This is a genomic window from Paraburkholderia rhizosphaerae, assembly GCF_004366595.1.
Lineage (GTDB): Bacteria > Pseudomonadota > Gammaproteobacteria > Burkholderiales > Burkholderiaceae > Paraburkholderia > Paraburkholderia rhizosphaerae.
In genome coordinates, this window is the sequence record NZ_SORE01000009.1 from 1 (window position 1) to 115,021 (window position 115,021).

Consider the following 115,021-nt stretch of genomic DNA (forward strand, 5'->3'; position numbering starts at 1 on the left):
CGTGTGAAAGTAGGTAATCGTCAGGCTCCCCAGCAGCACACCGCAAACCCCGCCACCAGGCGGGGTTTCGGCGTTTACGGCCCGAAAACACTGACTGCAAAAGTCACCTCGACCGATCAACGCGATCAGTCGAACATCACCGTCAACGCATTACCCCGTCACTTCACTCACGAGCCAGAAACCTCTGCGCCAACCTTACCCAATACGTCGACCCCACCGGCAGCAACTCGTCGTTAAAGTCATAGCTGGCGTTATGCAGCATGCAAGGTCCTTCTCCGTGACCTAGCTCACGGTGATCACCGTCGCCATTGCCGAGAAACGCATAGCATCCAGGCTTCGCTTCCAACATAAAAGAGAAGTCCTCGGCGGTCATGGTCGGCTCGAACGAATCGTTTACATTTTCATCGCCGACAATTTCCCTCATGACCATCGTCGCGAACTTCGTTTCTTCTACGCTATTGACCGTCGGCGGGTAATTGCGTCGAAATGTCAGCTTGACCGAACAGTCATAAGCTTCGGCGATGTTTTCGACGATCTTGTGCATGCGCGACTCGATCATATCGAGGGTCTGCGTCGTGAACGTGCGTACCGTCCCTGCCAGCCACGCCTCATTCGGCACGACGTTGACAGCATCTCCCGCGTGAATCTGCGTGATCGACAGAACCGCGGTATCGACTGGCTTCTTGTTGCGAGTAATGATGCCTTGCAGACCATTCGCGATCTGCACCGCAGTGAACACGGGATCATGCCCGTAATGCGGCAGCGCTGCGTGTGCGCCAACGCCTTTTACTTCGATCCGGAATTCGTTGCTCGACGCCATAAACGGCCCCGCAGCGACGCCAAAATGGCCGGCCCCTAACCCCGGCCAGTTGTGAATACCGAACACCGCATCGACAGGAAACCGCGTGAAAAGCCCGTCGTCGATCATCGCTTTCGCGCCGGCACCGCCCTCCTCGGCCGGCTGAAAGATGAAAACGATCGTGCCGTCGAAATCGCCACGTGTGGAAAGATAACGCGCCGCACCGAGCAGCATCGCCGTGTGTCCGTCATGACCGCACGCATGCATCTTCCCGGCGTTGCGGGAACGATGATCGAACGTGTTCAGTTCAAGAATCGGCAATGCGTCCATATCTGCACGCAAACCAACCGAACGGGTACCGTTGCCGCGCTTCAGCACGCCGACGACGCCTGTTTTACCGATCCCCCGATGCACTTCGATACCCCAATTGGATAGGGTCTTCGCGACAAGATCAGAGGTTTGCGTTTCTTCGTAGCGCAGCTCGGGATTCGCATGAATCGTTCGTCGAAGCGTTTGAATCTCGCCGTGTGCAGACTGGATTTCAGGGATAAGTTTCATGATGAAAGGTGTGCTTATCTGCAGAGAGTGGATCGACACAAGGAAAGCGGCGCTCCGCTACCCGGTGATGATTGATCGATGATCATTTGATTCTACGCTCATCGATATTTCTGACAGTGCGACAACCGGCCATCGCCTGACGAACCCCCACTGCACATCCACGAACATAATAAAATCAAGCTTTCGCGTGTCTTTCGGCCTACGCGCCGCCGATGGACGACTGCGCGACGCAGCCAGCAGCGCCAAAAACTGCCGAGAAACCGCCGAGAAACAGCACGAGCCCAATCTCCATGAACGCCCCGACCGAATTTGCCCGCGCGGTTTGTCCGCACGATTGCCCGGATACTTGCGCAATGCGCGTGACCGTCGAAAACGGCCGTGCAATCAAGGTAACCGGCGACCCCGATCATCCGCCGACGCAAGGCGTGTTGTGTACGAAGGTCGCCCGCTACGCGGAGCGCGTCCATCATGCGCATCGACTGACTACACCGATGAAACGCGTCGGCAAAAAAGGCGAAGGCCGGTTCGAGCCGATTACATGGGACGAAGCGTTCACGCTCGCGGCCACGCGGCTATCGGAGATTGCCGCGCGCGCCCCCGAGGCGATTGTCCCGTACAGCTACGCCGGCACGATGGGGCTCGTGCAGGGAGACAGCATCGCGCAACGCTTCTTCCACAAGCTCGGCGCATCGCAGCTCGATCGCGCGATTTGCGCGGCCGCGGGTGCGGCGGGCCTGAAATACACCTACGGCGCGGGTCTCGGCATGCTCACGGAGTTCTTCTCCGAAAGCGAACTGATCCTGATCTGGGGCGCCAATCCGATCGCGTCGAACCTGCACTTCTGGACACGCGCACAGGAAGCGAAGCGCAACGGCGCACGGCTGATCGCGATCGACCCATACCGGTCGCTGACGGCGGAGAAATGTCATCAGCACATTGCGCTGAAGCCCGGCACGGACGGCGCGCTGGCATTGGGCATGATGAATGTGCTGATCAACGAAGATTGGCTCGATCACGCGTACATCGCTGACCACACATTGGGCTTCGAATCGCTGAAAGCCCGCGCGCTCACGTACACGCCCGCACGGGTCGCGCAGATTTGCGGCGTCGACGAAGACGTCATCATTGACCTCGCTCGCCTGTACGGCAAAACCCGTAAATCCGCGATCCGGATGAACTACGGAATGCAACGCGTGCGTGGTGGCGGCAACGCAGTACGCGCAATCGCTTGCCTGCCATCGCTAACCGGCGCGTGGCGGGATCGCGCGGGCGGTGCGCTGCTATCGTCGTCCGGATGGGCGCCGGTTGATTCGTTCGCGCTGGAGCGTCCCGATCTGATGCCCGGGTGGCCGTCGGCGCCATCGCGAGTCATCAATATGAACGCGATCGGCGACGCGCTGCTCCATCCCGGCGACACGAACACGAATCGCGAAAAAACCGGTTTTGGCCCGAAGATCGACGCGATTGTCGTCTACAACTCGAACCCCGTTGCGGTTGCACCCGATTCCGAGCGGGTTGCCGCGGGTTTTGCGCGCGAAGATCTCTTCACAATCGTCCTCGAGCATTTCCAGACCGACACCGCCGACTATGCGGACCTGCTGCTTCCGGCGACGACGCAACTGGAGCACCTCGATGTCCATAAGTCGTACGGCCACACGCATGTGATGGCGAACCTGCCGGCCATCGCCCCAGTGGGCGACGCGCGGCCGAACACCGAGATTTTCCGCGGCATTGCGCGTGCGATGGGTCTCACGGAGCCGGCGCTGTACGAGAGCGACGAAGAGGTTGCCGCGCAGGCCTTTCGCTGGGACGATGCGGCGCTCGAGGGCGTCGACTGGTCAACGCTCAAGCGTTCCGGCTGGGCTCGCCTCCAGGTGCCCGACGCCCCGTTCGCCAACGGCGGATTCCGCACACCGTCGGGCAGGTGCGAGTTTTATAGCGAACGGCTTGCGCAACTGGGCCTTGATCCACTGCCCGACTACCTGCCGCCGTACGAGTCCGCCGAGAACGCGCCGGAACTCGCCGCCCGCTATCCGCTCGCGATGATTTCGCCGCCGGCGCGCAATTTCCTGAACAGCACATTCGTCAATGTCGAAAGCCTGCGCTCGACGGAAGGCGAACCGCATCTGGATATCCATCCCGCCGATGCGCTAGATCGCGGTATTGTCGAAGGCGATCAGGTACGTATCTTCAACGATCGCGGATCGATGCAGGCGCGCGCCCGCGTCACCGACAAGGCACGCGAGGGTCTCGTGGTCGGTCTGTCGATCTGGTGGAAGAAGCTCGCGCCCGACGGACGCAACGCCAACCAGGTGACGAGTCAGGCGTTGACTGACCTTGGAAACTCGGCGACCTTCTACGATTGTCTGGTCGAAGTTGAGCGCGCGTGACGCAGTTCAAGCTAACCGCGAGCGACGGCTAAGGCTAAAAAAGCGCAAGAGCACGGCTTCGGTCCACGGGTCCGTGCCGCCCACGATTGAACGTGCCCGCCAGCCGCATCAGCGGGAGACGCGAACCGACACGCGTCTGGGCAATTCATCCCGATACCCAGCGATGCGCTGACGCCAAAGTGTGCCGAATGCCCGATCGAAGCCGCGTGTTCTTCCCTTTCGAGGCTGCCGTCTAACCGGGGGGTAACCCGAAATATCGCGTCGATAACCGCATGCTAGGATGCATGCGCCTTTTAGCACGACCATTCGGAATCGCATGAGACCGGAGTGAGCGCACAAGCGCCGATTCCGGCCGACACAAGGAGAAGCACCGCATGCAGAAGATCTGGCTCAAATCGTATCCACCCGGCGTGCCGGCGGAGATCGATCCCGCGCAATACGCGTCGGTGGCGGGTCTTCTCGACGAGAGTTTCGGTCTGCATCGCGACAAGCCGGCCTTCGCGTGCATGGGCAAGCAGATCACCTACGGCGAACTCGACGAACTGTCGCGCCGTCTCGCCGCATGGTTCCAGTCGAAAGGTCTCGAGCGCGGCGCGCGCATCGCAATCATGATGCCGAACGTGCTGCAGTACCCGATCGCGCTGGCAGCCGTGTTGCGCGCGGGCTACGTGGTCGTGAACGTAAACCCGCTCTACACGCCGCGCGAGCTCGAATACCAGATGAAGGACAGCGGCGCGCAAGCGGTGATCGTGCTGGAAAATTTCGCCGCGACCGTGCAGGCGGTGATCCGCAACACACCGATAAAGCATGTGATGGTCGCGACGATGGGCGATCTGCTGGGCCTGAAAGGGCACATCGTCAATTACGTCGTGCGGCGCGTGAAGAAGATGGTGCCGGCATGGAGTCTGCCGGGTCACGTGAGCTTCAACGCCGCACTCGCGGCCGGCGCACGCCAAACCTTCAAGGCAGTCCAGCAAGGCCCGGACGACATCGCGTTTCTGCAATACACCGGTGGCACAACAGGCGTATCGAAAGGCGCGACGCTTACCCATCGCAATCTGATCGCGAATGTATTGCAGTCCGCGGCGTGGCACGAGCCGGCTCGCGCGGCGCGGCCTGATATCAAACAGTCGGTTACGTTGGTCGCACTGCCGCTTTATCACGTGTTCGCGCTAACCGTATGCGGACTGCTGACGATTCGCCAGGGTGGCCTCGGCGTGCTGATTCCGAACCCACGCGACATCGGCGGCATGATCAAGGCGCTGCATGGCTATAAGATCACGACGTTGCCGGCGGTCAATACGCTCTTCAATGCGATGCTGAATCACCCGGACTTCGACCAGCTCGATCTGTCGAATCTGACAGTCGCGAACGCCGGCGGCATGGCCGTGCAAAAGGCAGTCGCGGAGCGCTGGTTCCAGCGCACAGGGACGCCGATTATCGAAGGCTACGGCTTGTCCGAGACGTCGCCGTCGGCAACCTGCAACCCGGTGACCGCCACCGAATACAACGGCACGATCGGCTTGCCGCTGTCGTCGACGGAAATCTCGATCCGCGATGACGCGGGTAACGAAATGCCGTTAGGCCAGCCCGGCGAAGTCTGCATTCGCGGCCCGCAGGTGATGGCAGGCTACTGGAACCGCCCCGACGAAACTGCGAAGGTGATGACCGCGGACGGTTACCTTCGCTCTGGCGATATCGGTCAGATGGACGAGCGCGGCTTCGTGAAAATCGTCGATCGCAAGAAGGACATGATTCTGGTGTCGGGCTTCAACGTCTATCCGAACGAAGTCGAAGACGTCGTCGCAAAACATCCGGGCGTATTCGAAGTGGCGGCCGTCGGCGTGCCCGACGCGCAATCCGGCGAGGCGGTGAAGCTGTTTATCGTGAAGAAGGACGAAACGCTCACCGATGCCGACATCATTGCGTTCTGCAAGGAGCAGCTGACGCCGTACAAACGGCCGCGCATCATCGAGTTCCGCAATGAATTGCCGAAGAGCAACGTCGGCAAGATATTACGTCGGGAACTGCGCGACGGCCGCGCATAGAAGCACAAACATATCGGCGGCAAACCGCGGATGAAAAAAGGCGCCCGAAGGCGCCTTTGAGGTCGACTACGCGTTTCGACTTATTAGAATTTGTGGCGAATACCAACCCGCGCGGTGAACTGATTGCTGTTCGACGATGCGGTGAGACCGTTGATCGCCGCCCGCGCCGGCGTGATGGTTGCGCCGTTCGCTGACACCTGTTCGCCGGAAGCGTGCTGGTACACGCCGATCAGATACACGTCGGTACGCTTGGACAGGAAGTAGTCGACGCCGACCATCCCCTGGTGATACGTGGCGCCGTCCACCGGCCCGACGTCGTTGTTCTTCGTGTAGTTATACGCGGCGCCTGCCAGCAGCGCCGGCGTGATCTGATACTTGAAGCTGACTTCCGCGTTGTTGAACGTGGCCGTTTCGCCGTTCAGCGCGGACGGGCTCGTGCTGCCGATACCGTAGAACTTCACGTTCGAGTACGTCGCGCCAAACGTTGCCGCGCCGAACGTATAAGCGCCGCCGGCACCGATGACCTGATACGTGCTCGCGGATGCAAAGCCTGCGTAGACCGGCGTCGTGACAGCGGACGGCGTGGTCGTCGCGGTATTGTTGCCGAACAGGCCGCCGTTCGTCGCCGGCGTGCGCGCGTTCAAATAGCCGACGCCCAACACGAGCGGACCGTTGGTGTAACCCGCGCCCAACGACCACGTCTGATTGCGCGAATAATCGCCCGCGATGCCGCCAACGCTATACATACCGCCGAACGTCAGGCCCGCGTAGTTGACGCTGGTGAACTTGATCGCATTATTCGTGCGATACGCGTTGTTGAAGTTATCGAGGTCACCCGGGTGAGCGGCGATGTAACCTCCCCATTGATCGCCCACTTCCAGCGGGCCGACATAGTCGACGATGGAGTCATACTGGCGGCCGAGCGTGACCGTGCCGAACTGGCTGCTGCCGAGGCCCACGTACGCCTGGCGGCCGAACATCAGGCCGCCCTGACCAAGCTTGCCGGTATTTACGTCGAAGCCATTTTCGAGCACGAAGATCGCCTTCAGGCCGCCGCCCAGATCTTCCGTGCCGCGCATGCCCCAACGGCTACCCTGCAGCACGCCGCTCGACAGGTTGTACAGGTGATGACCACCGGAATTGGTGTTGAAGTTAAAGCCTTCATCGATGATGCCGTACAGCGTCACACTGCTCTGTGCATGGGCGGCACACGCGAACGCGCCCAACGCCGCCAGCGCGACTAGCGACTTTTTCATTGAAAGATCTCCAAGGAATGCGAATTTTTTAAGCGGGACAAATATTTTTGTGCTGCGGCTGTCCCTGCCTTGTTAACTTCATACGGAAGTCGACGGGTAATGTAACAAAAGGCTTAACGTCAAAAAAGCGAAAGGGACGGGCCAATAGTCGCTGTTTCGTTTACGCAACATGGTCTAAAATCGACCTTTTATCGCAAAAAACCCCTTGTTTTAGGGGCTCGAATGCACCGGTTTTAAAGCGCGGACGCTTGTCGCGCGGACCGTCCGGCGCGTTCGGGTGACCGCCTGACTGGAGGAGCCGGATGCTGCTGGACGACTGGATTACCGAGTTTGATCGGGGTTTACGATCAATGACGGGGGTGTCGAGAATGACTCGGCCAATGCCGTTGCCGGCGGGTTCGGCAGATTCCGCATCGGTCGAACGCGTCGAGATGACCGCGCAGGAACGCGCGCACGCGGCCGGACTGATGCGCGTGAATCACGTCGGCGAAGTGTGCGCGCAGGCGCTGTATCAGGCGCAAAAGCTCGCCACCCGCTCGCCCGCGCTGAAGCAGGCATTCGAGCATGCGGCGCGCGAAGAGGAGGATCACCTCGCGTGGACCGCGAAGCGCCTGGAGGCGCTGGATTCGCGACCGAGCCTGCTCAATCCGCTATGGTATGCGGGCGCGCTGGCGATCGGCTTTGCGGCAGGCCGTTTCGGCGATCGTGTGAGTCTTGGCTTCATGGCCGAAACCGAGCGCCAGGTCGAGCACCATCTGGACGGCCACATGGAAACGCTGCCCGCGGGCGATTACGAATCGCGCGCGATCGTCGAACAGATGCGTGCCGACGAAGCGGCACACGGCAAGGCTGCAATGGATGCGGGCGGTGTCGAACTGCCTTTCCCGGCGCGTGCGCTGATGCGTGCGGCGTCGAAAATCATGACCACGACCGCCTACCGTATCTGACTTTTTTCGAATGAATCAACTGGGGCGGCGTCCATCCACGCCGTCCGATTACCTCGCTCGACCTCTGCCACCCGCGTTGGCGTTTTGATCGATTTGCACGCCCGACCCCATTACGCCCAACGCCCGTCATTCACACGGTTTTCCCCCGGACTTCTCAGGTATTACCTTCACAAGCTCCACTATCTGATTCATTTATAACGGTTTTCCCGTTTACATCTGACATGAAGGACTGTCGCTAAGTCCTTGTTCTAGCAAACAAAATTCGTTAAAAAACGGCCCGCGTCCCTTGACCCGCTTGGGGGGTTCCTCTAAAGTGGGAGACAGTGTGAGAAAGTGTATTTTTGTGTGATCTGCCCACGCATTTCGGGTAAGTTTTCAAGACCGGGCGACGTCTGAACAGCGCCCTCATAAAGGGGAGTGAAGTGTTCCAAGGGGCGTCGGCGCTGACACTCGATGCGAAAGGGAGGATGTCCATCCCGGCTCGCTATCGGGATGCGCTGCAAGGACAGGCAGAAGGCCGGGTGACGATCACCAAGCACCCGGACGGCTGCCTGTTGCTGTTTCCGCGCCCCGAGTGGGAGGTCTTTCGCACGAAAATCGCCGCGCTACCGATGGAAGCGAAATGGTGGCAGCGCATTTTTCTCGGCAATGCAGCCGACGTCGAACTGGATACCGCCGGGAGGGTGCTGGTGTCGCCCGAATTGCGGCTGGCCGGCTCGCTCGAAAAAGACGTGATGTTGTTAGGGATGGGTAGTCACTTCGAGTTGTGGGACGCACAGACCTACAACGCGAAGGAACAGCAGGCGATGGCGCAGGGCATGCCCGAGGCGCTGAAGAACTTCACATTCTGACCGCGGGTGAACGACATGGCGCCTGCGATGGAAAAGCAGTTGCAGCATCGCACGGTGCTGCTGGAGGAAGCGGTCGACGCGCTGGTTACGCGCACGGACGGCGTCTATGTGGACGGCACGTTTGGGCGCGGCGGTCACAGTCGGGCGGTATTGGCCAAGCTCGCCGACGCGGGCCGGTTGATCGCATTCGATAAAGACCCGCTTGCGATCGAAACGGCCCGGCAGATTGCCGATCCGCGCTTCGAAATCGTGCATCAAGGTTTTGCATCACTGCGTGACGCGCTGGCGTCCCGCGGGGTAGGGCGTGTGTCGGGCGTATTGCTGGATCTGGGTGTGTCGTCGCCGCAAGTGGACGACCCGCAGCGCGGTTTCAGTTTCCGTGCGGACGGCCCACTCGACATGCGTATGGACCCGACGCGCGGCGAATCTGCCGCGGATTGGCTCGCGCGGGCCACGTTGCAGGAACTGACGGAGGTGATCAGAGATTATGGGGAAGAACGGTTTGCTGTTCAGATTGCAAAGGCGCTTGTTGCTCGCCGGGCAGAGTCCGAACGTCTTGGGCCTCTCGCAAGCACGGGCGAGCTTGCCCAAATCGTGGCTAACGCCGTCAAGACCCGTGAGAAGGGTAAGGACCCGGCAACCCGCACCTTTCAGGCTATACGGATTCACGTCAATCAAGAGCTTGCGGAGCTGCAAGTCGTACTAGAAGCAGCGTTGTCGTTGCTGGAGCAAGGGGGGCGGCTGGTCGTGATCAGCTTTCATTCGCTCGAAGATCGAATCGTCAAGCGATTCATGCAGACGCATTCCACTGCGCCTGCGGTCGATCGCCGCCTGCCGATTCGTGCGGTCGATCTGCCGAGCCCCCCATTCAAACTGTTAGGCCGTGTATTCGCGAGCGACGCCGAAGTCGCCGCCAATCCGCGCGCCCGTTCCGCCGTGATGCGCGTCGCGGAGCGGATCGCGCCATGAACCGCCTCAATATCTTCCTGCTGATTCTCGTGATGGGTTGTGCGCTTTCGGTGGTTAACGCGACGAATCAGCAGCGCCAGTTCTTTATCCAGCTGCAACGCGCGCAATCGCAGGAGCGCCAGCTGCAGCAGGACTATTCGCAGCTTCAATATCAGCAGAGCGCGCTGTCGAAAACCTCGCGGATCGAGCAGATCGCGACCGACTCGCTGAAGATGCAGCAGGCCACGACTGGCCGCACCCAATACGTGGTGCTCGATCCCGGCGCCGCGAGCGCCGAGGACGCGCCGATTCCCACCTCCGCGCCGGCATCGACGCCTTCGGGCGCACAGCCTGCGAGGCCGTCACGGGCCGCGAGCGCACGCGGAGGCACGCGATGATCAAGAAATCGAAATCATCGAATCGCAAGAGTGTCGCGTTCTCCGCGAACCCGATTCTGTCGGTGCGCCTGCCGATGTGGCGCTCGAAGCTCGTCGTGTTTCTGCTCTTTATGGCTTTTGTCGCATTGGCGGGACGCGCGTTCTGGATTCAGGGACCGGGCAACGCGTTCTATCAGAAGCAAGGCGAAAGCCGCTATCAGCGCACGATCGAGCTGCCGGCCACGCGCGGCAAGATTCTCGACCGTAACGGCCTTGTGCTCGCGACGAGTCTGCCGGTGCGCGCGATCTGGGCGATTCCGGAGTCGGTGCCGGACGATCTCGGCGCGGACAAGCTGCAGCAACTCGGCAAGCTGCTCGACATGTCGAACAAGGAACTGCGCGCCAAGCTGTCCGAAGACAAAACCTTTGTATACGTGAAGCGCCAGGTGCCGGTCGACGTCGCCGCGCAGGTCGCGGCCCTCGATATCCCGGGCGTCTATCAGCGCAACGAATACAAGCGTTTCTATCCGGAAGGCGAGATCACCGCGCACCTGATCGGCTTTACCAACGTCGAAGACGAAGGCCAGGAAGGCGTCGAGCTCGGCGACCAGAAGATGCTGGCCGGCATGTCGGGCAGCCGCCGCGTGATCAAGGACCGGCTGGGCCACATCGTCGAGGACGTCGACGAGCAGGTCGTGCCGCACAACGGCAAGGATGTCGAACTGTCGATCGACAGCAAGATCCAGTACATCGCTTACACGAACCTTAAAGCGGCCGTGCAGAAGTTCAAGGCGAAGGCGGGTGCCGCGATGGTGGTCGACGTACGGACCGGCGAAGTGCTCGCGCTCGTCAACTATCCGACCTACAACCCGAACGATCGCTCTCATCTGACCGGCGAACAGCTGCGCAACCGCATCCTCACCGACGTATTCGAGCCGGGCTCGATCATGAAGCCGTTCACGGTGTCGCTCGCGCTCGATTTGCACCGCGTGTCGCCGACTACACTGGTGGATACGGGGCCGGGGCGTTTCACCCTCGACGGCGCGACGATTACCGACGACAGCGCGTTCGGCGTGCTGACCGTCGGCGGCGTGATCCAGAAGTCGAGCAACATCGGCGCGACGAAGATCGCGATGCAGCTCAAGCCCGAAGAGATGTGGAATATGTATACCAGCATCGGTCTCGGCCAGGCGCCGAAGGTCGGTTTTCCGGGCGCGGCGGCGGGCCGTCTGCGTCCGTGGAAGAGCTGGCGCCGCATCGAGCAGGCGACGATGTCGTACGGCTACGGCCTGTCGGCGTCGCTGTTCCAGCTCGCGCGCGCGTACACCGCGATCGCGCACGACGGCCAGATTCTGCCGATTTCGATTTTCCGTACGCCGGGCGACCAGCCGGTCACCGGCACGCAGGTGTTCGCGCCGACCACCGCGCGCGAAGTGCGCGCGATGCTCGAAACCGTCGTTTCACCGGGCGGCACGTCGCCGGATGCGGCCGTGCCAGGCTATCGCGTCGGCGGCAAGAGCGGCACCGCGTACAAGCATTCGGGCCGCGGCTACGACAAATCGAAGTACCGCGCGTCGTTCGTCGGCATGGCGCCGATGCCGAATCCGCGGATCGTCGTCGCGGTGTCGGTCGATGAGCCGACCGCAGGCAGCCACTTCGGCGGTCAGGTGTCCGGGCCGGTGTTTTCGGCGATCGCCGGCGATACGCTGCGCTCGCTGAACGTGCCGCCCGATATGCCGATCAAGCAGATGGTCGTGTCGGACGACACGAATACGAACACCGCAGTCGCGTCGGCTGGCAACGGCGCAGGCGCGACAAACGGTAACGCGAATGGCAGTGCGAATGGCGCGACGAATAGCGGCGCGAAGAACACAGCGAAAAGCGTGAGCGCATCCGAACACGCCGGCAATGCGAAGAAGTTCGCCGCGAAGATCTCGACTCGCGCGCCCGCGAAGAAGCTGACCATTTCGAGCGATGCGAGGAATCACCCAGGAGTCGTGCGATGAGCGCGCTACGCACCTCCCATCCGGCGCGCGCGGACATCGATGACGCGCTAGCGTGGCTACGCGCGCGCGTGAAACCCGCTGCGCAACTGCACGCGGACACCCGTTCGCTTGCGGCGGGCGACGCGTTTCTCGCGTATGCAGTAGATGGCGCGGACAACCGTCCGTTCATCGACAACGCGATCGAACGCGGCGCCGCGGCGGTGCTGTATCAGCCGGAAAACCTGGCAGCGAAACCGGCCTCCGCGCTCGCGCACGCGGTGCCTGCGCTCAACGAACTCGCCGGCACGATCGCGAGTGCGTGGTACGGCGACCCAAGCGACGCGATGCGCGTAATCGGTGTGACCGGCACGAACGGCAAGACGTCGTCCACGCAATGGATTGCGTCGGCGCTGTCCGCACTCGGCACGCCGTGCGCGGTGATCGGCACGCTGGGCAGCGGCATGCCGGGGCACCTCGTTCATACCGGCTTTACGACTCCGGACGCGCCGCAACTGCAGCGCAGCCTCGCGCAGTTGCGCGGCGCGGGTGCGCAAGCGATCGCGATGGAAGTGTCGTCGCATGCGCTGCATCAGGGGCGCGTGAACGGCACCGCGTTCGACATCGCGGTCTTCACGAACCTGACGCAGGACCATCTCGACTATCACCGCACGTTCGCCGCATACGAAGCGGCGAAAGCGCGCCTGTTCGCATGGCCGGCGCTGCGCGTCGCGGTCATCAACGTCGACGACGCAGCAGGCCGCCGCTTGCTCGCGAGCACGAAAGGGCACGCGCGCACAATCGCGTATTCGATCGAAGGCGACGCCAGCGCGCCGGACGTCAGCGCGTTGCTGGCCGACCAGGCGCTGATCGCAAGCAAAGTGCGGGCGACGACGACCGGCACCGCGTTCCATCTGGTATCCGACTGGGGTAGCGCCGATGTCGAAGTCGGCACGCTTGGCGCATTCAACGTCAGCAATCTGCTCGGCGTGCTCGGTGCGCTACTGGCCGCGGACGTGCCGTTCGATGCGGCGCTCGCCGAACTCGCGAAGCTCGAACCGGTGAACGGTCGCATGCAGCGTCTCGGTGGCCGCCTGCAAAACGACGAGCCGCTCGTCGTGATCGACTATGCGCACACGCCGGATGCGCTGGAAAAAACGCTCGACGCGTTGCGCCCGATCGCGCAAGCGCGCGGTGGGGAACTGATCTGCATGTTCGGCTGCGGCGGCGATCGCGACGCGACCAAGCGCCCGTTGATGGGCGCGATCGCCGAGCGTCGCGCGGATACCGTCGTTGTCACCAGCGACAACCCGCGCGGCGAAGACCCGCAAAAAATCATCGATCAGATCGTTGCGGGCATGACGCAGCCGTCGAACGCGCGCTGTATCGAAGACCGCGCGAGCGCGATCCTGCAGGCAATCCGCAGTGCCGCGCGCGAAGACGTGATCGTTCTCGCCGGCAAGGGTCACGAAGCGACCCAGGAAATCATGGGCAAGAAGCGCGCGTTCTCGGATCAGGACCATGCGCGGCTCGCGCTGGCCGCGCGTGCGACGCACACACGCGGAGGTGGCGAATGACCGAACGAGCTTCCGCGATGTTTTCGCTGCGCGAAGCCGCGGCGCTGATTCCGGGCGCGACCGTGCTCGGCGACGATTCGGTGACGTTCGAGCGCGTGTCGACCGACAGTCGCACGGCCGGTCCGGGCGACCTGTTTGTCGCGCTCAAAGGTGAGCGTTTCGATGCGCACGACTTCCTGCCGGAAGTCGCCGATCGTCACGTGAGCGCTGCGCTGGTCACGCGCAGCCCGGGCGACTGGCGCGTGCCCGCGTTGCGCGTCGCCGATACGCGCGCCGCGCTCGGCGCACTCGCGCGCGGCTGGCGCCGCCGTTTCACGATGCCGCTCGTCGCGGTCACCGGTAGCAACGGCAAGACGACAGTCAAGGAAATGATCGCGTCGATCTTCGCGGCGGCCGTGGGCGAAGCCTCGCGCCTCGCGACCTCAGGCAACTTCAACAATGACATCGGCGTGCCGCTCACGCTGTTCCGGCTGAATGACACGCATCGGCTCGCGGTCGTGGAACTCGGCATGAATCACCCCGGCGAAACGCAACTGCTCGCGACTATCGCGGAGCCGACCGTCGCGGTGGTGAACAACGCGCAGCGCGAGCATCAGGAATTCATGGCGACGGTCGAGGCGGTCGCGCTCGAACACGCGAGCGTGATTCACGCGCTGACACCCGACGGCGTCGCGGTGTTTCCGGCTGATGATGCGTACGCCGGCATCTGGCGCGTCGCGGCGACCGGTAACCGGGTGATCGACTTCGCGCTGAACACGGACGAGTGCATCACTGAAGCGGCGGTGACTGGCCGCTTCGACGGCAGCCGGCTCAGCATCGATACCGCGGAAGGTCACGTCGACGTGACGCTGCAAGTGCTCGGCGCGCACAACGCACGCAACGCGCTGGCCGCGACGGCCGCGGCGCTCGCCGCCGGCGTGCCGCTCGATGCGATCAAACGCGGCCTCGAAGCATTCGGCGCTGTGAAAGGCCGACTGCAGGTGAAGCGCGCGGCGCTCGGCTCACTGGCGGGCGCAACGGTGATCGACGACACGTACAACGCGAACCCCGACTCGATGCGTGCCGCGATCGACGTGCTGGCGACGCGGCCATCGCCGCGCGTGCTGGTGATGGGCGACATGGGTGAAGTCGGCGATGAAGGCCCGGCGTTTCATCGCGAGGTTGGCGCGTACGCGAAGGAGCAGGGCATCGACGCGCTGTACGCAATGGGCGGCGCATCGTGCGACGCGTGCACCGCGTACGGTCCGACCGCGCATCACGCGGCCGATCCGGCTGCGCTGGTCGCGCAATTGAAACAGGCGGGCCTGACGGCAAGCGCAACGATTCTGGTGAAAGGCTCACGCTTCATGCAGATGGAGCGTGTGGTGGACGCCTTGACGAGTCCACAAACCGATGCGGCGGGCGACAGGCCCGCCGCACATTGAACAGAGAAGGGAACCTCGCATGTTAGTGGCGCTGGCGCAATGGCTGCAGAATGACGCAAGCTTTTTGCGCGTGGTCAGTTACCTCACGTTTCGCGCAGTCGCCGCGACGATTACCGCATTGCTGATCGGTCTGGTCTGCGGCCCGTGGGTGATTCGCAAGCTGACCGCAATGAAAGTCGGCCAGGCAGTCCGCACAAACGGCCCGCAGACTCATCTCGTGAAGTCGGGCACGCCGACGATGGGCGGCGTGCTGATTCTGATCGGCATCGCGGTATCGACGCTGCTGTGGGCCGATCTGACCAACCGCTTTATCTGGATCGTGATGCTGGTTACGTTCGGCTTCGGCATCATCGGCTGGGTCGATGACTACCGGAAGGTCGTCTATAAGGACCCGCGCGGGATGTCGTCGCGTGAAAAGTATTTCTGGCAATCGGTGATCGGCCTGTTCGCCGCCGTGTATCTCGCGTTCAGCGTGTCCGAGGCGAGCAATGTGCGCGTGTTCGACCTGTTTATGGCGTGGGTGCGCAGCGGGCTGTCGATGGGCCTGCCCGCCCGCGCGGACCTGATGCTGCCGTTTCTGAAGTCGATCAGCTATCCGCTCGGCGTGTGGGGTTTTATCGCGCTCACGTATCTGGTGATTGTCGGCGCGAGCAACGCGGTGAACCTGACCGACGGCCTCGACGGCCTCGTGATCATGCCGGTCGTGCTGGTTGGCGCGTCGCTCGGCGTATTCGCGTATGTGATGGGCAGCTCGGTCTATTCGAAGTATCTGCTGTTTCCGCACATCCCAGGCGCGGGTGAATTGCTGATTTTCTGTTCCGCGATCGGCGGCGCGGGCCTCGCGTTTCTGTGGTTCAACACGCACCCCGCGCAGGTGTTTATGGGCGACGTCGGCGCACTCGCGCTCGGCGGCGCGCTTGGCACTGTCGCGGTGATTGTCCGCCAGGAAATCGTACTTTTCATCATGGGCGGCATCTTCGTCGCCGAAACGCTTTCCGTGATGCTGCAAGTCACGTGGTTCAAATACACGAAGCGCCGCTACGGCGAAGGCAGACGCATCTTCAAGATGGCGCCGCTGCATCACCACTTCGAGTTGTCCGGGTGGAAAGAAACGCAGGTGGTCGTGCGTTTCTGGATCATCACGTTGATGTTGTGCCTGTTCGGTTTGTCCACGCTCAAATTGCGCTAAGCAGCAGAAAGGAAAGCAAGCGATGTTCGGCGAGAAGTTTCAGGATCGGCAAAAGCCGATGGTGCTCGTGCTGGGGCTCGGTGAATCGGGCCTCGCGATGGCGCGCTGGTGCGCGCGGCACGGTTGCCGCCTGCGCATTGCCGACACGCGCGAAGTGCCGCCGAATCTGTCCGCGCTCGAAGCGCATCGCGTCGACGCCGATTTCATCGGCGGCGCGTTTTCGCCGGTGCTGCTCGAAGGAGTCGAACTGGTGGCGATCAGCCCCGGCTTGTCGCCGCTCGCCGCCGATTTACTGCCGCTCATCGATGCCGCGCGCGAGCGCGATATTCCGGTGTGGGGCGAGCTCGAGTTCTTCGCGCAGGCGTTGAAGACGCTCGGCGCAAGCGGTTACGCACCGAAGGTGATCGCGATCACCGGCACCAATGGCAAGACCACGACGACGAGTCTCACCGGCCTGCTATGCGCGCGCGCGGGCAAGAAGGTCGCGATTGCCGGCAATATCAGCCCGGCCGCGCTCGACAAACTGAGCGAAGCGATCGACAACACCGCGCTGCCGGACATCTGGGTGCTCGAGCTGTCGAGCTTCCAGCTGGAAACCGCGCATACGTTCGCGCCGGACGCGGCGGTCGTGCTCAATATCACGCAGGACCATCTGGACTGGCACGGCGGGCTCGACGCTTATGCCGCCGCGAAGGGCCGCATCTTCGGCGCGCATACGGTGCGGGTGCTCAACCGCGACGACGCGCGCGTGATGGCGCTCGCGCCCGCCGCGGACAGTGCGGCGCAGATGGTGACGTTCGGGCTGAACGAGCCGGCGCGCAATGGCGACTACGGCTTGCTGCGCGATAACGGAATGTTGTGGCTGGTCGAAGCCGAAGACCTCGATGCAGCCGACGAACCGACCAGCACGCGCCGTCGCAAGAGCGAAAGCACGACGCCGCCGAATATTGCGTTGAAGCGCCTGATGCCGGCCGACGCATTGCGCATTCGTGGCTTGCACAACGCGGCAAATGCGCTCGCCGCATTTGCGCTCGCACGCGCGGTGGGTCTACCGGGTGCGCCGTTGCTGCACGGACTGCGCGAATACCGCGGCGAGCCGCACCGCGTCGAACTGATCGCTTCGCTCGACGGCGTCGACTACGTCGACGACAGCAAGGGCACGAACGTCGGCGCAACCGTCGCCGCGCTCGACGGACTTGCGCAGCGCGCGGTGCTGATCGCCGGCGGCGACGGCAAGGGCCAGGACTTCGAGCCGCTCGCCGCGCCGGTCACGCGCTGGTGCCGCGCGGTGATGCTGATCGGCCGCGACGCGCCGAATATCCGCGCCGCACTCGCCGACACCGGCATCGCGCTTGCCGATCACGCGACGCTCGAAGAAGCGACGCGCGCAGCAGCCGCGCTCGCGCAGCCCGGCGATGCGGTGCTGCTGTCGCCCGCATGCGCGAGCTTCGACATGTTCAAGGGTTACGCGCACCGTGCAGAGGTGTTTCGCAGCACGGTCGAAGAGATTGCCGCCGAACGGGGGACGATGATATGAGCTGGTCGGAACGCTTCGGATCACGCCTGGCCGGGCAACGCGGCTCGGTGTCGGGCAGTTCAACTGCGTCATCGTCGACGTCGGGGCGCGGCATTGCCGGCGGCCTCGCGAGCGCCGTCAATGGCGTGCGGCCGCTGCGCTCGCGGATGCTCGATTACGATCATTCGCTGCTGTGGGTGGTCGTCGCGCTGCTCGGGCTCGGCGTCGTGATGGTGTATTCGGCGTCGATTGCGATGCCGGATTCGCCGAAGTACGCGTCGTATCGCGATTACGCGTTTCTCGTGCGGCAGACGCTGTATGTGGTGCTCGGCGGCGTGGTCGGTATTGTCACGTTCCGCATTCCGATTTCGACGTGGGACAAATACGCACCGAAGCTTTTTCTGATCGCGCTCGTCGCGCTGGTGATCGTGCTGATCCCGCACATCGGCAAAGGCGTGAACGGCGCGCGCCGCTGGATTCCGCTCGGCATCACGAATATGCAGCCGTCGGAAATCATGAAGCTCGCGGTGACGATCTACGCGGCGAACTACACGGTGCGCAAGCAGGAATACATGCACAGCTTCGCGAAGGGCTTCTTGCCGATGGGCTTCGCAGTCGGCGTGGTCGGCATGCTGCTGCTGCTCGAGCCGGATATGGGCGCGTTTATGGTGATCGCCGCGATCGCGATGGGCCTGCTGTTTCTCGGCGGCGTGAACGGCAAGATTTTCGGCGGGCTGGTGGCGACCGCAGTGGGCACGTTTACGCTGCTCGTGTGGGCGTCGCCGTGGCGCCGCGAGCGGATTTTTGCGTACCTCGATCCATGGGACGACCGTTACGCGCAAGGCAAGGCGTATCAATTGACGCACTCGCTGATCGCGTTCGGCCGCGGCGAATGGTTCGGCGTCGGTCTTGGCGGCAGCGTCGAAAAGCTCAATTACCTGCCGGAAGCGCACACCGACTTCATTCTCGCGGTGATCGGCGAGGAACTCGGTTTCGTCGGCGTGCTGGTCGTGATTCTGCTGTTCTACTGGATCGTGCGTCGCGCGTTCGAAATCGGCCGCCAGGCGCTCGCGCTCGACCGCACGTTTGCGGGTCTCGTCGCGAAAGGCATCGGGATCTGGTTTGGCGCGCAGACGTTTATCAATATGGGCGTGAACCTCGGTCTGCTGCCGACCAAAGGTTTGACGCTGCCGCTCGTCAGCTATGGCGGCTCCGGCATCCTGCTGAACTGCCTCGCGATCGCGGTGCTGATGCGGGTCGACTATGAAAACCGGGTGCTGATGCGCGGAGGGAAGGTATGACACGCATCGCGACCGATCCGCGCACGCTGATGGTGATGGCCGGTGGCACCGGGGGACACGTGTTCCCGGGACTCGCGGTCGCGCACCTGATGCAGGCGTGGGGATGGCGCGTCGTGTGGCTCGGCAATCCGACCGGGATGGAAGCGACTCTGGTGCCGAAGCACGGCATTCCGATGGAGTACGTGCGCTTCGGCGGCTTGCGCGGCAAGGGCCTCGCGACCAAGCTGATGCTGCCGGTGAACCTGTTGCGCGCGTGTTCGCAGAGCCTCTCGGTGCTGCGTCGCGTAAAGCCGGATGTCGTGCTCGGCATGGGCGGCTACATCACGTTCCCGGCCGGTGTGATGACCTGGCTGTCCGGCCGCTCGCTCGTGCTGCACGAACAGAATTCGATCGCGGGCCTGGCGAACAAGGTGCTTGCGAAGCTGGCGAAGCGCGTGCTCGTCGCGTTTCCGAACGCGCTGCCGCATGCGGAATGGACCGGTAATCCGATTCGTGAGGAACTTGCGCGCGTGCCGACACCCGAAGGACGGTATGCATCACGAAGCGGTCCTTTGAATGTGCTGGTGGTCGGTGGCAGCCTGGGCGCCGCGGGCCTCAACGAAGTCGTGCCGAACGCACTGGCGCGCCTCGCTCCGAACGAGCGGCCGCGCATCGTGCATCAGGCGGGCGCAAAGCATATCGACGCAGCGCGCGCGAACTACGAAGCCGCGGGCATTGCCACCGGAGACGACGTGCAGCTGGTGCCGTTTATCGACGACATGACGAGCGCCTACGCCAACGCCGATCTCGTGATCTGCCGCTCCGGTGCGATGACGGTCGCCGAGATCGCGGCGGTCGGTGTTGCGGCGTTCTTCGTGCCGTTCCCTTATGCAGTCGACGATCACCAGACCACGAACGCCGCGTTTCTCGCCGAACACGGCGCGGCGCGGGTTGTGCAGCAACGCGACCTGACGGCGGACATGCTCGCCGACTGGCTGCGCGGCCAGACGCGCGCAACGCTCGTGGAAATGGCGAAACGGTCACGGTCGCTCGCGAAGCCCGACGCGACCGAACAGGTTGCGCAAGTCTGCGCAACCGTTGCGGGCGTCGCGCGCAGCGCGACCCCGGAAGGAAGTCAGCAATGAAACACATCGTCAAACATATTCACTTCGTCGGGATCGGCGGCGCCGGGATGAGCGGCATCGCGGAAGTGCTCGTCAATCTCGGCTATCAGGTGAGCGGCTCGGACCTCGCACGTAATGCGGTGACCGATCGCCTTGCCGCGCTCGGCGCGCGTATCGCGATCGGGCACGACGCGCAGAACATCGAAGGCGCGAATGCGGTTGTCGTGTCGACGGCAGTGCGCGGCGACAACCCGGAGGTGCTCGCGGCGCGTCACCGCCGTATTCCGATCGTGCCGCGCGCGGTGATGCTCGCGGAACTGATGCGCCTGAAGCAGGGCATTGCGATTGCCGGCACGCACGGCAAGACCACGACCACGTCGCTGGTCGCGAGCGTGCTCGCCGCCGGCGGGCTCGATCCGACCTTCGTGATCGGCGGGCGGCTGATCAGCGCCGGCGCGAACGCGCGTCTCGGCACCGGCGACTTTATCGTCGCCGAAGCGGACGAATCGGATGCGTCGTTCCTGAACCTGTTCCCGGTGATCGAAGTGATCACGAACATCGACGCCGATCACATGGACACCTACGGCCACGACTTCGCGCGGCTCAAGCAGGCGTTTATCGAGTTCACGCACCGGCTGCCGTTCTATGGAATCGCGGTGCTGTGCGTCGACGACCCGAACGTGAAGGAGATTCTGCCGTTCGTATCGAAGCCGATCATCCGCTACGGCTTTGCGCCCGATGCGCAGGTGCGCGCGGTGAACGTGATCGCGCGCGAAGGCCAGATGCATTTCACCGCGATGCGCGAAGACGCGGCGCCGCTCGACATCGTGCTGAACCTGCCGGGCACGCACAACGTGCAGAACGCGCTCGCGGCAATCGCGATTGCGACTGAACTCGAAGTGAAAGATGCCGATATCCAGCGAGCGCTCGCGGAATTCAATGGTGTCGGCCGGCGTTTTCAACGGTATGGCGAGGTGGCGGTTGCCGATGGCGGCGCGTACACGCTGGTCGACGACTACGGTCATCACCCGGTCGAAATGGCCGCGACGATCGCGGCGGCGCGCGGTGCCTTTCCGGACAAGCGGCTGGTGCTCGCGTTTCAGCCGCATCGTTTCACGCGCACGCGCGATTGCTTCGAAGACTTCGTGAAAGTGCTGTCGACTGTCGATGCGCTGGTGCTGACCGAAGTGTATGCGGCCGGCGAGTCGCCGATCGTCGCCGCGGACGGACGTTCGCTGACGCGCGCGATTCGCGTTGCAGGAAAGATCGAACCGGTGTTCGTCGAAACGGTCGATGAAGTGCCGGAAGCGCTCGCCGCGGTGGTGCGCGCGGGCGATGTGGTGATCACGATGGGTGCGGGATCGATCGGCGGTGTGCCGGGTCGGTTGGCTGCAACAAATGAAGGTGTGAAATGAGTAGCGTGAATCCGAAGGACTTCGGAAAAGTAGCGGTGCTGCTCGGCGGCGAATCGGCCGAGCGCGAAGTGTCGCTGAACTCCGGCCGCCTCGTGCTGCAAGGGCTGCGCGAAGCCGGTATCGACGCGCATCCGTTCGATCCGTCCGAGCGTCCGCTCGCGGCATTGAAAGAAGAGGGCTTCGTGCGCGCGTTCAATGCGCTGCATGGCGGCTACGGTGAGAACGGCCAGATCCAGGGCGCGCTCGACTTTTACGGCATTCGCTATACGGGCAGCGGCGTGCTCGGCTCGGCGCTTGGGCTCGACAAATTCCGCACGAAACTCGTGTGGCAGCAGCTCGGTGTGCCGACGCCGCCGTTCGAAGCCGTGCTGCGCGGCGACGACTACGCGGCGCGCGCGAAAGACATTGTCGCGAAGCTTGGCTTGCCGCTGTTTGTAAAGCCGGCGAGTGAAGGCTCGAGCGTCGCCGTGATCAAGGTGAAGACCGCGGACACGCTAGTCGCGGCGCTCGAAGAAGCGGCGAAGTACGACAAGATCGTGGTCGTCGAAAAGAGCATCGAAGGCGGCGGCGAGTACACATCAGCCGTGTGCGGCGATCTCGATTTGCCGATCATTCGCATCGTGCCGGCCGGCGAGTTCTACGACTACCACGCGAAGTACATCGCCGACGATACGCAATACCTGATTCCGTGCGGTCTGACGCCGGCCGAAGAGACGCGCCTGAAAGCGTTGTCGCGTCGCGCGTTCGAAGTGCTCGGCTGCACCGACTGGGGCCGCGCCGATTTCATGATGGACGCCGACGGCAACCCGTATTTCCTCGAAGTGAACACGGCACCGGGCATGACCGATCACTCGCTGCCGCCGAAAGCGGCGCGCGCCGTCGGCATCAGCTATTCGGAGCTGGTCGTGAAGATTCTGTCGCTGACGCTCAAGGACTAACCGGGCCGCCATGTGGAACAACGTTCGCCAGCTCAACCTCGCCGCCAACGCATTGAACGCGTTGCTGGCGCTCGTGCTGCTGGCGGCTGGCGCGTACTGGCTGATCCAGCGCCCGAACTTTGCGCTGCGCGAGATTCGCATCGACGGCGACACCGAGCACATCAATTCGCCAACCGTGCGTGCAACGGTCGTCGGACGGCTGAAGGGCAACTTCTTCACCGTCGACCTGGACGCCGCGCGGCAGTCGTTCGAGCAGATGCCGTGGGTGCGCCATGCGAGCGTGCGGCGCGTGTGGCCGAATGCGCTGGCGGTCACGCTCGAAGAGTACAAGCCGCTCGGCACGTGGGGCAGCGATCAGCTGGTGAGCGTCGACGGCGAGCTGTTCACCGCGAACCAGGGCGAGCTCGAGGAAGCGTTGCCCGCGTTCGATGGTCCGGATGGGTCAGCGAAAGAAGTCGTCGCGCGTTATCACGATTTCGAGAAGTGGTTTGCGTCGATTGGCGCGACGCCGGACGAAGTGGTGTTGTCGCCGCGCTATGCGTGGACGGTGAAGCTGTCGAACGGCATGCAGATCGAACTAGGCCGCGAACGCAATCAGGACACGCTGTACGACCGCTCGCGGCGCCTGACGGCCGCGTGGTCCGCGATCACGCAACGCTGGGGGAAGGACATCGAGTACGCGGACTTGCGCTATCCAAACGGTTTCGCGATTCGTGCGGCTGGCATGCGCTTCATTACGGAACCCGATAAGGGCAAGAAGTAACAGGACATCACTCGCAATGAGCACGCTATGAGTAAAGACTATAAAGATCTGCTAGTGGCCCTCGATATCGGGACGGCGAAAGTCGTGGCAATCGTCGCCGAGCTCAAAGGTGAGGGTCACTATGAAGTGATCGGCCTCGGCCAGAGCGAATCGAAGGGGCTCAAGAAAGGCGTGGTGGTGAATATCGAAGCCACCGTGCAGTCGATCCAGCGCGCGCTCGAGGAAGCGGAGCTGATGGCCGACTGCAAGATCACGAACGTGTTTACCGGGATCGCCGGCAGCCATATCCGCAGCTTCAACTCGAGCGGGATGGTCGCCATCAAGGAGAAGGAAGTCACGCAGACGGACGTCGCGCGCGTGATCGAAACCGCGAAGGCGATCAACATTCCGACCGACCAGCAGGTGCTGCATATCCTCACGCAGGAATTCATCATCGACGGCCAGGAAGATGTGCGCGAGCCGATCGGGATGAGCGGTATCCGCCTCGAGGTGAAGGTGCATATCGTGACCGGTGCGGTGAGCGCGGCGCAGAACATCGTGAAGTGCGTGCGCCGCTGCGGGCTCGAAGTGAACGATCTGATCCTGCAGCCGCTTGCGTCGTCGCTTGCGGTGCTGACCGAAGACGAAAAGGAACTGGGCGTGGTGCTGGTCGATATCGGCGGCGGCACGACCGATATCGCGATCTTCAGCGAAGGCGCGATCCGCCATACCGCGGTGATTCCGATCGCCGGCGATCAGGTGACGAGCGACATCGCGATGGCGCTGCGCACGCCGACGCCGGACGCGGAGGACATCAAGGTCGGCTATGGCATCGCGAAGCAGGCGCTGGCCGATCCAGACGAAATGATCGAAGTGCCGGGCTTGGGCGAGCGCGGTCCGCGCACGCTGTCGCGCCAGGCGCTGGCCGCGGTGATCGAGCCGCGCGTCGAAGAACTGTTTTCGCTCGTGCAGCAGGTGGTGCGCGAGTCGGGTTACGAGGAACTGCTGAGCTCCGGCGTGGTGCTGACCGGTGGCGCATCGATGATGCCCGGCATGGTCGAGCTCGGTGAGGACATCTTCCTGAAGCCGGTGCGGATTGGCGTGCCTGAATACGCGGGCGGCCTCGCGGACGTGGTGCGCAACCCGCGCTACTCGACCGCGATGGGCCTGCTCGTCGAAGGGCGCTCGCAGCGGATGCGCGGCCGCAAGGTTGCGGTGCAGTCCGGCTCGATGGGACAGGTGTTCACGCGAATGAAGGACTGGTTCCTCGGCAATTTTTAACGAATCGAATTCGCGCTGGTGCCGGCGGCCGGCGCGCGACAGGAGGTTGCCCGATCTCCTGCCGGATAACGGCCGATTAAGACTTTTTTCTTGACGGAGGCAATATGGAATTCCAGATGCTGGAAACGGAAACCAACGGCACCATCATCAAGGTGATAGGTGTCGGTGGGGCGGGCGGCAACGCGGTGCAGCACATGATTAACCGCGGCGTGCAGGGCGTCGACTTCATCGTGATGAACACGGACGCGCAAGTGTTGTCGCGCTCGCGTGCGAGCACGGTGTTGCAACTTGGCAAGACCGGTCTGGGCGCAGGCGCCAAGCCGGAGATGGGCCGCGCGGCCGCTGAAGAAGCGCGTGAGCGGATCGCCGACGCGATGCGTGGCGCGCACATGGTGTTCATCACCGCGGGTATGGGTGGCGGCACCGGCACGGGTGCGGCGCCGGTTGTGGCGCAGATCGCGAAGGAAATGGGCATTCTGACGGTCGGTGTGGTCAGCAAGCCGTTCGAGTTTGAAGGTGGCAAGCGAATGCGCGTCGCCGAAGCAGGTTCGCAGCAACTGGAGGATCACGTCGACTCGCTGATCGTCGTTCTGAACGACAAGCTGTTCGAGGTGATGGGCGATGACGCCGAGATGGACAAGTGCTTCCAGTGCGCTGACGATGTGCTGAACAACGCCGTGGCCGGCATCGCGGAAATCATCAATGTCGACGGTCTGGTGAACGTCGACTTCGAAGACGTGAAGACGGTGATGGGCGAGCAGGGCAAGGCGATGATGGGCACGGCGACGGTCGCCGGCGTCGATCGCGCGCGTCTGGCGGCAGAGCAGGCGGTCGCGAGCCCGCTGCTCGAAGGCGTCGATCTGTCGGGCGCGCGTGGCGTGCTGGTCAACATCACGTCGAGCCGTTCGCTGCGTCTGTCGGAAACGCGCGAAGTGATGAACACCATCAAGAGCTACGCTGCCGACGACGCAACGGTCATTTTCGGGGCCGTGTACGATGACGCGATGGGCGACGCGCTGCGCGTGACCGTCGTTGCAACGGGTCTTGGACGCACCGCGAAGAAGCAGCAATCGGCACCGATGACGCTGCTGCGCACCGGTACCGACAACGCACCGGTCGCCGCTCATCACACGACGCAGCATGGCTACGCGACGCAGCCGGCTCATTCGGCGGACTACGGTTCGCTGGATACGCCGGCCGTGTGGCGCACGTCGCGCGATACCGCGGCTTCGCACGTGCAGGCGCTGCAGGAAAAGGGCGTCGATACGTACGACATCCCGGCTTTCCTGCGCAAGCAGGCTGACTGACGCGCGAGGAGCGGGCTTTCGTTGCGGCGCAAGCAGGTGTTGCGCCACTTCGGATGCACGAGCGTGACAGGTGGAACAGTCGACTGACCGCGTCTCGCAGGACGCGCGGCAAGCACGGTTGCCCTTTTCGATTTTCGAAGCGGACGGGCTGCCTTTGCCGGATGGAATGTCTGCTTCCACACGTATACGTGCGAGCAAGCTCCCGCATCATCGAGTGAAGGAACGAGCATGATCAGAACTGGTGAAAAACTGCCCGACGCGACCGTCTTCGAAATGCTCGACGAGGAACGCGCGGGCTGCACGATCGGACCGAACAGCTTTAGCGTGACCGAGCAAACGGCGGGCAAGCGCGTGGTGATCTTCGGATTGCCTGGCGCGTTCACGCCGACCTGTTCGGCCAAACATGTGCCGGGTTACGTCGAAGCGGCGGAGAAGTTGCGAGCCGCGGGCATCGACGAGATCTGGTGCGTGTCGGTTAACGACGCGTTCGTGATGGGCGCGTGGGGACGCGATCAGCACACCTCGGGCAAGGTGCGCATGATGGCGGACGGTAGTGCGGTTTTCACCCGGGCGCTCGGTCTGGATCAGGATTTGTCGGCGCGTGGCATGGGCATTCGCTCGCAACGCTACGCGATGGTGGTCGACGATGGCGTAGTCAAGACGCTCAACGTCGAGGCGCCCGGCAAGTTTGAAGTGAGCGATGCGCAGAGCATACTTGCGACGTTGAAGTAGTCGCAGCGAACGCGGCACGGTTGTGTTATAAAGCGCGCGGCGCACAATTCTTGTGCTTGTTGTGTCGCGGCAACGAAGACCGTGACGTCAATGTGACAGGCCGTAACGTGGCCAATCCGTGGGCCGATGACCGGGAACGCCTCCATTCCGGGCGTCGGCCCCTCATTCGTGGAGTACGCAGCGTAGCTTTCGCCGCTTGCGTAACGTAGCGAAACAGATTGATACGACCAGACGGCGGCGCCTAGGGGGCGGATGGAGTATACTTCGCTCTATGGGTTAAAAAGTCTCGATTGGTATATTCAATCGCAACGGTATCGGACAAGGTGCCGACGCGATTTCCAGTCGGGATGCTGAATGGAATAGAAGACCATGTTGAAGCAGCGCACTATCAAATCGATCGTGAAGACGGTCGGCATCGGCTTGCATTCGGGACGCAAGGTCGATCTGACGCTTCGTCCTGCCGCGCCGGGCACGGGCATCGTGTTCTCGCGCGTGGATCTGCCCACGCCGGTGGACATTCCCGCGTCGGCGATGGCGATTGGCGACACGCGGCTCGCGTCGGTGTTGCAGAAGGACGGCGCACGCGTGTCGACGGTCGAGCACCTGATGTCCGCGTGCGCGGGCCTTGGGATCGACAATCTGTATGTCGACGTCACCGCTGAGGAAATTCCGATCATGGACGGCAGCGCAGCTTCGTTCGTGTTTCTGATTCAGTCCGCCGGTATCGAAGAACAGAACGCTGCGAAGAAGTTCATCAAGGTGAAGAAGACGGTCGAGATTCGCGATGGCGACAAGTTCGCGCGTCTCGATCCATATTTCGGCTTCAAGCTGAAGTTCACGATCGACTTCCGTCACCCGGCCGTCGACAAGACCGGTCAGGCGCTGGAAGTGGATTTCGCCAACACGTCGTATGTGCGCGAGATCGCGCGCGCACGTACGTTCGGTTTCGCGCATGAAGTGGAAACGATGCGTGAGCTGGGTCTTGCGCGCGGCGGCAGCATGGACAACGCGATCGTGCTCGACGAGTACCGCATTCTGAATAACGACGGGCTGCGCTACGACGATGAGTTCGTCAAGCACAAGATGCTCGACGCGATTGGCGACCTGTACGTGGTCGGCCATCCTCTGCTCGCGTCGTATGATGCGTACAAGTCGGGCCACGGTCTGAACAACGCGTTGCTGCGCGAACTGCTCGCACACGAAGACGCGTACGAGATCGTCACGTTCGACGATCCGCAAAAAGCCCCGCGTGGGTTTGCGTACGATACCCAGACGGCATTTGCGTGATCACGGATGCGCGGCGCAGTGTGCGTCGCGCGTTCGGCGGGTTTTGAAGAAGAGCGACCCCAGGCGGGTCGCTTTTTTGTTTACGGCGAGCGTGGCGCGCCGTTTACTTACGATGCCGCGCGGCCATGCGGGCCAACGCGGTCTGCAACGGCGACGGTGCGAGTGACTCGCTTAGCTGCTGCAGCGCATCGGCGCCGACGCGCGTCATGCGGGCCTGTTTGAGCGGCGGTGGCGCTTCCAGCGGCTTTGGCCGCACGCGTATTTTCAGAGACTCGACCGGCCAGCCGCGCTGCTGCAAGTCGGCCAGCAGCCGCGGCTCGAGATGTCGCAGACGCGCGGCGAGCGCATTGTGCGCGGCGAATATGGCCAGTACGCCGTCCTTGATGAAGCCCGGCTCGACGCTCGTTGCCAGATAATCGGGCAGTAACGCGTTGAGGTCGCGCTCGAGCGCGGCGATCTGCTCGACGCCCGCGCGCAGTGCGGAAAATGCATCGGTACGGGCGAGGAGATCGGCAAGCCGTTGCGGGCGGCGCGGGTCGAATGACGCTGACGGCGACCGTGTGGTCGGTTTTGAGAACGGCGGCCTTGAATTCGACGGAGAGCGGCTCATGGGCTCATGTTTGGCGGTAATGGCGCGGCGAATGGGGCGCGGCGAATGGGGCGCGCGAATCGGGCGCGCGAATGGGGCGACATGCAATGCCGATTTTACCGCGCGCGCTTCACGTATGACCGTGTCTGCGGTGCGAGCGTCGAAGCTTTGTCGCCGCGGCGCCCGGCCGGCGAGGCTCAATCAGCGGACAAATTGATCCAGACACGGTGACGAGGGCTGCGGCAAGCGCCAGAATGGCTGTCAGGGATCAGGCTCAACCTTCTCACGCACGACACAGGCGCGCCGTAGGCTGCGTGCTAAAATCCCCGATTCGAATTCACTCCTTGACAAGCCGCGCCGAGGCATTCCGACACCGGGCAAGCGAGCGCACCACCCCGGCCGCGCTGTTCCGCGCTGTTCCGTTTTCGTGCCGAAGCCGCGACGCACAGATACCGATCCGATGACCACCGGTTTTCTACAAAAGATTTTTGGCAGTCGCAACCAGCGGCTCGTCAAGCAATATCAAAAGACCGTCGTGTCGATCAATGCGCTCGAGACGCAGATCGAGCAATTGACGGACGATCAATTGCGCGCGAAAACGGATGAATTCCGGCAGCGGGTCGCGGGCGGCGAGTCGCTCGACAAGCTGCTACCGGAGGCATTCGCGGTGTGCCGCGAGGCCAGCAAGCGCGTGCTGAAGATGCGCCACTTCGATGTACAGCTGATCGGCGGGATGGTGCTCCACTACGGCAAGATCGCGGAAATGCGCACCGGCGAGGGCAAGACGCTGGTTGCGACGCTCGCCGCGTATCTGAATGCGCTGTCCGGCCGCGGCGTGCACGTCGTGACGGTGAACGACTATCTCGCCCAGCGGGATGCCGAATGGATGGGGCGTCTGTACAACTTCCTCGGGCTGTCGGTCGGCGTGAATCTGTCACAGATGGATCACAGCCTGAAGCAGGAGGCGTACGCATCGGACATCACGTACGGCACCAACAACGAGTTCGGCTTCGACTATCTGCGCGACAACATGGTCTACGAGACTGAGTCGCGCGTGCAGCGCGCGCTCAACTTCGCGATCGTCGACGAAGTCGACTCGATCCTGATCGACGAGGCGCGTACGCCGCTCATTATTTCGGGCCAGGCGGAAGATCACACTGAGCTGTACGTGCGGATGAACGCGCTGCCGCCGCTGCTCGAGCGGCAGATCGGCGAAGAGAAGGCTGACGGCACCGGCGTCGAAAAGCCGGGCGACTATACGCTCGACGAGAAAGCGCGCCAGGTGTTTCTCACCGAGTCTGGCCATGAGAAGGCCGAGCGGCTGCTCGCCGAGTGGGGCCTGATCGGCGAGGGCGAGAGCCTGTACGCGCCGCAGAACATCACGCTGATGCACCACGTGTACGCGGCGCTGCGCGCGCATACGCTGTTCCACCGCGACCAGCACTATGTGGTGCAGAACGGCGAAGTGATCATCGTCGACGAATTCACCGGCCGTCTGATGGCCGGTCGCCGCTGGTCCGATGGTCTGCACCAGGCGGTCGAAGCGAAGGAACACGTGAAGATCCAGAGCGAGAACCAGACGCTCGCATCGATCACGTTCCAGAACTACTTCCGCATGTACGGGAAGCTGTCCGGCATGACCGGTACGGCCGATACCGAAGCGTACGAATTCAACGAGATCTACGGCCTCGAAACCGTTGTGATTCCAACCAACCGGCCGCCGAAGCGGCTCGACCGGCAGGATCAGATCTACAAGACCGCGCGCGAACGCTACGACGCGGTGATCCGCGATATTCGCGAATGCTTCGAGCGCGGCCAGCCGGTGCTGGTCGGCACGACGTCGATCGAAAACTCGGAATTGCTGTCGCAGTTGCTGAAGAAGGCGGGCTTGCCGCACGAGGTGCTGAACGCGAAGCAGCACGAGCGCGAGGCGGCCATCGTCGCGGAGGCCGGGCGGCCGCAGCGCATTACGATCGCGACCAACATGGCCGGCCGCGGTACCGACATCGTGCTTGGCGGCAATGCGGAGAAGCAGGCCGCGTTCCTCGAGGTGGACGAGACGATCCCCGCGGACGAAAAGCAGCGCCGCATCGCGCAGCTGCATGGCGAATGGCAGACGCTACACGATCAGGTGAAGGCGGCGGGCGGCTTGCACATCATCGGCACCGAACGCCACGAGTCGCGCCGGATCGACAACCAGCTGCGTGGCCGTGCGGGTCGGCAGGGCGACCCGGGTTCGTCGCGTTTCTTCCTGTCGCTGGAAGATCCGCTGCTGCGCATTTTTGCCGGCGACCGGGTGCGCGCGATCATGGACCGGCTGAAGATGCCCGAAGGCGAGGCGATCGAGGCCGGCATCGTCACGCGTTCGATCGAATCCGCGCAGCGCAAGGTCGAGGCGCGCAACTTCGATATCCGCAAGCAGCTGCTCGAATACGACGACGTCGCGAACGACCAGCGCAAGGTGATCTACCAGCAGCGCAACGAGCTGCTCGAAGCGCACGACATCACCGAAACGATCGGCGCGATGCGCCATGGCGTGATCAGCGACATCGTGCACCAGTTCGTGCCGGCGGGCAGCATCGAAGAGCAGTGGGATGTGCCCGAGCTCGAAGAAGCGCTGCGCAACGACTGGCAGCTCGACCTGGCGATTCAGGAGATGATCAACGAATCGCAATCGATCGATGCGGACGAGATTCTCGAAGCCGTGCTCGCGGCTGCCGATGAAGCGTACGAGGGGAAGGTCACGCTGGTTGGCCGCGAGTCGTTCAGCGCGTTCGAGCGCTCGATCATGCTGCAGACGCTCGATCGCAGCTGGCGCGAGCACCTCGCGGCCCTCGATCACCTGCGCCAGGGCATCCATCTGCGCGGCTATGCACAGAAGAACCCGAAGCAGGAATACAAGCGTGAGGCGTTCGAACTGTTTGCAGCGATGCTCGATGCGGTGAAGCTCGAAGTCACGCGCATCGTGATGAACGTGCAGATCCAGTCGCCGGAGCAGCTCGAGCAGGCGGCCGAGCAGTACGAAGAGCAGGGCGGCCATCTGGAGAACGTCGAATTCCGTCACGCGGACTATTCGGATTCGAACGCGGCCACGGCTGTCGCGGTGGCGCCTGTCGCAGCCGACGCAGCCGCGACGATGATCGGCGATGCGATGAGCCATGCGCCGAAAGGCGGCGCTGCCGCCGCACCGTTGCCAGGCGACGGCATCCCGAAGGTCGGTCGCAACGATCCATGCCCATGCGGCAGCGGCAAGAAGTACAAGCAGTGTCACGGCAAGATCGCGTGATCGTTACACAGGCGGCGCGCTCGATGCGCGCCGCGTTGTTTGCATCGCTGCAATGACACGCGCGCCCGTGCGCATGCGCGGGCATTTGTGCGATACATTGCAGCTGTTTTCGTGACCGCCCGGCGCGATGCCGCGCGGCCAGTTATGATCCGATGCCGGCGCCCGCCGGCATTTTTACCTTCGACAGGTCGCTACCATGGCTGTCAATTTCCCTTCGATTGAACCCGCTCAACTTCATCCGGTACCGGGTGTGACGCTCGGCTGGGCCGAGGCGCATATCCGCAAGCCGAACCGCAAGGACGTGCTCGTCATCTCCGTCGACGAAGGGGCGACGGTGGCGGGTGTGTTCACGTCGAACCGGTTTTGCGCGGCGCCGGTGACGGTGTGCCGCGAACATCTGGAGCGCGTGCGCAATGGCGGTGCGGATGGCAAGGGTATCCGCGCGCTGGTTATCAACACGGGCAACGCGAATGCAGGCACCGGCGAACCGGGCCTCGCGCACGCGCGCGAAACGTGCGACGAGCTTGCGCGGCTCGCTGGCATCGCGCCGCATCAGGTGCTGCCGTTTTCGACCGGCGTGATTCTCGAACCGCTGCCGATAGACCGCCTGAAGGCGGGTTTGCCGGCCGCGCTGGCGAACCGTGCGGCCGCGCACTGGTACGATGCCGCGCAAGCGATCATGACCACGGACACGCTGCCGAAAGCCGCGTCGCGCCAGGTGACGATCGATGGCCACACGGTCACGATGACCGGCATCAGCAAGGGCGCCGGCATGATCAAGCCGAACATGGCGACCATGCTGGGCTTTCTCGCGTTCGACGCCGCGCTCACGCAGCCGGTGCTCGACGCACTCGTCAAACATGTTGCGGACCGCTCGTTCAACTGCATCACGATCGACGGCGATACGTCGACCAACGATTCGTTCATCCTGATCGCGTCGGGCAAGTCGAGCCTGCCGGCGATTACGTCGACCGGGTCGGCGGCTTACGCGGCGCTGCGCGATGCGGTCACCGAAGTCGCGCAGACGCTCGCGCAGCTGATCGTGCGCGACGGCGAGGGCGCGACGAAGTTCATGACGGTGCAGGTCGAAGGCGGCACGAGCATCGCCGAATGCCGGCAGATCGCTTATGCGATCGGGCACTCGCCGCTCGTCAAAACGGCGTTCTACGCGTCCGATCCGAACCTCGGGCGCATTCTCGCGGCGATCGGCTATGCGGGCGTCGACGACCTCGACGTCGGCAAGATCGATCTGTATCTGGATGACGTGCTGGTCGCGAAGGCAGGCGGGCGCAATCCGGCGTATCGTGAAGAAGACGGCCAGCGCGTGATGAAAAAGAGCGAGATCGCGATTCGCGTGCTGCTAGGCCGCGGTAACGCGCAAGCGACGATCTGGACCTGCGACCTGTCTCACGACTACGTGAGTATCAACGCCGATTACCGTTCCTGATCGGGTGCAGTGCCGGCGGCGCAGACACCGCCTGTTCGGAATGTGCCGCCCGCCGGCTTTCATGTTTGCCTTGACCCCGATTCGCCTCTCACTTTAGCCATGGAAAAACTCGAACTGCTGTTGACCCGCGCCGAAGCGGTGCTGGGCCGTCTTGAAGCAATGCTGCCGCCGGCGGCGCCTGACGTCGATTGGGGCGCCGCGATTGCGTTTCGCTGGCGCAAACGCCAGGGCCGCGGTTTTCTGCAGCCGGTGCCGACGATCTCGTCGATTTCGTTTGCCGACTTGCAGAATATCGACCGTCAAAAGGATCTGATCGAGCAGAACACGCGGCAGTTCGTGCGCAAGCAGCCGGCCAACAATGTGCTGCTGACGGGTGCGCGCGGCACCGGCAAGTCGTCGCTGATCAAGGCGTGTCTGAACGCGTATGCGAAGGATGGGCTGCGGCTGATCGAGGTCGACAAGGACGATCTGCACGATCTCGGCGATATCGTCGATCTGATCTCGACGCGGCCGGAGCGCTTTATCGTGTTCTGCGACGATCTGTCATTCGAGGAGGGCGAATCCGGTTACAAGGCGCTGAAGGTCGCGCTGGACGGGTCGGTGGCCGCTCAGTCCGACAACGTGCTGATCTACGCGACGTCGAACCGCCGCCATCTGTTGCCCGAATACATGAGCGACAACGAGACGTACAAGCATACGGCGGACGGTGAGATTCATCCGGGCGAAGTGGTCGAGGAAAAGATCTCGCTGTCCGAGCGGTTCGGCCTGTGGGTCAGCTTCTATCCGTTCAAGCAGGATGATTACCTCGCGATCGTCGCGCACTGGTTGCGCCATTTCGGTTGCGACGACGCCGGCGTCGAAGCCGCGCGCGGCGATGCGCTCGTGTGGGCGCTCGAACGCGGCTCGCGTTCCGGACGGGTCGCGTGGCAGTTTGCACGCGACTGGTCGGGCCGCCGGGCGCAGGCATGAGCGGCCGCGTCGATAATCAGGCGCAGCCCGCGGCGCGGCCGGTAACGGAAGTTGCGGTCGGCGTGCTGGTGCAGCCGGACGGTCGTTATCTGCTTGCGCAGCGGCCGGCCGGCAAGCCTTACGAAGGTTACTGGGAATTCCCGGGCGGCAAGCTCGAGCCCGGCGAAACCGTCGAGTCGGCGCTCGCGCGCGAGCTGCACGAAGAACTGGGTATCGACGTGCAGGCGTGCCATCGGTGGCATACGCTGGAGCACGACTATCCGCACGCGTATGTGCGGCTTTACTTTTGCAAGGTCACCGCGTGGACCGGCGAGCCGCACGGGCGCGAGGGCCAGGCGTTCGTCTGGCAGACGCTGCCCGCCGATGTGACACCGCTACTTCCTGCGACGATACCGGTACTCGAGTGGCTCGCGGCTGAGTGACGCGGCGCAAAGAGTGTGGGAGCCTGCGTCCGCGACCTTCAATGATGCGCGTTATCGCCGGACGCATCGTCGGTTGGCGGTTCTTCATCGTTGCTGCCAATCTTGTACTTTTCGGCGGCCCAGGCGCCGAGGTCGATCTGCTTGCAGCGTTCCGAGCAGAACGGGCGAAAGCGGCTTTCCGGGGTCCAGCGGACATCCTTGCCGCAGGTCGGGCATTTGACGACGGTGGTCATTCTGTTTGAGGCGGTGTCGATCGAAACGTAACGAACGTCGAATCTGGGGGCGTTCGTTTCAGGTTAAAGCTCGGCGCGAGCCCTTAGCCATCGTTGCGTTGCCGGAACACGATCATGCTCAAAGACTACACAGCGTAAGCTGGAACGGCACGTCGACGTCGACTGCGCGCGGCCGCAGATCGCCATCCTGCACCGTATAACGGACCCACAGCATGTATTTGTTCGCGCTCGCTTCCGGAATGACGTGCAATTCCGGCGCGACGCGCACTTGCATCAACTGGTACGTGCGGCCTGACAGCATCTGCTGGTAGCTGCCCTGCATCGCCATGACCTTCGACGCCTGACCGGACTCGCGCGCAAGACGCAGCACGATGGCGGCCGCGTCGCGCAGCGGCAGCAACGGCATCACCCACTTCGCGATATCCTGGCGGCGCTGATCCGGATGCGTCTGCTGCCATGAGTAGTACGACGGAAGATCGAACTTGCAGGTGCCGCCCGGAATGATCGCGCGGCTGCGGATACTGGACAGCCATTCGTTGTCGGACAGATGCTGCCCGGTCTTGCCTTGCATCTGCGCGAGACCGGCGAGTGTCTGTTCGATTTCGCCGAGGACGGCCTCGAGCGCGTTCTGCTCGATGCCGGGATTGCCGCGGAACGGTGCGAGCGTTTGACGCTGCCGCTCGAGTTCCTTCATCAGATCAGACTTCAGATCCGCACGGCCCGCAACCTCCGCGATCTCGAACAGCGTGGTGAGCGCGACGTGATGTTCCCTCGGATCTTCCTGAGTCAAAAAGAACGTGAAGCGCTCGAACAGGTCTTCGAGGCGCAATAGCGTTCTGATTCGCTCGTTGAAGGGATACTCGTAAAGAATCAAGCGGGCTCGCCTCGCGCGTGGTCGGTAACGGAATTGCAGGACATTCTAATGCCGTGACTCTACGCTAGCAATGAAACACTGGTTCCGTCCAGTTCGCAATTTTTTCGCTTTTGTTACTGCAAGATCGCTACGCACTGCCCGATTTTTACGCAATCGCGTGCGTTTGGGGGGGGGCGCACGATCTGGACGGCTATGTGCGCAGCGTTATCCGGCCTTGCGGACGGCTGCTAATGACCGGCACATGACGCATACAGCCGATGCAATTCGTCGACGCGCGCGTCGAGCGATTCGAGCGGCAGATTGTCGTTGACGATCACGTCGTCAGCCGCGGCGAGACGCGCGTCCCGCGTCGCCTGCCGGGCGATGATCGCGAGCACCTGCTCGCGCGTGAACGCGTTGCGGCTCATCACACGAACGATTTGCGTGTCGATGCTGCAATCGATAACGAGCACGCGGTCCACGCGCCCCTTCCAGGTTCCCGATTCGACCAGCAGCGGCACAACGATGACGACGTAAGGGCCGCTTGCCTGCTGACGCTCGCGTTCAGTCTCCGCGCGGATCAGCGGGTGAGTGATCGCCTCGAGACGGCGCCGCGCAGTTTCGTCGCTAAAGACCAGCGTGCGCATACGTGCGCGATCGAGCGAGCCGTCTTGCGCGACAAACGATGCGCCAAACTCGCTTGCGATGGCCGGCATCGCGATGCCGTTCGGCGCGGTGATGCGATGCGCGATCGCATCGGTGTCGACGATCGGCACGCCGCGCGCCGCGAAGCGCTGCGCGACGAACGACTTGCCGCTGCCAATGCCACCCGTCAACCCGACTGCAAACATGCGTCAGCCTCCCAGCGCCATGTAGAACGGGGTACCGATAAACAGCGTGAGCGCGCCGCCCGCCGCAAGAAACGGACCGAACGGCAGTGGCTCTTCAAAGCGCATCCGTCCGCGCCAGGTGGCGACGAGGCCGACCACCGCACCGGCCACTGCGGCGATCAGGATGACCTGCGGCAGCGCGGCCCAGCCAAGCCATGCGCCGAGCGCGGCGAGTAGCTTGAAGTCGCCATAGCCCATGCCTTCGATGCCTCGTATCAGCTTGAACAGCCAGTGTACGCACCATAGCGCGAGATAGCCGCCGACCGCGCCGAGCACCGCGTCGTGCAAGCTCGCGAACAGGCCGCCGAAGTTGAGAATGAGGCCCGCCCACAGCAGCGGCAGTGTCAGCGAATCGGGCAGCAGGTGCGTGTCGATGTCGATCGCGCTCATGGCGAGCAGCGTCGCGCAGAGCCCGAACGCGGCGATTGCCGTGCCGCTCGCGCCGAACACCACGAGCGACGCGACGGCGCAGCCGGCGCTCGCGATTTCGAGGACCGGATAGCGCAGGCTGACGCGCGTTTTGCACTGCGAGCACCGGCCACGCAGCAGCAGATAGCTGAAGACGGGCACGTTTTCCCAGGCGTGCAGCAGGTGGCCGCAATGCGGGCATGCGCTGCGCGGCAGCCAGAGGTTGTAGCGCGGCGGCAGTCCATCGTCTTCGAAATGCTGGCCGGTGGCGTCGGCGACTTCGGCTCGCCACGCGCGTTCGAGCATGATCGGCAACCGGTGCACGACGACATTCAGAAAGCTACCGACCACGAGGCCGAACGCAACCGCGAAGACGATTTGTACAGTGAGCGGCAGCATGCCGAACGCGCTGCCGATGCCCGATGCAAGCTCGCCCAGATAGGCAAACCCCGACGCGAAAGGCGACGTGGAAGCCAACCCCGTAGATGATAAAAGCGACATGTTGTAGAGGTGGTCCGATACGGATGTGGACGCGGCCGGCATGGTAAATGTCCCGATTCGGCTGCGATGCTACACCACGTTGCCAAGTTGAATGATGGGAAGATACATCGCGATCACGAGGCCGCCGACGAGCAGCCCGAGCACGGCGATCACCATCGGTTCACACAAGCTCGCGAGCGCGCCGGTTTTTTCGGCTACCTGACGATCGCATAGCGATGCGACATCCATCAGCATCTTGTCGAGTGTGCCTGCTTCTTCGGCAACCGCGACCGGCTGGACCACTTCGGCGGGAAAGCAGCGGGTCGCCTGCATCGCGGCGGCGAGCCGCTCGCCGTTCTTGATCCGCGCGGCAATACCGGAGGTTGCGCGGTCGAAGTATGCGTTGCCGGTTGCATCGTCGAGCGAAACGAAAGCGTCGGCGAGCGGCGTACCCGCTGACAGCAACGTTCCGAGCGCGCGGCTCCAGCGCGCCGCGCAGAGCATCGTCAGCAGCGGCCCGGTGATGGGGGCGCGCAATGTCATGCGCGCGCACCACAGTCGCGCGGTGTCCGATATGAGCAGCAGCTTGGCGACGCTCACGCCGGCGGCAATGCCGAACACACCGATCGGCAAGCTCCATTTCGTGAGCGCGGCGGACAGCGCGAGCACGGCCTGCGTGGGCGCAGGCAGCGCCGCGCCGAAGCCGTCGAAAATCTGCCTGAAGGTCGGCACGACCCAGATCAGCAGTGCGGCGGTGATGACGATCGCAAGCGCGAGGATTGCTGCCGGATAGGTGAGTGCCGCGCGCACTTTCGCGCGCTGGGCGGCCGCGCGCTCACGATCGTCGGCGATGCGTTCGAGCACGTTGGCGAGTGCGCCGGACGCTTCGCCGACCGCGACCAGTTGCCAATACAACGGGCCGAACTGATCGGAGCGGGAGCGCAGCGCCTGCGAAAAACTCGAGCCCGTGACGATGTTGCGCGCAAGCGCGCCGACGATCCGCGACATGCCAACGCTTTTCTTTGTCGAAGCAGGCGCATTCGCGAGCAGTTCGAGCGACGGCGCAAGCGGCAGTCCAGCCCGCAGCAGACTGGCGAGCTGTCGGGTAAACCGCGTGATATCAGCGGGGCTTGCGTGCGCGCGCGGCGCCGGGCCGAGCGCGGTGAGTTCGACAATAAAGAGGCCGTCGCGCCTGAGCTTCGCGCGTGCGGCAGCGACATCCGTCGCGATGACATGGCCGCTCCGGTGTGTGCCGTCTGCTTCGACGCCGCGCCATCTGAAGCGCAGTTCTTCCGATAGCGATTCCAGTACGTCGTTCCTCATGCGACCTCGGTCGCGCTTAGCGCTTCGGCGAGACTCGTCGAGCCATCGCAAACGCGCGCGAGCGCCGCTTCGCGCAATGTGCGGACCGCTTCCGCGCGCGCCTGCCGAGCGATCGTATGGGTGCTCGCGTGCGTGACGATCGATTCGCGCATCGCATCGGAAACCGGCATCACCTGGTGCACGCCGATGCGCCCGCGATAGCCGACGCCGTGGCATGCGTCGCAGCCCACTGCGGCATACGGGCGCCAGCCGTCCAACCGGTCTTCGGGTACGCCTGTGGCACGCAATGCGGCGTGAAGCGCGGCAGTGGACTGCGTGTCAGGCATCCGGCACTGCGTGCACAGCTTGCGGACGAGACGCTGCGCGGTCACCATGCGCAGCGCGCCCGCCAGATTGTACGGTTCGACGCCGAGATCGATCAGGCGCGCGATTGCGGCGGGCGCGTCGTTCGTATGCAGCGTCGACAGCACGAGGTGGCCGGTTTGCGCGGCCTTGACCGCGATCCCGGCGGTTTCCTCGTCACGGATTTCGCCGACCATGATCACGTCCGGGTCCTGCCGCAAAAAAGCGCGGAGTGCGGTGGCGAATGTAAGTCCGGCCTTTTCGCGCACGTTGACCTGATTGACGCCGGCAAGCTGGATTTCCGCGGGGTCTTCGACGGAACACAAATTGCGCGATTGCGCGTTGAGCATCTGCAAAAAGCAATACAGCGAGAAAGTCTTGCCGCTGCCGGTCGGGCCGGTTACCAGCACGAGTCCATGCGGCGCGCGGATCGCCTGTTCGACGCTCGCGCACTGCCCGGTGCTCAGGCCGAGCGAATCAAGCGAGAGATCGGCGGGCAGCGATTCGAGCCGTCGCAGCACGAGCTTTTCGCCGAAGATTGTCGGCAGCGAGTTCACGCGGTAGTCTTCGACGCGGCCGGCGCCCGTCGCGAGCCGTAGCCGGCCGTCCTGCGGCACGCGGCGCTCGGCGATATCCATCCGCGCGAGCACCTTGACACGCGTGACAAACGCGTCGCGCAAATGGGCCGGCGGTGGTGCGGCTTCGTGCAGCACACCGTCGATGCGCAAGCGAATTCGCCAACCTTGTTCCGACGGTTCGATATGCAGGTCGGACGCGTTGCGGCGTGCTGCTTCCTGCAGCGTTTCCGTCAGCAGACGAACCGCCGGTGCGGCATCGGCTTCATCCAGTGCACTCAGTTGCGTGGAAGCCGTCAGCGACGCGTGCGGCGCGGGGTAAGACACTGGTTCGGCTTCGCGCGCAATGGATCGAAACATCGCGCCCGGCGCGGCGTTGGGCGCAGCGGTGTCGCGGAGTGGGTGTGGTGCAACGGAAGAGAGAAGTGTCATTGAATACCGGCCATGAGCCGCCTGTGCGATAGGACGCAGTCATGATCCGGTACGGCGCCCGCGTGCGCCATTCGGCCATTCGGCTAGCTGTGCGCGGCGTTCATTTGCAGTACGATGGCCGCGCCGACGCGGTGACCGGGTCAACGCGTGCCCCAGCGACGCGTGTGTCAGCGACGCGTCTGTCAGTGACGCTCGCCGCGGTGATACGTCTCTCAGCGACGCGCTTGCCGCCCGTAAGCGGCGTACGTTATTGCCGCAGCAGCCTCGTCGTCTTTGCGCCGGATTTCTGTCCCGGGCGGAACAGCTTCACCGTGCGAATTGCCTGATCGTCACTGCGCATCACTTCGAGTTTCACATCGCCGATCTGCACGCAAACGTCGCCCTCGGGAATCTCTTCGAGTATTTCGAGGATCAGGCCGTTGAGCGTTTTCGGGCCGTCAGTCGGCAAGCGCAATTGCAGCCAGCGGTTCAGTTCGCGCAGCGGCATGCTGCCGGCCACGATGCACTCGCCTTTATCGTCCCAGCCGCCGCGCGAACTCGCGCTGCGCGGCACCGAGGTGGTGAACTCGCCGATCAGTTCCTCGATGATGTCTTCCGGCGTGACGAGTCCCTGCAGTTCGCCGTATTCGTTGACGACGAGCGCGGTACGGTGGCGGCTTTCCTGGAAGTACTGCAGCTGCTGGAAAACGGGGGTGCCCGACGGCACGAAGTACGGCTCCGCGAGCAGCTCACGCAGCGTCTCGCGTTCGAGTTCCTGGTTGTGGAGGGCCGCCAGCGTCTTGCGTACATGCAGCACCCCGAGCACGCGATCGATATCGCCCTGATAGACGATCAGCTTGTTGTGATAGCAGGTTTCGAGCTGATGCAGGATCTGATCGAATGGCGCGGCGAAATCGAGCGCCTCGATCCGGCGGCGCGGAATCATCACATCGTCGACTGAGATGTTCTCGAGGTCGAACAGATTGAGCAGGATGCTGCGGTGCTTGGTCGGCATGAAGCTGCCCGACTCGAGCACGATGGTGCGTAGCTCTTCAGTCGACAGTCGCTGATCGCGCGCACCACCGGTGTTGATATGCAACAGGCGCAGGAAGCCGTTTGCGATCAGATTGACGAACCAGATGACGGGCTTGGCGATGCGCATTAACGGCGCGATCAACAGGCTGGCTGGCAACGCGATTTTTTCGGGGTATGTCGCGCCGACGATTTTCGGCGCGATCTCCGCGAACACGATGATCAGAAAAGCGACGATGCCGGTCGCGATCGACAGGACGACGCTGTTGCTGCCGAACGTATGCAGCGCGATCGACGTCGTGAGCACCGGGATGATCGTGTTGAACAGGTTGTTGCCGATCAGGATCACGCTCAGCAACTGGTCGGTGCGCGAAAGCAGGCCTTGTGTTGTCTTTGCGCCGAGCACGCCCTTGTTGGTCAGGTGCTTGAGCCGATGGCGGTTGAGCGCCATCATCGCCGTTTCGGAAATCGAAAAGAAGCTCGAACAGATCAGCAGTACCAACACGGCGCCTATCTGCGCCCATAAGGGAAGTTGTTCCACGCGTCGTGAAGTAAAGGGGAAGGGGATGGGGAGAATATAGCAGAGCGGTCATGCGCGCCCATTGGCGGGAGCGCAGAGGCCGCCGGCTGCTGGATGAAGCGGCGCGTGAAGCGTGAATGCGAGAAACCGGCGAACGGTCTGCCGACGAAAAGGCGGACGAAAAAAAACCGCGCTATATTGCGCGGTTTCTTAAAAATCTGGTCGGGGTGAGAGGATTCGAACCTCCGGCCTCTACGTCCCGAACGTAGCGCTCTACCAGGCTAAGCTACACCCCGATTTGTCCTGATCTGCTAACGGACTCCTACTGGACTAAACGGTCAGCTGAGTCTTGTTTAAGACTGCCTCGTCGTCGAGTAAGAACATAATTCTAGCAGGCTTTCCTTGTAAATGGAATCGGGAAACGAAGAAATAGCGGCGGCCGCTGCCTGCGCTTCCTGCTTCGCGCACCGCAGTGTGTGATCGAGTGCGCCGGAGCGCGTAATGGCTTCGAAAATAGTTTCGAACCGGTCGGTGCCGCCTTGCACGATCGCGTCGCGCGCAAGCGCCGCCTGCTCCGGCGTGCCGCGCTCGATCAGATAAATGAGCGGCAGCGTCGGCTTGCCTTCGCGCAGATCGTCGCCGGCGTTCTTGCCCATCGACTCCGCCGTGCCGGTGTAGTCGAGCCAGTCGTCCATGATCTGAAACGACGTGCCGATGCGGCGGCCGAATTCGGCGGCGGCTTCCTCGGTCGCGCCATCTGCATCGGACAGCACGGCGCCCAATTGCGCGGCCGCTTCAAACAGCTTCGCGGTCTTATAGCGGATCACCTGCATGTAACGCGCTTCGTCGACATCCGCGTCGTGCATGTTGAGCAACTGCAGCACTTCGCCTTCGGAAATGATGTTGGTCGCTTCCGACAGGATTTCCATTACGCGCATCTTGCCCGCGCCGACCATCATCTGAAACGAGCGCGAATAGAGAAAATCGCCGACCAGCACGCTCGCCGCGTTGCCGAAAAGTGCGTTCGCAGTTTGCCGGCCGCGCCGCAAGTCGGATTCGTCGACCACGTCGTCGTGCAGCAGCGTCGCCGTGTGAATGAACTCGATCACCGCGGCCAGTTCGTGACGCTGGCCGGTCGTGTCGCCCAACGCGCCCGCCACGAGCAGCAGCAGCGCCGGACGCAGGCGCTTGCCGCCCGCGCTGATGATGTACTCGGAAATCTGGTTGATCAGCATCACCTCGGACGCCAGGCGGTGCCGGATGACACGATTGACCTGCTGCATGTCTTCGGCAATGGGTGCGAGCAGGCTGGCGGCGTTGGGGGCGGGAGTGGCGGTCGACGACATGGTGGCGATCTGGGGTAATGCCGCGGATTATAAGGCGAATCGCGCAATTTCCGCGGCGCCGGGTCGGCATGGTCGGCTTTTCTGCCCATTCGGCCTATGCCGCGGACATCGAAGCGGCCTCAGACGTAGGAATCCGCGAACATCGACCGGTTTCGCCCAGCCGGATACCGATGGACTTTGACCGAACTGCTAACTCTATGTATAATCACGGGTTTCCGCGCGTGGTGCGTCGGGAAAATGAATCACGAATTCAGAGTGAGGTTTTCAATGTACGCGGTCATAAAAACCGGCGGCAAGCAGTACAAGGTTGCTGTCGGCGAAAAACTTAAAGTAGAACAGATACCGGCAGACATTGACGCAGAAATCACGCTCGACCAGGTTCTCGCAGTGGGCGAAGGCGAATCGATTAAGTTCGGTACGCCGCTGGTCAGTGGGGCTTCCGTCAAGGCTACCGTTGTCTCCCACGGTCGTCACGCCAAAGTGACCATCTTCAAGATGCGTCGCCGGAAGCACTACCAGAAGCACGGCGGCCACCGCCAGAACTACACCGAACTGCGCATCGACGCGATCAACGCGTAAGCGCATCGGCTAAGGAGCTATCAAATGGCACACAAAAAGGCAGGCGGATCGTCCCGGAACGGCCGCGACTCCGAGTCGAAACGCCTCGGCGTGAAGGTTTATGGCGGTCAGGCAATCCTCGCCGGCGGCATCATCGTCCGTCAGCGCGGCACGCGTCTGCACCCGGGCCTGAACGTCGGTATCGGCAAGGATCACACGCTGTTCGCGCTGGTCGACGGCCACGTCAAGTTCGCGACGAAAGGCGCCGACAAGAAGCATACGGTCAACGTAGTCCCGGCAGCAGCCTGACGCAATTCAGGTTCGGGCTTCAGCACCGGAAAAAGGCCCCGCGAAGTTAGCGGGGCCTTTTTTATTGATTTTTCCATCACGCGGTTCGCTGGCATCGTCTCGCGCGCCGCAAACGGCCATTCGGGCGATTGTTGAACCCACGCTACGCGCGGCAAAATAGCGACAGCGCGAGAGTTCGCTCAGGCGGTATCGAATGGCATCAAACGGGACGGAGTAACGCATGAAGTTCATTGACGAAGCGAGGATCGAAGTCATCGCCGGCGACGGAGGAGATGGCAGCGCGTCGATGCGCCGCGAGAAGTTCGTCCCGTTCGGCGGCCCCGACGGCGGCGATGGCGGGCGCGGCGGCAGCGTTTATGCCATCGCGGACCGCAACATCAATACGCTGATCGACTACCGCTATTCGAAGAAGCATCAGGCGCGCAACGGTGAGAACGGGCGCGGTTCGGACTGCTATGGCAAGGGCGGCGACGACATCACGCTGCGCATGCCGGTCGGCACCGTGATTACCGATCTCGAGACCGGCGAACTGATCGCCGATCTGACCGAGCACAATCAGGTTGTTCAGGTCGCAAAGGGCGGAGCGGGTGGTCTTGGTAACCTGCATTTCAAGTCGAGTACGAACCGTGCGCCGCGTCAGAAGACCGACGGTAAACCCGGTGAGCGCCGCATGGTGCGCCTCGAATTGAAGGTGCTCGCGGATGTCGGGTTGCTCGGCATGCCGAATGCGGGCAAGTCGACCTTTATTTCATCGGTATCGAACGCACGGCCGAAAATCGCCGATTATCCGTTCACGACGCTCGCGCCGAACCTTGGTGTGGTGCGCGTCGGGCCGAGCCGCAGTTTCGTGATCGCCGATATTCCCGGCTTGATCGAAGGCGCGGCGGAAGGCGCGGGCCTTGGCCACCAGTTCCTTCGACATTTGCAGCGCACGGGGCTGCTGTTGCATATCGTCGATCTCGCACCGTTCGATGAAGCGGTCGATCCGGTTGCCGAAGCGAAAGCGATCGTCAACGAATTGCGCAAGTACGACGAGTTGCTGCACGCGAAGCCTCGCTGGCTTGTGCTGAACAAGCTCGACATGATCCCCGAGGACGAGCGGGAAGCACGCGTGGCTGCGTTCCTGAACGGATTCGAATGGGACGGCCCGGTATTCCAGATCTCCGCGCTGACGGGCCAAGGGTGCGAGGGCCTGTGTTACGCGGTGTACGACTACCTCGCTGAACACTCGGATGCGCATCGCGCCGAAGAGGCGGAAGATCACGCAGCCGACGTGCGCTTCCGTCCGGATGCCGAAGCTGGCGCGTCAGCAGCATCTTCCCCGCCGCCGCAAGACTGACCGGCAACACGGCAAACACGCCAATGCGGCAACACGGCGACGCGATGGCCGGCGCAACCTGAGCGTCCGCGCGTCGCAGCCCGACTGACGAACTACCCTGATACCTTGCTGGAGATCGCGCACCATGCGTTCCGTCATTGCAGATTCCCGCCGACTGGTCGTCAAAGTCGGATCGAGCCTCGTCACGAATGACGGGCGTGGTCTCGATCATGCGGCAATCGGCCGCTGGGCTGCGCAGATTGCCGCTTTACGCGAGCAAGGCAAGGAAGTCGTGCTGGTGAGTTCCGGGGCAATCGCTGAGGGCATGCAGCGCTTGGGCTGGACGAAACGCCCGCGCGAAATCGACGAGTTGCAAGCCGCGGCCGCGGTCGGGCAAATGGGGCTTGCGCAGGTTTACGAAAGCCGGTTCGCCGAGCACTCGATTCGAACCGCGCAGATTCTGCTCACGCACGCGGACCTCGCGGACCGCGAGCGTTACCTGAACGCGCGCTCGACGCTGTTGACGCTGCTGCGCCTTGGCGTGGTGCCGATCATCAATGAGAACGACACGGTCGTCACCGACGAAATCAAGTTCGGCGATAACGATACGCTGGGTGCGCTGGTTGCGAATCTGATCGAAGGCGACGCGTTAATCATTCTCACCGATCAGCAGGGGCTCTATACCGCCGATCCGCGCAAGGATCCGACGGCAACGCTCGTGCAGCAGGCGGACGCCGGCGCGCCTGAACTGGAGGCGATGGCGGGTGGCGCCGGCTCGAGTATCGGCCGCGGCGGCATGCTGACCAAAATCCTCGCCGCGAAGCGAGCGGCGCACAGCGGGGCCGACACGGTGATCGCCAGCGGCCGCGAGGCGGATGTACTTGCAAGGCTCGCATCGGGCGAAGCGATCGGCACGCAATTGATTGCGCGTACGGCGCGCATGGCGGCGCGCAAGCAATGGATGGCGGATCACCTGCAAGTGCGAGGCCACGTCGTGATCGACAACGGCGCGGTGGAAAAGCTTACTGAGGGCGGCAAGAGCCTGCTGCCGATCGGTGTCGTCGATGTGCAGGGCGCGTTTGCGCGGGGCGAGGTGATTGCATGCGTGAACCTGTCCGGGCGGGAGGTCGCGCGCGGTCTGACGAACTACAGCAGTTCGGAGACCAGGCTGATTCAGCGGCGCCCGAGTGGCGAGATCGAATCGGTGCTCGGCTACATGCTCGAGCCTGAACTGATTCACCGCGACAATCTGGTGCTGGTCTAGTCGCGCACTCACCACCAGCAAGCACCGTCTGATTGTTACCGAGGCGACGCGCCGACGCGCCGCCTCTTCCAGCAGCGGATCAGCGGTTCAACTGACCCTGCACCCGCTCGTAGCGGATGTTCTGAACGATCGACTGCGCCGAACCCACCGGCAGTCGATTCGCGCAGAAGAAATCCTGATACAGCGATGCGCGATACGCGTTCAGATCACCGTTTTCAATGCGTGACCAGTCGTTTTCGACGGTGCGATCCCAGCCGTCGTGATCGTCATTGAGACCCGCATACAAACGCCACGTGTAGTTGTCGCAGCGAATGCCTTCGTAGTTGACGTTACGTGCGCCGCCCGGGCTTGTAATCACCACCGTATAGCGCACGACGCCGTCCGACCCGACCGTGATCGACTTCGCATCGACAAAGAAACTCAGCGGCGTGTTTTGCGACACTTCGAACTTCAGCAGGTCAGCGGGGTTGGGCAGCGGTGGCAGCTTGTCGACCTTGTTCTCAGTCCAGTTGGACGGCATGTCGAGCAGGTAATGGAAGTCTGAATCTTTCTGCGTGGCCGGTTGCTTGTTGGTACTGGAGCAGCCGGCCAGCAGGACGCCCGTGGCGACACAAGCCACGGCGAGAGCAAACGCTTTCAAATGATTTCCCCGAAACGCCGGCGCGGCGGCAGAGTTGCCGCACCGGCAGACGCGACGCGATGCGCCGCACGATATCAGACTTGCGTCGCTCAGTCGTGCAAACCCGGCATGCGAACGATGACGCTTTCGGCTTCCGCGCAGTCCGACTCAATCGACGCTTGCAGTGACGTTTCGACCACGACGGACGACGCATCGCCGACCGATGGCGCGGCAATGGCCGCGACCGACCCCGGCGGCACATTTACTGACGACGCCATCCGCGGATAACGCTGCCCATGATGCCCACCCGGTTTTTCCGGTCGCGGTGCAGCCCGCCGCAGGAAGCGGGAGAGCTCCGTCAACGCCATCTGGTATACATCCCGCTTGAACTCGATCACGCAATCGAGCGGCACCCAATACTCATTCCAGCGCCACGCATCGAACTCGGGATGATCGGTGGCGCGCAAGCAGATGTCGCAATCCCGCCCGATCATACGGAGGAGGAACCAGATCTGCTTCTGGCCACGGTAATGCCCGCGTACTTCACGCTTGATGAACTTGTCCGGCACCTCATAACGCAACCAGTCGCGCGTGCGACCGACAACCTTCACGTGCTCGGGAAGCAGCCCGGTTTCTTCGTGTAACTCCCGATACATCGCTTGCACGGGGGTTTCACCATACTTGATGCCCCCTTGCGGAAACTGCCAGGAATGTTCACGGAGCCGCTTACCCCAAAACACCTCGTTGTGCGCGTTCAAGAGGATGATGCCGACGTTCGGGCGAAAGCCTTCACGATCCAGCATACAACCACCTTCGAATCCCTTAAAATTGCTTTGATTATAAACAGATAATGGTCCAGACGCACCCCGGACGGCACCTGGATTGCATGTGGGTTGGCCCTGGATCACACCCTGATGACGCACCGATCGAGCGTCGGACAGTGCCGGAATGCACCGCTGAATCGCACCGTATCGGAACGCGGACGGCATGAGTTGACGCCGAATCCCGTGGTCGTGACGTCCACGCGCATTTCGCGCTAGTCTCACGTGCTTTTCGCACGAATCTGACAGAGATTTGGCGAACCGGGTCCGCAAATGCTACCGTTCCATCTCTTTGGGCGGGCCGACCTGGCTCCGCCGCTTTTGGAAAACTCTGAATGAAAGCCTCCCGTTTCTTTATCGGTACGCTCAAGGAAGCGCCTGCCGACGCCGAAATTGTCAGCCACCAGCTTATGGTGCGCGCCGGCATGATCCGTCGCGTGGCCGGCGGCATCTATAACTATCTGCCAATCGGCCTGCGTTCGATCCGTAAAGTGGAAGCGATCGTGCGCGAGGAAATGAATCGGGCGGGTGGGATCGAACTGCTAATGCCGTCGGTGCAACCGGCCGAACTGTGGCAGGAGTCGGGGCGCTGGGTGAAGTACGGTCCGGAACTGCTGCGCTTCAAGGACCGCAAGCAGAGCGACTTCGTGCTCGGGCCGACGCACGAGGAAGTCGTCACCGATATCGCACGCAACCAGATCAAAAGTTACCGGCAAATGCCGGTGAACTTCTACCAGATCCAGACCAAGTTCCGCGACGAGATTCGTCCGCGTTTCGGCGTGATGCGCGGACGCGAGTTCATCATGAAGGACGCGTACTCGTTCGATAAGGACGTCGACGGTCTGAAAGAGACGTATCGGAAGATGTACGACGCGTATGTGCGCATTTTCACACGCCTCGGTCTCGAATTCCGCGCGGTTGCGGCGGATAACGGTTCGATCGGCGGCAGCGGTTCGCACGAATTTCATGTGATTGCCGATACCGGTGAGGATGCAATCGCGTACTGCCCGACTTCGGAGTACGCAGCGAACGTCGAAGCGGCCGATGCGTTGCCGTTGATCGCACAGCGCGCGGCGCCCGCCGAACCGCTGACGAAAACCGCGACGCCCGGCAAGGCGAAGTGCGAGCAGGTTGCCGAGCTTCTGAACATTCCGCTCGAGCGCACGATCAAGTCGATCGTGCTCGCCACCGACAACGAAGGCGCCGAGCCGACCATCTGGCTATTGTTGCTGCGCGGCGACCACGAACTGAACGAGATCAAGGCTGGAAAGCTGCCGGGCCTCGCCGATTTCCGCTTCGCGACCGAAGCGGAAATTGTCGAATGGTTCGGCACGCCGCCGGGCTACCTTGGGCCGCTGAACACGAAGAAGCCGGTCAAGGTGATCGCCGACAGCACGGTCGCGAACATGAGCGACTTTGTCGTCGGCTCGAACGAAGTCGACTATCACACGACCGGCGTGAACTGGGGGCGTGACCTGCCGGAGCCGGTCGTCGCGGATATCCGCAATGTGGTCAAAGGCGATCCGTCACCGGACGGCAAGGGCGTGCTCGACATCTGCCGCGGCATCGAGGTCGGCCACGTGTTCCAGCTCGGAACCCGCTATTCGGTGGCGATGAACGCCACGTTCCTCGACGAAACCGGCAAGCCGCAGCCGATGGTGATGGGCTGCTATGGCATCGGCATCACGCGCATTCTCGGCGCGGCGATCGAACAGAATTTCGACGACAAGGGCATCATCTGGCCGGAATCCATCGCGCCGTTCGAGGTCGTGCTGTGCCCGATGGGTTATGACCGCAGCGAGGCGGTGCGCGAGCAGGCTGACAAGCTGCACGACGAACTGAGCGCAGCCGGCATCGACGTGATTCTCGACGATCGCGGCGAGCGCCCCGGCGTGATGTTTGCCGACTGGGAACTGATCGGTGTACCGCATCGGCTCGTGATCGGCGATCGCGGGCTGAAGGACGGCAAGATCGAGTACCAGGGCCGGCGCGACACCGAGGCGACGCTGCTGCCGGTCGAAGCGGCCGCACAGACCGTCATCGACAAAATCAAGGCAGCGCTAGCCCACTAAGCGGAGCGGACGGTGGAGTACAACTTCCTGTCCGCGACGGTCCTGCTGATTCTGATCACGGATCCGCTCGGCAATATCCCGCTCTTCGTCAGTTGCTTGAGGGGCGTGACGCCGCATCGCCGGGCGTGGGTGATTCTGCGCGAGGTCGCGATCGCGTTTGTGATTCTGCTGGCCTTCATGATGGCCGGCGATCGCTTTTTGCGGATGATGCATCTGACCGATCTGTCGTTGCGCATCGGTGGCGGCATTGTGCTGTTTCTGATCGCGCTGCGGATGATCTTCCCGCATCCGGACGGCTTGACCGGCGTGACGCGCGGCGGCGAGCCACTGATCGTGCCGTTGGCGATCCCGGCGCTGGCTGGTCCGTCGGCCCTCGCGACCGTGATGCTGCTGACGTCTCAGGCGCCCGGCAAGATGCTCGAGTGGGTCGCCGCGCTGACCGTCACGATGGTGGTCTGCGCGATCGTGCTGGTGCTATCGGAGCGGATTCAGCAGTGGCTCGGCGAGCGCACGGTCACCGCGTTCGAGCGGTTGATGGGGCTTGTGCTGGTCGCGATTTCTGTCGAAATGATTCTGGACGGCATCCGCGCGTTTGTGCATCAGCTCTGATAATGCGGCGGCCCGCGACAATTGCGCGCAGCGGGCCAGCAAACAGCTGATCACCTCATCGGAAAAGCTCTGCCGATACCGCTCACGTGTGCGCGGTCAGCGCGCGAATCGTCGGCAGGTTACGCCAGTATCCCTTTGCGTCCATGCCACAGCCGAACACATAGCGGTCCGGCACTTCGACGCCGCAGAAGTCGGGACGAAGCGGCTTCGACTTCGCAATAATTTTCTCGCACAGCACCGCACTCATAAAGCGCTTCGCGCCCATCGCGAGAATGCGGTCGCGGATAGCGGCCATCGTCTCGCCCTCGTCGAGGATGTCGTCGAGCACGAGCACGACGCGGTCCTTCACTGATTCGGCCGGCGCGACACGCCATTGCATGTCGTGGCTACCCTGGGTGGCGTTCCGGTAACGGGTGAGGTGGATGTAATCAAACTCGAGCGGGAAGTCGAGGTGCGGCAGCAGCATGCCGGTGAACACAGCGGCGCCGCCCATCACCGACAGCACCAGCGGAAATACGTCGCTCATCTCGGCGCGGATCGCGTCGGCCATTCGCGCGATCGACGCGGTGACGTCGGCGGCCGAGACGATCTCTTCGGACTGGCTGAAAATCTGCAGGGCTTCTTCGCGGTTCATGACGGTCGGCGGGCGGTAACTGTATACATATTAGTGTGAGAGACAACGGCGCCACGCGCTAGAGAATAAACCCGGAATAAACCCGACATAAAAACGCACCAATTCGACCGCACGCCAGCGACCGCACCCAAGCGCCGCTCAGCGCATGCCAGGCAGCATGCCTTTCATGCCGCGCATCATTTTCTGCAGATTGCCGCCCTTCAGCTTTTTCATCATCGTGCGCATCTGCTCGTATTGATTGAGCATCCGGTTGACTTCCTGCACCTGTACGCCGGCGCCCGCCGCGATGCGGCGTTTGCGGGTCGCCTTGATCAGCTCGGGTTTCGCGCGCTCCTGCGGGGTCATCGAGTTGATGATTCCTTCCATCCGGCGCATCTGCTTTTCCGCCTGGCCCATATCGGCGCCCGCCGCAGCCTGCTGGAATTGCGCGGGGAGTTTGTCCATCAGCGACGACAGGCCGCCCATGTTCTTCATCTGCGAAAGTTGCGCGCGGAAATCGTTCAGGTCGAAGTCGCCGCCTTTCTTGACCTTGTCCGCGAGCTTTTGCGCCGCTTGCACATCGACGCCGCGCTGCGCTTCCTCGACGAGCGCGAGAATATCGCCCATGCCGAGAATCCGGTTCGCCATGCGATCCGGGTAGAAGATCTCGAGGCCGTCGAGCTTCTCCGCGACACCGACGAACTTGATCGGCTTGCCGGTGATGTGCCGCACCGACAGCGCAGCGCCGCCGCGCGAGTCGCCGTCGAGCTTGGTGAGCACGACGCCGGTTAGCGGCAGCGCGTCGTTGAACGCCTTCGCGGTATTGACCGCGTCCTGGCCGAGCATCGCGTCGACGACGAAAAGCGTTTCGGACGGATTCAGCGTGCTATGCAGCGCTGAGATTTCCTGCATCATCGCTTCGTCGATACCGAGGCGGCCGGCCGTATCGACGAGCAGCACGTCGTGATAATGGCGCTTTGCCCAGTCGACCGCGGCGCGCGCGATGTCGACCGGTTTCTGATCCGGCTGCGACGGGAAGAAATCGGCGCCGACCTGCTCGGTCACCGTCTTCAACTGCGCGATTGCGGCCGGGCGGTATACGTCGCACGAAACGGTGAGCACCTTTTTCTTGTACTTCTCGCGCAAAAGTTTCGCGAGCTTGCCGACCGTCGTGGTTTTACCGGCGCCTTGCAGACCGGCCATCAGAATGATCGCAGGCGGCGTGACCGCGAGGTTCAGCTCGATTGCCTTGCCTTCATAGTCGCCGCCGATCACCGCGGTCAGCTCGCGCTGCACGACGCCGACGAGCGCCTGACCTGGCGACAGGCTGCCGACCACATCCTCGCCGAGCGCCTTTTCCTTCACCTTGGCGATGAAGTCGCGCACGACCGGCAATGCGACGTCGGCTTCGAGGAGCGCAAGCCGAACTTCGCGTAGCATCTCCTGCGTATTGGCTTCGGTGAGCCGGGCTTCGCCGCGCAGCGTCTTGACGACGCGCGCCATCCGTTGAGTGAGATTGTCGAGCATGGGGAGCGTTGGACAGTGCGGCCCGGCTGGCGTGCGACGGATGGTGCGTGCGGCAGCACGCGATGTGCGTGCGCGCTCGGCCTGAGCGTCGCGGGCCAGGGACCCTAGTGTAAACTTCGAACATGGATATTGTACTGTATGCCCTCACCGCACTCCTGTACGGCGGACTTGCCGTCGCGGGCTGGCGTTCGCATCGTCAAGCGGCGCTTGCGCCGGTGCTCGAGGGCGCACCTTCGCTGGCCGCTGGCGGCAAGCTGAATCCGTCCGCGATGGGCGTGCCACCTTTGTCAATTGATAGCGCGCCGCAGCGTGCGCCAGGTGCGGCGGTCGGTATGACGTTGCCGGTGCGCATCCTGCTGTTTGTCGCGCTGGTGTTCCACGGCGTGCTGCTGCACACGACCATCTTTCCGCAGAACGCGATGGTGTTCGGTTTCGCGTTCGCACTGTCCGCGATGTTCTGGCTTGGCGCGGGTATCTACTGGGTCGAGAGTTTTTTCTTTCCGCTCGACGGTCTGCGATTGCTTGTGCTGCCGCTCGCCTGCGTCGCGTCGCTGCTGCCGCTCGCGTTCGGTGGCGTGCTCGTGCTGTCGTACGCGGCCGCGCCGCTCTTCAAGCTGCACTTCCTGATCGCCAACGTCGCGTATGGGATGTTCGCGATCGCGGCGCTGCACGCGGTGCTGATGCTGCTCGCCGAGCGGCGCCTGCATACGATGCGCGGCCGCCGCGGCGCGCCACAGCGCAACCCTGGCGCGACCGGCAACAGCTGGTTGTCGAGCTGGCTCGACACGCTGCCGCCATTGCTCACGCTCGAGAAACTGCTGTTCCGGTTGATCAGCGCGGGCTTTGTGCTGCTCACGCTGACGCTCGTGTCTGGCATGCTGTTCAACGAGCAACTGGTGGATCGCCCACTGAAGTTCGATCACAAGACGGTGTTCGCGATCCTGTCATGGGTGATGTTCGGCGCGCTGCTGACCGCGCGTAAAGTATCCGGCTGGCGCGGCCGTGCCGCATTGCGCTGGGTGCTTGCGGCGTTCGTCGCGTTGCTTCTCGCGTATATTGGCAGCCGTTTTGTCTTCCAGGTGCTGTTGCACCGCCCTGTCGTCTGAGTGTTCCCATGCGGCAAATCATTCTGCTGATCCTGCTGTTCGTCGTCGGCCAATGGCTCGTGAAGGCGCTGCGGCGTTCCAATGCGCACACGTCGTCGCGTGCCGACGGTAACGCGCGCGATCAACGGGGTGCGAACGGTGCGCACGGCGCCGATCAGTCATCGAGTAACCGCGCGACGGGCGGCACGCGTGGACCCAATGGCGCGGCGCGCGCGAGCGCGAACCGGCAACTTCCGGAGCCGATGATCCGCTGCGTCGAGTGCGGCGTGCACGCACCCAAAAGCGATTCGGTGACGCTCGGCGGCCAGGTTTTCTGCGGTCACGAACACGCGCAGCGCTATGCAGCGCGTGTCGCGCAGGCAAAGGGCCGCGAAGGACGATGAAGTCCGGCTTCACTGTCCGCGCCGACGGCTGGGTCACCGCCGCGCGTCAACTTCCATCGCCGAATTTCGAAGCGCGTCCCGCGGACGCGGTGCCGACGCTGATCGTCGTGCACAACATCAGTCTGCCGCCGGGGGAATTCGGCGGCGGCGCGATCGCCGATCTGTTCCTGAACCGCCTCGACTGCGACGCGCATCCGTACTACGCGTCGCATCTGCGCGGCGTGCGTGTGTCCGCGCACTTCGTCATTCTTCGCGACGGCGCGCTCGAGCAATTCGTCTCCTGCAACGAGCGCGCTTGGCACGCGGGTGCATCGAACTTCTTCGGCCGCGAGCGCTGCAACGACTTTTCCATCGGCATCGAGCTCGAGGGCAGCGACGCGACGGCATTCGAGCCCGCGCAATACCTCACGTTGGCCGCACTCGCGCAAGCGTTGGCCGCGCACTATCCGATCGATGCGCTCGCCGGTCACTCGGACATCGCGCCGGGTCGCAAGACGGACCCGGGTCCGCATTTCGACTGGGCGCGACTGCAACGCGAAACTTCATTTCCCTCTCAGTATTTCCCCTATCGGCATCGCTCATCGGCACGTTGAGCGGCGGCGACGTAAGCCAGCAAAGCAAGACTGGGCTTGCTTGCGTGTGGGCCTTATGCAGGCGCGGCGAAGCGAATTGTCAACCCGCGCGGGCTAAATTTTTCGATTGATCGAATGCTAAAGTCCACTATACTTGGTGCCGTTAAAGCAGTTTTCCACAAGATGTTGTGTTGATCGGGGCAAGGTACCCGCTTCACGAGAAGGGTGCCTAAAGCATTACCGGCATTGAAAAAACGCTGAAATGACGTCCGCGGCTGCCGGCTGCAAAGCTGGTTTACAGGCGAACGCGTCATCGACTTCAACTTCGATTGAAGCTCAGCAACTTCGAAAAAGGGACCAGCCAGTGATCGCGACACGCATGATGAAGACGCTCGTCCGCGCGCCGGATTTTTTTCCGGTTTGCCGTGGGTCCGAACCGGCCATCGCGTTGCGCTGTTCCCGCCGCCGCAAACAGGGCGAACCCGTCCGCCTGAGCGGCCATCCCCATTGCAGTTTTGATCGAACCCGTACCTCGCTCGCGTCCGCGCCGGCGCAGCGATTGTTTTAATCCGCGGTTACGTCCGCACCATCCCCAGACCAGGAGCTTTTGCACATGCAAACGACCGACAACGTGACGACCCGGTACGAGGGCGCACCCACTGGCCTTCCGCTCGCCGGACAGGCTCAGGGCGCGCAAGCGCTCGCGCCGACGACCTTCGCCGACTATAAGGTGATCCGTCGCAACGGCAGCGTGGTGTCGTTCGAGCCTTCGAAAATCGCGATCGCGGCGACGAAGGCTTTTCTGGCCGTCAACGGCGGTCAAGGCGCAGCGTCGGCGCGCGTGCGCGAACTGGTGGAGCAACTGACGCAAGGCGTCGTGCGCGCATTGCTGCGCAGCCGCCCGAACGGCGGCACGTTCCACATCGAAGACATTCAGGATCAGGTCGAACTCGCGCTGATGCGCGGCGGCGAGCACAACGTTGCACGCGCGTACGTGCTGTATCGCGAGAAGCGCAGCCAGGAGCGCGGCCAGGCGCAGGAAGGGCAGGTTGCCGAGTCGGGCCTGAACGTGACCGACAACGGCGTCACGCGCCCGCTCGATCTGAATGCGTTGCGCGCGCTGATCGAATCGGCGTGCGCGAACCTCGGCGACGCGGTGAGCGCGGAGCCGATCGTCGCCGAGACGGTGAAGAACCTGTACGACGGCGTGCCGATGAGCCAGGTGTACGACTCGGCCATTCTGGCCGCGCGCACGATGATCGAGAAAGACCCGGCGTACAGCCAGGCCACCGCGCGTATCCTGCTGCATACCATCCGCCGCGAGATCCTCGAAGAAGAAGTTACGCACGCGCAAATGGGCGAGCGCTACGCCGAGTACTTCCCGCTCTTCATCAAGCGCGGCGTACAGGCGGAACTGCTCGACGACAAGCTGCTGCAGTTCGATCTGAAGCGCCTGGGCGCCGCGCTCGACGCGAACCGCGACCTGCAGTTCGGCTACCTCGGCCTGCAAACGCTGTATGACCGCTACTTCCTGCACGTCGACGGCACCCGCATCGAGATGCCCCAGGCATTCTTTATGCGTGTCGCGATGGGCCTGTCGCTGAACGAAATCGACCGGGAAGCGCGTGCGATCGAGTTCTACAACGTGCTGTCGAGCTTCGACTTCATGAGTTCGACGCCCACGCTGTTCAACTCGGGCACGCGCCGCTCGCAGCTGTCGTCGTGCTACCTCACGACGGTCGACGACGACCTCGACGGCATCTACGAGGCGCTGAAGGAAAACGCGCTGCTGTCGAAGTTCGCCGGCGGCCTCGGCAACGACTGGACGCGTGTGCGCGCGCTCGGCTCGCACATCAAGGGCACCAACGGCAAGTCGCAGGGCGTGGTGCCGTTCCTGAAGGTGGTCAACGACACGGCTGTCGCGGTGAACCAGGGTGGCAAGCGCAAAGGCGCGGTGTGCGCGTACCTCGAGTCGTGGCACCTCGACATCGAAGAATTCCTCGAGCTGCGCAAGAACACGGGTGACGACCGCCGCCGCACGCACGACATGAACACCGCGAACTGGATTCCGGACCTGTTCATGAAGCGCGTTCACGAGGGCGGCGACTGGACGCTGTTCTCGCCGTCCACCTGCCCGGACCTGCACGACAAGTTCGGCGCGGACTTCGAAGCCGCTTACACCGCTTACGAAGACAAGGTCGCGCGCGGCGAACTCAAGCTGTTCAAGAAGATTCCGGCGGCGAACCTGTGGCGCAAGATGCTCGGCATGCTGTTCGAGACCGGCCATCCGTGGATCACCTTCAAGGATCCGTGCAACATCCGCAGTCCGCAGCAGCATGTCGGCGTCGTCCACTCGTCGAATCTGTGCACGGAAATCACGCTGAATACCAGCGATACCGAGATCGCCGTCTGCAACCTGGGCTCGGTGAACCTCGTTGCGCATATGAAGCCGCAGGCCGACGGCACGCTTGCGCTCGACCACGACAAGCTCAAGCGCACGGTCAGCGTTGCGATGCGGATGCTCGACAACGTGATCGACATCAACTACTACGCGGTCGCGAAGGCCCGTAACTCGAACCTGAAGCACCGCCCGGTCGGCATGGGCATCATGGGCTTCCAGGACTGCCTGCACCTGCTGCGCACGCCGTACGCGTCGCGGGAAGCGGTCGAGTTCGCCGACCAGTCGATGGAAGCGGTCTGCTACTACGCGTACTGGGCGTCGACCGAGCTCGCCGAGGAGCGCGGCCGCTACTCGAGCTACCGCGGCTCGCTGTGGGATCGCGGCATCCTGCCGCAGGACACGCTGAAGCTGCTCGCCGAGCAGCGCGGCGGCTACGTCGAAGTCGATTCCAGCGAGTCGATGGACTGGACGTCGCTGCGTGCGCGCATCGCGGCACACGGTATGCGCAACTCGAACTGCATCGCGATCGCGCCGACCGCGACGATCTCGAACATCATCGGCGTGTCCGCGTGTATCGAGCCGACCTTCCAGAACCTGTATGTGAAGTCGAACCTGTCGGGTGAGTTCACGGTGGTGAACGACTACCTCGTGCGCGACCTGAAGGCGCGCGGCCTGTGGGACGAGGTGATGGTTGCCGACCTGAAGTACTTCGACGGCTCGCTGTCGCGTATCGACCGGATCCCGTCCGACCTGCGCGCGATCTACGCGACCGCGTTCGAAGTCGACCCGGGTTGGCTCGTCGAGGCGGCTTCGCGCCGGCAGAAGTGGATCGACCAGGCGCAGTCGCTCAATATCTATATGGCGGGCGCGTCGGGCAAGAAGCTCGACGAGGTCTACAAGCTCGCGTGGCTGCGCGGCCTGAAGACCACCTACTACCTGCGCACGATGGCGGCAACGCACGTCGAGAAGTCGACGGTCGCGCACGGCGCGCTGAACGCGGTGCCGAGCAATGACGGCGGTGCAGGTGGCGCAGGCGGTGCGGCGGGCGGCTTCGGTGTGGGCGGTGGCGCGGGTGGCGGTGTGTCGTCGGGCGGTATGCAGGCGTCGGCTGCGGTTGCTCCCGCTGCGGCTGTGGCTGTAACTGTCGATGCAGCGCCGCAAGCCGATGGTCCGGTCTGCATGATGCGTCCGGGCGACCCTGGCTTCGACGAGTGCGAGGCGTGTCAGTAACACGGAGTAACACGCCGGCGGCGGCGCAGTCCCGACGCCGCCGGCGCGCGTAGTCACCATGCAGTTGATCAGCGCGTTCGCTCGAAGCGCTCAGTCGAACCGGTCGATGCCGTACTGGGTTCGCAGTGAGAGCGGAGTGACGCGATCGTCAAAGGTACTCAGGTTGGTCAGGTAGCCTGGTTGCAAGCCGCGAGGCGGAAGCGAACGCGTTGCACACCGCAATCCCGACGCACTTCTTCCATCGCCGTGCGCGCACTCGCTGCCCGATCTGCTCTGAACAGCGTTGAACTGCTTCGTGCCGCTTCGAACCGCGCCACCGCGCGGGACACACGACACAGCTCATCGCCGCGACCATGACCGCGAATTTAGCCCCGACCTTGACCTCAACGCAGTAGATAAAGCACTACGCGACAACCGCATCACACGTGCAACGCGGACCACTCGAAGCGCAGCGACGCACATTGATGGCTTCTTTACATCGGCTTCGAAGCGACTGCAAAAGCATCTTCAACAGCGCTTCGAAACGACGCTTCACGATGAAGTGCAGCACGTCGACATGACTTCAACGATGTGCATTTCAATCGGCTTCACTGCATCGACCTTCACAGTCTGTTGAACAAAGTGTTGTATGAAGGTCGCAACGTGAATCGAAAACACGAATTTTCATGAGCGAGCCCTTTTATCACTCGTGAAAAGATGGTACAAACCGATCTAAATTGATGGTGACATTTATGCTCAACTGGGATGACGAGATCAGTGCCGTAACTCCGTCGAGCGCTTCGCAACAAAATGTGTTGCGCAACGCTGCGGGAACGGTTGTCGGTTCGCAAGTCGAAACGCGTGCCGCTCATCAAGCTCCCTCCGCTCAAGACATCTTCGCGGGCGACATCGCTGTGGCTCCCGCTGTCACCCGTCTTGCTGACCAGGCTGCGGCGCCTACCGCTACTTCAGGTGCTGCCACGACCGCTGCCGCTTCGTCCGAAGCGCGCGTGAATGTCGCCGACAAGCGCATCATCAACGGCCAGACCGACGTCAATCAGCTGGTGCCGTTCAAGTACAAGTGGGCGTGGGAGAAGTATCTGTCCGGTTGCGCGAACCACTGGATGCCGCAGGAAATCAACATGTCCCGCGACATCGCACTGTGGAAAGACCCGAATGGGCTGACCGAGGACGAGCGTCGCGTCGTCAAGCGCAACCTCGGCTTCTTCGTGACGGCCGACTCGCTCGCGGCGAACAACATCGTGCTGGGCACCTACCGCCACATCACGGCGCCCGAATGCCGCCAGTTCCTGCTGCGCCAGGCGTTCGAAGAGGCGATCCACACGCACGCCTACCAGTACATCGTCGAGTCGCTCGGGCTCGACGAGGGCGAGATCTTCAACGCGTACCACGAAGTCGCGTCGATCCGCGCCAAAGACGAATTCCTGATCCCGTTCATCCATACGCTGACCGACCCGGCCTTCAAGACCGGCACGCTCGAAGCAGACCAGAAGCTGCTCAAGTCGCTGATCGTGTTCGCCTGTGTGATGGAGGGCCTGTTCTTCTACGTCGGCTTCACGCAAATCCTGGCGCTCGGCCGCCAGAACAAGATGACCGGCGCGGCGGAGCAGTACCAGTACATCCTGCGCGACGAGTCGATGCACTGCAATTTCGGCATCGACCTGATCAACCAGATCAAGCTTGAAAACCCGCATCTGTGGACGGCTGAGTTTCGCGCGGACATCCGCGAGCTGTTCAAGCAGGCGGTCGACCTTGAATATCGCTACGCCGAAGATACGATGCCACGGGGGGTACTCGGTCTGAACGCGTCGATGTTCAAGAGCTATCTGCGCTTCATCTGCAACCGGCGTTGCCAGCAGATCGGTCTCGATCCGCTGTTCCCGAACGAGGAAAACCCGTTCCCGTGGATGAGCGAGATGATCGACCTGAAGAAGGAACGCAACTTCTTCGAGACGCGGGTGATCGAATATCAGACTGGCGGCGCGCTCTCCTGGGAATAGACGTCCCTCGCGCTGCATATGAGATTGATGGGGATGCCGCTGGCACGGGCCGCGGCATATTGGTTAGGAGTATGACTGCCTGATGCAGAGCGTGCCGGGTGCCATAGGCGCCCCATGGGTCCCGAAACGGGCTCACAAAGATCAGAGGCACTTTGCGAACCCTTCAGTGGGATGGGCAAACTTCCCCTTACGAAAAGCTGCTTGCCGGGTCGCTGATGCGATCGCAGGCGGCTTGATCAAACGCTTGCCGGCGTCGGTATCCGACGTCGACTGGACTTGGCGCGCGGTGTCACAGGACACCGCGCGCCTTACCGTATTCATTAGCGTAAGCGCGTTGGATAGGCGTACGCCGATGAATAGCCCGCTTCGTAGCGCATGCCCTGAAAAGCGTCCGCGGGAAACGGGTTTTGATGACGAAGGGTGTTGTTTGATTTAACTCTCATCTGAAACCTGAAGGAGAAAATTATGGCAATGGCCAAAAAGAAGCCTGCTGCGAAGAAAGCGGCAGTGAAGAAGGTTGCCGCGAAGAAGGCCGCTCCGGCCAAGAAGGCAGCTGCCAAGAAAGTCGCAGTGAAGAAGGTTGCTGCGAAGAAAGTGGCAGTGAAGAAGGTTGCCGCTAAGAAGGCGCCGGCGAAGAAGGCAGCAGCAAAGAAAGTCGCTGCGAAGAAAGTTGCAGTGAAGAAGGTCGCTGCGAAGAAGGCAGCACCGGCGAAGAAGACCGCAGCGAAGAAGGTTGCTGCGAAAAAGGCGCCGGCGAAAAAGGCTGCTGCGAAGAAAGTAGCGAAGAAGGCTGCTGCGAAAAAGGTCGCTGCGAAGAAGGCGGCCAAGAAGGCCGGGCCTGCGAAAAAGGCTGCCGCGAAGAAGGCTGCGGCGCCTGCGAAGAAGGCTGCCCCTGCGAAGAAGGCTGTTGCGAAGAAGGCTGCCCCTGCTCCGGCTGCGACCGCCGCATCGGCTGCGCCTGCTTCGACGGTCAAGACCGCGTTGAATCCGGCCGCTGCATGGCCGTTTCCGACCGGCCCGCGCCCGTAATAGCGGCACGCAGAGCGTGGCTTTGCAAAGCTATACGCAGTAAGAGCCGGTGCTGCGCGCATTCAAGGCGCGTGCCGGCTCGGTTGAGTAGCGCTACTCAATCGTCGATCCCGTCGCGAGTTCTGCGACGGGATTTTTTTCGCCTGCGCTTTTCAATTCTTCCGTTGTCTGCCCGTTGGTCGGTGAGAAATCTGAAAACGACCGAAAACGACGGGCAAAAAAAACGCATGCACAGGGGAGGCATGCGTGTGAGGTCGGCTAGCGACAGCAACATGCGCTGCCGCGGCCTGGGAAAAAGATAAGTCGGGGTCTGTGCGCTTGAATGCGCCCGCCGTGGTCGTCAGTGCTTCAGCGTCAGTGCGTTAGTGGGTCACGCGGGTAATACCGCCACTCGACAGCAACCGTACGCGGTCGCCGGCGCGGAACACCTCGCCGGTGTTGGTCTGCGTGATCGCACGCATGTCGCCGTTGTCGAGGCGCACCGTGATCTCGACCCCGTCGCGCATCGCCGCCGCATTCTCGACTGCGTTGCCGGCCACCGCGCCAGCGAGGCCACCGATGATGCCGGTGACAATCGAGCCGGTGCCGCCGCCGATCTGGCTGCCCGCGATGCCGCCGAGCGCGCCGCCGCCGACCAGGCCCAGCCCCGTCGGCTGCCCGTCATTCGAACTGATCCGCACCGCGCGCACGCTATCGACCGTGGCCATCCGCACGGTTGCCTCGCGCTGCGCCTGCGACGCGGTGAAGACGTCCGGCGAGCTACTATGCGATGCACACCCGGATATCGCGAGCGCGCCGCCGATCGCCAAAGCCACCGATGCAGTGACCATTAGCCGATTCATCGAACGATTCGTTGTTTTCATGTTTTCACTCCCAGCGAGCCTCGACGGGCTCAGAACTTCCCGACCCTACGACTACCGCTGCGCCGCCTTAAGCGTCGAGCGCGTAGCCGAACGCCTGCTTGAACCGCTGATTGATTTCCTCGCGCGGCGGTGCATAGTTCTGCGGCCCCTGGTGCTCGATCTTCAGCGCACCCATCAGGCTCGCGAGGCGCCCCGCGGTTGCCCAGCCCAGTTGTTTTTCGATGCCGTACAGGAGACCGCCGCGGAATGCATCGCCGCAACCCGTTGGGTCGAGCACGCGTTGCGCTTTCACTGCCGGAATGTCTTCGATGCCGCCTGAGTGATAGATCTGCGAACCGTGCTCGCCGCGCGTGACAATCAGCGCATCGACGCGGCTTGCGATTTCCTCGATCGACCAGCCGGTTTTGTTGCTTACCAGTTTAGCTTCGTAATCGTTGACCGCAACGTAAGTGGCAAGTTCAATCATGCGCCGCAGCGACTCGCCGTCGAAAAGCGGCAATCCTTGGCCGGGATCGAACAGGAACGGCACGCGCGCCGCCGCGAATTGTTCGGAATGCTGGATCATTCCGTCGAAGCCGTCCGGTGCGACGATTCCTAGCGTTATGTCTCTTGCTTCGTCCGCACGATTCAGGTGCGACTGCATCATCGCGCCCGGATGGAACGCGGTGATCTGGTTGTTCTCGAGGTCGGTGGTGATCATCGCCTGCGCGGAGTACGTGTCGGGCAGCACGCGCACGTGCGTCTTCGCGAGACCGAGGTGATCGAGGCGGTCGATATACAGCTGTGCATCGACTTCGCCGAGCGTCGCCATGATGCGCGCGTCGCCGCCGAGCAGATGCAGCGAATACGCGATGTTGCCCGCGCAGCCGCCGAATTCACGCCGCATCGTCGGCACGAGGAAGCTGACGTTCAGGATGTGGACCTGTTCCGGCAGGATGTGCTCCCGAAACCGGCCTTCAAAGGTCATGATGTTGTCGTAGGCGAGCGAACCGCAAATCAGCGTGGCCAAGGCGAGCTTCCTGTAAAAGTCGAAAAAGCAAAAAAGTGAAAAAACCGGTGCGCGGATACGACAACGCCGCGCATTCGCGGCCTGGCGGGCCCGAAGCGCGGCGCATGCGCGTGCACGAGAAAAGCGCGGGTGGGCGCCGTCGTCGCGGTTTACGTCAGCGCGCGTCAACCGCGCATCAACGCGCGCCCGTGCGTTACTTCAGTGCGGCGAGCGCGGCATCGTAGTTCGGCTCGGTCTTGATTTCGCCGACCAGTTCGGCGTGCACAACCTTGTCGTTTTCGTCGATCACGACCACCGCGCGCGCGGTGAGGCCGGTCAGCGGGCCGCTCGTGATATCGACGCCGTACGCGCGCGCAAACTCGTGGCCGCGGAACGTCGACGCGGTGACGACGTTCGCGATGCCTTCAGTCGTGCAAAAGCGCGACGCGGCAAACGGCAGATCGCCTGACACGACGATCACCGCGGTGTTCGCCAGCTTGCCGGCCGCTTCGTTGAACTTGCGGGTCGACATTGCGCAGGTCGGCGTGTCGAGGCTCGGCACGATATTCAGCACTTTGCGCTTGCCGGCGAAATCGGCGAGCGTCAACGACTTCAGATCCTTGCCGACCAGCGTGAACGCCGGCGCTTTCTGGCCGACCGACGGGAACGTGCCAGTGACTTCAATCGGGTTTCCACCCAGCGTAACTTGACTCATGTTGTGCTCCGAAAAATCGTTATTGACTAGCGGACGGTGAAGCGTGCGGCGAACGTCGCCGCCCGCTTCACGGATAGAAAATCTGTACGCGGAAATTCGTGGCGGTCGCGCCGCCGGTATCGAGCCGCACGAACATGGTTTCGGTCGCGTGCGGCGGCAGGCCGGCGGCAATCGGCGTGCCCGGCTTCACGTAATCTTGCGGCCACAGCACGCGACGCACTGCGATGTTGTTGTGCTCGTCAAGCAGCGTGAGTTCGACGGCCGGGTACGCGAGCGGCACGTTAAAGCGGTTGTGCAGCGGCATGCGCAACTCGAGCTTATGCGGTCCGTCGATCTGACGCAGATCCGACGGCTCGACCTGCAAGCCTTCGATGTCGCGCGGCGGCGCGACCGTGCAGCCGAGCTGCGCGCACGCCTTGGCGAACATGGGCCGCGTGCTGGGTGCGTAGACCATCACCGTCTCACGCTGCCACCATGCGAGCTGCGCGAGCAGCACGACGAACAGCACCAGCGCGACCAGAATGCCGACGATGCGCCAGCCGGTGCGCCGCGGTTCGGTCGTGCGCTTTTCGCGGACCACAGCGAACGCATTGTCGTCGTCCTGCAACGATGTGGCGAACGGTGCCGCGCCGGCGGGCGCCGCAGCGGCTGCCGGACCGGGGCCGGGACCGTAACCGGTGTCGAGACCGGAACCGAAGTGCGGCTCGCCGTCGGCAATGTCAGGCGGCACACGCGTGCGGTTGTTGGCTTCGAGCTCGGGTTCGGGGCGCGCCTGCGGATGGCGCCACGTGTGCGGCGGCGGCATCGGCCTGTCTTGCGGTACGGTTGGCTCGGGGGGCGCGACCTCAGGCTCCGGCGACGTCCGGAATGCCGGCTCCGCGGGGTGCGCGGTGGCATTCTCGAGATGCAGATTTTGCCCCTCGGTGAATTCGAGCTTGAGCTTGGGCTGAGCGGACTGCGGAATCGTGACCGGGTTATACGGAATCGTCGCCGCGTTATGGCGGATGCGGCGATCGACGGACGCGTCCGGCGCCGGCGCCCACGGATTCCAGCTTTCGGCGCGGAAATCGGGTGAGCCAGGGCCGGCTGCGTCGGGTGCGGAAGTATCCGGCGACGCCGATGGCTCTGACGGCGACCCGATGGGCGCCGCAGCCGGTGCATCCGCCACGGGTGGCGCGGACGGCGCAGCGGTCGCAGTTTCAGTACCCGCTGCGGCAACTGATGCAGCGGCAGCCGACGCGGTTGTCGCAGCACCCGATCCCGCAACCTGATCGCGAGGCTCCTGCGAGATCAGACGCGAGACTTCGTCGGCGGTAACGGGTTTGGCGGCGGAGAAATCGCCGCCTTCAGCCATATCGAACAGACTGCTCGACGCATCGAACACTTCACGGCAGTGTCCGCAGCGCACGAGGCCACGACGCAGCGCAAGCTGCGTGGGTTGCAGGCGGAAGACGGTTTCGCAGAAGGGACAGCGCGTCGCAAGGACCATATGAACCGGGAGCCGCGCGGGGCCGTTGAGTGGAAAATATGCCCTATTCTAATGGCTTTCGCGGCGAGTCCCCGCGAGGCATACCCAACCGTCATGTTCGCGCCATACCGAGATGTCGATCCACGGCGTATACGCGCCGGCGACATCGAGTGCCTGCCGCGCGAGAATGCCTGACAGCGCAAGGCGTCCGCCGGGTTTCACCTTCGATGCGAGCATCGACGCCATCAGCTTCAGCGGGTTCGACAGAATGTTCGCGACGACAATGTCGAACTCCCCAGCAGGGCAATCGGCCGGCAATCCGTAGGTGACCTCTGCGTGGTTGCGCTCGCTGTTGTGGCGCGCGGATTCAACCGCTTGAGGATCGATATCGATGCCGACCACCGGGTTCGCGCCGCATTTTTTCGCGAGAATCGCGAGAATGCCGGACCCGCAGCCGTAGTCGAGCAGCGACTGTCCGGGCGCGACCGCGTCCTCGAGCCATTCCATGCACAGGCGCGTGGTCGGATGGCTGCCGGTGCCGAACGCGAGCCCCGGATCGAGTTCGAGCACGAGCGCGTCAGGGTCCGGAGCGGCATGCCATGACGGCACCACCCAGATGCGTTTGCCGATCGGAATCGGGTCGAATTGCGATTGCGTAACGCGCACCCAATCCTGCTCTTCGACATCGCGAACCGTGAACGCCGGAGTGGGCGCGAGGCCGAGCTCGTTGGCCGCGGCGGCGAGCAGCACCGCTGGTTCGTGCTCGGGCGCCAGCAGCGCGATCACCCGCGAGTGCTGCCATGCGGTGCGCTCCGGCGTGAGCCCTGGTTCGCCGAACAGCGGCTGCTCGTCAGGCGTATCGGCATCCGCGTCTTCCACGGAGACCGACAACGCGCCCAATTCGAGCAGCGCGTCGGACAGATCCTCCGCGTGCTCGCGCGCCAGTTCGACGACCAGTTCCCGGTAGCTCATTGCTTACGCTTCTTCCGGTGCGACCTGCTGCTTCGCGGCGAGCCGGTTTTCGAGGTAGTGAATGCTGGTGCCGCCTTCGACAAACTTTGCATCCAGCATCAGTTCGCGATGCAGCGGGATGTTGGTCTGAATCCCTTCGACGACCATTTCGGACAGCGCAATGCGCATCCGCTTGATTGCCTGCTCCCGGGTCGCGCCGTATGCGATCAGCTTGCCGATCATCGAATCATAGTTGGGCGGCACGAAATAACCGTTGTACGCGTGCGAGTCGACGCGGATGCCGGGGCCTCCCGGCATGTGCCACGACGTGAGCCGGCCCGGCGACGGGATGAACTTGAACGGGTCTTCCGCGTTGATCCGGCATTCGATCGCATGGCCGCGGAACTGGATGTCGCGCTGGCGGAACGCCAGCTTCTCGCCGGCCGCGATGCGAATCTGCTCCTGCACGATATCGACGCCGGTGATCAGCTCGGTCACCGGGTGCTCGACCTGCACGCGCGTGTTCATTTCGATGAAGTAGAACTCGCCGTTCTCGTACAGGAACTCGAACGTGCCCGCGCCGAGGTAACCCATTTTCTTGCACGCGTCCGCGCAGCGGTCGCCGATGCGGTCGATCAGCCGCCGGGCGATGCCCGGCGCCGGCGCTTCTTCGATCACTTTCTGGTGGCGGCGCTGCATCGAGCAATCGCGCTCGCCTAGCCAGATCGCGTTCCTGTATGAATCCGCGAGCACCTGGATTTCGATGTGGCGCGGGTTCTCAAGGAACTTCTCCATATAGACCTGCGGATTGCCGAACGCGCGGCCCGCTTCTTCGCGCGTCATATTGACCGCGTTGACGAGCGCCGCTTCGGTGTGCACGACGCGCATTCCGCGCCCGCCACCACCGCCCGCCGCCTTGATGATCACCGGATAGCCGACCGAGCGCGCCATCTTGACGATCTCTTTCGGATCGTCCGGCAGCGCGCCTTCCGAACCCGGCACGCACGGCACGCCGGTCTTGATCATTGTCTGCTTGGCCGACACCTTGTCGCCCATCATGCGGATCGTCTCCGGGCGGGGCCCGATAAACACGAAGCCCGACTGCTCGACGCGCTCCGCGAAGTCGGCGTTCTCCGACAGGAAGCCGTAGCCCGGGTGAATCGCTTCCGCGTCGGTCACTTCGGCCGCGCTGATCAGCGCCGGCATATTCAGATAGCTCAGGTTCGACGGCGCCGGGCCAATACAGACCGCCTCGTCGGCGAGCTTCACGTACTTGGCTTCCTTGTCGGCTTCCGAATAGACGACGACCGTCTTGACGCCGAGCTCGCGGCACGCGCGCTGAATCCGGAGCGCGATTTCGCCGCGGTTGGCAATGAGGATTTTTTCAAACATAGCGGGTATTCGACTCATCAATGGGCGCCGCAGCGTGAGTCACGGCCAGCGGCTGCCTCTGAGCATCGGTCGCGCGTCGCGTTCACGCTAATTTCGGCGGAACAGCAGGACGCGCGAGCAGGGTGCGGATAGCGCCGCGTCAGCCGATCACGAAGAGCGGCTGGCCATATTCGACGGCCTGACCGTTCTCGACGAGGATTTCCTTGATCACGCCGGTCGCGTCGGATTCGATTTCGTTCAACAGCTTCATCGCTTCGATGATGCAGATCGTCTGGCCTTCCTTGACCGAGTCGCCGACTTGCACGAACGGATCGGCGCCCGGCGACGGCGCGCGGTAGAACGTGCCGACCATCGGCGACGTGACCACATGTCCTTGCGGCTGAGCCGCCGCCGGCGTGGCCGGCGCGGCAGCTGCGCCTTCCGCGGCCGGGCCGGACGGATGCACGGACGCGGCGATCGGCGGTGCATATTGAGCAGCAGGCGGCTGCACGTAAACCGGCGGCGCGTTCTTCACGATGCGCACCTTGCCTTCGCCCTCCGTGACTTCCAGCTCCGAAATGCCGGATTCGGAGACGAGGTCGATCAGAGTCTTCAGTTTACGTAGATCCATGGGCATACCCCTTTCAATGCGTGGGTGCGCCGGCGGCTCCCGCGAGCCGGCGCTCAATTCGTGTTCTGGGTTCAGCCGCGCGGCGATCCGCTGGCCGCCTGCGCGGACAGCTTGTCGAGCGCGAACTCGAGTGCGTACAGATATCCCTTCCAGCCAAGACCGCAGATCACGCCTTCGGCGAGGTCGGAGAAATACGAGTGGTGCCGGAACGATTCACGGCGATGCACGTTCGACAGATGAATCTCGACGAACGGGATGCCGACACCTGCTAGAGCGTCCCGAATCGCGACGCTGGTATGCGTGTACGCAGCGGGGTTGATCAGGATGAAATCGGTTTGTTCGTTCCGCGCGGAATGGATGCGATCGATGAGCGCGCCTTCATGATTGCTCTGGAACGAGACCAGTTCGACACCGGCGTCCGCTGCGCGATCGACCATCGCCTGATCGATCTGCGGTAGCGTCACGCGGCCGTAAACCTCAGGTTCCCGGGTGCCGAGAAGGTTGAGGTTGGGGCCGTGCAGAACCAGCAGTCGCGTCATGGTCGCTTCTATTTCCGTGGAATTCGCGGCACTTTAGCGCTGTTTAGAGAAATTTGTCTAGTTTTCTCGAACGCCCGGACGGGTTCCGCGCAGCGGCTGTTAACCCCGGAAAGCGCAACTTCTCTCAAATTCAGTCGATTGGTGCATAAATCGCACGGTTCCGACCTCAATTAAACGTCAATATTTTGTCGAGGTCAGAGCGCGTCGAGCGTGGCTTTCAACTCTTTTGGCTGAATCTGGCCCAATTTTGTCGACCGAACGACGCCTTTAGCGTCAATCACGACGGTAAACGGCAAAGCGCCCGCATTGTTGCCGAATGCGCGCGCGAGGTCGGCGCCGCCGAAGCCGATCACGTAAATCGGGTAGTCGACGCGCACTTTTTGCAGAAAGGCCTTGATGTTTTTATCGGAGTCCACGCCGAGGCCGACGAATTCGACGCCTTTGCTCGCGTACTCGCGGTGAAGCTGACTGAGCGACGGCATTTCCTCGACGCATGGGCCGCACCACGATGCCCAGAAATTGATCACGACCGGGTGGCCCTTCAGCAGGCTCAGCGATTGCGGTTTGCCGTCGACGTTGGTGACCGACGCCGCCCACAGCTGATCGATCGGGCTCGCCGGCGTCGATGCAGGGGTTGCCGCATCAGCGACCTGGGTCAGCGAGTTGCCGAACATCCATTGACTGGCCGCCACACCGCCCGCGACCGCGACCACCGCGACCGCTACCCCCGCCAGAATCCGCTTCATGTTCATTTAAGGTCTGCTCAATTAGTGGAAGGCGCGGCGTTGCTTTCGTCGAGCAACGCCTGCACCGCCTGGACGCCCGCGCGCGCGAGCCTGCCGCGCGCATCGGCGCGTACCGCGCCGCGCAGGTCGTCGGTGCCATATAGCGCGACGTGAACGCCGACCGGTTCCGGGTCGCGCCCCTCCGACTGCGGGCGCCACAGGAAGCTCAGCGTCTCCACGTAGCCGCGCCCGGCAAAGTGTCGAGTTTCTGAAACGTCGTACTGCAGGTTCTGATTCAACAGGTAAATGGCGACTTCTTTCGGGTTGTCGCAAAACGCCTGCAAATGGATATCCGAGTGCTCGCCCGCCGTGCCGCCTAGCACTGCGCCGGTCAGGTACGGATTGAACGGCGCGAGCCGCTGCATCCAGTCGAGCGCGATTTCGCGCAGCCGGCGCAGCACAGCCGGTTGCGTGTCGCCCTGGAACAGCGACTGGTATTCGCGGATTTCTTCTTCGATCTGGTCGTTATCCGGCAGCCAATCGCCGGAAACGCGCGTCTCCCCGACGACTTGCCGCGCAGCCTTGCGCTTGGCCGTTGAATAGTCGAGACCGTCTTCCGCGATCATTCGTGCAGCGGCGATCGCGATCTCTTCGCGCACGCGCGTCGGGTCGAAATGTAGTTTGCGGACCATCAGGTAATCATACTAGAGAACGTGAGGCCGGCCGCCCCATGCCGTCATCCCGTTGAGCCATGTCTTTTCCGGGCTGGCGGCCTCGGCCGGCGCGGGTCGTCGGGTACAATAGCCGCCTTTGCAAGGACCGCTCTATGCACATCCATATCCTCGGTATCTGCGGCACGTTCATGGGCGGTTTGGCAGTGCTCGCGCGCAGCGCGGGCCATAAGGTGACCGGCTGCGACGCCGGCGTCTATCCGCCGATGAGCACGCAGCTCGAGGCGCAAGGCATCGGGCTTATCGAGGGTTACGGCGCGGAGCAGGTCGATCTGAAGCCCGATCTGTTCGTGATCGGCAATGTGGTGTCGCGCGGCAACCCGCTGATGGAAGCGATCCTCGACCGTGGCTTGCCATATGTGTCGGGCCCGCAATGGCTTGGCGAGCATGTGCTGAACGGCAAATGGGTGCTGGCGGTCGCCGGCACACACGGCAAGACCACGACGAGCTCGATGCTGACGTGGCTGCTCGAAGACGCCGGCATGAATCCGGGCTTTCTGATCGGCGGCGTGCCGCTGAACTTCGGTGTGTCGGCACGACTGACCGATTCGAGCTTCTTTGTGATCGAAGCCGACGAGTACGACACCGCGTTCTTCGACAAGCGTTCGAAGTTCGTTCACTACCGGCCGCGCACCGCGATCCTGAACAACCTCGAGTTCGATCACGCCGACATCTTCCCCGATCTGGCCGCGATCGAAACGCAATTTCATCATCTTGTGCGTACCGTTCCGCGTATCGGGCGGATCGTCGCGAACGGTCGCGAAGCGGCGCTCGAGCGCGTGCTCACGCGCGGCTGCTGGAGCGAAGTCGAACGGTTTGGTGTCGAAGGCGGCTGGCAGGCGCTTATCGCTGAAGACGGCGTGCCGGCCGACGAGCGCTTTGCGGTCTATCAGCAGGGCGAGCGCGTCGGCGTAGTCGACTGGCAGGTGCAGGGCGAGCACAACCGGATGAATGCACTCGCGGCGATCGCCGCCGCGCGTCATGTCGGCGTGCCGCCGGCGCAGGCCGCACAGTCGCTCGCGACCTTCCGCAATGTGAAGCGGCGCATGGAAGTGCGCGGTAGCGTCGACGGCGTCACGGTCTACGACGACTTCGCGCATCATCCGACGGCGATCGACACGACCATTGCCGGGCTGCGCACACGTGTCGGTCGAACGCGCACCCGCATTCTGGCGGTGCTCGAGCCGCGCTCGAACACGATGAAGCTCGGTGTGATGAAGGCGCAATTGCCGGCGAGTCTCGCCGATGCCGACCTTGTCTTCGGCTACGGCGCGCCATCTGGCCGCGACGCGCTCGGCTGGAACCTTGCCGAAGCGCTCGCGCCGCTCGGCGACAAGGCGCGCGCTTTCAACGATATCGAGGCGCTCGTGATGGCGGTGGTCGATGTCGCGCAGCCGGGCGACCACGTGCTGGTGATGAGCAACGGCGGGTTCGGCGGCGTGCACCAGAAGCTGCTCGACGCGCTGTCGATGCGGCCGGCGGCGCTCGCACGGGGCGTCGCGTGATTCTTTATCTGCACGGATTCCGCTCGTCGCCGCAGTCGTTCAAGGCGCGTGTGCTCGCTGAACGGCTTGACGCGCTGGGCCGTAGCGACGAATGGTGCTGTCCGCAGCTGCCGGTGTCGCCGCTCGAAACGGTGGCGCTCGCCGAGTCGCTGGTCGCTGCCGCGCAGCCCGCTCGCGTCGCAATAATAGGCAGTTCGCTTGGCGGCTTCTTCGCGACGCATCTGGCGGAAAAGCACGGCTGGCCGGCCGTGCTGCTGAACCCGGCGGTCGTGCCGCAGCGCGACCTGTCCGCCTATCTGGGCGAACAGCCGTGCTTTCACGGCGGCGGCAGTATCGTCGTTAAAGCGCATCATCTCGACGAGATGCGGGCACTCGCCGTCACATCGATCACGAGCCCCGAACGCTATTATCTGTTTGCGGCGACCGGCGACGAAGTGCTTGATTACCGCGAGATGCTCGCGCACTATCCGGCCGCCCGGACGAAGCTGATCGAAGGCAGTGACCATTCGATCAGCGAGTTCGCGGACTATGCCGACGACGTGCTCGCCTTTTGCGACCGCGCCGCGGCCGTCCCCGTCGCGCCGAACCGGACCGCCGTGCCGCGCGAAGGCGCCGCGGCGGAACAGACGGAATAAACGGAATAGACGCCGCGGTTGTCCCCACGAATCTGAAACCGCCGCACGCAAAGCCGTGTCGTAGTCGACACGGCGCACATGCATCCGGGCTGCGATGCATACCGGAGCGACCTGCGGCGGTCGACGCAAGCCAGAACGAGAGTATTGAGTGAACGTTTTCTTTGAGGAATCGGGCAGTTTCAAGGCAGGCAGCGTGCTGTCGAAGCAAGGCGACGCATTCCAGGTCGAATTGCCGGGCGGACGGCGCGCCAAGGTGCGCGCGAAGGACGTGCTGATCGAATTCGACAAGCCGGCCGCCGGCGAGTTGATGGAGCAGGCGGACGCGGCCGCGCAGCAGATCGATCTCGACTTTCTGTGGGAATGCGCGCCGGAGGACGAGTTTGCGTTCGCGACGCTCGGCGCCGAATATTTCGGCGACGGATTCGGACCGATCGAGCGCGCGGCGCTCGTGCTGCGCATGCATAGCTCGCCGATCTACTTCCGGCGCAAGGGGCGCGGCCAGTATCAGCGCGCGCCGCAGGAGCAGTTACAGATGGCGCTCGCGTCGCTCGAACGCAAGCGTCAGCAGGCGCTCGTGCAGTCGGGCTACGAAGAGGAACTGAAGGCGGGACGGCTGCCGGATGCGTTCGCGGGCAAGGTGCTCGGGCTGTTGACGAAGCCGGACAAGAATTCAATCGAATACAAGGCGCTCGAAGCGGCCGCCGCGGAGCGTGGCGTGTCGCCGGCGCGAATGATGCTCGACTGCGGCGCGATTCCTTCGGCGCGCACGCTGCATGAGGCTCGTTTTCTGTCCGAGTTTTTTCCGCACGGCACCGCTTTCCCGCCGGTGAGCATCGGCGCGCTGCCGGAAGATCTGCCGCAAGCCGAGGTCGAAGCGTTCTCGATCGACGATGTGACGACCACTGAAATCGACGATGCGTTTTCGGTCGAGCATCTTGCCGATGGCCGGGTGCGGATCGGCGTGCATATTGCGGCGCCGGCGCTGGGCATCGAGCGCGGCGATGCGGTCGACGCGATTGCGCGCGCGCGGCTGTCGACGGTATATATGCCGGGCGACAAGATCACGATGCTGCCCGACGAAGTCGTCGACGTGTTTACGCTGGCCGAGGGCGGCATGCGTCCGGCGCTGTCGCTGTATAGCATCGTGAACCGCGAGACGCAGGAAATCGTCGCGAGCGAAACGCGTGCCGAGTTCGTGTTCGTGAAGAGCAATCTGCGGCACAACACACTCGACGAGCTGGTGACCGAAGAGGCGCTCGCCGCCGGCACCGGCGATTATCCGCACAAGGACGACATCGCCGTGCTGTGGCCGTTCGCGCAGGCGCTGTTCGAAAAGCGCCAGGCGATGCGGGCGAGCTATGGCCTCAGACGCGAAGTGCAGCGCAATACCGATTTCAACTTCTACGTCGAAGGCGAACATGTGACGATCACGCCGCGCCGGCGCGGCTCGCCGCTCGACCTGATCGTCGCGGAACTCGCGATTCTCGCGAACTCGACGTGGGGCGCATTTCTGCACGACCACGGCGTGCCGGGCATCTACCGGTCGCAACGCGCGTTCGGCGCGCCGACCGGCCCGAAGCGCACGCGGATGCAAACCACGGCGGCGCCGCACGAGGGGCTCGGCGTCGCGCAGTACGCGTGGAGCACGTCGCCGCTGCGCCGTTATGTCGACCTGGTCAACCAGTGGCAATTGCTCGCGTGCGTGAACCACGGCGTGACCGCGAAGCTGGCCGCGCCGTTCAAGCCGAAGGACGCGGATCTATTCGCCGTCGTGCAGGGCTTTGACGATACCTATACCGCTTATGCGGATCATCAGCGCCGGATGGAGTACTTCTGGTGCCTGCGATGGATCAAGCAGGAAGACCGGAAACAGGTCGTCGCGACGGTGGTGAAGGGAGATCTGGTGCGGCTCGAAGAAGTGCCGTTGCTGTTGCACGTGCCGGGCCTCGGCGTGCATGCGCGCAACACGCGCGTGCTGCTCGATGTGATGTCGATCGATGAACTGACGATCGAGGCGTCGGTGCGCCTCGTGCATGTGCTGGACGCGCCGACTGTGACAAGCGGCGCCGACGCCGAGGAAGCCGACGACAGCGAAGGCGACGAGGAAATCGTCGACGCAGCGGACGAATCCGCCGAAAGCGAAGCCGAGGCGCAGGCCGAAGCCGACTCCGATGGTGCGAGCGCGGGTGACGCAGCCTCCGTCGAAGGCACGACGCAGCGCGGCGGCGAGCACGATAGCGATGGTGCAGGCGACGCAGCGGGCGACGGCGCCGACGCCGGGTCCGATCCACACCATGCCACCGAGCCGGGCCGATGAGCACGCCGCCGCTGTCGCGCGACCGTTATGCGGTGATCGGCAATCCGATCGCGCACAGCAAGTCGCCGTTTATTCATGCACGTTTTGCGGAGCAGACCGGCGAGCCGGTCGAATACGGCCGGCTCCTCGCGCCGGTCGATGCGTTCGTGCCGCACGTGCGCGAGTTTATTGAAGCGGGCGGTCGCGGGCTGAACGTGACGGTGCCGTTCAAGCTCGACGCGCATGCGCTGGCCGACACGTTGTCGCCGCGCGCCGCGGCCGCGGGCGCGGTGAACACGTTGCGCTTCGACGCAGCCGGTATCTATGGCGACAACACTGACGGCTTCGGCCTCGTGCGCGACATCGAAGTGAACCTGCGCGTATCGCTCGCGGGCGCACGCGTGCTGCTGCTCGGCGCGGGTGGCGCCGCGCGCGGCGTCGTACTACCGATGCTCGAGCGCGCGCCGCGCGAACTGACGATCGTCAATCGCACCGCGGCGAAGGCCGACGCACTGGTTGCACAGTTCGCGCAGGCGGCACGCGATGCGGGTTGCCGTCTGACGGGCGGTGGCGCACAGGCGGCGGAAACGGTGCAAGCGGGCGCTTATGACGTGATCGTCAACGCAACCGCTGGGAGTCTGGACGGCGCGCTTCCCGAATGCGATAACAGTGCATTCGGCGCGCAAACGCTCGCGTACGACATGATGTACGGCGCGCGGCCGACCGTCTTTATGCAGCATGCGCAGACGCTTGGCGCGCGTGCGGCGGATGGTCTCGGCATGCTGGTCGAGCAGGCCGCCGAGTCTTTTTATGTGTGGCGCGGCGTGCGGCCTGATGGCGCGCCGGTACTCGCGGAACTGCGCGCGCAGTTGCGCAAGCAGATCGCCGCGCCGGACGGCGCGTAGCGTTCGCGGCCGTTGTCCGGCCGGCGTGAGCGGGCTGCCTTTACTGTCCACAGGGTCAACAGGCGAGCGGCGTTGAGCATAGCGAACAACATGACACGAACGAAGCGCCAAAGACGCGTGACGACGATCGGTCTCGGCCGGTGGCTCGCGTACGGCGTGGCTGTATTCGCGTTTTCATGGATCGTGACGCAGGCGTTTTACTTCGGGCAAATCGCGCTGTGGAACTACGTGAATCCGCAATCGACTGCGTTCATGCGCTCCGACGCGTGGCGTCTCGCGCAGGACCGGCCCGATCTGTCGATCCAGCATATCTGGGTGCCGTACGACCAGATTTCGCGCAATCTGAAGCGCGCGATCATCGCATCCGAGGACGCGAACTTCGTCAACAACAACGGCTACGAAACGGACGCGATCCTGCAGGCGTGGGAACGGAACAAGGCGCGCGGCAGGATCGTCGCGGGCGGCTCGACGATCACGCAGCAACTCGCGCGCAATCTGTTCCTGTCGCGTGAAAAGAGCTACATCCGCAAAGGACAGGAGCTCGTCATCACGTGGATGCTCGAGACGCTGATGGACAAGCAGCGCATCTTCGAGATCTATCTGAATTCGGTCGAATGGGGCAATGGTGTTTATGGCGCGGAGGCGGCGGCGCGTTATTACTTCAAGACGTCTGCTGCGAAGCTGTCGGCCGGCCAGGCGGCGCGGCTCGCGGTGATGCTGCCGCGGCCCCGATACTTCGACGAGCACCGCAATTCCGGCTACCTCGCGCAGCGCGCCCGCGTGATCGCAAGGCGCATGGGGGCGGCCGAACTGCCCGACTAGGCGGATTCCACACGCGAATCCCACGCGCGGACGCTACCGCGAACCCGCTGGAAGACAACAGCAAAACGGCGATTGCCCACCCGAGGGCAATCGCCGTTTTGCTTTCAGAATGCATTCAGTTTGCTTGTCCCAATATGTGATTGGTGCATTCACATATTGGTGTATTGCAAAAAAGCACCCTACAATCCGATCCAACAAGCTGACCCGTCGGCAAAAAACTCTCGTCGGCGCCACCGCAGCATAGGCGCGACGAAGCGCAAAACGAATCGGAGACAACCCTCTATGGCCTTGATTCTGTTCCGGCAGTCGCCGCGCGTATGCCGCGCGTCGTGCTGCCCCGCGACACTCGCTGCAACCGTAAATGCTGTCCGCCGCCGCGCCGGCCGCGCGTAGCAATCACTCAATCTGTTTGCCCTGATCGCCATGAATAAAGCGATGACCAATTACGCCGGGTCCGAAAGCGACGCGGTGAGAAAACCTGTCGCGCCGCGCCCGTCGAACGGCGCGGTGCTTCCTCCCGCCGATCGCGACACGATCGCGCTGCCCAGCACACTGCTCGATATCACGCCGCAGCAGGCCGGCACGCAGACCTTGCTGCGCGGCCTCGCGATTCTCGAAGCCGCCGCGGCCGGCGTGCGCGACCTGCGCACGTTCGGCGCCGCGCTCGGCACCACGCGCAGCACGACGCACCGGCTGGTCAGCAGCCTCGTGCAGGCGCGTTACCTGCGCCAGGTGCAGGGCGGCTATCTGCTCGGTCCGAAGCTGATTGAGCTCGGCACGATCGCGCTCGAGCAGATGCCGCTGACGACGGTTGCGCGCCCGCACCTCGCGGCGCTCGCGGAAGAGACGCACGACACGATCCATCTCGGTGTGCGTGACGGCGACGACGTGCTGTATATCGACAAGATTCCCGGCACGCGCGGCCTCGAAATGCGCTCACGCGTCGGCCACCGGATGCCGCTCGCGTCGACCGGTATCGGCAAGGCGATGATGCTCGACCTCGCGCCCGAGGCATGGCAGAAACTGTTCGACGCGTCGCGCCGCGCGCTCGCTGGCGTCAGCTTCAAGCCCGATAACCGGCCGGATCTGCAGACCTTCATGCAGCGGATGACCAATTATGCGGGCGGCGGCTTCACGTTCGATCTCGAAGAGAACGAAGCGTCAATCCGTTGTGTCGCGGCGCCGGTGCGCGACGCGTCGGGTGCGATCGTCGCGGCGCTGTCGGTGGCGAGCACGATTCCGTATATGTCGCTTGAGCGGATGGATGAACTGATTCCGGTGTTGCAGCGCGAAGCGCGTGCGATCTCGGAGGAACTCGGCTGGCGTGCGCCGCAACCGGCTACCCGCAGGATCAAGCGATGACAGATCGGGCTTCATCGCCGTCCATCGCTGCCGCGTCACGTGACGCGCAGCAAGGCAGCGCCGGCACAGCGGCGTCGCGCGCCGTGCGTTACGACGCGGCGCTTATCGCGCTCGATTGGGGCACCACCGCGCTGCGCGCTTATCTGTTCGACGCGGCGGGTCAGTTGCTCGAAACGCGCGCATCGACGGCGGGCATCATGAATCTGCCACGTGCCGCGAGCGAAGGCGGTTTTGACGCCGCGTTCGACGCGGTGTGCGGCAGTTGGCTTGACGACGCTCCGCACTTGCCGGTGATCGCGGCCGGCATGGTCGGCAGCGCGCAGGGCTGGAAGGAAGCACCGTATGTCGAAACGCCCGCGAGCGCCGACGCGATCGTGCGCGGCATCGTGCAGGTGCAGACCACACGCGGTATTGCGTTGAACATCGTGCCTGGCGTGCTCGAGCGCGGCGAGTTGCCGAACGTGATGCGCGGCGAAGAGACGCAGATTTTCGGCGCGCTCGCGGCTGGTGGAACCGGTGACGCGGGAAGCGCAGTGAACCCGTCCGCCGCCACGGGCGTACAGCAAAGCGCGCTGATCGGCTTGCCCGGCACGCATGCGAAGTGGGTGGTTGTGCGCGGTGCGCGGATCGAGCGCTTCTATACGTTTATGACGGGCGAGGTTTTCGCGGCGCTGTCCGAGCACACGATTCTCGGCCGCACGATGACGACGCCCGATCGTCCCGACACCGCGGCATTTCTGCGCGGCATCAGTGTTGCGCGCAATCACGGTCACGCGGGCGTGCTCGCGACGATCTTCAGCACCCGCACGCTTGGCTTGACCGCGCAGCTGACGCGCGAAGAGCAGCCTGACTACCTGTCGGGGCTGTTGATCGGACATGAACTGAATGGTCTCGAAGCGGTGCTCGAGCGCCAGCAGGCGACGCTTGCCGGGCGCACGCTGCGGCTGATCGGCAACGAGGCGTTGTGCGAGCGATACCGGCTCGCGCTGACGCAATTCGGCTGTCAGTCGGCGGAACTCGTCAAGCACGCCACCGAGCGCGGTCTGTGGCGCATCGCGGTGCAGGCGGGGCTTGTCACGCCTGCCGCCAGCGCCGCGCCGGCGGCGCGCATCGGCTAGCCGAAACATCACAACGCGAGCCGCAACGGACACGCGAAAGGAAAAGGAACCGACATGCAAGTTGAACTGAATCTGCCCGGACCCTACCAGCCACACGCCGGCTTGATGGCCGCCTTCGAAGCGTGTCCGCTGATTGCGATCCTGCGCGGCGTGACGCCCGTGGATGCCGCCGATCATGGCCGTGCGCTCTATGAAGCGGGTTTCCGGATTGTCGAAGTGCCGCTCAATTCGCCGCAGCCGTTCGACAGCATCTCGGCGATTCGCCACGCACTGCCGGCCGACGCGATTGTCGGTGCGGGCACGGTGTTGCAAGCCGCATTCGTACCGCAGGTGAAGCAGGCGGGAGGCGAACTGATCGTGATGCCGCATGCGGACCCGGAAGTCGTCAGTGCGGCGAAGTCGCATGCGATGGCGTGTTCACCGGGCGTCGCCACACCGACCGAGGCGTTTATCGCGCTCAAGCACGGCGCGGACGTACTGAAGATGTTCCCCGCCGAGCAACTCGGCTGCCAGGTGGTCAAGGCATGGCGCGCGGTGATCGCGGCGCAGGTGCCGCTGCTGCCGGTCGGTGGCGTCACGCCGGACAACATGGGGCCGTTTCTGACCGCCGGCGCGAACGGTTTCGGTCTGGGTTCCGCGCTGTACAAGCCGGGCCAGAGCGCCGCGACGACCGCATCGCATGCGAAAGCCTTTATCAACGGGCTGCGCATTGCGCGGGCAGGTGCGAAGAAATGAATCGCCTCGCCGGCAAAGTCGCCCTGATCACCGGCGCCGGGCGCGGCATCGGCGCGGCGATTGCGCATGCGTTCGCGCGCGAAGGCGCGGCGGTTGTGCTCGCCGAACTCGATCTCGAAACGGCGCAGCGCACCGCGCGCGAAATCGAAGCGGCGGTGGTTGACGCTAACCGGGGCACAAGCGATACAAGCGGCGGTAGCGGCGGTAGCGGCGGTAGCGCCGCACGCGTGCTCGCGGTGCGCACCGACGTCACACAGTCCGCTTCCGTGCAGCATGCAGTCGACGAAGCGCAACGCGCGTTCGGCCCGCTCGACGTGCTCGTGAACAATGCCGGCATCAACGTGTTCTGCGATCCGCTGACGATGACCGACGATGATTGGCGCCGCTGTTTCGCAGTCGATCTCGACGGCGTCTGGAACGGCTGTCGCGCGGCGCTGCCGGGCATGGTCGAGCGCGGCCGCGGCAGCATCGTGAATATCGCGTCGACGCACTCATTCAAGATCATTCCGGGCTGCTTTCCGTATCCGGTTGCCAAACACGGCGTGATTGGCCTGACGCGCGCGCTCGGCATCGAATATGCGCCGCGTCATGTGCGCGTGAATGCGATTGCACCCGGCTATATCGAAACGCAGTTGACGCGCGACTGGTGGGATAACCAGCCGGACCCGGCCGCCGCGCAGCAGGCGACGCTCGACTTGCAGCCGATGAAGCGCATCGGCCGTCCCGATGAAGTGGCGATGACCGCCGTGTTTCTCGCGTCCGATGAAGCGCCGTTTATCAACGCGAGCTGCATTACCGTCGATGGCGGGCGCTCCGCGCTGTATCACGATTGATAGACCGCAAAAGTAAAAGCCGCAAAAAGTAAAAGCAGCAAAACGCGCAGTCAGAAGCACAGCAAAAAGCGCCAACGCAAACGTGGCGAGCAAAGTGAACCGGTTGACGCGCTGGCCGCGTGTGTCAGTTCCGGTACAAGAAGACGCGGCCGATAACCTTCTCGTTACCTAGTCAGGAGACACGCAATATGAAACGCAGAATATTCCTCACGCTCGCAGCGGCCGCGACGGCGGTGCTGTTCAATGCGCCGGTCGCGCAGGCAGCCGATCAGGTGAAGATCGGCTTCCTCGTGAAGCAGCCGGAAGAGCCGTGGTTCCAGGACGAATGGAAATTTGCCGAAATCGCGGCCAAGGAGAAGGGCTTCACGCTGGTGAAGATCGGTGCGCCGTCGGGCGAGAAGGTGATGAGCGCGATCGACAACCTCGCTGCGCAGAAGGCGCAAGGCTTTGTGATCTGCACGCCGGACGTGAAGCTCGGGCCGGGGATCGTCGCGAAGGCCAAGGCCGATGGCCTGAAGATGATGACGGTGGATGACCGCCTCGTCGACGGTGCGGGCAAGCCGATCGAGTCGGTGCCGCATATGGGCATCTCCGCGTACAACATCGGCAAGCAGGTCGGTGACGGCATCGCCGCCGAGATCAAGAAGCGCGGCTGGGACATGAAGGACGTCGGCGCAATCGACGTGACCTACGAGCAGCTGCCGACCGCGCATGACCGCACCGCCGGTGCGACCGATGCGCTGGTCGCCGCGGGCTTCCCGAAGGCGAACATCGTCGCCGCGCCGCAAGCGAAGACCGACACGGAGAACGCGTTCAACGCGGCAAACATCGCGCTGACGAAGAACCCGCAGTTCAAGCACTGGGTCGCATACGGCCTGAACGACGAAGCGGTGCTCGGCGCAGTGCGCGCTGCTGAAGGCCGCGGCTTCAAAGCCGACAACATGATCGGCATCGGTATCGGCGGTTCGGATTCGGCACTGAACGAGTTCAAGAAGCCGCAACCGACGGGCTTCTACGGCACCGTGATCATCAGCCCGAAGCGCCACGGCGAGGAAACCTCCGACCTGATGTACGCATGGATCACGCAAGGCAAGGAGCCGCCGCTGCTGACGCTGACGACCGGCATGCTGGCCACGCGCGACAACGTGGCGGAAGTGCGTAAGGAGATGGGTCTCGCGTCGAAGTAATGGCTGTGCGTAGCAGCCGACGTGAGAAGTAGCAACGTAGCAACGGCAAAGCGCGTGGACGGCGAGCACGTCCGCGCGTTTTGCGGAAACGGTTTGCATCAGTGGATTGCATAAACGGTTTGCATACGGCAAACCCAGTGGCAACAGGAGGCGAAGTGTCAGCGACGCTGCGTTTTGACAATATCGGCAAGGTGTTTCCAGGCGTACGTGCGCTCGACGGCATTTCGTTCGACGTGCATGCGGGCCAGGTGCACGGCCTGATGGGCGAGAACGGCGCAGGGAAATCGACCCTGCTGAAAATCCTCGGCGGCGAATATCAGCCGGACTCGGGGTGTGTATTGATCGACGGCAACGAAGTGCATTTCGGCAGTGCCGGTGCGTCGATTGCGGCCGGCATCGCGGTGATTCACCAGGAATTGCAGTACGTGCCGGATCTGACGGTGGCCGAAAACCTGATGCTCGGCCGCTTGCCGAATTCGCTCGGCTGGGTGAACAAGCGCTACGCGAAGCGCTACGTTCGCGAGCAGCTGGCGGCGATGGGCGTCGAACTCAATCCGGACGCGAAGCTGCGCAAGCTGTCGATCGCGCAGCGGCAGATGGTCGAAATCTGCAAGGCGCTGATGCGCAATGCGCGTGTGATTGCGCTCGACGAGCCGACCAGCTCGCTGTCGCATCGCGAAACCGAAGTGCTGTTCAAGCTGGTGCGCGACCTGCGCGCGGACAACCGCGCGTTGATCTATATCTCGCACCGGATGGACGAGATCTATCAGCTGTGCGACGCCTGCACGATTTTCCGCGACGGCCGCAAGGTCGCGTCGCATGAGACGCTCGAAGGCGTGAGCCGCGATACGATCGTCAGCGAAATGGTGGGCCGGGAAATCTCGGACATCTATAGCTACACACCGCGCGCGCTCGGCGAAGTGCGATTCTCGGCGAAGGGCATCGAAGGCAAGCCGCTCACCGAGCCGGCCAGCTTCGAAGTGCGGCGCGGAGAGATTGTCGGGTTCTTCGGTCTGGTCGGCGCGGGGCGCAGCGAGCTGATGCATCTGATCTACGGCGACGATCCGAAAAAGGGCGGTCAGCTCACGCTCGACGGCAAGCCGATCAAGGTGAAAAGCGCCGGCGATGCGATTCGCCAGGGCATCGTGTTGTGCCCCGAAGACCGCAAGGAAGAGGGCATTGTCGCGATCGCGTCGGTGGCGGAGAACATCAACATCAGTTGCCGGCGCCACTTTTTGCGCGCGGGCATTTTTCTCGATCGCAAGAAGGAGGCGGAAACCGCGGACCGCTTTATCAAGCTGCTGAAGATCAAGACGCCCAGCCGCCGTCAGAAGATTCGCTTCCTGTCCGGCGGTAACCAGCAAAAGGCGATTCTGTCGCGCTGGCTCGCGGAACCGGACCTGAAGGTCGTGATCCTCGACGAACCGACGCGCGGCATCGACGTCGGTGCGAAGCATGAGATTTACAACGTGATCTATCAGCTTGCGGAACGCGGCTGCGCGATCGTGATGATTTCGTCGGAGTTGCCGGAAGTGCTGGGCGTTTCCGATCGCATTGTCGTGATGCGGCAAGGCCGCATTTCCGGGGAACTGGCGCGCGGCGCGGCCACCGAGCAATCGGTGCTGAGCCTTGCATTGCCGAAGAGTTCGACAGTATCTGAAACCGCGCAGGCGGCATGAGTGCCAAAGAAGGCCGAGGAGCAATGAAATGCAACACGCTGGAGAAAACCTCGCGCAACAGGCGGCGAAAAGCGCCGCTGAAGCGCTGATTCCACAGGCGAGCGATCGCCAGAAATGGTGGCAGCAGATTACCGAGTACAGCCTGATCGTGATCTTCGTCGTGATGTTCATCACGATGTCGCTGACGGTCGAGCACTTCTTCTCGATCGAGAACATGCTCGGTCTCGCGTTGTCGATCTCGCAGATCGGCATGGTCGCGTGCACGATGATGTTCTGTCTCGCGTCGCGCGATTTCGACCTGTCCGTGGGGTCGACGGTCGCGTTTGCCGGTGTGTTGTGCGCGATGGTGCTGAATGCGACCGGCAACACGTTTATTGCGATCGTGGCCGCGGTGTTCGCGGGCGCGGTGATCGGCTTCGTGAACGGCGCGGTGATCGCGTATCTGCGCATCAACGCGCTGATCACGACGCTCGCAACGATGGAAATCGTGCGCGGCCTCGGCTTTATCGCGTCGCACGGGCAGGCGGTCGGCGTGTCGTCGGATACGTTTATCGCGCTGGGCGGCCTGACCTTCTTTGGCGTGTCGCTGCCGATCTGGGTCACGCTGGTCTGCTTCATCGTGTTCGGCGTGATGCTCAATCAGACCGTGTATGGCCGTAATACGCTTGCGATCGGCGGAAATCCGGAAGCGTCGCGCCTCGCCGGTATCAATGTCGAGCGTACGCGCGTCTATATCTTCCTGATTCAGGGCGCGGTGACCGCGTTGGCCGGTGTGATCCTTGCGTCGCGTATTACGTCGGGCCAGCCGAACGCGGCGGAAGGCTTCGAGCTCAACGTGATCTCCGCGTGTGTGCTCGGCGGCGTGTCGCTGCTGGGTGGTCGCGCGACGATCTCGGGGGTCGTGATCGGCGTGCTGATCATGGGTACCGTCGAGAACGTGATGAACCTGCTGAACATCGACGCGTTCTATCAGTACCTCGTGCGCGGCGCGATCCTGCTCGCGGCGGTGCTGCTCGATCAGTTGAAGAACCGCGGCTCGCGCGATTGATTGACGCGCGGCGCGTGATAGACACGGTAAGCGAGCTTTAAAAAAGCGACTTTTGACCAACCGAACCCAACGGAATCGAACGATGTCGTCTCCCGCTAACGCAAGCGCACGGCATGCAAGCGACGCCTATGCGCACTATCCGAGCCTGACGGACCGCACGGTGCTGATCACGGGCGGCGCGACCGGCATCGGCGCGTCGTTCGTCGAGCATTTCGCCGCGCAGGGCGCGCGCGTCGCGTTCTTCGATATCGACGAAACGGCGGGCGATGCGCTTGCCGATGAACTCGGCGATTCGCGTCATAAGCCGCTGTTCGCGCGCTGCGATGTGACCGATATCGACGCGCTGCGCAAGGCGATCGCCGACGTGCGCGCGGCGATCGGGCCGCTTGCGGTGCTGGTCAACAATGCGGCGAACGACAAACGCCACACGATCACGGAAGTCACGCCGCAGTCGTTCGATGCGGGCATCGCGGTGAACGTGCGGCATCAGTTTTTTGCCGCGCAGGCGGTGGTTGACGATATGAAAGCGGCCCGCGGCGGCTCGATTATCAACCTCGGCTCGATCAGCTGGATGTTGAAAAATGGCAACTATCCAGTTTACGTGATGGCGAAATCAGCGGTACAAGGTCTGACGCGCGGACTCGCGCGCGACCTTGGCGCGTTCGGTATCCGGGTTAACTCGCTGGTGCCCGGCTGGGTGATGACGGAAAAACAGAAGCGCCTTTGGCTTGACGACGCGGGGCGCCGCGCGATCAAGGAAGGGCAGTGCATCGATGCGGAACTGATGCCGGACGATCTTGCACGGATGGCGCTGTTTCTCGCCGCCGACGACAGCCGGATGATTACCGCACAGGACATGATTGTCGACGGAGGGTGGGCATGAGCGGTACGTCAGTGATGCAATCGGACAAACAACAGAATGGACAAGCGCAGCGCGCGGTGCTCGCGATCGACGCGAAATGCGCGCTCGGCGAAGGCGCGACGTGGTGCGCGCGTAGCGGCCAGTTCTACTGGACCGACATCGAAGGCGCGCGGCTGTGGCGCTACGATCCGACCGCGAAACGCAGCACGTCGTGGACGATGCCGGAGCGGCTCGCGACCTTTGCGCTGTGCGCCGATCCGCATTACCTGCTGCTCGGGCTGGCGTCGCGTCTCGCATTCTTCGATCTGGCGACCGGCGAGATCGAGACGATCGTCGACGTCGAACCAGGTCTGAACACGCGCGTGAACGATGGCCGGTGCGACCGCCAGGGCCGTTTCGTGTTCGGCACCAAAGACGAAGGCTCGCGCGCGCGGCCGATCGGCGGCTTCTACCGGCTCAATCGCGATCTGACGCTCGAACGGCTGCCGTTGCCGGCGCCGGCAATTTCGAACAGCATTGCGTTCAGCCCGGACGGCGCGACGATGTACTTCTGCGATTCGCCGACCCGCGAGATTCGCGTATGCGATTACCGCGCGGATGGCCGTGTTGAGAACGAGCGCCTGTTTGTGCGGCTGACCGATAAAACCGGCGAACCCGACGGCTCGACGGTCGATGCCGAAGGCGGCTTGTGGAACGCCCATTGGGGCGGCAGCCGGGTCGTTCGCTACGACGCGAACGGCGTCGAAACGGAGCGCGTGATCGTACCGACCGCGCAGCCTAGCTGTGTCGCATTGGGGGGGGCGCGGCTTTCGACGCTGTATGTGACGAGTGCGCGTGTCGGTCTCGATGCCGACGCGCTGCGCGCGGATTCTCTCGCGGGCGGTGTGTTCGTCGCGACGCCGGCGCGGCGTGGTTTGCCGGAGGCGCTGTTCGAGGGAGCGCCGGTGAAAAACGGCACTGCTCGGTGAACCGATTAGCCGCTGCGTGCCGGTCTGGTTTTTCGGTGGCGGGCGTTGCACGCCACCGCGCTTTTAACGCGTGGTTCATTTGTTTCGACTAGCGTTACTTCGCTTGATCCGCTTGAAGCAGGGCAGTTCGCAGCACGCAGCACAGATCCAAAGAGGCGGCCGGTTCGCCGCGTTGCCCGCATAAGCCGCCGTCCGCCGACGGCGACATTCGATGCCTCTCGAGGGAGCTTTGATATGACTGTCGCGAATTCTGCTGTCCCGTCTTCGTCCGCGTCTTCTTCCCCCACTCAAACGCGCCGCGCGCGTCTCCAGGCGGCGACTAATCCGGTGCTGGCCGGCCCGAGCACCTCGGCGGTTGCGATCGGCGCGTCGGGCGTGGGCGAGGTTGACTGTCTGACGCTGGCCAATGCGCATTTGCGCGTCGATGTCGCGCCCCGTCTGGGCGGCGGCCTGACCCGTTTCGACTGGCGCAGCGAAGGCAATCTGGTGCCGGTGTTCCGGCGCTGCCGGCACGTCAACGGACAGACCGATGCGAACGAACTCGCGTGCTATTCGCTGCTGCCGTACTCGAACCGGATCGGCGGCGGGCGGTTCAGCGTCGGCGGCCGCACGGTCGAGGTGCCGTGCAATCGCGCCGGCGAAGCACTGCCGATTCACGGCGACGGTTGGCTCGCGTCGTGGCAGGTTGCCGAAGCGGACCAGGACAGTGTGCGTCTGACGCTCGATCGCAGCGATGGCAAGCCGTACGCGTATCGCGCGACGCAGAGCTATGCGCTCGATGGTCCGACACTCGTGATCACGCTCGACATCGAAAACGTCGGACGCGACACGCTGCCGTTCGGGCTGGGCGTGCATCCGTTTCTGGTGCGCGACGGCGACACGCAACTGTCGGCCGCCGCCGCGGGCTTGTGGCTGTCCGGCGACGATTGGCTGCCGGTGCGGCATGTGCCGGCCCCGCCCGCGTGGCAGTTCGGCGTTGCGTATCCGCTGCCGGGTTCGATGGTCAATCACGCGTTTACCGACTGGAGCGGGCGCGCGGCGGTCGTGTGGCAGAAACGGCGGCTGTCGCTGACGGTGTCGTCGAGCACCGATTGCTATGTGCTGTACACGCCGCCCGGTGAGGACTTTTTCTGCTTCGAGCCGGTCGACCATCCGATCAACGCGATGAATCTGCCCGGCGGGGCCGCTGAGCATGGGATGACGCTGCTCGCGCGCGGCGAACAGTTGTCGCGCACGTTCCGGTTTACCGTCGAGCACACGGGGTTGCGCGCGGTGGCGGGCGGGCGCAGCGCGCGGCGGCAGTAACGCGCGAGCACGGCAACGGGGCAACGGCGGTACGACAGCACGGCACCAGCACGGCAACCGCGGCGTGCGTCGCATGCGGGTACCGCGCGTCGCTCGTAGAGGCTGCGGCAGAGGCGGGTAAAATACGCCCCTCATCTGCACACCATGCCCGCGCGGGTTCCACCATGTCCACCTTCATTCAGACGCTTCATCTCGCCTGGCAAAACACGAACTCGCTGCTGTGCGTAGGGCTCGATCCGGAACCGACAAAGTTTCCTGGCGCGCTTGCGAACCGGTCGGACGCGATCTTCGATTTTTGCCGCAAGATCGTCGATGCGACCGCGCCGTTTGCTTGCGCATTCAAGCCACAGATCGCCTATTTCGCCGCGCACCGCGCGGAGGATCAGCTCGAGCAGCTGATCGCGCATATTCATCTGAAACACCCGGCATTGCCGGTGATCCTCGACGCCAAGCGCGGCGACATCGGCAGCACCGCCGAGCAGTACGCACGTGAAGCGTTCGAGCGGTATCGCGCGGATGCGGTGACGGTCAACCCGTATATGGGCTTCGATTCGCTTGAACCGTACCTTGAACACAAGGACAAAGGCGTGATCGTGCTGTGCCGGACGTCGAATCCGGGCGGCTCCGATCTGCAGTTTCTCGATGTCGGCGGACGGCCGCTATATCAGACCGTCGCGCAGCGCGCGGCAGAGAAGTGGAACACCAACGGCCAGTTGGGACTCGTGGTGGGTGCAACGTTCCCGAAAGAAATCGAATTGGTGCGTAGCCTGGTCGGCGATATGCCGTTGCTGATTCCGGGCATCGGTGCGCAGGGCGGCGATGTCGAAGCGACGGTGCGCGCGGGGCGTACGGCGGCGGGCACGGGGATGCTGATCAACTCGTCGCGCGCGATTATCTATGCGGGCAATGGGGATGATTACGCGGACGCGGCCGCGCTGGCCGCGCAGAAGACGCGGGATGGGATTAACGCGTATCGGTGATCCCGCAGCACGCATCGCACTCGAAGCAGCCTGAATTTCCGCGGTGTTTCCTGTCGCGTGTCGCGACAACGCCGCACGCTTCTTCGCGCCGCTTTTACTCGCCGCCTGTCGCCGGCCCGAGCCGCGCAATCAGTTCCCGATGCGCGGGGTACTGCACCTGCAACTGTCCGACGTCGGCCACTTCGAACTCACTGAATTCGAAGCCCGGCGCGACCGTGCAGCCGACCACCGCGAAGCTCTCCGGGTCCTCGCATTCGGCCGCAAACCAGTCGCCCGCCAGCACGACCGCCTGAAACACGGTGTCCGGATGCGTGAGCGTGTTGCCCAGACGATGCGTGGTCAGCTTCCCTTGACCGTCAAGTACATGCACATTCAGCGGTTCCCCCGCATAGAAATGCCAGATTTCATCGGACTTTAGCCGGTGCCACGCGGAATGCGCGCCGTCGCACAGCATGTAGTAAATCGCCGTCGATGCCGAGCGCCGCTCGTTTGCATTTTCCTGACGATGGATGGTCTGCGTCGCGCGATAAGTCTCGCGGTAATAGCCGCCTTCCGGATGAGGCAACAAACCGAAGCGGCGAATCAGATCGTTCTGAGAATGGGCATTCGTGGACATGGCTGAAATGCGCTAGTGGTGCGCGCAACGGACGTTGAAGGATCGGACATCAACCATAGAACGTCTCAGCGCTCCCTTTCATCCAGCAATTTGAGCAGGCCGCGCAACGCATGTTCGGCCGCCTGCACGCGAATCCGTTCGCGATCGCCCTTGAATACGAGCGTCTCCACCACCGTGTGCAGACGGTTGCTCCAGCCAAACGACACCATGCCGACTGGCTTCGTCTCCGTGCCGCCACCCGGTCCGGCGACGCCGGTAATCGCGAGCGACACCTGCGCGCGGCTATTGCGCAGCGCGCCTTCAGCCATCGCGCGCGCGACCGGCTCGCTGACCGCGCCATGCTTTTCGATCATGTCGGCCGGCACGCCGATCATTTCGCTCTTCGCCTGATTCGAATACGTGACGAAGCCACGCTCGAACCAGCCGCTACTACCTGAAATGTCGGTAATTGCAGTCGCGACCATGCCGCCCGTGCACGACTCGGCAGTCGCGAGCATCAGGCGCTCATCGCGCAATCGGTTGCCGGCGCGAATCGCGAGTTGGTGGACGACGGTATCGGTAGGCATGCTTATATCCAGCGCTTGTATCCAGCTTGAGGCACGACGTTTCGCGCCGCGGTTCCGTTACGGCTGCGTTACGGTTCCGTTACGACGACCGGGCAACCGTCAGACGATGTGCGCCGTTCAGACCGCCATTCGCCACAACGCAATCACCAGCAGCGTGAAAAACGCGGCGACGAGATCATCGAACATGATGCCGAAGCCGCCTTTCAGTCTGCGGTCGAAATATCGGATGGGCGGCGGTTTCACCATATCGAAGAAACGGAACAGTACAAACGCCCACAGCTGGCCCGTGAACGATACCGGTGTGACCATTAGCAGCACGAGCCAGAATGCAACGATTTCGTCCCAAACGACCGGTGATGGATCGTCGATGCCAAGCCGGTTCGCTGTAAACCCGCAGACCGCGATTCCGCCGAAGAAACCGGCGACGATCAGAACGCCCCATTCGATCACCGTCAGCCTGTCCGCGAACAGCGCGAACGATGCCCATGCGAACAGCGTACCGATCGTACCCGGCATGATCGGCGATAGCCCGCTGCCGAAGCCGAGCGAGAACAGGTGCAACGGATGCGACAACATGAAGCGGGCCGTCGCGCGGCGCGGGCGCGGCTCGCGTGGTCTGCGGTTGTCGACGGCATGTGCATCGCGCGGCACCGAAGCGCCCGATGACGCGCCGTCTACCGCGGGACCGCGTGTCGAACCGACGGAAGGTTCAGTCTGCATGGAAATGATCGAAGCCTTGCAACGTCAATGTAAGCCGCGCGCCCGCTGCGTCGTGCCATGCGATCGTGGGCGGCGAGTCGGACGAATCGGAAGCGTTTATTGTACCGACGCGAGTCGTACATAGGCCCACGTTGTCACTCACTTTTTCAATTGATGCGCGCGCGGCGGGCGGCGCGGTGAAGCAAAGCTCGTAATCGTCGCCGCCCGCTATCGTGCAGCGGCGCTGCACATCGGGCGGCAGACGGCTCAGCGCCGCGGAGCGCGGCAGCGCGTCGACGTTGACGCTCGCATTCATCTGCGAGCGCTCGAGAATATGCATCAGATCGCCTGCGAGGCCGTCGGAGAGGTCGAGTGCCGCGTGCGCGATGCCGCGTAGCGCGAGACCGAGCGCGATGCGCGGCTCAGGGCGCTCGAGTGCGTGACGGAATGTCGCGGCGTCGCCGGCATCGGCCGCTCGCCACTCGCCACGTGCGACACCGAGCCCCGCGCGTGCGTCGCCGAGCGTGCCGGAGACCCAGATGTCGTCGCCGGGGAGAGCCGCGTCGCGCCGCAGTGCAACATGCGGCGGCACCGAACCGAAAACGGTGATGCACAAATTGAGCGGACCGGCTGTCGTGTCGCCGCCGATCAGTTCGCAATCGAACCGCTCGGCGAGTTCGAACAGCCCATCGCTGAACGCGGCGAGCCACGCTTCGTCCGCGCGCGGCAGCGAGAACGCGAGCGTGAACGACTGCGGCTTCGCGCCCATCGCGGCGAGATCCGACAGGTTCACTGCGAGCGCTTTATGGCCGAGCGCGCGCGGATCGATATCGGCGAAGAAGTGACGGCCTTCGACCAGCATGTCAGTCGATATTGCGAGCGTTTCGCCCGCGGGTGGAGAGAGCAGCGCGCAATCGTCGCCAATGCCGAGCGTCGCGGCGTGCGCGGTGCGTCCGGCGCCGGCGGATGCACGCGCACGGGCCGCACGGCGCGCAAAGAAGCGGTCGATCAACGAGAACTCTGAAAGCTTGGGCATGGGTGCCGGGGTACGGTTAGCGACCGAAGCCGTGCATTGCATTCAAGATAACTACACACCTGTGAACGTTGCAATGCGATCGGCGCAGAGCGCCTTTTAGCTCCATTTCGGCCGCAGCGGTTGTACTCGGAATGAAAGGCTCGTACTGTGGGATTGGCGCTACAATGCCGTCGAACTTCTATTCTAATCCGCCAATTCAGGCTCGCTTATGTCGAATTCCGCCAATAGCAAACTCCGTGAAGCTGCGCTCGATTATCACGAATTTCCGACTCCGGGGAAGATCGCAGTCACTCCCACGAAGCAGATGATCAATCAGCGCGATCTCGCGCTGGCGTATTCGCCGGGTGTCGCATTCGCGTGTGAAGAAATCGTCGAGAACCCGCTGAATGCGGCGCGCTTCACCGCGCGCAGCAACCTGGTCGGCGTGGTCACGAACGGTACGGCGGTGCTCGGCCTCGGCAATATCGGCCCGCTCGCGTCGAAGCCGGTGATGGAAGGCAAGGCTGCGCTCTTCAAGAAGTTCGCCGGCATCGACGTGTTCGACATCGAGCTGAACGAGATGGACCCGCACAAGCTGGTCGACGTGATTGCCGCGCTCGAGCCGACGTTCGGCGGTATCAATCTCGAAGACATCAAGGCGCCGGATTGCTTCATCGTCGAGCGTGAATGCCGCAAGCGGATGAAAATCCCGGTCTTCCACGACGACCAGCACGGTACTGCGATCGTCGTTGCCGCCGCGATCCTGAATGGCCTGAAAGTGGTCAACAAGAATATTCGCGAAGTGAAGCTGGTTGCGTCGGGCGCGGGTGCCGCGGCGCTCGCGTGTCTGGATCTGCTTGTCGATCTCGGCCTGCCGCTCGATAACATCACCGTGACGGACCTGGCCGGCGTGGTCTACAAAGGCCGCACTGAGCTGATGGATCCGGACAAGGAACGCTTCGCACGCGAAACGAACGCGCGCACGCTGTCTGAAGTGATCGGCGGCGCCGATGTGTTTCTCGGTTTGTCGGCCGCAGGCGTGCTGAAGAAGGAGATGGTCAAGGGCATGGCCGACAAGCCGCTTATTCTGGCGCTGGCGAACCCGACGCCGGAAATCCTGCCTGAGGACGCACGCGAAGCGCGTCCGGATGCAGTGATCGCGACCGGCCGCACCGACTATCCGAACCAGGTCAACAACGTTCTGTGCTTCCCTTTCATCTTCCGCGGCGCATTGGATGCGGGCGCAACGACTATCACGCGTGAGATGGAAATCGCCGCGGTGAACGCGATTGCCGAACTGGCACGCCAGGAACAAAGCGATATCGTCGCGACCGCGTACGGTATTCAGGATCTGTCGTTCGGGCCGGACTACCTGATTCCGAAGCCGTTCGATCCGCGGCTGATCGTCAAGGTCGCGCCGGCTGTCGCGAAGGCCGCGATGGACTCCGGCGTCGCGACCCGTCCGATCGAAGACATGGACGCGTACGAACAGCATCTGCAGCAGTTCGTCTATCACAGCGGCAATACGATGAAACCGATTTTCCAGCTTGCGCGCAGCGTCGAGCCGGAGAAGAAGCGCATCGTGTTCGCGGAAGGCGAGGAAGAGCGCGTGCTGCGCGCGGTGCAGATCATCGTCGACGAGAAGATCGCAAAGCCGGTGCTGATCGGCCGGCCGGCCGTGATCGAGCAGCGCATTGCGCGCTATGGACTGCGTCTCGTGTCGGGGCAGGACTACACGATCGTCAACACGGATCACGACGAGCGCTATCGCGACTTCTGGCAGACCTACGCGAAGATGATGTCGCGCAAGGGCATCAGTGAGCAGATGGCGAAGCTCGAAATGCGCCGCCGCACCACACTGATCGGTTCGATGCTCGTGAAGAAGGGCGAAGCGGACGGGATGATTTGCGGCACGATCAGCACCACGCATCGCCATCTGCATTTCATCGACCAGGTGATAGGCAAGAAGGAAGGCGCGAGCGTCTATGCGGCGATGAACGCGCTGGTGTTGCCGAACCGGCAGATTTTCCTCGTCGACACGCACGTGAACGTCGATCCGACGCCGGCGCAACTGTGCGAAATCACGATCATGGCGGCCGAAGAAGTGCGCCGCTTCGGTATCGTGCCGAAGATCGCGTTGCTGTCGCATTCGAATTTCGGCACAAGTCACGCACCGTCCGCGCAGAAGATGCGCGAGCTGCTTGCACTGCTGAAGGAGCACGCACCGGACCTGCAAGTGGATGGTGAAATGCATGGCGACGTCGCACTCGATGCGAATCTGCGCCGCGAAATTCTCCCGGAGTCGACGCTCGAAGGCGATGCCAATCTGCTCGTGCTGCCGAACATCGATGCGGCGAACATCTCGTACAACCTGCTGAAGACGGCGGCGGGCAACAACATCGCGATCGGTCCGATGCTGCTCGGCGCAGCACAGCCGGTGGCCGTGTTGACCGCATCGGCGACCGTGCGACGAATCGTCAACATGACGGCGCTGCTCGTCGCGGACGCGAACGCCACGCGTTAGACCGACGACCGATCCGACGTCAGACCGCCGCGGTTGAGCATTAGCGAACCGCGGCGTTTTTTTACGCGCGGTCACGGCACAGTTCACGTCGCTTACGCCGGCAAACCGGCAAACCCTTCGCCCTCAAAAAAGGGCGTGCCCGCAACGGGCACGCCTGAGGGTGAGCAGGGGATTGAATCACCCAAAAAAGGCCGGATGCTGGCATTCCGTTTTGCGGAACGCCCGGGGCAAGGAGGCATGAGGTATTTGCCCCGCATCTCCGCCTTGGTTTAATTTTATCTTGTTTGAGTTAAGAAATCTGTCAAGAGTTGTCAGTGCAGCAGCGCGTGCGACGCGTCACTTTCCACGCACTTTCCGGGGTCGATACGAGCAAAACCTTTCATTTTCCGAACGAACGTTGCTTCCAGGGTGCTTTAGCGATACCCTTACGACTTTCATGGTCGTCGAACTCGTGATCTAACAGCGGGAACCCTGAATTCATGGCACGCAGGTGGCTTCGCAACGGCGTGCTGGTCGCCGTCCTGTCGGTCGGCGGTCTGTGCAGCGGTTTTGCGCCTGTCGTCGGTTCTGTGGCTTTTGGCCGCGACATCACGGCACTGGGCAGCACTGGCACCGTCTCGGTGGCGCAGTTGCCGCCGGAAGCAGTCAAAACATTGAACTTGATTGCGGCAGGTGGGCCTTACCCGTATGAGAAGGATGGCGTCGTATTCGGCAACCGCGAGCGGTTGCTGCCGTCGCGCCAGCGGGGCTATTACCACGAATACACCGTTCCCACGCCGCATGCCCATAATCGCGGAGCGCGCCGCATTGTCTGTGGCGGTCCGCCAAGGCGAACCGACAACTGTTATTACAGCGACGATCACTACGCCAGTTTTAATCGCATCATTGAATGACTTCGGGACACACGGCATGAGCGACAACATCTACGCACACGACCGCAAAGTCGCGAGAGATCTTTTTACGTCCGGCGACGGTAATCTGTTCCAACGCGTGATGCAGATGCGCGAGGCCGGCGAGGGTCAGGGCGGCACGGTCGAGCAGCAAGCCGGTACGGCGCATTCATCGAATGAGGAATCCATGAGTCTTTTCGCGACCGTACGACCGAACCTCGTACAGTCGATTCGCGCTTTTCGTGTGCAGGACCTGGCCGATGAAGCGCAGAAACTCGGCCAGCATTTCCTGTTTGCGTGCTGTGGAAACGCACAAAGCAAACAGGAAGTGATGGAAACCATTGCGACGTCGTTCCTGTTTCCGAAGCATTTCGGCAAGAATTACGACGCGCTGTACGACTGTCTGACTGACCTCGTCGCGAAGGCGGGCACTCAGCCGGGCTTTGTGATCGTGCTCGAGGCGCTGCCGGTCGCGCAGAAATTCGACAAGGAAGCGCGCGAAACGCTGCTCGACGTGTTCCGTGAGGCTGCGGAGTTCTGGGCCGAGCGGAAGGTCGCTTTCCGGGTGTTCTACTCGTTCGCGTGAAAGATCCGGCCGCGTGCGGTTCGGTTTTTCGATAAAGCGAAACCGATCAGCAACGGGTCACGCGCGCAACTGCTTTCAGCAAAAGGGCTCGCTGATTTGATTGGCGGGCCCTTTCGTCTTTCTTCGTCAATGGCGTTGTGTGCGGTGGGTTGCTAACCAGTCTGCTGTTCACCAGCCGCCCCAGCGCGCCGCCAACGCGGATAACACCGCGATGCCAGCCGTTTCGGTCCGCAGCACGCGCGGGCCCAAGCCGACCGCCGTGAAACCGTGGCTCGTCGCGGCGGCTTCCTCCGCGGCTGAAAAGCCGCCTTCCGGTCCGATCAGCACCAATGCCCGAAGCTTCGGCGGCTCGTGTGTCAGTGCGGAAAACGGCACGCTTGCGCGCGGCGACAACAGCAGGCGCAGTTCGCCGTTTTCCGGTTCTTTTGGCATCGAGCCGAGCCATGTCGCGAGTTCGCGCGTCGGCAGCACCTCCGGCAGACGATTGCGTCCGCATTGCTCGCAAGACGCCTGTACGATGCGCTGCCAATGCACCTGACGCCGCTGCGCGCGTTCGCCGGACAAGCGCACCACGCTGCGCGTCGTGGTCAGCGGCGCGAACGCGGAGGCGCCGAGTTCGACCGCCTTCTCGATCAACCAGTCCATCTTGTCGCTGCCCGCGATGCCCTGCGCGAGCGTCAGGTGATAGGGCGGCTCAGCTTCGACATCGCGGAATTCGCCGAGGCGCACGGTCGACCCGCGCCGTTCCATCTCGACGACTTCCGCGCCGTACTCGCCGCCCATGCCGTTAAAGAGCGTGATCGTGTCGCCTGGCTGGAGGCGCAACACCTGAACATGTCGATTGACGTCGTCGGGCAGCGCGACGACGTCGCCGGCCGTGAGCGCGGTCCCGACGAAAAAGCGGGGCATAAGCGAAGTTCTCATTGATTCACGACAGATGGCGAGCGAGCGCCCAGCGGTACCCATCGGGGTCTTCGATTTGCGCGAAGCGATCGCCCCAGAATTGATCTTGCGGCTCGCTCAACGATTTCGCACCGGCCGCGACTGCCCGGGCAAACACCGCATCGACGTCGTCGACGTAAAGGTAGAAAGACTGCGGTGCGATTGCGTTCGCGCTTTTCGGTGTCATCGCCTTCGAGCCGAATGCGCCCTCCGGCGCGAACATCACGATCAACTGGTCGCGATAGGTCATCTCGACGTGCATCAGTGCGCCGTCGTCGTGCACGCTATCGCGCACGCGAAAGCCGAGCGCGGTCTCGTAAAACGCGATCGCGATGCGCGCGTCGCGGACCGTCAGATACGGCGTCAACCACGGCACTCCGGCTGGGCGTGGGGAAGTCATCGAGCTCTCCTGAATCTTTGCGTCGTCTCGTCGTCGCCGTCTGCTGCTGGAGGCTTCGTTGCCGGGCCGGATTGCGGCGACTCACGGAGCGGGGCATTGTGCATGACTGTCATCGCGACGGCTTTAAGAATCGGCCTAGTTTATCGCGCACTGAATGCGGCGCGGCGAACAGCGCCGCGTGCGTTGCCGCATCGTAGAAGCGCAGTGCGTGCAGACCGCGTTGCGCGAGCCGTGCGGAAAGCTCGTGCGCGGTGAGCGCAGCAGCGTCGAGCGTATCGCTCGCGATAGCCATCATCCATAGCGAACCGTAGAGGGGTACATAGGCCGCGAGCGGGCGAACCACCGCGAATATCTGCCGCAAATTCTCCAGTAATGCGGCGACGCGCGCCGCATGAAAATACGGTGAGCCGAGATGCAGTGAGACGGCTGCGGTTGGCGCGAGGATGCGTTTCAGACCGGTGAGGAACGCTGGCGTATACAGGCCTGCGGCCGGTGAATCGGGCGGCGTCAGATCGAACACGACGAGATCGAATAACGCCCTGTTCGCGTGCGAAGCGCCTGCAATCTGTCGCGCTACATATTCCGCTGCATCGCCGATCACGAGCTCGACACGCGGATCGTCGAGCGCGCCGCCGTGCACGTCGGGCAAATGCTCGCGCGTGAGCCGCACCACTTCGGCATCGAGTTCGGCGACGACGATCCGCTCGATGCTCCGATGCGCGAGCAACTGTTTCGCCGCACCGCCGTCGCCGCCGCCGAGCACCAGCGCCGCGCGCGGTGCCGGATGGGTCAGCGCGGCCGGCTGCGTCATGCATTCGTGGTAGATAAACTCGTCGCCGCTCGATGTCATCGGCCGGCCGTCGAGCGTGAAAAGCCGCCCGAGCTGCGGCGTGTCCCACACCTCGATGTGCTGATGCGGCGAATCGACGCGCACGAGTCGGCGCGCGTTCGGAAAACCGTAGACGGCGTCGGGCGCGGGCTGAAACAGTAGCGAGGCGCTCACAAAGCAGCGTTGCGCAGGCGATGCGCGGCGAGTTGGAATCCGACGATTATAAGGGCCGTACGGCCGCGCCACGCCGCATCTGCAAAGGGGACAAAGCCGATCATCTGTTAGAATATTCCGCTTTCTAGCCTCGTCCGATTGCCTGGCCGTTTTGTATCACCAGCGCCACCGCCTTTACGTCACCGAGCGCCACTGAGCGCCACTGAGCGCGCCAACCGCCGCCATTGCGTACCACACCGCGCGCCATCCTGCGGGCGCCGTCGAGGTCCGCCGATGTGCGTCGAGGCTGACTGACTGGCTGCCAAGCTTCCGGACAACCCGCCCGCGCCTTGCTTTTTGGACTCGTTCTCCGGATCTGACATGACGACCTCCTCTCCCGCCCCGACCTCCCTGATGGCCAACGCGATCCGCGCGCTGGCGATGGATTCCGTGCAGAAGGCGAACTCCGGCCACCCCGGCATGCCGATGGGCATGGCGGAAATTGCCGTCGCTCTGTGGTCGCGCCATCTGCGTCACAACCCGAAGAATCCGCACTGGGCGGACCGCGACCGCTTCGTGCTGTCGAATGGGCACGGCTCGATGCTGCTCTACTCGCTGCTGCATCTGACCGGCTATGACCTGCCGATCGACGAACTGAAGAACTTCCGTCAATTGCATTCGAAGACGCCGGGTCACCCCGAGTACGGTATGACCACAGGTGTCGAAACGACCACCGGCCCGCTCGGCCAGGGTCTGGCGAATTCCGTGGGTATGGCGCTTGCGGAAGCACTGCTTGCCGAAGAGTTCAACAAGCCGGACGCGAAGATCGTCGATCACCACACGTATGTGTTCCTTGGCGACGGCTGCCTGATGGAAGGCATTTCGCACGAAGCCTGTTCGTTCGCCGGCACGCTGAAGCTGAACAAGCTGATCTGCTTCTACGACGACAACGGCATCTCGATCGATGGCGAAGTCGTGAACTGGTTCCACGACAACACGCCGAAGCGCTTCGAAGCGTACGGCTGGAACGTGATTCCGAACGTGAAGGGCGACGATGTCGAAGCGGTCGACGCGGCAATCAGGAACGCGAAGCAGTCGGACAAGCCGACGCTGATCTGCTGCAAGACGGTGATCGGCGAAGGTTCGCCGCACAAGGCGGGCTCGCACGACGCGCACGGCGCGGCGCTCGGCGCGGACGAAGTCGCGGCGACGCGCAAGAACATCGGCTGGAGCTGGGAGCCGTTCGTAATTCCGCAGGAAGTGTATGCGGCGTGGGATGCGAAGGAATCGGGCACAAATGTCGAAGGCGAATGGAACAAGCGTTTCGCCGACTACCGGGCGAAGTACCCGAACGAGGCTGCTGAGTTCGAGCGCCGCATGGCCGGCAAGCTGCCCGCTGATTGGGCACAAAAGGCACAGGCCATCATTGCCGGCGCGAACGAGCGCAAGGAAACCGTGGCCACGCGCAAGGCATCGCAGCAGGCCATCGAAGGCCTCGCCGCGGTGCTGCCGGAACTGCTCGGCGGTTCGGCCGACCTGACCGGCTCGAACCTCACGAACTGGAAAGCGAGCAAAGCAGTGCGCGCGCGCAAGGAAGGCTCGAGCGGCATCCAGTGGGGCAATCACATCAACTACGGCGTGCGCGAGTTCGGCATGAGCGCCGCGCTGAACGGCATCACCGTGCATGGCGGTTACAAGGCGTTCGGCGGCACGTTCCTGACGTTCTCCGACTACAGCCGTAACGCGTTGCGCGTGGCCGCGCTGATGAAGGCGCCGAGCATTTTCGTGTTTACGCACGATTCGATCGGCCTTGGTGAAGACGGCCCGACGCACCAGTCCGTCGAACATGTTGCGAGCTTGCGTCTGATTCCGCATATGACGGTATGGCGTCCGGCTGATACCGTCGAAACGGCCGTCGCGTGGACGCAGTCGATCGAGCACAAGGGGCCGTCGAGCCTGATTTTCAGCCGGCAGAATCTGCAGTTCTCAGAGCGTACCGACGCGCAGATCGCTAACATTGCAAAGGGCGGCTACGTGCTGCGCGACTGGAGCGACGACGTGCCCGCGCGTAAGGTGATCCTGATCGCGACGGGCTCCGAAGTGGAGCTGGCGATGAAAGCCGTCGAGCCGCTCGCGCGTGAGGGCATTGCCGCGCGCGTCGTGTCGATGCCGTCGACGAACGTGTACGACCGGCAGGATGCCGCGTATCGCGAACGCGTGTTGCCCGCCGGCGTACGGCGCGTCGCGATCGAAGCGGGTGTGACCGAATACTGGCGCAAGTACGTGGGCCTTGAAGGCGGCGTGGTCGGTATCGACACGTTCGGCGAATCGGCGCCCGCGGGTGCGCTGTTCAAGCATTTCGGCTTTACCGTCGAGAACGTAGTGGAGACGGTCAAGGCCACGCTCGGCTGATGCATGAAGCGCTACCGCTGCGTGCCGCACGATGCACGCGACTGGCGGTGGCGCGGTCCGCAGCCGGAACGTATGGGTTTTCTTTAGTCACCAGGAGATAGCAATGACGATTCGCGTCGCAATCAACGGCTATGGCCGGATTGGCCGAAACACGCTGCGTGCGTTCTATGAGAACGGCAAGAAACACGACCTCCAGATCGTGGCGATCAACGACCTCGGCGATGCCAACACCAACGCGCATCTGACCCAGTACGACACCGCGCACGGCCGTTTTCCTGGCGAAGTGAAGGTGGACGGTGAAAACCTCGTCGTGAACGGCGACAAGATCCGCGTGCTCGCGAATCGCAACCCGGCTGAACTGCCGTGGGGCGATCTCGGTGTCGACGTGGTGATGGAGTGCACCGGTTTCTTCACGACGAAGGAAAAGGCGAGCGCGCACCTGAAGGGCGGCGCGAAGAAAGTGATTATCTCGGCGCCGGGCGGTAAGGACGTCGACGCGACGATCGTCTACGGCGTCAACCATCAAACGCTGAAGCCCGAGCACACGGTGATCTCGAACGCGTCGTGCACGACGAACTGCCTCGCACCGCTCGTTAAGCCGCTGAACGACAAGATCGGGCTCGAAAGCGGGCTGATGACGACGATTCACGCGTACACGAACGATCAGGTGCTGACCGACGTGTATCACGAAGACCTGCGCCGCGCCCGTTCGGCCACGCACAGCCAGATTCCGACGAAGACGGGCGCCGCATCGGCTGTCGGTCTCGTGCTGCCGGAGCTGAACGGCAAGCTCGATGGCTACGCGATTCGTGTTCCGACCATCAACGTGTCGATTGTCGATCTGTCGTTTATCGCGAAGCGCGATACGACGGTCGATGAAGTGAACGCGATCATGAAGGAAGCATCGGAAAACGGCGCGTTGAAGGGCATTCTCGGCTACAACGCCGCGCCGCTCGTGTCGATCGACTTCAACCACAACCCGGCTTCGTCGACGTTCGATGCAACGCTGACGAAGGTGTCGGGCCGTCTGGTGAAGGTGTCGAGCTGGTACGACAACGAGTGGGGCTTCTCGAACCGGATGCTGGACACCGCTGTCGCGTTCGCGAACGCGAAGTAAGCGTCGCACGCGTGCGTCGAAGAAGGCTGCCTTACGAGGCAGCCTTTTTTATTTTTGCGGCGTCGGGAAATACACACCCGCGCGCTGCGCGGCATTCGCGATATGCGTTTCGATCGCATTGCCCGCCGCGGCGGAATCACGCGCCTCGAGCGCGTCGAGAATCGCGCGGTGTTCGTGATACGTCGATAACACCAGTTCGCGCCGATAAAACGGCATCCGCTGGCTTTCCTTCATGATGTCCGCGCTGCTGCGCAGGACCGCCTCGATCGCTGCATTGCCGGCGATGTTCACGATTCGCATGTGGAACTCGAAATCGAGCTGCGCGGCGTGGTCGAGCTCGGTCGCGACGAGCGCCGAATGCAGCGCCGCGATGTTCTCCTCGAACCATGCGACGTCATCCTCGCTGATCGCGAGCGCCGCCATGCGCGCTGCAAAGCCTTCGAGCGCATAACGCATCTGGTAGGTGTCCGGCAACGACGACTGATCGGCGAAACGCCACGGATGCACGTTCGACGCCTTCGTGCTTTGCACGTACACGCCTTTGCCCGCCCGGATCGCCAGCAGGCCGAGCGCTTCAAGCGTGGTCAGCGCTTCGCGTAGAGACGCACGGCTGATCGACAACTCGTCGGAAAGCTGGCGCTGTGCGGGCAGCAGGCTGCCGACCGGATAAACGCCGCCTTCGATCCGTTCGCGGATCGTCGCGATGGCGGCGTCGGTGACGGTATGCGGAACGTTCTTCATGATTGCGAGAGGCTCTGGCGTGGTCTGACCGGTATTGTAGTGCGCGGTTTCGCGATGCACATCATCCGTTGCGCGAAACGAACGTCCGTGCAGCAAAAGGTCACGGAATCATTGGCAAAATGCGCGGGTAAACACGGCCTCCACATTCCTTGACGAGCCTATATCGGCTTCCTACTATCCGGCATAACAGTGCTGGTCGGACCAGTCTGAACTGAGCAATCCGTAACCGGGAGAAAGCCGTGTTGAAGTTCTTCAATTCGCTGTTTGGCCGGGTGGTGATCGCGCTGGTCGCGGGCATCGTGATCGGCGCGCTATTTCCGCATTTCGCGCAGTCGCTGCGGCCGCTCGGCGACGGTTTCCTGAAGCTGATCAAGATGGTGATCGGTCCGATCGTGTTCTGCGTCGTCGTGAGCGGAATGGCGAACGCCGGTGACCTGAAGAAAGTCGGCCGGGTCGGTGTGAAGGCGGTGGTCTACTTCGAAATCATGACCACGATCGCGCTCGTGATCGGTGCGGTGCTCGCGTATATGACGCGACCCGGTGTCGGCATGAACATCGACCTGCATTCGCTCGATGCGGCGTCGCTTGCCACGTACACCGATCACGCGAAAAGCCTGAAGGACACCGCGGGCTTTCTGCTGAAGATCATCCCCGACACCGCGCTCGACGCGTTCGCGAAGGGCGACATTCTGCAGATTCTCGTGTTTTCGGTGTTGTTCGGCTCCGCGCTGTCGCTGCTCGGTGAGCGTGCGCAGCGCGTCAGCGGCTTGATCGAAGAGCTTTCGCACGTGTTCTTCCGGGTGATGAGCTTCATCATCAAGCTCGCGCCGCTCGGTGTGCTCGGCGCGATCGCCTTCACGACCGGCACGTACGGCGTCGCGTCGCTGAAACAGCTTGGCATGCTGGTGGTCGTGTTCTACGCGAGCTGCATCGTGTTCGTCGCGGTCGTGCTCGGCATCGTGATGCGGCTGTCGGGTTTGAGCGTGTTCAAGCTGATCCGTTACCTGCGCGAGGAGCTGTCGATCGTGCTCGGCACCGCGTCGTCCGATGCGGTGCTGCCGCAGATCATGCGCAAGCTCGAGTGGATGGGCGTGAAGGATTCGACCGTAGGCCTTGTAATCCCGACGGGCTACTCGTTCAACCTCGACGGCTTCTCGATCTACCTGACGCTCGCGGTGATCTTTATCGCGCAAGCGACCAATACGCCGCTGTCGATGCACGACCTGATCGTCGTGGTGCTGGTGTCGCTGGTGACGTCGAAGGGCGCGCATGGCATTCCCGGTTCCGCAATCGTGATTCTGGCCGCGACGCTGTCCGCGATTCCGGCGATTCCGGTGCTTGGCCTCGTGCTGATCCTGCCGGTCGACTGGTTCGTCGGCATCGCGCGGGCGCTGACGAATCTGATCGGCAACTGTGTTGCGACGGTGGTCGTCGCGTCGTGGGAATCGGACATCGACAAGGTGCGCGCGCGGCAGGTGCTGAATCTTGCGCCGGGCTACCGCTACACCGCCGCGGAAATCGAAACACCTGACGAAGCGCAGCACCACAGCCATGCGCACGCGGTTTAACCCCCGCCTCGTCTTGAACGGCAACCGCATTTATCGACTGATCGGATAAACCATCATGGCTCAACCTGCCCTCGACCCGAATGCCCCCGCTTTCACGCGCCGCTATATGAACCTTGCCGATCCGCGGCTAGGCGCGCAGGCGCTTTTCGCAAGCGATGAGTTCTTTGCGCCGAAAGAGCGCATGCTCGACCCGCAACCGGCTGTGTTCATTCCCGGCAAATACGACGATCACGGCAAGTGGATGGACGGCTGGGAGACGCGCCGCAAGCGCACGACCGGCCACGACTACTGTGTGCTGCGGCTCGCGCGGCCGGGCGTCGTGCACGGGGTCGATCTGGATACGAGCCATTTCACCGGCAATTTCCCACCGGCCGCGTCGATCGACGGCTGTTGCACGGACGCCGACGTGCCGCCGGATCACGCCGATTGGCAGAGCGTGGTGCCGCCGACTACGTTGCAAGGCAATCAGCATCACTACATCGAAGTCCACGATGCGCGCGTGTTCACCCATTTGCGCGTGAATCTGTACCCGGACGGCGGCCTCGCGCGACTGCGCGTGTACGGGCAGCCCAAGCGGGACTGGGAACGCGCCGGGGGCGGCACGCTGATCGATCTCGCGGCGATTGAAAACGGCGCGTATCTGGTCGCCGCGAACAATCAGCATTTTGGGCCGGCTTCGCAGATGCTGATGCCGGGTCGTGGCGTGAACATGGGTGACGGCTGGGAAACGCGCCGCCGCCGCGAACCGGGCAACGACTGGGCGATCGTCGCGCTCGCGCGGCCGGGCACGATCCGCAAGGTCGAAGTCGATACCGCGCACTTCAAAGGCAATTTCCCGGACCGTTGTTCCCTGCAGGCCGCAACGGTCACCGGCGGCACAGATGAATCGCTTGTCACGCAGGCGATGTTCTGGCCGGTGCTGCTAGCCGAGCAGAAGCTGCAGATGGACCACGTGCATACGTTCGGCGCGGAACTGGCGGCGCTCGGGCCGCTCACGCATGTACGCTTCAATATCTACCCGGATGGCGGCGTGTCGCGCCTGCGTCTGTGGGGGGAAATCGAGTAACCGATACCACGGCGAACTGAACAGCAGGACGGAGCAGCAGCGATGAATACACTGCGGATCGAACGGCTGACGCGCGAAGCTTTCGCGCCGTTCGGCGATGTGATCGAACTGGATGGCGCGCGGCATTATCCGATCAATGGCGGCACGACCGAACGCTTCCACGATCTGGCGCGCGTCGATATCAGCGACGCGGGAGGGCGGCCGCTGATCAACGTGTTTCGCGGGCAGCCGCGCGCATGGCCGATCGAAATCTCGATGATGGAGCGGCATCCGCTCGGTAGCCAGGCGTTCTTGCCTCTGGCCGACGTGCGGTATGCGATCGTGGTCGCGCCCGTGGGCGCACTGGACCCGTCACGTTTGCGCGCGTTCGTTAGCAACGGCTGGCAAGGCGTCAATTACGCGAAGGGTGTGTGGCATCATCCGCTGCTAGCGTTGGACCGCGTCAGCGATTTCATCGTCGTCGATCGTGGCGGAGAAGGGTCGAACTGCGATGAAGAAATGTTGCCCGAGCCGTGGCGTCTCGTGCTGGAGCCGAGCTTCACCTGAATTTTGAATGACCACGCCCGGCGGCTGGCCTGACAAAAAAAGACCCGTCCGATTTTTATCGGACGGGTCTTTTTTCGAGCATCGGGTGCCAGGTTCACCTGCGTTTTCGCGGCCGGCGTCCGCAGTCGGATCAGTGTTTACGATGCGGGCAGTTTTCCTTCGTACATGCGCCATAAAGCGCAAGCGCATGTTCCTGTAGCCGGAAACCGCGCGCCTTTGCGATCGACTGCTGACGGCTCTCGATTTCGGGGTCGAAGAATTCCTCGACCAGACCGCAATCGATGCATACCAGATGATCGTGGTGCGTCCCTTCGTTCAGCTCAAAAACCGCTTTGCCCGATTCGAAATTGCTCCGTGTCAGCAGCCCCGCCTGCTCGAACTGCGTGAGCACGCGATAGACCGTCGCAAGGCCGATATCGAGCTCTTCGTGCAGCAGATTGCGATACACGTCTTCGGCAGTGAGGTGCCGTACCGGGCTGTGCTGGAAGATCTCGAGAATCTTGAGGCGCGGTAGGGTCGCCTTGAGCCCGATATTCTTGAGATCGGTTGGATTGGTCATGGCAAGGGATCCCTAGAGTACAATGCAGGGTTCTAATAGTAATTCGATTTGCCGTTCAGGTCATCTCGAACGAAAACCGCGCGTAAACGGCGCGGTTCAGTGGCGGGTTATTTTGCGGCTTGCTTCCGGCAGCTTACTTGGCGGCACGGGAGGCACGCACGGTGAGGGAAATGATTCCAAAATCTGTAATGTTCTACCGGGGGAGCCGCATGCGGGGTACCTTGATCGCCGTGGCGGCTGTAGCGATGGTTGCCGGGTGTTCCACGTACGATAGCGTTACGCAGAAAATCGCACAGAGCATCACGCCGTACCGCATCACTGTCGTGCAGGGCAATTTCGTGTCGAGGGAAGCCGCTGCGCAGATGCAGGTCGGCATGTCGCGCGCGCAGGTGCGTCAGCTGCTCGGTACGCCGTTGCTCACCGACATGTTCCATGCGGACCGTTGGGATTACCTGTTCTATTTCAAGCGCGGCTCGACGTCGGTGGTCCAGCAGCGCGATTTCATCGTGCACTTCGAGAACGACCGCGTCGCAAGCTGGTCGGGCGGTGAAGATCTGCCGTCGAACCTCGAACTGCTTGCCGATATCGATGGCGACAAGGCGGGCAAGAAGGTCAAGGTCGCGTCAGCGGCGAGCGGCGCAAGCGCGCCGGCGGCCGCAGCTGCTTCCGAAGCGTCTGCGCCGGTGGCTGCCGCTTCGCCGCCACCTTCGACGCCGGACACCGCGCTTTCGCCGACCGGCGAGGCGGCACAGGCCGGCAGCCTGCCACCCGAAGACCCGAATGCACAGGCCGCGCAGGCCGCAAACCGGCTGACGAACGCCGTGCAGGCGCCAGGGAAGAATACGACGCCGTCGGTGCGCGCCGGCAATCCGCAGTCGAACGGTGGCGTGCCGCAGAACGCAACTGCGCCCGGTCAGCCGCAGTTCCACTTCCAACGTCCGCCGCCGCCGCAGATTCAAGGTGTGCCGCAGGACAATCCGGTCGGTCCGGCTGGTCCGCAGAACGGCGATTCGCAAGCTCCCGCACCGGCTCCCGCGCCGGCGCAGTCGCAACCGTCGTCCTGATTTCATCATCGTTAGAGGGAACGGGCGACGCGACGCGGGGTCCGTTTCTTCAGTGCGGCGGGTCGTGAGCGTCGTTGGCGTGCATCGCGCGGCCGCAGCGGCAGCCGTCTGAGCGAAACGGCGTCGACGGTTCTGCCGCATCTCCGCTGTCGGCGTCGCTGTCAGCGTGTATCGTCCATTTTTGCCACGCAGTGGTCGAGTCAGCCATGAAAATTGCCATCGCCGGCGCATCGGGCCGTATGGGCCGGATGCTTGTCGAAACCGTTCTGAACGAACCTGACATGACGCTTTCGGGTGCCCTCGATCGCGCGGGCACGCCGCAACTGGGCGAAGACGCAGGCGCATTTCTCGGCAAACCGACGGGCATCGCGTTGACCGACGATATCGACCGCGTACTCGCGCAGTCCGACTGCCTGATCGACTTTACGCGGCCGGCGGGGACCATCGCGCATGTCGAAGCGGCGCTGCGTCACAACGTGAAGCTGGTGATCGGCACCACGGGCTTCGATGAAGCGCAGAAAGCGCAACTGCACGCCGCGGCAGACAAGATCGGCATCGTGTTTTCGTCGAATATGAGCGTCGGTGTGAACGTGACGCTGAAGCTGCTCGAATTTGCCGCACGCCATTTCGCGCACGGCTACGACATCGAGATTATCGAGGCGCATCATCGTCATAAGGTCGATGCGCCCTCGGGCACCGCGCTGACGATGGGCGAAACGATTGCCAACGCGCTTGGCCGCAAGCTCGACGATTGCGCGGTCTACGGCCGTCATGGCGTAACCGGCGAACGCGATCCGTCGACGATCGGATTTTCCGCGATTCGCGGCGGCGACATCGTCGGCGACCATACGGTGTTGTTCGCCGGTACCGGCGAGCGCATCGAGATCACCCACAAATCGGCGAGCCGGCTGTCGTATGCGCAGGGCGCGCTGCGGGCGGCACGTTTTCTCGCGACGCGTGCGAACGGCCTGTACGAGATGCAGGACGTGCTCGGCTTGCGCTGAGCGGCCGCATTCGCGCGTTCGAGCGTTTTCGAAGTTTCGCGAAGTTTCGAATAGCGAGGTCAGATGGCTAGCACCGGCATCCTCCACTATCTGCAATCCAGTGACGCGATCACGCATGGCGTCGCGTATGTGCTGGCGGCCATGTCGATGGCCAGCTGGTGCTTTCTGATTGTCAAAGGCTGGATGCTCGGGCGAGCGAAGCGGCAAGGCCCGCGTGCAATCGCATTTTTCTGGCAGGCTTCGACGTTATCCGATGGTGTCGCGGCGTTGCGGCGCGTCGATCGCGAGCGCGTGTTCACACCGCTCGCGGAAGCCGCGCTGCGTGTGTCCGAAATCGAAACGCCGGGTGCGATGCTCGCGCGCGTCGAGCGCAGCGAACGCGTGCTGCGCGCGTTGCGCGAAGCGCTCAGCAAGTCGCAGCGGCGGCTCGAATTCGGGCAGGTGCTGCTGGCGTCGGTTGGCAGCACGGCGCCGTTTGTCGGTTTGCTCGGCACCGTGTGGGGCATTTATCACGCGCTAGGCAGTATCGCGGAGAGCGGGCAGGCGATGATCGAAAATGTCGCCGGGCCGGTCGGCGAGGCGCTGATCATGACGGCTTTCGGGCTGGTGGTCGCGATTCCGGCCGTGCTTGCGTACAACGTGCTCGGGCGTCTCGTCCGGCAGCTTTCCGAAGAACTCGACGGCTTTGCTCACGATTTGCATGCCTATGTATGCGCACCGGCTGAACGGCCGCGCGACCTCACTGAGCACGCGAGCCGCAATACCGCCGCGCATCGGTGATGCAGGCGTAACGACGTAACCGCGCAGCGAAGCGGAGAACGACATGGCATTCGGCGGACTCGACAAGCACAAGACAGCCGCGCCGATGGCGGACATCAACATGACGCCGCTGATCGACGTGATGCTCGTATTGCTGGTGATCTTCATCATCACGGCGCCGCTTTTCACGCACGCGATCAAGCTCGATTTGCCGCGGGTGGCGGCGACCGAGGCGCGCGAGACGCCACGGACCGTGACGCTGTCGATCGACGCCACGGGGCAGATCTACTGGGATGACAAGCCGGTCACGCTCGACGAGATGCGCGTGCGCTTCACCGAAGCGGGCAAGCAGAAGGATCAGCCGGAGATCCATCTACGCGCCGAGCGAAGCACACGCTATGAGGTGATCGCGCAGGTGATGGGCGCGGCGCAGCAGGCGGGGCTCGAGCGGATCGGATTTGTGACGCAGCCGCCCGTCGCGGGCCGCGCCGGCAACCCGACGACGGGCGGCGCGGGCACCACGCAGCATTGAAATCGCCACCCGATTCACACTCTTCACTTCGGCCATTCCGGTTCAGTGGCTTGATGCGCGAGCGCACGCGAACGCGTCACCCGCTTGCCGAACACGATCGCCGGCCCGCCAAAGCGTGAGGCGCGCCCGGCTCCGAACGGTATAATCTTCGCTTTCCCCTTAATACAGGGGATCGCCGACATTCCACACCCAGCCGAGCACCCGTCCGGTGCATCAGCACCGACAAGCGACACCACCGAACCATGTACGAAAAATACGTTCCCTCCGACGTCGAACAGGCCGCGCAGGCCCAATGGCGCGCGACCGACGCCTACAAAACGACGGAATCCGCCAGCAAGCCGAAGTTCTACTGCGTGTCGATGTTGCCGTACCCGTCGGGCAAGCTGCACATGGGGCACGTGCGCAACTACACGATCAACGACGTGATGTACCGCTATCTGCGGATGAACGGCTACAACACGCTGATGCCGATGGGCTGGGACGCGTTCGGCATGCCCGCCGAAAACGCCGCGATGGCGAACAACGTGCCGCCGGCAAAGTGGACGTACGACAATATCGCGTACATGAAGGGGCAGATGCAGTCGATGGGTCTCGCGATCGACTGGTCGCGCGAAGTCACCACCTGCAAGCCCGACTACTACAAGTGGAACCAGTGGCTGTTCCTGAAGCTGCTCGAGAAAGGTATCGCGTACAAGAAGACCGGCACGGTGAACTGGGACCCGGTCGATCAGACCGTGCTCGCCAACGAGCAGGTGATCGACGGCCGCGGCTGGCGTTCGGGCGCGGTGGTCGAGAAGCGCGAAATTCCGATGTACTACATGCGCATCACGCAGTATGCGGATGAACTGCTGAGCGACCTCGAAGGCCTTGGCTGGCCCGAGCGCGTGAAGGTGATGCAGCAGAACTGGATCGGCAAGAGCTTCGGCGTGAACTTTGGCTTTCCGTACGAAATCGACGGCGAGAAGAAACTGCTGCGCGTGTTCACCACGCGCGCCGATACGATCATGGGCGTCACGTTCTGCGCGATCGCCGCCGAGCATCCGCTCGCCACGCGGCTCGCGCGGAACAAGCCGGAACTGCTCGCCTTCATCGACGAATGCAAGCACGGCGGCGTCGCCGAAGCGGATATGGCGACGATGGAAAAGAAGGGCATGGCGACCGGCTTTTACGTCACGCATCCGCTCACGCAACAGCAGGTCGAGGTGTGGATCGGCAACTACGTGCTGATGAGCTACGGCGAAGGCGCGGTGATGGGCGTGCCGGCGCACGATGAGCGCGACTTCGCGTTCGTGAAGAAATACGGCATTCCGGTGAAGCAGGTGGTGGCGGTCGAAGGCAAGACGTTCTCGACCGACGCGTGGCAGGAGTGGTACGGCGACAAGGAAAACGGCGTACTGGTCAATAGCGGCAAGTACGACGGCATGACCTCCCAGCAAGCCGTCGATGCAATCGCCGCAGATCTGAAAGCGCTCGGCTATGGTGACAAGCAGGTCACCTATCGCCTGCGCGACTGGGGCATTTCGCGTCAGCGCTACTGGGGCACGCCGATCCCGATCATCCATTGTCCGACCTGCGGCGATGTGCCGGTGCCCGAGCAGGATCTGCCGGTCGTGCTGCCCGAAGACCTCGTGCCGGACGGAACGGGCAACCCGCTCGCGAAGTCCGAAGCGTTCCTGAATTGCACGTGCCCGAAGTGCGGTGGCGCCGCGAAGCGCGAAACCGACACGATGGACACCTTCGTCGATTCCGCGTGGTACTTCTACCGCTACGCGGCGCCGGACGCGAAGACGATGGTCGACGCCCGCACCGACTACTGGATGCCGATGGATCAATACATCGGCGGCATCGAACACGCGATCTTGCACCTGCTGTACTCGCGCTTCTGGGCGAAGGTGTCGCGCGACCTCGGCATCGTCGGGTTCGGCGAACCGGCCAAGAATCTGCTGACACAAGGGATGGTGCTGAACGAGACGTTTTATCGCGAGGACAAGGCCGGCAAGAAAACCTGGTATAACCCGGCCGATGTGGTTGTCACGCATGACGACAAAGGCCGTCCCATCGGCGCGACGCTGAATGCCGACAACCAGCCGGTCGAACTGGGCGGTGTCGAGAAGATGTCGAAATCGAAGAACAATGGCGTTGACCCGCAACTGCTGATCGATCAGTACGGCGCGGACACTGCGCGTCTGTTCACGATGTTCGCGGCCCCGCCGGAGCAGCAACTCGAGTGGTCGGGTGCGGGCGTTGAAGGCGCGAGTCGTTTCCTGCGCCGCTTGTGGGCGTTTGCGCATGCGAACCAGGCGGTGTTGGGTGAGCGCGCGTCGTTCGATGTCGCGCAACTGAACGAATCGGGCAAAGCGCTGCGTCGCGAGGTCCACAGCGTGCTGAAACAGGCCGATTTCGACTATCAGCGTCTGCAATACAACACCGTCGTGTCGGCCTCGATGAAGATGCTCAACGCGATCGAAGGTGCGCGCGACGTGCAACCCGGCGTGCTGCGTGAGACCTACGGCATCTTGCTGCGTGTACTGTATCCGGTCGTGCCGCACGTCACGTTCCAGCTGTGGCAGGAACTCGGGTATGCGGAAGAATCGGGCGCGCTGCTCGATGCACCGTGGCCGAAGGTCGACGAAAAGGCGCTCGAGCAGGCCGAGATCGAACTGGTGCTGCAGGTGAACGGCAAAGTGCGCGGTGCGTTGACGGTTGCGAAAGACGCCGCACGCGAAGCGATCGAACAGGCTGCGCTCGCCCACGAGATGTTCGCGAAGTTCAGCGAAGGGCGGCCGCCGAAGAAGGTGGTCATCGTGCCGGGCCGGCTCGTGAATATCGTCGCGTGATGGCAGTGCGCATGAACGGGAGCGTATGCGTTCGCTGCCTCCCGCCGATCGCCGCGGAACTAACAGCGAACCAGGAGCCAAAGTGACTCGTAGATCGTTTCTGACGCTCGCATTGAGCGTAGCGATGTTGTCTGCCTGCGGCTTCAAGCTGCGCGGCCAGGAAGACTACGCGTTCAAGCGTCTCGCCGTCACCGGGGCGCCGCCGGCGTTTTCCGCGCGCCTGACCCGCATCATCCAGGGCGGTAGCGACACGGTCGTCGTCAATTCGCCGGCGAACGCGGACGCGATACTGCGGGTCACGGAGTCGCTTGGCACCAACGTGCTGACGTTGAATTCGCTCGGGGTTGTCGAGGAATATGCGCTGTTCTACACGATCACGTATTCGCTGGTCGGCAAGGACGGCACGCTGTTGATTCCCAACAGTGTGATCGCGCTGAACCGCGCGATGACCTATAGCGACCAGTTCTCGCAATCGAAGGCGGCCGAGGCCGACATTCTTTTCGCGGACATGCGTAACGACGCGGTCGATCAGCTCTGGCGACGGCTTGCGATCGTGAAATCGCTGCATCCGGAGCCGGGCCAGGGCGTGCCGGCCGTGGTGCCGCGCGCGCCGTTGCCGCCGCCTCCGCTTTGAGGGTGGTTTGCGATGCAACTGCGACTTGATGCGCTTGATTCGCACCTGACGAAAGGCCTCGCCGGTCTTTACGTCGTCTATGGCGACGAGCACCTGCTCGCGCAGGAAGCGTGCGACCGGATTCGCGCGGCGGCGCGCGCGGCCGGCTTTACGGATCGCAATGTGTTCACGGTTGAGCGCGGTTTCGACTGGAGCACGCTGCTTGGCGCGAGTCAGTCGATGTCGCTGTTCGGCGACCGGCAACTGGTCGAACTGCGCATTCCGACCGGCAAGCCCGGTAAGGAAGGCGCGGACGCACTAAAGACGCTCGCGGATGCATCTAACCCGGATGTGCTGACACTTGTCACGCTGCCGCGCCTGGATGCGGCGACGCAAAAGTCGGGCTGGTTCACCGCGCTGGCCGAGGCAGGCGTTGCACTGAAGATCGATCCGGTCGAGCGCGCGCAGTTGCCGAACTGGATCGGTCAACGGCTTGCGTCGCAACAGCAGCGCGTCGTGCCGGGCGACGAAGGACGGCGGGCGCTGCAGTTCATGGCGGAGCGGGTCGAAGGCAACCTGCTCGCCGCGCATCAGGAAATTCAAAAGCTCGGCTTGCTGTATCCGGCTGGCGTGCTGACATTCGAACAGATTCACGACGCAGTGTTAAATGTCGCGCGTTACGACGTATTCAAGCTGAACGAAGCGATGCTCGCGGGCGACGTCGGCCGCTTGTCGCGGATGCTTGACGGCTTGCGCGGCGAAGGCGAGGCCGCGGTGCTGGTGCTGTGGGCGGTGGTCGAGGAAATTCGCACGCTGCTGCGCATCAAACGCGGTGTCGCCGCGGGCAAGCCGCTGGCGATGCTTACGCGCGAGAATCGCGTGTGGGGGCCGCGTGAGCGGCTCATCGGGCCGGCGTTGTCGCGCGTCACCGAGAGCGCGCTGGAGAAGGCACTGGCGCTGGCGGCTCGGCTGGATCGACAGGTGAAGGGGTTATCCGGCGGCACGCCGGGCAACCGCGCGGGAGATCCGCCCCCTGATCCTTGGGCAGGTCTGTTTGAGCTTGCGATGACGGTCGCAGCGCCTCCTCGTGCGGACAAAGCGGGCGCCGCGCCGCGAATGCCCGCTGGCGGCGGGCGACCGTCACCCGCGCCAGCGCACCCGAGGCGCGCGTCGTAACACCGCAGCGACGACGGGCTGTGTCGTGTATGCAGATGCGGTTCGCTCGCGACCTGTCGGATTGGCAACGCGACGCACGCAACGCCTCATCGACTTACAATCGACACCAACATTCGCTAACTGACAGTGGCTGTGCCTGAAGCGGCATCGTCCGACGAGAATCACCATGGATATCGACCAGTACATGACCGACCTCGGCCGCCGCGCGCGCCGCGCTTCGCGCGCGATGGCGCGGGCGTCGACGGCGGCGAAGAACGCGGCGCTCGACGCGGTTGCGCGGGCCATCGAGCGAGACGCGGCGATGCTCAAGGAAGCGAACGCGCGCGATGTCGCGCGCGCTCGCGAAAAGGGACATGACGCGGCGTTCGTCGATCGCCTCACGCTGTCGGACAAGGCGCTGAAAACGATGGTCGAAGGTCTGCGGCAGGTGGCGGCGCTGCCGGATCCGATTGGCGAGATCAGCAATCTGAAGTACCGGCCGAGTGGGATTCAGGTCGGGCAGATGCGGGTGCCGTTGGGCGTGATCGGCATCATCTATGAATCGCGGCCGAATGTGACGATCGACGCAGCTGCGCTGTGTCTGAAATCGGGCAATGCGACGATTTTGCGCGGCGGGTCGGAGGCGCTCGAGTGCAACACGGCGCTCGCGAAACTGATCGGCGAAGGGCTTGATGCGGCGGGTTTGCCGCAGGACGCGGTGCAGGTCGTCGAAACATCGGATCGCGCCGCGGTCGGCAAGCTGATCACGATGACCGGGTATGTCGACGTCATCGTGCCGCGCGGCGGCAAGAGCCTGATCGCGCGTCTGATGGAAGAGGCGCGCGTGCCGATGATCAAGCATCTCGATGGCATCTGTCATGTGTATGTGGATGACCGGGCGGATCTCACGAAGGCGATCAATGTCTGTGATAACGCGAAGACGCATCGCTACGGCACGTGCAATACGATGGAGACGCTGCTGGTCGCGCGCGGCATTGCTGCGAACGTTCTGCCGGAACTCGGCAAGCTCTATCGGCAAAAGGACGTCGAATTGCGCGTGGACGCCGCGGCGCGCGCGGTG

The 115,021-nt window shown here is 63.2% G+C and carries 105 protein-coding genes and 1 tRNA gene (1 of these 106 cut by a window edge); 70 read left to right on the forward strand and 36 right to left on the reverse strand.

From position 1 onward, the window contains the following. Positions 1–163: 163 nt before the first annotated feature. Positions 164–1,357, reverse strand: coding sequence for a M20 aminoacylase family protein (locus tag BX592_RS13300; protein ID WP_134192477.1), 1,194 nt, complete (start codon positions 1,355–1,357; stop codon positions 164–166). 290 nt (positions 1,358–1,647) lie between these two features. Here BX592_RS13300 and BX592_RS13305 point away from each other — a divergent pair, with 290 nt between their 5' ends. Beyond that, the gene (locus BX592_RS13305) at positions 1,648–3,747 is read left to right on the forward strand and encodes a molybdopterin-containing oxidoreductase family protein (RefSeq protein ID WP_134192255.1); all 2,100 of its coding nucleotides are present in this window, start codon (positions 1,648–1,650) and stop codon (positions 3,745–3,747) included. Between the two features lie 374 nt (positions 3,748–4,121). Then, positions 4,122–5,795, forward strand: a complete 1,674-nt coding sequence (locus tag BX592_RS13310; protein ID WP_134192256.1) for a long-chain fatty acid--CoA ligase — start codon at positions 4,122–4,124, stop codon at positions 5,793–5,795. A gap of 83 nt (positions 5,796–5,878) precedes the next feature. Here the strand turns inward: BX592_RS13310 and BX592_RS13315 are convergent, their stop codons facing one another. Beyond that, positions 5,879–7,051, reverse strand: a complete 1,173-nt coding sequence (locus tag BX592_RS13315; protein WP_134192257.1) for a porin — start codon at positions 7,049–7,051, stop codon at positions 5,879–5,881. 302 nt (positions 7,052–7,353) lie between these two features. On the opposite strand from BX592_RS13315, the gene coq7 reads away from it, so the two are divergent. From coq7 to lpxC, 18 genes are all read left to right on the forward strand, one after another. Then, positions 7,354–7,998 (forward strand): 2-polyprenyl-3-methyl-6-methoxy-1,4-benzoquinone monooxygenase, encoded by a 645-nt coding sequence (gene coq7 / locus BX592_RS13320; protein WP_134192258.1) that lies wholly within the window; start codon positions 7,354–7,356, stop codon positions 7,996–7,998. Between the two features lie 422 nt (positions 7,999–8,420). Beyond that, entirely contained in the window at positions 8,421–8,849 is a 429-nt protein-coding gene (gene mraZ, locus BX592_RS13325) for a division/cell wall cluster transcriptional repressor MraZ (protein WP_134192259.1), read from the forward strand. A 15-nt stretch (positions 8,850–8,864) separates the two neighbouring features. Further along, entirely contained in the window at positions 8,865–9,818 is a 954-nt protein-coding gene (gene rsmH, locus BX592_RS13330; protein WP_208327899.1) for a 16S rRNA (cytosine(1402)-N(4))-methyltransferase RsmH, read from the forward strand. Then, positions 9,815–10,195 carry a cell division protein FtsL gene (ftsL, locus tag BX592_RS13335; RefSeq protein WP_134192261.1) on the forward strand — a complete coding sequence of 127 codons (381 nt, stop codon included), beginning with the start codon at positions 9,815–9,817 and terminating at the stop codon, positions 10,193–10,195. Before rsmH ends, ftsL begins: the two co-directional genes overlap by 4 nt. After that, positions 10,192–12,180 carry a peptidoglycan D,D-transpeptidase FtsI family protein gene (locus BX592_RS13340; RefSeq protein ID WP_134192262.1) on the forward strand — a complete coding sequence of 663 codons (1,989 nt, stop codon included), beginning with the start codon at positions 10,192–10,194 and terminating at the stop codon, positions 12,178–12,180. The genes ftsL and BX592_RS13340 overlap by 4 nt, the downstream gene beginning before the upstream one ends. Beyond that, entirely contained in the window at positions 12,177–13,733 is a 1,557-nt protein-coding gene (locus BX592_RS13345) for a UDP-N-acetylmuramoyl-L-alanyl-D-glutamate--2,6-diaminopimelate ligase (RefSeq protein ID WP_134192263.1), read from the forward strand. The genes BX592_RS13340 and BX592_RS13345 overlap by 4 nt, the downstream gene beginning before the upstream one ends. After that, positions 13,730–15,157, forward strand: coding sequence for a UDP-N-acetylmuramoyl-tripeptide--D-alanyl-D-alanine ligase (locus BX592_RS13350; RefSeq protein ID WP_134192264.1), 1,428 nt, complete (start codon positions 13,730–13,732; stop codon positions 15,155–15,157). The genes BX592_RS13345 and BX592_RS13350 overlap by 4 nt, the downstream gene beginning before the upstream one ends. Positions 15,158–15,176: 19 nt before the next feature. Next, positions 15,177–16,346, forward strand: coding sequence for a phospho-N-acetylmuramoyl-pentapeptide-transferase (gene mraY, locus BX592_RS13355; protein ID WP_134192265.1), 1,170 nt, complete (start codon positions 15,177–15,179; stop codon positions 16,344–16,346). A gap of 22 nt (positions 16,347–16,368) precedes the next feature. Further along, positions 16,369–17,883 carry a UDP-N-acetylmuramoyl-L-alanine--D-glutamate ligase gene (gene murD / locus BX592_RS13360; RefSeq protein WP_134192266.1) on the forward strand — a complete coding sequence of 505 codons (1,515 nt, stop codon included), beginning with the start codon at positions 16,369–16,371 and terminating at the stop codon, positions 17,881–17,883. Next, positions 17,880–19,163, forward strand: coding sequence for a putative lipid II flippase FtsW (ftsW, locus tag BX592_RS13365; RefSeq protein ID WP_134192267.1), 1,284 nt, complete (start codon positions 17,880–17,882; stop codon positions 19,161–19,163). The genes murD and ftsW overlap by 4 nt, the downstream gene beginning before the upstream one ends. Continuing rightward, a complete protein-coding gene (gene murG, locus BX592_RS13370; RefSeq protein WP_134192268.1) occupies positions 19,160–20,287 on the forward strand; it encodes an undecaprenyldiphospho-muramoylpentapeptide beta-N-acetylglucosaminyltransferase in 1,128 nt (375 codons plus the stop codon). Before ftsW ends, murG begins: the two co-directional genes overlap by 4 nt. Beyond that, positions 20,284–21,681 carry a UDP-N-acetylmuramate--L-alanine ligase gene (gene murC, locus BX592_RS13375; RefSeq protein ID WP_134192269.1) on the forward strand — a complete coding sequence of 466 codons (1,398 nt, stop codon included), beginning with the start codon at positions 20,284–20,286 and terminating at the stop codon, positions 21,679–21,681. Before murG ends, murC begins: the two co-directional genes overlap by 4 nt. After that, the gene (locus BX592_RS13380; protein WP_134192270.1) at positions 21,678–22,619 is read left to right on the forward strand and encodes a D-alanine--D-alanine ligase; all 942 of its coding nucleotides are present in this window, start codon (positions 21,678–21,680) and stop codon (positions 22,617–22,619) included. Before murC ends, BX592_RS13380 begins: the two co-directional genes overlap by 4 nt. 10 nt (positions 22,620–22,629) lie before the next feature. Beyond that, the gene (locus BX592_RS13385) at positions 22,630–23,382 is read left to right on the forward strand and encodes a cell division protein FtsQ/DivIB (protein WP_134192271.1); all 753 of its coding nucleotides are present in this window, start codon (positions 22,630–22,632) and stop codon (positions 23,380–23,382) included. Positions 23,383–23,409: 27 nt separating this feature from the next. Further along, on the forward strand, positions 23,410–24,642 hold the full coding sequence (ftsA, locus tag BX592_RS13390) for a cell division protein FtsA (protein WP_134192272.1): 1,233 nt from the start codon (positions 23,410–23,412) through the stop codon (positions 24,640–24,642). A gap of 104 nt (positions 24,643–24,746) precedes the next feature. Beyond that, positions 24,747–25,949 (forward strand): cell division protein FtsZ, encoded by a 1,203-nt coding sequence (gene ftsZ, locus BX592_RS13400; protein ID WP_134192273.1) that lies wholly within the window; start codon positions 24,747–24,749, stop codon positions 25,947–25,949. A 228-nt stretch (positions 25,950–26,177) separates the two neighbouring features. Next, on the forward strand, positions 26,178–26,681 hold the full coding sequence (locus BX592_RS13405) for a peroxiredoxin (RefSeq protein ID WP_134192274.1): 504 nt from the start codon (positions 26,178–26,180) through the stop codon (positions 26,679–26,681). Between the two features lie 369 nt (positions 26,682–27,050). Next, complete coding sequence (gene lpxC / locus BX592_RS13410) at positions 27,051–27,968, forward strand: UDP-3-O-acyl-N-acetylglucosamine deacetylase (protein ID WP_134192275.1); 918 nt, start codon at positions 27,051–27,053, stop codon at positions 27,966–27,968. A gap of 103 nt (positions 27,969–28,071) precedes the next feature. Here lpxC and BX592_RS13415 read toward each other — a convergent pair whose 3' ends face one another. After that, complete coding sequence (locus BX592_RS13415) at positions 28,072–28,578, reverse strand: DciA family protein (protein WP_134192276.1); 507 nt, start codon at positions 28,576–28,578, stop codon at positions 28,072–28,074. 439 nt (positions 28,579–29,017) lie between these two features. On the opposite strand from BX592_RS13415, the gene secA reads away from it, so the two are divergent. From secA to BX592_RS13435, 4 genes are all read left to right on the forward strand, one after another. Next, positions 29,018–31,843 (forward strand): preprotein translocase subunit SecA, encoded by a 2,826-nt coding sequence (gene secA, locus BX592_RS13420; RefSeq protein WP_134192277.1) that lies wholly within the window; start codon positions 29,018–29,020, stop codon positions 31,841–31,843. A 196-nt stretch (positions 31,844–32,039) separates the two neighbouring features. Further along, positions 32,040–33,290 carry a bifunctional glutamate N-acetyltransferase/amino-acid acetyltransferase ArgJ gene (argJ, locus tag BX592_RS13425; protein ID WP_134192278.1) on the forward strand — a complete coding sequence of 417 codons (1,251 nt, stop codon included), beginning with the start codon at positions 32,040–32,042 and terminating at the stop codon, positions 33,288–33,290. Positions 33,291–33,389: 99 nt separating this feature from the next. Further along, positions 33,390–34,259, forward strand: a complete 870-nt coding sequence (locus tag BX592_RS13430) for an ATP-binding protein (protein ID WP_134192279.1) — start codon at positions 33,390–33,392, stop codon at positions 34,257–34,259. Then, complete coding sequence (locus BX592_RS13435; RefSeq protein ID WP_134192280.1) at positions 34,256–34,681, forward strand: NUDIX domain-containing protein; 426 nt, start codon at positions 34,256–34,258, stop codon at positions 34,679–34,681. Before BX592_RS13430 ends, BX592_RS13435 begins: the two co-directional genes overlap by 4 nt. A 38-nt stretch (positions 34,682–34,719) precedes the next feature. Here the strand turns inward: BX592_RS13435 and yacG are convergent, their stop codons facing one another. From yacG to BX592_RS13480, 9 genes are all read right to left on the reverse strand, one after another. Continuing rightward, the gene (yacG, locus tag BX592_RS13440) at positions 34,720–34,914 is read right to left on the reverse strand and encodes a DNA gyrase inhibitor YacG (protein ID WP_134192281.1); all 195 of its coding nucleotides are present in this window, start codon (positions 34,912–34,914) and stop codon (positions 34,720–34,722) included. 118 nt (positions 34,915–35,032) lie between these two features. Further along, on the reverse strand, positions 35,033–35,788 hold the full coding sequence (gene zapD, locus BX592_RS13445; protein ID WP_134192282.1) for a cell division protein ZapD: 756 nt from the start codon (positions 35,786–35,788) through the stop codon (positions 35,033–35,035). Between the two features lie 227 nt (positions 35,789–36,015). Next, positions 36,016–36,618 (reverse strand): dephospho-CoA kinase, encoded by a 603-nt coding sequence (gene coaE / locus BX592_RS13450; protein WP_134192283.1) that lies wholly within the window; start codon positions 36,616–36,618, stop codon positions 36,016–36,018. Between the two features lie 3 nt (positions 36,619–36,621). Continuing rightward, complete coding sequence (locus BX592_RS13455; protein WP_134192284.1) at positions 36,622–37,566, reverse strand: prepilin peptidase; 945 nt, start codon at positions 37,564–37,566, stop codon at positions 36,622–36,624. 69 nt (positions 37,567–37,635) lie between these two features. Next, positions 37,636–38,868, reverse strand: coding sequence for a type II secretion system F family protein (locus BX592_RS13460; protein ID WP_134192285.1), 1,233 nt, complete (start codon positions 38,866–38,868; stop codon positions 37,636–37,638). After that, entirely contained in the window at positions 38,865–40,145 is a 1,281-nt protein-coding gene (locus BX592_RS13465) for a GspE/PulE family protein (protein WP_134192286.1), read from the reverse strand. Before BX592_RS13465 ends, BX592_RS13460 begins: the two co-directional genes overlap by 4 nt. Positions 40,146–40,464: 319 nt before the next feature. Further along, positions 40,465–41,769, reverse strand: a complete 1,305-nt coding sequence (locus BX592_RS13470) for an HlyC/CorC family transporter (RefSeq protein ID WP_208327900.1) — start codon at positions 41,767–41,769, stop codon at positions 40,465–40,467. A 198-nt stretch (positions 41,770–41,967) separates the two neighbouring features. After that, positions 41,968–42,044 (reverse strand) — tRNA-Pro (locus BX592_RS13475). Between the two features lie 57 nt (positions 42,045–42,101). Beyond that, positions 42,102–43,094, reverse strand: a complete 993-nt coding sequence (locus BX592_RS13480) for a polyprenyl synthetase family protein (RefSeq protein WP_134192288.1) — start codon at positions 43,092–43,094, stop codon at positions 42,102–42,104. Positions 43,095–43,361: 267 nt separating this feature from the next. Here BX592_RS13480 and rplU point away from each other — a divergent pair, with 267 nt between their 5' ends. Both rplU and rpmA read left to right on the forward strand, forming a co-directional pair. Further along, positions 43,362–43,673, forward strand: a complete 312-nt coding sequence (gene rplU / locus BX592_RS13485; RefSeq protein ID WP_006025184.1) for a 50S ribosomal protein L21 — start codon at positions 43,362–43,364, stop codon at positions 43,671–43,673. Positions 43,674–43,697: 24 nt separating this feature from the next. Continuing rightward, on the forward strand, positions 43,698–43,961 hold the full coding sequence (rpmA, locus tag BX592_RS13490; RefSeq protein WP_134192289.1) for a 50S ribosomal protein L27: 264 nt from the start codon (positions 43,698–43,700) through the stop codon (positions 43,959–43,961). Between the two features lie 6 nt (positions 43,962–43,967). Here the strand turns inward: rpmA and BX592_RS13495 are convergent, their stop codons facing one another. After that, entirely contained in the window at positions 43,968–44,183 is a 216-nt protein-coding gene (locus BX592_RS13495; RefSeq protein ID WP_134192290.1) for a hypothetical protein, read from the reverse strand. Between BX592_RS13495 and cgtA the strand changes: the two genes are divergently transcribed. Both cgtA and proB read left to right on the forward strand, forming a co-directional pair. After that, positions 44,182–45,300, forward strand: coding sequence for an Obg family GTPase CgtA (gene cgtA, locus BX592_RS13500; RefSeq protein ID WP_134192291.1), 1,119 nt, complete (start codon positions 44,182–44,184; stop codon positions 45,298–45,300). The genes BX592_RS13495 and cgtA overlap by 2 nt on opposite strands. Before the next feature lie 124 nt (positions 45,301–45,424). Continuing rightward, positions 45,425–46,543, forward strand: coding sequence for a glutamate 5-kinase (proB, locus tag BX592_RS13505; protein ID WP_134192292.1), 1,119 nt, complete (start codon positions 45,425–45,427; stop codon positions 46,541–46,543). A 79-nt stretch (positions 46,544–46,622) separates the two neighbouring features. On the opposite strand, the gene BX592_RS13510 is transcribed toward proB, so the two are convergent. Both BX592_RS13510 and BX592_RS13515 read right to left on the reverse strand, forming a co-directional pair. Next, the gene (locus BX592_RS13510) at positions 46,623–47,183 is read right to left on the reverse strand and encodes a CNP1-like family protein (protein WP_134192293.1); all 561 of its coding nucleotides are present in this window, start codon (positions 47,181–47,183) and stop codon (positions 46,623–46,625) included. Between the two features lie 89 nt (positions 47,184–47,272). After that, positions 47,273–47,965, reverse strand: coding sequence for an RNA pyrophosphohydrolase (locus BX592_RS13515; RefSeq protein WP_134192294.1), 693 nt, complete (start codon positions 47,963–47,965; stop codon positions 47,273–47,275). A gap of 353 nt (positions 47,966–48,318) precedes the next feature. Between BX592_RS13515 and BX592_RS13520 the strand changes: the two genes are divergently transcribed. Both BX592_RS13520 and BX592_RS13525 read left to right on the forward strand, forming a co-directional pair. Further along, on the forward strand, positions 48,319–50,055 hold the full coding sequence (locus BX592_RS13520; RefSeq protein ID WP_134192295.1) for a proline--tRNA ligase: 1,737 nt from the start codon (positions 48,319–48,321) through the stop codon (positions 50,053–50,055). A 12-nt stretch (positions 50,056–50,067) separates the two neighbouring features. After that, positions 50,068–50,664, forward strand: a complete 597-nt coding sequence (locus tag BX592_RS13525) for a MarC family protein (protein WP_134192296.1) — start codon at positions 50,068–50,070, stop codon at positions 50,662–50,664. Positions 50,665–50,746: 82 nt separating this feature from the next. Here BX592_RS13525 and BX592_RS13530 read toward each other — a convergent pair whose 3' ends face one another. Further along, entirely contained in the window at positions 50,747–51,298 is a 552-nt protein-coding gene (locus BX592_RS13530; RefSeq protein WP_134192297.1) for a hypoxanthine-guanine phosphoribosyltransferase, read from the reverse strand. A 138-nt stretch (positions 51,299–51,436) separates the two neighbouring features. Continuing rightward, positions 51,437–52,804: a signal recognition particle protein gene (ffh, locus tag BX592_RS13535; RefSeq protein ID WP_134192298.1), complete on the reverse strand. Its 1,368-nt coding sequence runs from the start codon at positions 52,802–52,804 to the stop codon at positions 51,437–51,439. Positions 52,805–52,926: 122 nt separating this feature from the next. Here ffh and BX592_RS13540 point away from each other — a divergent pair, with 122 nt between their 5' ends. The 8 genes from BX592_RS13540 (at position 52,927) to BX592_RS13575 (ending at position 61,525) form a co-directional block, all read left to right on the forward strand. Next, the gene (locus BX592_RS13540; RefSeq protein ID WP_134192299.1) at positions 52,927–53,910 is read left to right on the forward strand and encodes a cytochrome C assembly family protein; all 984 of its coding nucleotides are present in this window, start codon (positions 52,927–52,929) and stop codon (positions 53,908–53,910) included. Between the two features lie 8 nt (positions 53,911–53,918). Beyond that, the gene (locus BX592_RS13545; protein WP_134192300.1) at positions 53,919–54,293 is read left to right on the forward strand and encodes a PP0621 family protein; all 375 of its coding nucleotides are present in this window, start codon (positions 53,919–53,921) and stop codon (positions 54,291–54,293) included. Further along, positions 54,290–54,886, forward strand: a complete 597-nt coding sequence (gene ampD, locus BX592_RS13550; protein ID WP_134192301.1) for a 1,6-anhydro-N-acetylmuramyl-L-alanine amidase AmpD — start codon at positions 54,290–54,292, stop codon at positions 54,884–54,886. Before BX592_RS13545 ends, ampD begins: the two co-directional genes overlap by 4 nt. A 358-nt stretch (positions 54,887–55,244) precedes the next feature. Continuing rightward, positions 55,245–55,433: a hypothetical protein gene (locus BX592_RS13555; protein ID WP_134192302.1), complete on the forward strand. Its 189-nt coding sequence runs from the start codon at positions 55,245–55,247 to the stop codon at positions 55,431–55,433. 45 nt (positions 55,434–55,478) lie between these two features. Next, positions 55,479–58,496 carry a ribonucleoside-diphosphate reductase subunit alpha gene (locus BX592_RS13560; protein ID WP_134192303.1) on the forward strand — a complete coding sequence of 1,006 codons (3,018 nt, stop codon included), beginning with the start codon at positions 55,479–55,481 and terminating at the stop codon, positions 58,494–58,496. Positions 58,497–59,227: 731 nt separating this feature from the next. After that, positions 59,228–60,496, forward strand: a complete 1,269-nt coding sequence (locus BX592_RS13565) for a ribonucleotide-diphosphate reductase subunit beta (protein WP_134192304.1) — start codon at positions 59,228–59,230, stop codon at positions 60,494–60,496. Positions 60,497–60,578: 82 nt separating this feature from the next. Next, positions 60,579–60,932 carry a hypothetical protein gene (locus tag BX592_RS34400; protein ID WP_134192305.1) on the forward strand — a complete coding sequence of 118 codons (354 nt, stop codon included), beginning with the start codon at positions 60,579–60,581 and terminating at the stop codon, positions 60,930–60,932. Positions 60,933–60,961: 29 nt separating this feature from the next. After that, positions 60,962–61,525: a histone H1-like DNA-binding protein gene (locus BX592_RS13575; protein WP_134192306.1), complete on the forward strand. Its 564-nt coding sequence runs from the start codon at positions 60,962–60,964 to the stop codon at positions 61,523–61,525. 362 nt (positions 61,526–61,887) lie between these two features. On the opposite strand, the gene BX592_RS13580 is transcribed toward BX592_RS13575, so the two are convergent. From BX592_RS13580 to BX592_RS13625, 10 genes are all read right to left on the reverse strand, one after another. Next, the gene (locus tag BX592_RS13580; protein WP_134192307.1) at positions 61,888–62,388 is read right to left on the reverse strand and encodes an outer membrane lipoprotein; all 501 of its coding nucleotides are present in this window, start codon (positions 62,386–62,388) and stop codon (positions 61,888–61,890) included. 67 nt (positions 62,389–62,455) lie between these two features. Then, positions 62,456–63,397 carry a carbohydrate kinase family protein gene (locus BX592_RS13585; RefSeq protein WP_134192308.1) on the reverse strand — a complete coding sequence of 314 codons (942 nt, stop codon included), beginning with the start codon at positions 63,395–63,397 and terminating at the stop codon, positions 62,456–62,458. A 193-nt stretch (positions 63,398–63,590) separates the two neighbouring features. After that, positions 63,591–64,091, reverse strand: coding sequence for a thiol peroxidase (gene tpx, locus BX592_RS13590; RefSeq protein WP_134192309.1), 501 nt, complete (start codon positions 64,089–64,091; stop codon positions 63,591–63,593). A 67-nt stretch (positions 64,092–64,158) separates the two neighbouring features. Continuing rightward, positions 64,159–65,580: a zinc-ribbon and DUF3426 domain-containing protein gene (locus tag BX592_RS13595; RefSeq protein WP_134192310.1), complete on the reverse strand. Its 1,422-nt coding sequence runs from the start codon at positions 65,578–65,580 to the stop codon at positions 64,159–64,161. Between the two features lie 48 nt (positions 65,581–65,628). After that, the gene (gene prmA, locus BX592_RS13600; protein WP_134192311.1) at positions 65,629–66,531 is read right to left on the reverse strand and encodes a 50S ribosomal protein L11 methyltransferase; all 903 of its coding nucleotides are present in this window, start codon (positions 66,529–66,531) and stop codon (positions 65,629–65,631) included. A 3-nt stretch (positions 66,532–66,534) separates the two neighbouring features. Beyond that, positions 66,535–67,902 carry an acetyl-CoA carboxylase biotin carboxylase subunit gene (gene accC / locus BX592_RS13605; RefSeq protein WP_134192312.1) on the reverse strand — a complete coding sequence of 456 codons (1,368 nt, stop codon included), beginning with the start codon at positions 67,900–67,902 and terminating at the stop codon, positions 66,535–66,537. A gap of 139 nt (positions 67,903–68,041) precedes the next feature. Continuing rightward, a complete protein-coding gene (gene accB / locus BX592_RS13610; protein ID WP_134192313.1) occupies positions 68,042–68,512 on the reverse strand; it encodes an acetyl-CoA carboxylase biotin carboxyl carrier protein in 471 nt (156 codons plus the stop codon). A 71-nt stretch (positions 68,513–68,583) separates the two neighbouring features. Beyond that, entirely contained in the window at positions 68,584–69,051 is a 468-nt protein-coding gene (aroQ, locus tag BX592_RS13615) for a type II 3-dehydroquinate dehydratase (RefSeq protein ID WP_134192314.1), read from the reverse strand. A gap of 194 nt (positions 69,052–69,245) precedes the next feature. Further along, on the reverse strand, positions 69,246–69,797 hold the full coding sequence (locus BX592_RS13620; protein WP_134192478.1) for a TlpA family protein disulfide reductase: 552 nt from the start codon (positions 69,795–69,797) through the stop codon (positions 69,246–69,248). A gap of 17 nt (positions 69,798–69,814) precedes the next feature. Continuing rightward, positions 69,815–70,468, reverse strand: a complete 654-nt coding sequence (locus BX592_RS13625) for a UDP-N-acetylmuramate--alanine ligase (RefSeq protein ID WP_134192315.1) — start codon at positions 70,466–70,468, stop codon at positions 69,815–69,817. Between the two features lie 134 nt (positions 70,469–70,602). Here BX592_RS13625 and mpl point away from each other — a divergent pair, with 134 nt between their 5' ends. From mpl to pyrF, 16 genes are all read left to right on the forward strand, one after another. Next, positions 70,603–72,012 (forward strand): UDP-N-acetylmuramate:L-alanyl-gamma-D-glutamyl-meso-diaminopimelate ligase, encoded by a 1,410-nt coding sequence (gene mpl, locus BX592_RS13630; protein WP_134192316.1) that lies wholly within the window; start codon positions 70,603–70,605, stop codon positions 72,010–72,012. Further along, positions 72,009–72,647, forward strand: a complete 639-nt coding sequence (locus tag BX592_RS13635) for a YqiA/YcfP family alpha/beta fold hydrolase (protein ID WP_134192317.1) — start codon at positions 72,009–72,011, stop codon at positions 72,645–72,647. The genes mpl and BX592_RS13635 overlap by 4 nt, the downstream gene beginning before the upstream one ends. A gap of 148 nt (positions 72,648–72,795) precedes the next feature. After that, complete coding sequence (locus BX592_RS13640) at positions 72,796–74,964, forward strand: ribonuclease catalytic domain-containing protein (RefSeq protein ID WP_134192318.1); 2,169 nt, start codon at positions 72,796–72,798, stop codon at positions 74,962–74,964. Then, the gene (gene aroE / locus BX592_RS13645; RefSeq protein ID WP_134192319.1) at positions 74,961–75,848 is read left to right on the forward strand and encodes a shikimate dehydrogenase; all 888 of its coding nucleotides are present in this window, start codon (positions 74,961–74,963) and stop codon (positions 75,846–75,848) included. The genes BX592_RS13640 and aroE overlap by 4 nt, the downstream gene beginning before the upstream one ends. 90 nt (positions 75,849–75,938) lie before the next feature. Then, complete coding sequence (gene mtgA / locus BX592_RS13650; RefSeq protein WP_134192320.1) at positions 75,939–76,670, forward strand: monofunctional biosynthetic peptidoglycan transglycosylase; 732 nt, start codon at positions 75,939–75,941, stop codon at positions 76,668–76,670. Positions 76,671–77,093: 423 nt separating this feature from the next. After that, positions 77,094–78,032 carry an IclR family transcriptional regulator gene (locus BX592_RS13655; RefSeq protein ID WP_134192321.1) on the forward strand — a complete coding sequence of 313 codons (939 nt, stop codon included), beginning with the start codon at positions 77,094–77,096 and terminating at the stop codon, positions 78,030–78,032. Further along, positions 78,029–79,150, forward strand: a complete 1,122-nt coding sequence (locus tag BX592_RS13660) for a 2-dehydro-3-deoxygalactonokinase (RefSeq protein ID WP_134192322.1) — start codon at positions 78,029–78,031, stop codon at positions 79,148–79,150. Before BX592_RS13655 ends, BX592_RS13660 begins: the two co-directional genes overlap by 4 nt. Before the next feature lie 54 nt (positions 79,151–79,204). Then, positions 79,205–79,885: a 2-dehydro-3-deoxy-6-phosphogalactonate aldolase gene (locus tag BX592_RS13665; protein ID WP_134192323.1), complete on the forward strand. Its 681-nt coding sequence runs from the start codon at positions 79,205–79,207 to the stop codon at positions 79,883–79,885. Beyond that, positions 79,882–80,718, forward strand: a complete 837-nt coding sequence (locus BX592_RS13670) for an SDR family oxidoreductase (RefSeq protein WP_134192324.1) — start codon at positions 79,882–79,884, stop codon at positions 80,716–80,718. The genes BX592_RS13665 and BX592_RS13670 overlap by 4 nt, the downstream gene beginning before the upstream one ends. 188 nt (positions 80,719–80,906) lie before the next feature. Next, the gene (locus BX592_RS13675) at positions 80,907–81,905 is read left to right on the forward strand and encodes an arabinose ABC transporter substrate-binding protein (protein ID WP_134192325.1); all 999 of its coding nucleotides are present in this window, start codon (positions 80,907–80,909) and stop codon (positions 81,903–81,905) included. A 155-nt stretch (positions 81,906–82,060) separates the two neighbouring features. Beyond that, positions 82,061–83,584: an L-arabinose ABC transporter ATP-binding protein AraG gene (gene araG, locus BX592_RS13680; protein WP_134192326.1), complete on the forward strand. Its 1,524-nt coding sequence runs from the start codon at positions 82,061–82,063 to the stop codon at positions 83,582–83,584. 28 nt (positions 83,585–83,612) lie between these two features. Continuing rightward, positions 83,613–84,632, forward strand: a complete 1,020-nt coding sequence (gene araH / locus BX592_RS13685) for an L-arabinose ABC transporter permease AraH (protein ID WP_134192327.1) — start codon at positions 83,613–83,615, stop codon at positions 84,630–84,632. Between the two features lie 82 nt (positions 84,633–84,714). Continuing rightward, a complete protein-coding gene (locus BX592_RS13690; protein ID WP_134192328.1) occupies positions 84,715–85,515 on the forward strand; it encodes an SDR family NAD(P)-dependent oxidoreductase in 801 nt (266 codons plus the stop codon). 14 nt (positions 85,516–85,529) lie between these two features. Further along, a complete protein-coding gene (locus BX592_RS13695) occupies positions 85,530–86,462 on the forward strand; it encodes an SMP-30/gluconolactonase/LRE family protein (RefSeq protein WP_134192479.1) in 933 nt (310 codons plus the stop codon). A 234-nt stretch (positions 86,463–86,696) separates the two neighbouring features. Beyond that, the gene (locus BX592_RS13700) at positions 86,697–87,767 is read left to right on the forward strand and encodes an aldose 1-epimerase (RefSeq protein ID WP_134192329.1); all 1,071 of its coding nucleotides are present in this window, start codon (positions 86,697–86,699) and stop codon (positions 87,765–87,767) included. Positions 87,768–87,931: 164 nt separating this feature from the next. Further along, on the forward strand, positions 87,932–88,747 hold the full coding sequence (pyrF, locus tag BX592_RS13705; protein WP_134192330.1) for an orotidine-5'-phosphate decarboxylase: 816 nt from the start codon (positions 87,932–87,934) through the stop codon (positions 88,745–88,747). A 94-nt stretch (positions 88,748–88,841) separates the two neighbouring features. Here the strand turns inward: pyrF and BX592_RS13710 are convergent, their stop codons facing one another. From BX592_RS13710 to thiL, 4 genes are all read right to left on the reverse strand, one after another. Continuing rightward, complete coding sequence (locus BX592_RS13710; protein ID WP_134192331.1) at positions 88,842–89,363, reverse strand: cupin domain-containing protein; 522 nt, start codon at positions 89,361–89,363, stop codon at positions 88,842–88,844. A gap of 65 nt (positions 89,364–89,428) precedes the next feature. Continuing rightward, positions 89,429–89,929: a CinA family protein gene (locus BX592_RS13715; protein ID WP_134192332.1), complete on the reverse strand. Its 501-nt coding sequence runs from the start codon at positions 89,927–89,929 to the stop codon at positions 89,429–89,431. Between the two features lie 117 nt (positions 89,930–90,046). Beyond that, positions 90,047–90,649: a phosphatidylglycerophosphatase A family protein gene (locus BX592_RS13720; protein WP_243849535.1), complete on the reverse strand. Its 603-nt coding sequence runs from the start codon at positions 90,647–90,649 to the stop codon at positions 90,047–90,049. Then, positions 90,639–91,664, reverse strand: coding sequence for a thiamine-phosphate kinase (thiL, locus tag BX592_RS13725; RefSeq protein WP_134192333.1), 1,026 nt, complete (start codon positions 91,662–91,664; stop codon positions 90,639–90,641). The genes BX592_RS13720 and thiL overlap by 11 nt, the downstream gene beginning before the upstream one ends. 208 nt (positions 91,665–91,872) lie before the next feature. Between thiL and BX592_RS13730 the strand changes: the two genes are divergently transcribed. The 3 genes from BX592_RS13730 to BX592_RS13740 all read left to right on the forward strand — a co-directional run bounded on the left by BX592_RS13730 (position 91,873) and on the right by BX592_RS13740 (position 95,643). Next, entirely contained in the window at positions 91,873–94,167 is a 2,295-nt protein-coding gene (locus BX592_RS13730; protein ID WP_134192334.1) for an NADP-dependent malic enzyme, read from the forward strand. 479 nt (positions 94,168–94,646) lie between these two features. Then, positions 94,647–95,060 (forward strand): ribonuclease, encoded by a 414-nt coding sequence (locus BX592_RS13735; RefSeq protein WP_134192335.1) that lies wholly within the window; start codon positions 94,647–94,649, stop codon positions 95,058–95,060. Positions 95,061–95,076: 16 nt separating this feature from the next. Next, positions 95,077–95,643: a barstar family protein gene (locus tag BX592_RS13740; RefSeq protein ID WP_134192336.1), complete on the forward strand. Its 567-nt coding sequence runs from the start codon at positions 95,077–95,079 to the stop codon at positions 95,641–95,643. A gap of 168 nt (positions 95,644–95,811) precedes the next feature. Here the strand turns inward: BX592_RS13740 and BX592_RS13745 are convergent, their stop codons facing one another. The 3 genes from BX592_RS13745 to speE form a co-directional block, all read right to left on the reverse strand. After that, positions 95,812–96,552 (reverse strand): 16S rRNA (uracil(1498)-N(3))-methyltransferase, encoded by a 741-nt coding sequence (locus BX592_RS13745; protein WP_134192337.1) that lies wholly within the window; start codon positions 96,550–96,552, stop codon positions 95,812–95,814. Between the two features lie 19 nt (positions 96,553–96,571). After that, positions 96,572–96,985, reverse strand: a complete 414-nt coding sequence (locus BX592_RS13750; RefSeq protein ID WP_134192338.1) for a VOC family protein — start codon at positions 96,983–96,985, stop codon at positions 96,572–96,574. A 109-nt stretch (positions 96,986–97,094) separates the two neighbouring features. Then, on the reverse strand, positions 97,095–97,988 hold the full coding sequence (gene speE, locus BX592_RS13755) for a polyamine aminopropyltransferase (protein ID WP_134192339.1): 894 nt from the start codon (positions 97,986–97,988) through the stop codon (positions 97,095–97,097). 360 nt (positions 97,989–98,348) lie between these two features. Between speE and tkt the strand changes: the two genes are divergently transcribed. After that, positions 98,349–100,379, forward strand: a complete 2,031-nt coding sequence (gene tkt, locus BX592_RS13760) for a transketolase (protein WP_134192340.1) — start codon at positions 98,349–98,351, stop codon at positions 100,377–100,379. A gap of 103 nt (positions 100,380–100,482) precedes the next feature. Then, a complete protein-coding gene (gap, locus tag BX592_RS13765) occupies positions 100,483–101,496 on the forward strand; it encodes a type I glyceraldehyde-3-phosphate dehydrogenase (protein WP_134192341.1) in 1,014 nt (337 codons plus the stop codon). A gap of 48 nt (positions 101,497–101,544) precedes the next feature. Here gap and BX592_RS13770 read toward each other — a convergent pair whose 3' ends face one another. After that, positions 101,545–102,237, reverse strand: coding sequence for a FadR/GntR family transcriptional regulator (locus tag BX592_RS13770; RefSeq protein ID WP_134192342.1), 693 nt, complete (start codon positions 102,235–102,237; stop codon positions 101,545–101,547). A 239-nt stretch (positions 102,238–102,476) separates the two neighbouring features. Between BX592_RS13770 and BX592_RS13775 the strand changes: the two genes are divergently transcribed. From BX592_RS13775 to BX592_RS13785, 3 genes are read left to right on the forward strand one after another with little or no spacing between them, the layout of a single operon-like run. Further along, on the forward strand, positions 102,477–103,805 hold the full coding sequence (locus tag BX592_RS13775) for a C4-dicarboxylate transporter DctA (RefSeq protein WP_377681585.1): 1,329 nt from the start codon (positions 102,477–102,479) through the stop codon (positions 103,803–103,805). A 55-nt stretch (positions 103,806–103,860) separates the two neighbouring features. Further along, positions 103,861–104,871 (forward strand): allantoicase, encoded by a 1,011-nt coding sequence (gene alc / locus BX592_RS13780; protein WP_134192343.1) that lies wholly within the window; start codon positions 103,861–103,863, stop codon positions 104,869–104,871. 42 nt (positions 104,872–104,913) lie between these two features. Further along, a complete protein-coding gene (locus BX592_RS13785; protein WP_134192344.1) occupies positions 104,914–105,417 on the forward strand; it encodes an ureidoglycolate lyase in 504 nt (167 codons plus the stop codon). Between the two features lie 130 nt (positions 105,418–105,547). Here the strand turns inward: BX592_RS13785 and fur are convergent, their stop codons facing one another. After that, entirely contained in the window at positions 105,548–105,976 is a 429-nt protein-coding gene (gene fur, locus BX592_RS13790) for a ferric iron uptake transcriptional regulator (RefSeq protein WP_134192345.1), read from the reverse strand. Between the two features lie 209 nt (positions 105,977–106,185). Between fur and BX592_RS13795 the strand changes: the two genes are divergently transcribed. The 8 genes from BX592_RS13795 to BX592_RS13830 all read left to right on the forward strand — a co-directional run. Further along, positions 106,186–107,040, forward strand: a complete 855-nt coding sequence (locus BX592_RS13795; RefSeq protein ID WP_134192346.1) for an outer membrane protein assembly factor BamE — start codon at positions 106,186–106,188, stop codon at positions 107,038–107,040. 206 nt (positions 107,041–107,246) lie between these two features. After that, positions 107,247–108,044, forward strand: a complete 798-nt coding sequence (gene dapB, locus BX592_RS13800; protein WP_134192347.1) for a 4-hydroxy-tetrahydrodipicolinate reductase — start codon at positions 107,247–107,249, stop codon at positions 108,042–108,044. 63 nt (positions 108,045–108,107) lie between these two features. Continuing rightward, complete coding sequence (locus BX592_RS13805; RefSeq protein ID WP_134192348.1) at positions 108,108–108,824, forward strand: MotA/TolQ/ExbB proton channel family protein; 717 nt, start codon at positions 108,108–108,110, stop codon at positions 108,822–108,824. Between the two features lie 43 nt (positions 108,825–108,867). Continuing rightward, the gene (locus BX592_RS13810; RefSeq protein WP_134192349.1) at positions 108,868–109,335 is read left to right on the forward strand and encodes an ExbD/TolR family protein; all 468 of its coding nucleotides are present in this window, start codon (positions 108,868–108,870) and stop codon (positions 109,333–109,335) included. Between the two features lie 242 nt (positions 109,336–109,577). Further along, positions 109,578–112,172, forward strand: a complete 2,595-nt coding sequence (gene leuS / locus BX592_RS13815) for a leucine--tRNA ligase (protein ID WP_134192350.1) — start codon at positions 109,578–109,580, stop codon at positions 112,170–112,172. An 82-nt stretch (positions 112,173–112,254) separates the two neighbouring features. Further along, positions 112,255–112,806 carry an LPS-assembly lipoprotein LptE gene (locus BX592_RS13820; protein WP_134192351.1) on the forward strand — a complete coding sequence of 184 codons (552 nt, stop codon included), beginning with the start codon at positions 112,255–112,257 and terminating at the stop codon, positions 112,804–112,806. Positions 112,807–112,818: 12 nt separating this feature from the next. Next, positions 112,819–113,961, forward strand: coding sequence for a DNA polymerase III subunit delta (holA, locus tag BX592_RS13825; protein ID WP_134192352.1), 1,143 nt, complete (start codon positions 112,819–112,821; stop codon positions 113,959–113,961). Positions 113,962–114,127: 166 nt separating this feature from the next. Beyond that, a protein-coding gene (locus BX592_RS13830; protein ID WP_134192353.1) for a glutamate-5-semialdehyde dehydrogenase crosses the window boundary here: on the forward strand, positions 114,128–115,021 show its 5' portion. Its footprint extends 378 nt past the window's final position; 894 of the gene's 1,272 nt are visible here — the first part of the coding sequence; it begins with the start codon at positions 114,128–114,130; its stop codon lies beyond the right edge, outside the window.

What these genes read in the sequence shown, in the direction of transcription:
- murG (WP_134192268.1), top strand. Translation starts at nt 19,160, where the DNA reads ATGACACGCATCGCGACCGATCCGCGCACGCTGATGGTGATGGCCGGT.
- ftsL (WP_134192261.1), top strand. Translation starts at nt 9,815, where the DNA reads ATGAACCGCCTCAATATCTTCCTGCTGATTCTCGTGATGGGTTGTGCG.
- BX592_RS13665 (WP_134192323.1), top strand. Translation starts at nt 79,205, where the DNA reads ATGCAAGTTGAACTGAATCTGCCCGGACCCTACCAGCCACACGCCGGC.
- rpmA (WP_134192289.1), top strand. Translation starts at nt 43,698, where the DNA reads ATGGCACACAAAAAGGCAGGCGGATCGTCCCGGAACGGCCGCGACTCC.
- BX592_RS13730 (WP_134192334.1), top strand. Translation starts at nt 91,873, where the DNA reads ATGTCGAATTCCGCCAATAGCAAACTCCGTGAAGCTGCGCTCGATTAT.
- BX592_RS13625 (WP_134192315.1), bottom strand. Translation starts at nt 70,468, where the DNA reads ATGGTCCGCAAACTACATTTCGACCCGACGCGCGTGCGCGAAGAGATC.
- ffh (WP_134192298.1), bottom strand. Translation starts at nt 52,804, where the DNA reads ATGCTCGACAATCTCACTCAACGGATGGCGCGCGTCGTCAAGACGCTG.
- BX592_RS13745 (WP_134192337.1), bottom strand. Translation starts at nt 96,552, where the DNA reads ATGCCCCGCTTTTTCGTCGGGACCGCGCTCACGGCCGGCGACGTCGTC.
- ftsZ (WP_134192273.1), top strand. Translation starts at nt 24,747, where the DNA reads ATGGAATTCCAGATGCTGGAAACGGAAACCAACGGCACCATCATCAAG.
- BX592_RS13655 (WP_134192321.1), top strand. Translation starts at nt 77,094, where the DNA reads ATGAATAAAGCGATGACCAATTACGCCGGGTCCGAAAGCGACGCGGTG.
- aroQ (WP_134192314.1), bottom strand. Translation starts at nt 69,051, where the DNA reads ATGACGCGACTGCTGGTTCTGCACGGCCCCAACCTCAACCTTCTCGGC.
- fur (WP_134192345.1), bottom strand. Translation starts at nt 105,976, where the DNA reads ATGACCAATCCAACCGATCTCAAGAATATCGGGCTCAAGGCGACCCTA.
- alc (WP_134192343.1), top strand. Translation starts at nt 103,861, where the DNA reads ATGGCTCAACCTGCCCTCGACCCGAATGCCCCCGCTTTCACGCGCCGC.
- coq7 (WP_134192258.1), top strand. Translation starts at nt 7,354, where the DNA reads ATGCTGCTGGACGACTGGATTACCGAGTTTGATCGGGGTTTACGATCA.
- rsmH (WP_208327899.1), top strand. Translation starts at nt 8,865, where the DNA reads ATGGCGCCTGCGATGGAAAAGCAGTTGCAGCATCGCACGGTGCTGCTG.
- proB (WP_134192292.1), top strand. Translation starts at nt 45,425, where the DNA reads ATGCGTTCCGTCATTGCAGATTCCCGCCGACTGGTCGTCAAAGTCGGA.
- BX592_RS13810 (WP_134192349.1), top strand. Translation starts at nt 108,868, where the DNA reads ATGGCATTCGGCGGACTCGACAAGCACAAGACAGCCGCGCCGATGGCG.
- BX592_RS13465 (WP_134192286.1), bottom strand. Translation starts at nt 40,145, where the DNA reads ATGTTTCGATCCATTGCGCGCGAAGCCGAACCAGTGTCTTACCCCGCG.
- argJ (WP_134192278.1), top strand. Translation starts at nt 32,040, where the DNA reads ATGGCTGTCAATTTCCCTTCGATTGAACCCGCTCAACTTCATCCGGTA.
- BX592_RS13750 (WP_134192338.1), bottom strand. Translation starts at nt 96,985, where the DNA reads ATGACTTCCCCACGCCCAGCCGGAGTGCCGTGGTTGACGCCGTATCTG.
- BX592_RS13595 (WP_134192310.1), bottom strand. Translation starts at nt 65,580, where the DNA reads ATGGTCCTTGCGACGCGCTGTCCCTTCTGCGAAACCGTCTTCCGCCTG.
- mtgA (WP_134192320.1), top strand. Translation starts at nt 75,939, where the DNA reads ATGACACGAACGAAGCGCCAAAGACGCGTGACGACGATCGGTCTCGGC.
- BX592_RS13515 (WP_134192294.1), bottom strand. Translation starts at nt 47,965, where the DNA reads ATGCTGGATCGTGAAGGCTTTCGCCCGAACGTCGGCATCATCCTCTTG.
- mpl (WP_134192316.1), top strand. Translation starts at nt 70,603, where the DNA reads ATGCACATCCATATCCTCGGTATCTGCGGCACGTTCATGGGCGGTTTG.
- BX592_RS13675 (WP_134192325.1), top strand. Translation starts at nt 80,907, where the DNA reads ATGAAACGCAGAATATTCCTCACGCTCGCAGCGGCCGCGACGGCGGTG.
- BX592_RS13795 (WP_134192346.1), top strand. Translation starts at nt 106,186, where the DNA reads ATGCGGGGTACCTTGATCGCCGTGGCGGCTGTAGCGATGGTTGCCGGG.
- murD (WP_134192266.1), top strand. Translation starts at nt 16,369, where the DNA reads ATGTTCGGCGAGAAGTTTCAGGATCGGCAAAAGCCGATGGTGCTCGTG.
- yacG (WP_134192281.1), bottom strand. Translation starts at nt 34,914, where the DNA reads ATGACCACCGTCGTCAAATGCCCGACCTGCGGCAAGGATGTCCGCTGG.
- BX592_RS13805 (WP_134192348.1), top strand. Translation starts at nt 108,108, where the DNA reads ATGGCTAGCACCGGCATCCTCCACTATCTGCAATCCAGTGACGCGATC.
- ampD (WP_134192301.1), top strand. Translation starts at nt 54,290, where the DNA reads ATGAAGTCCGGCTTCACTGTCCGCGCCGACGGCTGGGTCACCGCCGCG.
- BX592_RS13700 (WP_134192329.1), top strand. Translation starts at nt 86,697, where the DNA reads ATGACTGTCGCGAATTCTGCTGTCCCGTCTTCGTCCGCGTCTTCTTCC.
- BX592_RS13430 (WP_134192279.1), top strand. Translation starts at nt 33,390, where the DNA reads ATGGAAAAACTCGAACTGCTGTTGACCCGCGCCGAAGCGGTGCTGGGC.
- BX592_RS13710 (WP_134192331.1), bottom strand. Translation starts at nt 89,363, where the DNA reads ATGTCCACGAATGCCCATTCTCAGAACGATCTGATTCGCCGCTTCGGT.
- BX592_RS13565 (WP_134192304.1), top strand. Translation starts at nt 59,228, where the DNA reads ATGCTCAACTGGGATGACGAGATCAGTGCCGTAACTCCGTCGAGCGCT.
- BX592_RS13770 (WP_134192342.1), bottom strand. Translation starts at nt 102,237, where the DNA reads ATGAAGAACGTTCCGCATACCGTCACCGACGCCGCCATCGCGACGATC.
- BX592_RS13305 (WP_134192255.1), top strand. Translation starts at nt 1,648, where the DNA reads ATGAACGCCCCGACCGAATTTGCCCGCGCGGTTTGTCCGCACGATTGC.
- thiL (WP_134192333.1), bottom strand. Translation starts at nt 91,664, where the DNA reads ATGCCCAAGCTTTCAGAGTTCTCGTTGATCGACCGCTTCTTTGCGCGC.
- BX592_RS13695 (WP_134192479.1), top strand. Translation starts at nt 85,530, where the DNA reads ATGCAATCGGACAAACAACAGAATGGACAAGCGCAGCGCGCGGTGCTC.
- ftsA (WP_134192272.1), top strand. Translation starts at nt 23,410, where the DNA reads ATGAGTAAAGACTATAAAGATCTGCTAGTGGCCCTCGATATCGGGACG.
- aroE (WP_134192319.1), top strand. Translation starts at nt 74,961, where the DNA reads ATGAGCACGCCGCCGCTGTCGCGCGACCGTTATGCGGTGATCGGCAAT.
- coaE (WP_134192283.1), bottom strand. Translation starts at nt 36,618, where the DNA reads ATGTTTGCAGTCGGGTTGACGGGTGGCATTGGCAGCGGCAAGTCGTTC.
- araH (WP_134192327.1), top strand. Translation starts at nt 83,613, where the DNA reads ATGCAACACGCTGGAGAAAACCTCGCGCAACAGGCGGCGAAAAGCGCC.
- BX592_RS13620 (WP_134192478.1), bottom strand. Translation starts at nt 69,797, where the DNA reads ATGAAGCGGATTCTGGCGGGGGTAGCGGTCGCGGTGGTCGCGGTCGCG.
- BX592_RS13715 (WP_134192332.1), bottom strand. Translation starts at nt 89,929, where the DNA reads ATGCCTACCGATACCGTCGTCCACCAACTCGCGATTCGCGCCGGCAAC.
- BX592_RS34400 (WP_134192305.1), top strand. Translation starts at nt 60,579, where the DNA reads ATGCAGAGCGTGCCGGGTGCCATAGGCGCCCCATGGGTCCCGAAACGG.
- BX592_RS13545 (WP_134192300.1), top strand. Translation starts at nt 53,919, where the DNA reads ATGCGGCAAATCATTCTGCTGATCCTGCTGTTCGTCGTCGGCCAATGG.
- BX592_RS13520 (WP_134192295.1), top strand. Translation starts at nt 48,319, where the DNA reads ATGAAAGCCTCCCGTTTCTTTATCGGTACGCTCAAGGAAGCGCCTGCC.
- BX592_RS13460 (WP_134192285.1), bottom strand. Translation starts at nt 38,868, where the DNA reads ATGAGGAACGACGTACTGGAATCGCTATCGGAAGAACTGCGCTTCAGA.
- BX592_RS13720 (WP_243849535.1), bottom strand. Translation starts at nt 90,649, where the DNA reads ATGCAGACTGAACCTTCCGTCGGTTCGACACGCGGTCCCGCGGTAGAC.
- BX592_RS13660 (WP_134192322.1), top strand. Translation starts at nt 78,029, where the DNA reads ATGACAGATCGGGCTTCATCGCCGTCCATCGCTGCCGCGTCACGTGAC.
- ftsW (WP_134192267.1), top strand. Translation starts at nt 17,880, where the DNA reads ATGAGCTGGTCGGAACGCTTCGGATCACGCCTGGCCGGGCAACGCGGC.
- rplU (WP_006025184.1), top strand. Translation starts at nt 43,362, where the DNA reads ATGTACGCGGTCATAAAAACCGGCGGCAAGCAGTACAAGGTTGCTGTC.
- prmA (WP_134192311.1), bottom strand. Translation starts at nt 66,531, where the DNA reads ATGAGCTACCGGGAACTGGTCGTCGAACTGGCGCGCGAGCACGCGGAG.
- accC (WP_134192312.1), bottom strand. Translation starts at nt 67,902, where the DNA reads ATGTTTGAAAAAATCCTCATTGCCAACCGCGGCGAAATCGCGCTCCGG.
- BX592_RS13385 (WP_134192271.1), top strand. Translation starts at nt 22,630, where the DNA reads ATGTGGAACAACGTTCGCCAGCTCAACCTCGCCGCCAACGCATTGAAC.
- BX592_RS13405 (WP_134192274.1), top strand. Translation starts at nt 26,178, where the DNA reads ATGATCAGAACTGGTGAAAAACTGCCCGACGCGACCGTCTTCGAAATG.
- BX592_RS13580 (WP_134192307.1), bottom strand. Translation starts at nt 62,388, where the DNA reads ATGAAAACAACGAATCGTTCGATGAATCGGCTAATGGTCACTGCATCG.
- BX592_RS13435 (WP_134192280.1), top strand. Translation starts at nt 34,256, where the DNA reads ATGAGCGGCCGCGTCGATAATCAGGCGCAGCCCGCGGCGCGGCCGGTA.
- BX592_RS13315 (WP_134192257.1), bottom strand. Translation starts at nt 7,051, where the DNA reads ATGAAAAAGTCGCTAGTCGCGCTGGCGGCGTTGGGCGCGTTCGCGTGT.
- BX592_RS13350 (WP_134192264.1), top strand. Translation starts at nt 13,730, where the DNA reads ATGACCGAACGAGCTTCCGCGATGTTTTCGCTGCGCGAAGCCGCGGCG.
- BX592_RS13735 (WP_134192335.1), top strand. Translation starts at nt 94,647, where the DNA reads ATGGCACGCAGGTGGCTTCGCAACGGCGTGCTGGTCGCCGTCCTGTCG.
- gap (WP_134192341.1), top strand. Translation starts at nt 100,483, where the DNA reads ATGACGATTCGCGTCGCAATCAACGGCTATGGCCGGATTGGCCGAAAC.
- BX592_RS13380 (WP_134192270.1), top strand. Translation starts at nt 21,678, where the DNA reads ATGAGTAGCGTGAATCCGAAGGACTTCGGAAAAGTAGCGGTGCTGCTC.
- BX592_RS13345 (WP_134192263.1), top strand. Translation starts at nt 12,177, where the DNA reads ATGAGCGCGCTACGCACCTCCCATCCGGCGCGCGCGGACATCGATGAC.
- tkt (WP_134192340.1), top strand. Translation starts at nt 98,349, where the DNA reads ATGACGACCTCCTCTCCCGCCCCGACCTCCCTGATGGCCAACGCGATC.
- secA (WP_134192277.1), top strand. Translation starts at nt 29,018, where the DNA reads ATGACCACCGGTTTTCTACAAAAGATTTTTGGCAGTCGCAACCAGCGG.
- BX592_RS13480 (WP_134192288.1), bottom strand. Translation starts at nt 43,094, where the DNA reads ATGTCGTCGACCGCCACTCCCGCCCCCAACGCCGCCAGCCTGCTCGCA.
- BX592_RS13555 (WP_134192302.1), top strand. Translation starts at nt 55,245, where the DNA reads ATGATGAAGACGCTCGTCCGCGCGCCGGATTTTTTTCCGGTTTGCCGT.
- holA (WP_134192352.1), top strand. Translation starts at nt 112,819, where the DNA reads ATGCAACTGCGACTTGATGCGCTTGATTCGCACCTGACGAAAGGCCTC.
- BX592_RS13310 (WP_134192256.1), top strand. Translation starts at nt 4,122, where the DNA reads ATGCAGAAGATCTGGCTCAAATCGTATCCACCCGGCGTGCCGGCGGAG.
- BX592_RS13670 (WP_134192324.1), top strand. Translation starts at nt 79,882, where the DNA reads ATGAATCGCCTCGCCGGCAAAGTCGCCCTGATCACCGGCGCCGGGCGC.
- BX592_RS13560 (WP_134192303.1), top strand. Translation starts at nt 55,479, where the DNA reads ATGCAAACGACCGACAACGTGACGACCCGGTACGAGGGCGCACCCACT.
- pyrF (WP_134192330.1), top strand. Translation starts at nt 87,932, where the DNA reads ATGTCCACCTTCATTCAGACGCTTCATCTCGCCTGGCAAAACACGAAC.
- leuS (WP_134192350.1), top strand. Translation starts at nt 109,578, where the DNA reads ATGTACGAAAAATACGTTCCCTCCGACGTCGAACAGGCCGCGCAGGCC.
- BX592_RS13340 (WP_134192262.1), top strand. Translation starts at nt 10,192, where the DNA reads ATGATCAAGAAATCGAAATCATCGAATCGCAAGAGTGTCGCGTTCTCC.
- BX592_RS13530 (WP_134192297.1), bottom strand. Translation starts at nt 51,298, where the DNA reads ATGAACCGCGAAGAAGCCCTGCAGATTTTCAGCCAGTCCGAAGAGATC.
- BX592_RS13415 (WP_134192276.1), bottom strand. Translation starts at nt 28,578, where the DNA reads ATGAGCCGCTCTCCGTCGAATTCAAGGCCGCCGTTCTCAAAACCGACC.
- murC (WP_134192269.1), top strand. Translation starts at nt 20,284, where the DNA reads ATGAAACACATCGTCAAACATATTCACTTCGTCGGGATCGGCGGCGCC.
- BX592_RS13300 (WP_134192477.1), bottom strand. Translation starts at nt 1,357, where the DNA reads ATGAAACTTATCCCTGAAATCCAGTCTGCACACGGCGAGATTCAAACG.
- BX592_RS13740 (WP_134192336.1), top strand. Translation starts at nt 95,077, where the DNA reads ATGAGCGACAACATCTACGCACACGACCGCAAAGTCGCGAGAGATCTT.
- BX592_RS13455 (WP_134192284.1), bottom strand. Translation starts at nt 37,566, where the DNA reads ATGTCGCTTTTATCATCTACGGGGTTGGCTTCCACGTCGCCTTTCGCG.
- BX592_RS13785 (WP_134192344.1), top strand. Translation starts at nt 104,914, where the DNA reads ATGAATACACTGCGGATCGAACGGCTGACGCGCGAAGCTTTCGCGCCG.
- mraY (WP_134192265.1), top strand. Translation starts at nt 15,177, where the DNA reads ATGTTAGTGGCGCTGGCGCAATGGCTGCAGAATGACGCAAGCTTTTTG.
- BX592_RS13690 (WP_134192328.1), top strand. Translation starts at nt 84,715, where the DNA reads ATGTCGTCTCCCGCTAACGCAAGCGCACGGCATGCAAGCGACGCCTAT.
- lpxC (WP_134192275.1), top strand. Translation starts at nt 27,051, where the DNA reads ATGTTGAAGCAGCGCACTATCAAATCGATCGTGAAGACGGTCGGCATC.
- BX592_RS13540 (WP_134192299.1), top strand. Translation starts at nt 52,927, where the DNA reads ATGGATATTGTACTGTATGCCCTCACCGCACTCCTGTACGGCGGACTT.
- tpx (WP_134192309.1), bottom strand. Translation starts at nt 64,091, where the DNA reads ATGAGTCAAGTTACGCTGGGTGGAAACCCGATTGAAGTCACTGGCACG.
- accB (WP_134192313.1), bottom strand. Translation starts at nt 68,512, where the DNA reads ATGGATCTACGTAAACTGAAGACTCTGATCGACCTCGTCTCCGAATCC.
- BX592_RS13495 (WP_134192290.1), bottom strand. Translation starts at nt 44,183, where the DNA reads ATGCGTTACTCCGTCCCGTTTGATGCCATTCGATACCGCCTGAGCGAA.
- BX592_RS13575 (WP_134192306.1), top strand. Translation starts at nt 60,962, where the DNA reads ATGGCAATGGCCAAAAAGAAGCCTGCTGCGAAGAAAGCGGCAGTGAAG.
- dapB (WP_134192347.1), top strand. Translation starts at nt 107,247, where the DNA reads ATGAAAATTGCCATCGCCGGCGCATCGGGCCGTATGGGCCGGATGCTT.
- cgtA (WP_134192291.1), top strand. Translation starts at nt 44,182, where the DNA reads ATGAAGTTCATTGACGAAGCGAGGATCGAAGTCATCGCCGGCGACGGA.